We start from the raw sequence: 97,546 nt of genomic DNA, 5'->3' as shown, positions 1-97,546 counted from the left end.
AAGCCCAGTAGCGTCCACCACCCTTTCTCTATTTCTCTATTTCTCTATTTCTCTATTTCTCTATTTCTCTATTTCTCTATTTCTCTATTTCTCTATTTCTCTATTTCTCTATTTACAAATTTAAATCAACAGTACCTTAGTTCAAGCTTTACATAGCCGTTCAGCTGCTGAATTACTCCTTTGGGGAATCTATTGGCATTGCCTCCCCTGCTCTGTGATTAAATCCTTTTGCAACAAATCATGTTATTTCCTTGATTCACCTCCAAAGATTTCGCTTAAGAAAACAAAAAGCCCTTATTAAATTGCCGTAAAGTACGATAACCTAAGCATCTGTTTGCAAATTTACTCGCTTATGAATCCCCAAATATCGAAAGAGACAAAAGTACTAGTCGTTGATGATCAAGTTTTAGCAAAAGGATATATGAAATATTCCTTAGAAGAACTCGGCTTTAATAACATTACTTATGTGGATAGAGCTCAACATGCATTGAATAAAATCAGGCATGAGCACTACGATCTTATAATTTGCTCATACAACTTAAAGAAAGATCACGATGGTTATCACCTTTACGATCAGCTAAAACATAATGGCGAGCTAGAACCAAGCACCGCATTTATTTTTATCAGTGCTGACACCACCTCTGATTTAGTTCACAGCATTGTCGAGTTGCAACCCGATGACTTTCTGGCCAAGCCCTTTACAGTAAATGATTTGGATAGACGCTTAACAAAAGTGTTAGTGAGAAAGCGAGCGTTAAAAAAAGTCTATCGTTTTATGGGTAAAGGTCAGCTTTCCAAAGCACTGGCTGAAGTTGAATTATTTTTATCCGAGCCCAAAAACGCTGAGTTTTTTCCTCTGGCCCTTAAAACCAAAGGAGAGTTACTATTAGCCTGCGGTCACTTTGAGCAAGCAAAAGAGTTTTATCAAGCAATAATCAATGTGCAATCGTTCACGTGGGCGCAGTTAGGCTTAGTAAACGCCCATATTCGACTCAATGAAGATGATGATGCGGAAAAGTTAGTCCTGGAATTAGCCTTTAAATCCGATTCGCAATTAGCCGCATACGATTTATTATCAGCTCTGCATATCAAACAAAAAGATTTTGATGTCGCTCTCGAGTGCGTTGTGATGGCAACTGAAATCTCACCTCGAAACATCAGACGCCACAAAACCGCCTTGGATTTATCGCGCATTACCCATGACTACGAAACCCAATTTGATGCCGCCAAAAAGATTGTACGTTTTGCTAAAGATTCCATTCACGATAAGCCAGAAAACTATCTAAACGTAGCGCGAGCCGGTATTGACTTTGCCATGACAGCAGATGAAAGTGAAACCTACAACTTACTTAAACAAGCTAATGAATATGTAAAACAATTCAAGTCTGCATTCCCCAAAGCGGAACTACATGACCAAATTAAAGTGATTGATGCCCGATTACTTTATTTACAAGATGAAAAAGAAAATGCTAAAGCCCTGCTTGATCAGCTTGCAGAAGAAAACTGGGAATTAGAAAGTATGGATGCCCTGTTAGACAAAGCCAAAGCGTTTCATGAGTTAGGACTTTACGAAAAATCAAGCAACATCATGGATGTGATCGAACAACGTTGTAAGAAGGACGAAAAGCAAGGCAGTTTATTTTTACACTATGTTAGACAAGAGAAACTGGAACGATCCACTATTAAACAAACTCCCAAAGAGCTTAACAATTCAGCAGTCGCTTTCTACAGACGGGGGGATCTTGAAGATGCCTTACGAGTTTTCAGACAAGCCTTTACGGTTATGCCAAAAAATATCGCTATTGCATTAAATTTACTACAAGCCATTACCATGAATGAAAATACCAATAAAGCTGACCTTTCGATTCAAAAACTTATCGATAATTGTATTAGGGTGATAGAAAACGGCGAACTAAATGATGAACAGTTTGAGCGTTATCAAAAGGTAAGAGAGATGCTGCACGAGAGTGCCTAATCCAGCATTCTATTTACCACCAACAAGCTATAAATTCATGCCGTTTGCTAGAAAACCAGGATTAAGTTAACCAGCTTTTCTGATAAACTACCTGCACATTTTATCTGTGCAGCAGCAATATGCGTTCACGAAGAATACCAATTGATCCCGATACCCCAGTCAACTGGCTGGTCCTCAAACAACTTTGGCCTTATTTATTAGAGTTTAAACAACGAGTTTTACTCGCGTTTCTTTGTTTAGTTGCAGCTAAAGTAGCCAGTGTTGGGCTTCCCTTCGTACTGAAACACACTGTGGATAGTCTAAACTCAAAAACCGAGCAATTAATTCTAGCGCCTATTGCACTGATCATCGCCTATGGCACATTGCGCCTTGCCAACGTTTTGTTTGGTGAAATAAGAGATACCCTTTTTGGCAGAGTTACAGAAAGAGCGATGCGCAGAGTCGGTTTACGTGTGTTTGAGCATCTGCATAGCCTCGACTTAGATTTTCACCTCAATAGGCAAACAGGCGGACTCACCAGAGACATAGAAAGAGGCACTAGCGGAATAAGTTTCCTAATGCGCTTTATGGTATTCAATATTGGGCCAACGCTAATAGAAATAGCCATGGTGGTAGGTTTGTTGTTCTATAATTACGGCTTTAACTTCGCCATAGTCATTCTATTGTCAGTAGTGTTCTACGTGATATTTTCCATGAAAGCCACTGACTGGCGCACCAAATATGTTCGTGAAGTGAACCTTGCTGATTCCAGCACCAATACACGAGCCATTGATAGCCTGCTGAATTATGAAACGGTAAAATATTTCAACAACGAAGCATATGAAGCTGAGCGATATGATAAGGACTTAGCTGGTTGGGAAAGTGCCAGACGTAAAAATAGATTATCACTGTTTGCATTAAATGGTGGACAGGCATTGATCATTGCCATCGCAATGACAGCCATGATGGCAATGGCTGCATATGGTGTTGCAGATGGCGTTATGACAATTGGTGACTTTGTTCTAATAAACGCATTCACTATGCAGATATTTATGCCGTTAAATTTTTTGGGATTTGTGTACCGTGAAATTAGAGGCTCACTGGCAAATATCGAAAATTTATTTGCTCTGCTTGGAAAGTCCCCCGAAGTTAAAAATAATCATAAAGACAATGATTTAAAGGTATCAGGAGCACAAATAACCTTTTCCAACGTTGGGTTTTGTTATAACAATGATCGTCCTATACTGAATAATTTATCATTCAGTATAGATGCAGGGAAAAAAATCGCCGTTGTGGGTGAAAGCGGTGCAGGAAAATCAACGATAGTTAAGCTATTGTTTCGTTTCTACGATGTAACAACAGGAAAAATACTGATTGATAATCAAGATATCAGTCAAGTGTCACAACAGTCCTTGAGAAAAGCCATTGGTATAGTGCCGCAAGATACCGTTTTATTTAACGACAGCATATTTGAAAACGTGCGATACGGTCGACCGACAGCCTCAGATGACGAAGTTCAACAAGCCATTGATTTAGCCCATTTAAGAAAATTTGTAGACAGCTTACCCAAAGGTGCTGAGACCCAAGTAGGTGAGCGTGGACTTAAACTATCTGGTGGCGAAAAACAGCGGGTAGCAATTGCTAGAACTATACTTAAAAAACCACCTATTCTAGTCTTTGACGAAGCCACTTCATCATTAGACAGTCAGTCAGAAAAAGCAATCTTAGACGCCATCAAAGAAGTCTCTCAGGGACACACAAGTGTCGTGATTGCCCATCGTCTTTCAACCATTATTGACGCAGATAAAATTGTAGTGGTTGATAATGGAGCTGTAGTAGAACAAGGTACACATTCCGAGCTTTTAAACCAAAATGGCTTATATAAGAAGCTTTGGGATACTCAGCAAAACTCAGAACACCACGATTAGAATGAAGCGCCCTAATGTTTGATCCAACAGTTATAAAACAAGCAGTAAACCAAACAATGCCATTTGGTAAATACGCAGGACGAAAACTGCTGCACTTACCTGAGCCTTATTTGGTGTGGTTTCACCAAAAAGGATTTCCAGAAGGAAAACTGGGGGAGCAATTGGCTTTGATGTATGAAATAAAACTCAACGGATTAGAGTCTATGCTTGCACCTTTATTAGATGAAAACCAGTAGTTGAAATCAATTCGATTCGAGAGTTTCCCATGAGAACAGGCAGAAGTGGTAGCAAACAACCTAGCGCCATTGATGATAATTTATTGGCCATTCACCAGCGTATTGGCGAAAAACTATTGCAATTCCCCGAGTTGATTCAATTGGTTGAAGAAAAGCTAGAATCACGATTTAAGGCAGGATTAATTTATCGCGGAGTATATTTAGATTGGTGGTCAATACTGGAACTTAAAAATAACATGCCCAGTTTGGTTTCGCAGCTTTGTACTGTAAATGAACAAATGAATAAATTACGACGCCACTCCCCTTTTGTAGGTATTTTGTCGGAAAGCGAGCGAGAGGAATTTTTCAGTCAATTGGAAAGCAAAAAACAATAGCTAATTTTTCAAGCTGGATCAAAAAAGGCGCTTTCAAGCGCCTTTCTGTAGTATCTAATCGAATTAACGACGTAGACCTAAACGTTTGATAAGATCTTGATAACGCTCTACGTTTTTACCTTTAAGGTAATCAAGTAACTTACGACGTTGACTAACCATACGTAACAAACCACGACGAGAGTGGTGGTCTTTCTTATGATCAGCAAAGTGACCTTGCAATTTATTGATGTTGTTTGTCAATAAAGCAACTTGTACTTCAGGTGAACCTGTATCGCCTTCTTTAACACCAAAGTCAGCAATGATTTGTGCAGTTTCTTGAGTAGTTAGTGACATATTTTTCTCCAAATTAAATAAAGACTCGCCGATCACTAATTCAGCGGAGTCGAAAGAGCGCGTATTATAGCGATGCCGGCATTTTTATCAAGGTAAATTACGTATAAATACGGATTGCAGGAATATCTTCCGGTATTTTTAATTGTTACATGGAAGTTTGTATCTTTTTTGTTTTACATTAAGCTAAGGATTATGAGTTCTGCATAAGTCTTACAAGTTGTGCGGCAAACACTACAAAGGAATGTCATGCCAAATTACGAAAAGAACGCTTCAAGACTGATAAGTTTCCTAGTGATTATGGCAATTGTATTCACTGTAGTTCTTACATGGAAAGCTCAGATGCCTTCCGATGATGCCCAATACAAAATGGGCAGTGTGGATATATCCGCATCCAATATACGGACCCACCTATCAAAAATAGCGGAATATCCCCATTTCACAGGTTCAATTGAGCACACCAACGTACGAGAATATATTGTTAATGAGTTAGAAGAGCTTGATTTAGAGGTCGAAGTGCAAACTACGTTAGCACTGTCGTCAAAATATTTCGTTGCATCAAACGTGGCAAACATTATCGCGAAGATTCCGGCCACAACCCAGCCTGGGGGAAATAAAGGTTTAGCATTAATGTCCCATTACGATTCCGCTAATGGATATTCTCCTGGTGCAAGTGATGCTGGTAGTGGTGTGTCGACTATTCTTGAGTCAATCCGAGCTTTTTTAGAAAGTGGATTACCCCACAGTAATGATATTTATATTATTTTTACCGATGCAGAAGAACAAGGTTTACTTGGCGCACTAGGTTTTGTAACTGAACACCCAATAGCAGATAAAATTGGCTTAATCCTAAACTTTGAAGCGCGAGGCTCCGGTGGCGCAAGCTTTACGTTACTAGAAACCAATCAGGGAAATAAAAAATTAGTTAAAGAATTAGCTGCTGCAAAGCTTTTTTATCCAACGGCCAACTCTTTAATGTATAGCATCTATAAAATGCTGCCAAATGACACAGATCTCACTGTATTTAGACAACGAGCAGACATCAACGGCGTAAATTTTGCGTTTATTGATGATCACTTCGATTACCATTCAGCCCAAGATACCCCCGACCGATTAGATACGTCTAGTTTAAATCACCAAATTAGTTATCTATCTGCTCTACTGCCTTACTTTTCCAACGCGGATTTAGAAAAACTCAAGTCAGAAAAAGATGTGGTGTACTTTAATTTTGCCAACATTGCACTTTATGATTATCCATTTTCGTGGGTACTGCCCATGAGTATTCTAGTAGCTTTGGTGTTTTTGATGATGACCATAACTGCAATTAAGAAAAAACAACTTAAAGCTAAATCTATATTGATTGCTACTATTCCACTCATTTTAAGTCTTCTAATTGCCGTTTGCATTGGAGTAGCCGGTTGGCATGGTTTGTTATGGATTTATCCGCAATTCAATGACATCCCACAGGGTTTTCCTTACGGCGGCCACTACATTTTAGCTACCGCAATCTTGCTTACAATGGCTTTAAATATTTGGACATACCAAATATTGACCAAGAAGTTTCTTAGCATAAAGGTAGTTGAGTGGTATATACCGATTATTGCAATGTGGATTGGCATCAATATTTTGATAGCCATTTTTCTAACCGGTGCAGGTTTTTTTATAATTTTAGCGGTTACTCCTCTTGCAATCTTTGGCAACATTCTGCGCTACAGAACCACTGCAAATAGAAAAGCAATAACCTACACACTTTTCAGTTTACCTGGATTAGTCATAATATCGCCTTTGATACCCGTTTTTGTAGTGGGTCTAGGGCTTTCGAATTTAGCTATTGCGACAGTTATGAGTACTCTATTACTGATGACGTTATTGCCAATATTATTTGTCGTAAAAGGTATTCGAAGCGTTCAGTTGTTTTGCTTGGCTGGGGCATTCATTAGTTTTGTAGGTATATATTTGAACGCAGACTATTCAGTTGAACGAAAAAAACCAAGCAGTGTCAATTACGTTTATGATACCGAATCAAAACACGCCATGTTATATTCCTATAACCTGCATTTAGACAGTTTTGTGCAACAATTCTTCGCCGAAAACGACACCAACACAAGCCTTTTAAATGATTTAATCTCCTTTAGAGCGAGTCGTTCTGCTCATTATGTAACTGCCACAACAGCACTTGATATTCCTCCCTCGAATGTAACCGTAAGTAGCTCAGTAGATGAAAATGATGTAATCCACTTAGTATTGACAGTCGAACCGAATCGTCCGATTAACTCAATTGAAATAATAAGCGATGAACCTATAGATATTTTTGGTTTAGCAATTAACCATAAAGCATTCGAAATAAAGAACAGCAGAAAACGAGACAATTTTGTGATGTATTACGTTGTGACGGATCAGCAACCGATTGAAATAACGATCGATTATCGCCCACAAACGCTTCCAGCAACATTACGATTAGTGGAAACCAGTCGAGATTTACCAAAACAATTGGCGCAATTTACACCGAGAGCCGAAAATATAATGCCATCGCCTTTTAGAATTACCGATGCGGTTATGATTAGCCAGCCCATCAAGCAAAAATAATTGTCCACTGAAAACAAAAAACTCAGGTTAAACTGCGGTAAATTTGCAGTCTCTCCTGAGTCTTAATTTATATAAACGTTTAATTCTAACGAAGAGGAAACTATCTTACGACTAAGCGTTTAGGTGCAATCTGTTGATTATCATCAATGAAACCAACCCCTAGAAACAAATCATTTGAATAAACTCTAACTTGAGAGTCAAGTGGAAAAGATACAGCTTGTTTAGCGTTAACTGGATTGCCATTACAAAAGTAACTTGCTCGTTCGGCTTCTAATTCAACTTCTGGCAACGCCTTAACCGGCGAATCCATTGCCAATAACAATGCATCTAACGCTACAAAACTGCTGTCATCCATTATATCTAATTCATTATCATCAATGCTCTGACGTATCGCTAACAGCTCATCTAAAGTAATAACTTTATCTGCCGGGTAATCGGCCACATTAGAGCGGTGTAAACGGCTTACAAATGCGCCACAACCTAATAGTTGCCCAATATCGTCCACCAAAGATCGAATATAAGTGCCTTTACTACAGTGCACTATCATATCGACTTTATTGTCTTCAATCTTTTCGATTTGCAAAGAATAGATAGTGATTTTGCGTGCTTCTCTGGGTACTTCAATACCCTGTCTTGCATAAGAGTAAAGGGGTTTACCTTGATACTTTAAAGCAGAAAACATCGAAGGTACTTGATCAGATGTACCAACAAAGCTCAAACAGGCCTCTTCAATTTGCCCATTAGTGACCTCTACAGGTTTACTTTCAACAACCTCACCATCTGCATCAGAAGTTGTAGTACGTACTCCTAATGTTGCCGTTACTGAATAGGTTTTATCGGCATCAAGTAGAAACTGAGAAAACTTAGTAGCCTCCCCCAAACAAATAGGCAACATGCCTGTTGCCAAGGGATCTAACGCGCCGGTATGCCCAGCTTTTGCAGCATTGAAACACCGTTTAACCTTCTGAAGAGCATCATTGGAAGATAATCCCAAGGGTTTATCGAGCAATAACATGCCGTCAATCCCACGACCTTTACGCTTTCTAGCCATTAATTATTTTCGTCCGTTTCCTGATCTTCTTTATCTAAGTCACGACCTGCTTTCAACGCGCGCTCTTTATCGTCATTTAATGTTTGTGACACTAAAGTCGAAATACGAATACCTTCAGTAATTGAAGTATCTTGATAAAACTTCAATGCAGGTACCGCACGCATACGCATACGCTTGGCTAACAAAGTACGAATAAAGCCTTTGTTATCTTCCATTATTTGATTGAATAACTTCAGTTTTTCTTCATCAGTCTCAAAAAATGTCACATAGACTTTTGCATGGGCTAAATCTCGAGAGACATCAACGCCAGACACAGTCACCATGCCTAAACGTGGGTCACGATTTTTAAATTCGTTTTGGAAAATGCTGGCCACTTCTTTGTGGATTTGCTGTCCAACTCGTTCAGTGCGGGAAAATTCTCTAGCCATACTGACACTCCTAAATTCCAGTCAAAAACGGAGGCTTAAGCCCCCGTTTTAAATTAAATTGAAACGCGAGGGTTAAATTTCGCGTTTTACTTCTACGGTTTCGAATACTTCGATTTGGTCACCGACCTTAACATCGTTGTAGTTCTTCACGCCGATACCGCATTCCATACCGTTACGTACTTCTTGTACGTCGTCTTTGAAGCGGCGAAGTGATTCAAGTTCACCTTCATAGATAACCACGTTTTCACGAAGCACACGGATAGGCGCACTACGTTTAATGTTACCTTCAGTTACCATACAACCAGCGATTGCACCAATTTTCGGTGATTTAAATACATCACGTACTTCAGCCAAACCAATAATTTGTTGTTTGAACTCAGGCGCAAGCATACCGCTCATTGCTTGTTTAACTTCATCTATCAGGTCATAAATAACACTGTAGTAGCGTAAGTCGATTTCTTCAGCTTCAATAATACGTCTTGCAGTAGCATCGGCACGAACGTTAAAGCCAACCACAATGGCGCTTGAGGCTGCAGCTAAACTAGCATCAGTTTCAGTAATACCACCAACACCGCTACCTACAATAATGACTTTTACTTCATCAGTAGATAGTTTAGTTAACGATTCTGAAATTGCTTCTACAGAACCCTGAACGTCAGCTTTTAATACAACATTAAGTTCGCTAACATCACCAGCTTCCATATTGGCAAACATGTTTTCAAGTTTAGCTTTTTGTTGTTTAGCTAATTTCAAATCACGTTGCTTAGTGTGACGCTTACTTGCAACTTCACGAGCTTTACGCTCATCTTGCACAACTAAGGCATCTTCACCTGCAATAGGAACACCAGACAAACCTAGCACTTCTACTGGAGTTGAAGGACCGGCAACCGTTACTTCATGACCATTTTCGTCGCGCATCGCACGAACTCGACCGTATTCAATACCACAAAGCAAGATATCACCCGCTTTTAACTCACCTTCTTGTACAAGCACAGAGGCAACTGGTCCACGACCTTTATCAAGGCGAGATTCAATCACGATACCCTTTGCTGGGCCTGTTGGTACGGCTTGTAAATCTAGTAGTTCAGCTTGCAACGAAATCGCTTCTAGAAGCTCATCGATGCCCATACCTGTTTTCGCAGATACGTTTACGAATTGGTGTTCACCACCCCATTCTTCTGAAATAACTTCAAGTTGCGATAATTCAGTCTTAACACGATCTGGGTCGGCTGCTTCTTTATCCATTTTGTTAACCGCAACAATCAAAGGTACGCCAGCAGCTTTGGCATGCTGAACAGCTTCTTTTGTTTGTGGCATTACGCCATCGTCTGCGGCAACAACCAAGATAACGATATCTGTTGCGACTGCTCCACGAGCACGCATTGCGGTAAACGCGGCGTGACCAGGAGTATCTAAAAATGCAATACGACCATTATCTGTTTCAACACTGTAGGCACCAATGTGCTGGGTAATTCCACCCGCTTCACCATCGGCTACTTTAGCTCTGCGGATATAATCCAACAAAGACGTTTTACCGTGATCAACGTGGCCCATAATAGTCACCACTGGCGCTCTGTTTTCTTTATCGCCAGAAGCCTTACCAGCTAACAATTCATCTTCTAATGCGTTGTCATTCACCAACTCGTATTTATGACCCATTTCTTCAACTACTAGTACAGCAGTGTCTTGGTCTAATACTTGGTTGATGGTAACCATCTCACCCATTTTCATCATCGCTTTGATAACTTCTGTGGCTTTAACGGCCATCTTGCTGGCAAGTTCGCCAACATTGATAGTTTCACCAATACGAACAATACGTTCTACAGGTTGCGCTGGTTTATTAAAGCCGTGCTTAAGATCGGCACCAGCATTCTTTTTCGATTTTTTACGACGACGAGAACCGCGCTCGACTTGTGCATCTTCTTCATCTTCAGCTTCTTGAGCGTAACGGTTAGAGTGCAAATGCACTTCTTCAGCTTCCTGCTTTTTACGACGCTCTTCTTCTTCTTTCCAACGACGCTCATTTTCTTCTGCTAAGCGTTTTGCTTCTTCAGCCGCTTTTTTCGCATCTTCTTCAAGTTTGCGCTGAGCTTCGTCTTCCTGAAGTTTACGAATGCGTTCAGCTTCAAGTCTTGCTTCTTCTTGCGCTGCTTTTTCTTCCGGTGATAACTGCACTTCTTCTTTTTGACGAGCAGCAGCATCCTTTTTCGCTTGTTCTATTCTTGCCGCTTTCTCAGCTTCCGCTTTAGCTTTAGCTTCTGCGGCTTTGATTGCTTTTTCTTCAGCGGCTTTTTTCGCTTCTTCTGCAGCTTTACGCTCTGCTTCAAGTTTTTCCTGCGCTTCTTGCGCTTTACGCTTAGCTTCTTCTTCGGCTAAACGCGCTTCTTCAACATCAGTACGTTTAACGTATGTGCGCTTTTTACGCACTTCAACTTTAACAGCTTTCGACTTACCTACACTTAACGTACTGGTAGTCTTGCGTTGCAAGGTCATGCGCTTTGGTCCTTCAGAACCATTGCCACCGTGAGATTTGCTCAAATGATCAAGCAATTGACGCTTTTCATCTTCAGTGATCATATCACCTACTTTTTTAGTCAAACCTGCGTCTGCAAACTGCTGAACTAAGCGATCAACTTGAGTTCCTATGTCGGTGGCTAGTTTTTCGATGGAGACTTCTGCCATATAGCTGTATTCCTCTTGTTGATCTTACTTATTCTTCACTAAACCAAACGATGTTACGTGCAGCCATTATTAGCTGTCCGGCTTTTTCTTCGTCTAGTTCTTCTATATCACTTATTTCATCAGTACCTTGTTCGGCTAGGCCTTCAAGGTCTGTAATTCCTCGACTTGCTAGTACGTAGGCCACATGGCGCTCCATACCTTCGAGGTTTAGCAATTCTTCTTTTGGCTCAGAAGCTTCTAATGACTCTTCATTTGCCAATGCTTGGGTAGTCAGTGCAGCTCTCGCTCTACCACGAAGTTCCTCAACCATATCTTCATCGAAACCTTCGATGGCTAGTAATTCATTAGCAGGAACATACGCAATTTCTTCTACAGTTGTGAAGCCTTCATCCACTAAAACAGCGGCGAAATCTTCATCAATATCAAGGCTATTAATAAATACCCCTAATACTTTTGAGTTCTCTTCTTCGTGCTTAGAGTTCAGGTCTTCAACGGTCATGACATTTAATGTCCATCCCGTTAACTGACTGGCTAAACGTACATTTTGACCGCTACGACCAATTGCCTGCGCTAGGTTGTCGGCTTCAACAGCCACATCCATCGAGCCCGCATCTTCGTCAACAACGATTGAAGCCACTTCAGCAGGTGCCATTGCGTTGATTACGAATTGAGCTGGATTTTCATCCCATAATACGATGTCAACACGTTCACCACCAAGTTCACCAGAAACCGCTTGAACCCGAGATCCACGCATTCCTACGCAAGCACCAACAGGGTCTAAACGTTTGTCGTTGGTTTTCACCGCAATTTTAGCCCGTGAACCTGGATCACGAGCAGCAGCTTTAATTTCTAAAGTCTCTTCTGCGATCTCAGGTACTTCTATACGGAACAACTCAACCAACATATCTGGGTGAGTTCGGCTAATAAACAACTGTGCTCCACGAGCTTCAGGACGAATTACGTATAACAATCCACGTACTCGGTCACCCGGACGGAAAGTTTCACGAGGTAACATATCGTCACGATAAATAACGCCTTCAGCGTTATTACCTAAATCGACAATTACATTGTCGCGATTGACTTTTTTCACTGTACCAGTAACCAAATCACCCACACGGTCTTCGTATTCAGCGATCATTTGTGCACGTTCGGCTTCCCGTACTTTTTGCACGATTACCTGTTTGGCGGTTTGAGTAGTGATACGGTCAAATTTAATAGACTCAATTTGGTCTTCTATAAACTCACCCAATTGAATTTCAGGTTCATCTACTTGGGCTGCAGAGAACGTAATTTCTGCATACGGGTTTTCTTGTACCTGATCATCAGGAATAACTAACCAGCGACGAAAAGTATCAAAATCACCAGTTTCACGGTCGATGTTAACTCGTACTTCAATTTCGCCTTCATTTTTCTTTTTAGTAGCGCTGGCAATAGCATATTCTAATGCCTCAAAGATCTTCTCTTTGGGAACCTGCTTTTCATTTGAAACGGCTTCCGCCACTAACAAAATTTCTTTATTCATCGTTGCCTCACTGATTGCTTCCCTAAGAAAGCGCTAATATGAATCTTTCTTAAAATGTTGGAACCAAATTACCTTTTTCGATATTTGCCACGGCTAAAACGTATTCTTGACCATCAACTTCTACCGTTAAATTTCCATTGTCGACACTCAACAATGTACCTTTAAAGTTTCTTCTATCGTTCATTGGCATACGTAAGCGTACTGTCACAACCTCTCCAATACACTGCTGATAATGTGCTTCTTTAAAAAGCGGTCTATCCATGCCAGGAGACGACACTTCCAAATTGTATTCAGTAGTGATGGGATCTTCCACATCTAACACTGCGCTAACTTGTAAACTTACGTCAGCACAATTATCTACTGTAATACCATCTGGATGGTCGATATAAACACGCAATGTTGAGTGTTTTCCTGCACGAACAAATTCAATTCCCACGAGCTCAAAGCCAATGGCTTCCACTGGTGCAACTAACATGTCCGTCAGTTTTTGTTCAAGTTGTGACAAAAATAAAGCTCCAAATACGAAAAAAGGGCGAAAAGCCCAGATAAAGTAAACCAATAATAACAACAAAAAGCCCCGTACAAGCGGGGCTTTTTGTTTCTGGACCCTAACCCACTATCCAACTTTAATGGACTGCTTAACAAACTGAGCGCGAGACGCTAAACAGAAGTTGTGCGGACCGTCGAATAAGTGGTCGCAAGAATCGACTCACCAATAAGGTAATCTTAGAAAAATCAGTGTCTTTTCTTGCAGTTTCTTAGCTAGTTAAACCAACTAATCGAGACGTTACTATCCAATTCAGAGGGAGCCCGTCTCAAAAGATGGGCATAGTATACGGACGTACGCCTTGACATGCAAGGTAAAGAATATAATGGGTTACTTAAACATCATTCTAATCGGCGATAAAAATTAGATATCTGCAACCCTAGGCTATTTAAATTTTGCACGGTTATTATTCAATAACCATTATCTCACTACATAAACCTAATCTCATCATGCCAAGTCACTTAAACAAACATTTAAGTTATGTTGATTAATTGAGGACAGCAACAAAACGTGACGTTTGACTATGCTTCTAAACTCCTCATTAGTTGTAAGATCATCAAATACCGAGGTCAAATCCATAATTGCATCGGCTAGTTGTAGCGGAGAGTCAGCGTGCTTCTGTACTAATGCAAGTAAAGTCTCAGCGATTGGATCAACTAACTCTTGTTGCTCTTTGTAACGTTTTCCAACAAATAAACACCAAGCTGCGATAGGAACACATAGTAATGATATGCTTCTTTCTTCTTTGATGTTGTCTCGAATTGCATTGAGAATTCGAAAAGGTAGTTTTTGCGAACCATCCCACGCTATCTGTGCCAGCAGATGACGAATATGTTTATTATGATAACGATTGATAATATCGTCTGCATACTGATCTAAATCCATAGCATCAGAGTTACCTATTGAAGGTAATATCTCTTGGGAAAGTAATTTTCTAATAAACTGTTCTATTGGCGCTATACAAATCGCCGAATAAACGGTTTCCAGTCCGCACAGAGTTCCAAGGTAAGCTAGAGTCGAATGCGTACCGTTTAATACCCGTAGCTTTGCTCTTTCGTACTTGTGAACATCGTCAGTAAATGTCACACCCACCTTGTCCCAAGCTGGTCGAGGTCCACTGAACTTATCTTCAACTACCCATTGGCTAAAGGACTCACGCTGTATTGGCCATGCGTCCTCAACGCCGATTTTACCTTTGGTTGTTGCTCTTAGTTCGTCATTTGTGGCAGGTGTAATACTGTCTACCATAGTGTTGGGAAAACAAATATTTTGCGCTATCCAGTTAGCTAATGGTGTTGAAACCTCTGCAGCAAAAGTCATCACCGCTTTGGCCAGCTTATCACCATTATCAGATACATTGTCGCAACTTATAATGGTCAGTTGTGCATTTTGTTGGGCAAAACGTACCTTTAATGCTGCGACTAACAAACCGATCGCTGAAATAGGCGCTTCGGGGTTAGCCAAATCATGTTTGATATCGGTATTCTGCCAATCAAGTTCGCCCTTATTGCTCAGGCAATAGCCTTTTTCTGTAACGGTTAACGAAATAATATGCGTATTGGGATCGGTCATAGCATCCATCACTTGCTTACGCTGCTCACCCAAAACAAAAATTTGATTAAAGGCCCCTATAATCTGGACATAAGGTGAGTCGTCCAACACCATCAGTGAATATAGGTTATCTTGATATTTCAACTTATCTCGTAGATCTTTACTACGTAACGATACCCCATCAATTTTCCAGTTTCCGCCTTGCGCAGACATAGCTAAATCAGTGTAAACAGCTTGATGAGCTCGATGAAATGCTCCTGGGCCTAAATGCACAATACCGCGCGCAGTTGTTTCCAGGTCATATTCTGGTTGACGAATCTCTTTAGGTAAAGAACGTAATACTTGTCGATCTAATCCTGACATCAAATTAGCCTTATAATGTGTAAGCTTTGTAGCTAGGTTGTATGTTAAATCTACTGCCAATTACGCAGCATCATCTTTACTTAAATGGTGTTATGAAACCAAGGTTGTTAGATAACGGCAATCGATTCTTCGCGGGACATCATGTCTCGCAGTTTCCGATGGAAAGGCCCGTGCATCGTCATTAAACTCCAGGGGATTGAAGAAAAAAGCAGATTTAATCACTTGGTGTGTGAATCCTAACATAACTTCTACGATATGTTGAAACCATCAAGCAGGACCAACCACTTGGAAATACAGGTATTCCAACCGTAAAATAAACCAGCGAATTGTTGCCTAAATTAATTATAAACTATTGGCCGTTGACATCTCTGTTCGATTGATAAAAGCCCTACTTTATTGTGATTACTACAACACTAATTTCAGCTGATGAATTATCATTCCTCCCCAACCCACATAAATCTAAATGATAATAGATATCATTTGCATTAGCATGTTTATTTGTTTTAGAATAAAAAAACACATCATTTTCTCAAAACAACTAAGGAATATTAATGCGCGACACATCCCAACTTAAATCGAAGATAAAACCATTAGCTGCAATAGACAAAAGACGCTTGGGATCAAGTGCTCTAATGGCCGCGTTAACATTCGGTTCAACTCTCGTTTATGCTGAAGACACTGACACTTGTAAAATTGAAGGGAAAAGTGAAGTTGAATGTGCAAAAGAAGCTGAATCTTTAGAAAAAATTAAAGTACACGGTGTTCGTCACTCTATTTATAATGTGAAAAAGTCAGGTGACGTACGAAGAGTCATTGATCTCGCCGATACCCCACAAACCATAACGGTATTAACAAAAGACCAAATTTTAGAATCCGGTCGCACTGATCTAGAACAAATACTGTCAACCCAATCAGGAGTTACCTTAGGTACAGGCGAAAATGGTAATGCCTTTGGGGATAGGTATGTAATTCGTGGACATGAAGCTCGCAGTGATATATTCGTTGACGGATTACGCGATCCTGGAATGACCACCCGTGAAAGTTTTGCTACCGACCAAATTGAAATCACTAAAGGCCCCAGCGCTACGTTTGCTGGACGCGGTTCTTCAGGTGGTGCGGTTAATAGTATTACTAAAAAAGCAGATCCTTCATATAATTTTGGCCGTGTAGATGCTGCAATAGGAACGGATGAATATCATCGAATTACTATCGATACTAATATGGCTGTTTCTGAGAATTTAGCGTTTCGGATTAACGGTTTAGATGCTTATGAAGATGCACCTGGCCGCGAAGGTATCGTGAGAAATCGCGAAGGTTTATTACTTTCAACGACTTACTTGCCTACTGACAAATTGTCTTTCAGTGCAGACGCCTATTATATGCAGGCGGAAGACGTACCTGATCTCGGCAGTTATTTTGATAGAGTGGCTAGAGAGCCAGTTTCCGATATTCCAGTTTACGCTCAATCAGAAGACTTTTTAGATAGTGAAGTATACGCGCTAACATTATTCACAAACTACGAAATTAATGACCAATGGCGTATTTATAATGCCACTCGTGTAGGTAAAACCGAGAATGGCTACCTAACGACTGGCGCTAGCGGCAGCACACGAGACGAAACAGATCCTGAAGCGCCTAATGCAGACACTATTACCTTAAGTACGCACCAAGGTAATCAAGAAGTCGATTATGTTGCCAGTCAATTTAATCTATTTTGGAACACTAAATTATTAGGCGTAAATCACAAAGTCGTGTTCGGATTTGAGTATTCAGATGAGTCAGTGGACAACGGTGTTTATAATATTACCTACGGTAACGAAGGTAATTGCTTAGTGAATGGTCGAAATGGCGTCAGCAGCGGATATTGCGCGCTGGACGGAAATGGAAACGTGGTCAGCGATGTAAGTAACTTAATGAATCGTAGCTATGTTGAAGGTGACTCAGATGCAGTGTTCGACATACAAACCACAGCGTTTTACGTAATGGATAACATTGAACTTAATAAACAATGGGAACTGTTTATAGGTCTACGCCAAGATAGCTTTGACTATAGTAACGATACAAACAGCCGCAGCGGAGAACAACTATTTGCCTATTCGGATGATCTAACTAACGGACATATCGGTTTGGTTTATCAACTGGATGAAGACATTAATTTTTATTCTACATACAGCACTGCTACCAATATTAACGGTGGTGAATCCGATTTAGGGGCCAACTGCGGATATGGTGGCCTTTGCGGCACACCAGATCAAGCGCAACAATCCGACCCTGAACGAATTGAAAATATTGAAGTGGGTACAAAATGGCAATTTATGGATGATGAATTGTTAGCTACAGCCGCCATTTTTCAGATAACCAAAAGTGACGTAATGGAAAGTGTAGGCGATGCTTATTCCAGTCTAGGTTCGTTAAATACAGGGAAAAACCGAGTAAAAGGGATAGAGTTTGGCTTAACGGGTGAGATTACTGAGCAACTTAGCGTTCAATTTAGTGCGGCATTTATGGATTCAGAAGTCTTGGAATCATTTAATGACGAGAATATTGGTCGCGCTTTGAGTAACTTTGCGGATAACAGTTATTACGTGCAATTGCGTTATCAGCCTACAGAGAGTTTCGTAGTGGGTGGAGATTACACCTACAAAAGTGAAATGTATGGTGGACAACCAGACACAGCAGCTGGCTACGATGATGACATAGGAGCTTACTCAATAGTAGTGCCATCCTACAGTGTGGTTAATTTGTTTGCTAACTACTACGTTTCTGAAGATCTGACGTTACGTTTAAATGTGGGTAATCTACTGGATGAAGAGTACTGGACAGCAGCATACCGCTCAGGTTCTTTCATGTATATTGGTGACGGCAGAAGCGTTCGTGCTGGTTTAACCTACGAATTTTAATTAAGAAGGAAATAACAATGGTTGTGATTGAACAACTTCTATCTCAAGGTGAGGTGAATGTTTACCGTCAAGTGCTAAATGAATTGCAATGGCAAGACGGCGGAACTACAGCTAAAGGAATGGCAAGTTCAGTAAAACACAACACCCAAGCAGATCCCGAAGATGCAAATGTGCGCCAATTGGTTAATAGCCTCTTAGCGCGCATGGGCGAAACCCCAGAATTGGTTTCTGCTGCCCTTCCCCAACATATTTTCCCGCCTTGTTTTAATCGTTATGAGAGGCAACAACAATACGGTTTTCATGTTGATGCTGCCATTATGCGGATCCCAAACAGTCAAACAGTGATGCGCAGTGATTTGTCGATGACGTTATTCTTAAGTGACCCCAAAGAATATGAAGGTGGCGAATTAATCATTACAACCGAGTTCGGTGAACAAGCAGTGAAATTACAAGCTGGTGATGCGGTGTTATATCCCTCAAGCAGTTTACATAAAGTGACGCAGGTAACGAAAGGTGTGAGGCTAGCAGCAATCACTTGGATACAAAGTATGGTAGCTGACGTGAGCTTACGCCAGTCTCTTTATCAGCTAGATAGGACCATCCAAGTATTAATGCAAAATGACACTATCAATCGTGCAGAATTAGATAGTTTACACAACGTTTACCACAATCTTATTCGACAAAATGCGCAAATTTAAGGGCTTGTAAATAGCCCTTGGATTAGTCTAATTTTTTACTAATGAAAACGAATAGAAAGCGAACGAGTAGCTAAGTAACTAATTTAATTTACTTTATTTTAACAATTCCGTTTTGTACAAAATTCAAACAAACGTAGGTATATATTTTTTACCGAGAATTCTTGCGCTTCTGAGCCCTTGTATGTATTCTAATCGTTACACTACCGTAAAGTGTCATAATAAAAAGAGAGTAAACTCTCAAAAAGGACTCTGGGTTATGCAAGGAAATAGAGCGTTTGTAATTTCTCCACAAAAAGACGATATTAGCAAAAAACGGCATTGTAAATTAAACCATTTTTTAGACCTCGTTGATGCATGTGGTTTTGACTTGCAGGTTGGTAGCTTTTGCCCCAAATCTGATTATATTGCGTCCTTCGACGTTATATTTGTTGATTGTAAGTCAATTAACAAAAGTTCAATTCAGCAAGTTCCGGTTCTAAAATATAAAAACCTAATCAAAATTATTTTCTTTAATTCAACGAATAATTTGGACTTCGAAATTGCTGCCATCAAGCAAGGGGTCACCGGTATATTTTACGCTGACGACAAATTAGAAAATGTCATAAAAGGCATTAACACCATTAAACAAGACAGGAAATGGTTTCGCAGAAATGCGCTAGAGTTGTTAATTAACGAAATGTTAAATGATGCCAATTTTTCCAATGAAATAGTCGATAGAAGTCAAACAGGTTTCTGGCAGCAGTCATTAACCAAACGCGAACAAACTATTGTCAAATACATAAGCCAAGGTGCTCAAAACCAAGAAATAGCTGACCAACTTCACATAAGCGTCAATACAGTGAAAACTCACATTTATAGTATTTTTAGAAAAACTAATTGCAGAAACAGAGTGGAGCTAATTACTTGGTCTAGGCAAACAACAGAAACAGCCTGCTAGGCTGTTTCATTTGTTCATTTAACTTTAACGGGCGGCGGCCCGCAAATTTAAGATATGAATAACTAGGCTCGCGCTTTCCAAACCCCTTTATCAATGCCTTTTAACACCAACTCAGAAATTGCCTTTTCAATGCTTTGTTGAACACAGGTAAACATAGGTTCATTGGTAGTATAACCTGCTTCAATTTCCGCTAAACGTTTATAACTGATATAACGGAATAGACCAGCTCGAATCTCTTTGCTGAGTACTTTTTTACTTGTTGATACTGAAACTAAAACTTGTCCTGTGCGAACATCAATCGCCCTCATGTAAACGGAGATTTGATCCTCTCTAAATAATTCAGACGCATTAATCCCAAAATACTCCGCGCCAAACCCACCAGTCTTAATGTTAGAGTCATAACTAATTATTCCTCCCTCAATGATAATTTTAGCCGTGGTTAATGGTGGTAATTCGGTACTTTCATTTGTGTTGTTATCCCCTTGTATCGCCGCCCTTACGATTTTCCTTTCGGTTAAAATATTCTGCAAGCCTTCCCGCTCCACCGGTAAAAACCAATCCGTTTCACTTAGTGCCTGCATTAAAATAGAGGTTGCACCTTGAGTAACAGCGGTACTAAATGAGCTGGCGCCAGTGCTTGGTTTATATTGCCCTGTTTGGTCTCTGAACGCGTAAACGGAAACGGGTATAGAACCAAAAGGTTTAGGTAAGCCTTTAAGCTCTTTCAAGGTGGCTGAATCTTCGATTACTATTGCCTGTTCAGTGCCAGGCGGAATGATATTTTTGAAGGAGCTACAACCAGTTAATAATAGTGCGATTAATACAACATAATACTTCATATTATCCGAACCTTGGAATTTCGACGATTGTTATCTCATCAGTTATTATATTGGTAATTTCTACAACAATACTGTCGGGATTGCTGGTTATTAATTCAACTTGAAATTCACCGCTCATAAAAATGGAGTCATCAGAAAAAATACTTTCGATGGGATCACCATTCTCGTCATAACTCACCTCACCGAATGCCAAATCGGTAACTTCCCGCACGATCCTATTGATATATGCGCGTTCTAACGAATCTTGCAAACTTTCAGCGTATGTCCGTTCACTACTTGATGCGGTATGGGTATTTTGTGCATTTGCTTTACTTAGCAGGTAACTGCCATTTAATGGACTGCCGCCGAAACTTGGATTAATTGGTTCGTAAACTAATTCGGTCGCTAATATTGGTGAGGAGAATAACCCCACGAGAAAAGTAATATTAAGTATTTTATTTTTTTTCATATTTTCACCATTCATCATCAGCAAGGTCAGGGTTATCTTGAGTCGTGCCTGCTCGAGATAAAGCATCGACTAATAAAACAACCGCAACTTCAACTCGTTGCTTGATTGGGGTTTGTCTGCGCCCCATATAAGTTTGATAAATTGTTTTGTTATCAAACTGCACTGTTAATTTTGTCCCTGCCTGTGGAACAATAATTTCTTTAATTTGAACATTTTGGCCAAATGTATTGGGGATATCACGCCAATATTTACCAAACTCATTAGCAAACTCATGACCTTGGCGACTGATTGTATTGTCTAGTAATAGACCACTTAGGGCGAAGTCATCGGCCATGACGTAACCAGATTTGGAAATTGTTAGACTAACAATTAACAAGGTTCGGCTTATTAAGGTGACAATTTTTTTTGACAGAAGTGTTACCACGTTTTTATTTATCAACTGTATTTGTATAGAAAAACCAGCGTAATTTAGCGCATAACAATAGGGGGATAATTCCCCCTATTGTTAGTCTAACTATTACAGCTGAGTAATTGAGGCAACATTATAATCACCTACTTGACTGACGGAAATACTACCTCCCGTACCACTCATACTGCCAGTTACCAGGTTATCATTACCGACTTGAGAAATAGACAGACTCATACCGTCACCAGTAATTGTCATAGCCAATGCTTCCTCACCAACGATCCAGTTGTCATTACCCTCTTGTAATATATCAATAGAATTGTCAGAACCATCAATCAGTAAATCCAACACGTTTAGATCACCAGATTGGGCAACATCTAATGTATTTAAATGACTATCATTGCTGCCACCGAGACGAATTACCGCATCATTTTGATTACCCATTTGTTCAGCATTGATTGTGTTTGCGTCTGCGTAATAACCACTCACTCCATCTTCGCCAACACCAGCTTCGGCTAACAGCGTATTTTCATCACCTTGCTGCGAAATAGAAACTTCATTGTCGAAACCGTCGAAGTTAACTGTGCTGGCAAGGTTAAGATCACCATTTTGGAAGACCGAAAAGTCATTAGATCCGCCTATAGAACCTGTGTAACCAATATTTCCATAACCAATTTGAGTAATCTCGTAATCGCTGCTGTCTCCAAGATTATCTATATTCGCTTCATTAAGGGTACCCATTTGAGTGATTTCTGCACTTGAACCATCACCTTCAAATATACCCAATTCAGCATAGTTATCATCACCTGATTGTTCAAAATCTATAGTATTGTCGTCACCATAAACATAGCCGTAGATACGGTTATAATCACCATCAGATTCTAGTCTAACGTCATTGTCATTACCTGTGATTTCAGCGATATCGGCAACGTTATAATAACCGCCTTGATATACCTCAACTTCGTTTCCGTCCCCTACAAGGGTTCTAATATATGATTCTTGCCAATCTTCAGTTTGAGTAATTTCAACTTCGTTATCAAAACCTGTTATAGAGTTATTCGCCCAGTTACCACCATCGCCTTGGTCAACAACTAAAAGGTTACCATCACCTGTAATATCATTAATTGAACGATTGAAAATAAAACCAAATGGACCACCATCGCCCATTTGCGAAATTTCTACTTCATTGAAACTTCCTTCGATAACGATTTCAGCGTCATTCTCAATGCCATTTTGATAGAGTTCTACAGCATTTTCATCTCCGGTGATTACACCGTAAATGATATTACCGTCACCAAATTGTTCAGCGTCGACCATGTTTGCATCACCCACTATGGTGACATCAAGGCCATTAAAGTCGCCTTCTTGCATTAACAAAGCTTCATTACCCACTGCATTACCAACTGGGGCTGATTGGGTTAAATTAATGACATTACCGACGGCCGCAATCATGAAATCAGATTGCACGGAAGGGTTATCATCTTTAATTGCGGTTTGTGCATTAGCAATGCTAACTTGCCCAGCTAGTACTGCTAAAATAATAGAACTGGCTACTGTCGTTTTTCTAAACTTCATTTTATTCTCCATGAGTAATTGCAAACACCTTTACTTCTTATATTGGGTAATGTTTACAACCATATCGTTACCAATTTGATGAACAATGAAACTTTGCTCACCTAATTGGTTTATATTTGCCAAATTAAAATCACCTTGTTGCACAACTTCTAGCAAGTTTTCATCACCGCTTTGCACTAAATCAACGTAGTTTCCAACGCCTATTTGTGTGATGTCAGCATAATTGCCATTACCATGTTGTGTAACATTTATGAGATTTGAAGAATTGGCAGCCTGAATTATATGTGTTGTGTTGTGTACGCCGTATTGATCAATCACTAACACGCTTTGCGATGCGTTAGAATTGACGGTACGAGCAAGACTTAAAGTCAGAGGAGAGTCTATTAGGTCTAGAGAGTCTTGTTGTGAAAAGCACGCAAAGGATGAAATGAATAAAGCGCTTCCTAAAAACACAGATCGCAAATTTTTGAGGGAGTGAACACTCCATTGTCTGTGATTCTTATTGATAGGGCTTCCAATCATCTATTACTACTCCTTTAACACTACAATTTCGGCTCTGAAACCTGCGAATGACTTTAAACCCAACTCACTACTCAGTGCTATAGCCCTAAAGTTGTATTTATATTTACTTTAAAATTCAGATAGTTAGGTGCATTCCAAACTTGACCAAATCGGCCTGTTAGCACTTTAGTGCTAGTAAAATGCATAAGCTTTAAATTGGCAGGTGACAGTTACCTTTTTGAAACTAACCCTTTAGTACTAGTATTATAAAATCGCCCAATATTCTTACCAAAAAAGTTGTATTTTTACCGTTTTTGATGGAAAAGCCATATTGAATAGCGTTAATGTGACTGAGTTGTGTAAATGTAAGACTCATTGTTTTGTTGTTTGGAGAATCTGTAACCGTCGCTTAGCCAATAGCTAAGTTTGTTTGTGTTTATTTAGGATTCTTTAATTATGAAAGCCAAACTTTCTGCGATCACACTGGCGCTGCTACCAGCGCTGGCTGCTACAAATGTGCATGCTGCAAATAGCCATGCATATAAATCAGATTCAGTAATTGTTGTCTATAAAGACGGCGTTTCTGCGAGCCAAAAGAAATCGGCAAGAGCCGGAGTTGCTGCACGTATAACAGATTTAAACAGAGATGAAATTGACGACCGTTTTTCTCATCTAATGAATGGTCGAATAGCGAAATTAAAACTAGCCGGTAAATCAGTTAAATCCGCACTCGAAACACTTAGGGCTAACCCAGCCGTTTTATACGCTGAACCAAACTACATTATAAGTAAAGCCGCACTTATTCCAGACGATCCCGACTTTGGTTCATTGTGGGGATTAAATAATACCGGACAAAGCGGCGGCATAGAAGATGCTGATATTGATGCCCCTGAGGCTTGGGATATTACCACCGGAGATAGCAGTATCGTAATCGGTGTTATTGATACTGGTGTTGATTATTTACATGAAGATCTAACCGATAATATGTGGATGAATCCGGGCGAAATCGCCGATGATGGTATCGATAACGACGGCAATGGCTATGTCGACGATATATATGGTATTGATACGGTTAATGGCGATTCTGATCCTATGGATGATCAAGGACATGGTTCACACGTATCAGGAACCATTGGTGCAACCGGTAATAATGGTGTTGGTGTAGTTGGTGTTAACCACGAAGTGTCAATTGCTGGATGTAAATTCCTTGCTGCAGACGGATTTGGTGAAACCGCAGGTGCGATTGAGTGTATCGATTATTTTGTTTCTCTTAAAGATGCAGGTGTAAACGTACGTGCACTTAACAATAGTTGGGGCGGCGGTCCTTTCAGCCAAGCATTAAAAGATTCAATTACAGCCGCAGGTGATGCCGACATTTTATTTGTGGCCGCGGCGGGTAACGATGGTACAGACAATGATATCACCCCACACTACCCTTCGAATTATGATAACGATAATATTCTAGCAGTGGCAAGTGTTAACCGTACAGATGGCGATTCTGGCTATTCTTATGGTTTAACTTCCGTTGATATGGCCGCGCCAGGCAGTGCAATTTTATCCACTACACCAGGTAATGGATATTCCAGTTATTCAGGCACATCAATGGCCACGCCACATGTTGCCGGAGCTGCTGCACTAGTGTGGTCTTTAAATCCTGATTTGACGGCCCTTGAAATGAAAGAGTTGTTAATGACCACTGGTGACGATAATGCAGTCATGCAAGGACGAACCGTAACAGGCAAGCGCCTCAATGTTCACCAAGCACTATTAGATGCAGATCCTACTCCAGGCTTTAAATTTAGTGTCAGCCCAGTGAATCTAGAAATCACCGCAGGCGAAAGTGCAATATATACTTTCGAAGTCGGTAGTATTTCTGATTGGGAAGGCGAAGTTAGCCTATCTCTTACTGATACTTCCGGTTTAGGTGTGTTATCGGCTACCACTGTTGAACCAGGTGACACCTTCACCCTCACAGTTGACACCTTAGACGATACTCCTTATGGCGATTATGAATTTACGGTAACTGGTACCAGTGGCGACATTGTTAAAGAGAAAACCTTAGGTTTATTTGTATTCCCTCAAGGCCTAAACGATTTCGTATACAGTAATAACACTTCCATACCAACTCTTCCTAACGAAGAAGATCCAGATGATATTGGTATTGATTCTGTTATAACTATTGCAGATCCATTGACAGTGTTTGGCACCAGTACGTTTGTGAATATCAGCCACACCTATAGAGGAGATTTAGTCCTAACACTCACCTCGCCTGCAGGAACATCTACTGTATTGACTGCCAATACCGGCGGCAGTGAAGATGACATTGTAGAGAGCTTCGAATCTAGTGCATTTGATGGTGAAGTAGCTACTGGTGACTGGACCTTGAATGTCTTAGACATTTATAACGGCGACAACGGCACACTTAACAGTTGGGAATTAACCATTACTGGTGTCGGAGAAGTTGCAATAGCGCCACCAGTTGCAGCCTTCAGTTATGAATCCGATGGTTTACAAGCGACCTTTACAAATGAAAGTACTGATGTAAATAATGACATCGTAAGCTACCTTTGGGACTTTGGTGATGGCAGCACATCGGTAGATGTAAATCCTGTCCACATATTCCCAGCAACGGGCAGTTATGAGGTTTCGTTGACGACTACTGACTCAGAAGGTCAATCCGATACGGTAGTGCAATCTGTAGCTGTTTCCAGTGTTGATATCGAGTTAGAAGTAGATAGATCTTATATGTCACGCTTCGGGAATTTGCGTATCGACCTGTCTTACACTGGTTCTAGCGCAGATATGGTAGATGTCTATCGAAATGGTGTGCTATTAGAAACGGTAGAGAATACCGGTGTGTATCGTGACAGAGAACGTAGAGTCTCAGGCACTACCTTTGTTTACATGATCTGTGATGAAACCACGGCATGTTCTGAAGAGGTCACGGTTTCGTTTTAACCATTAATTAAGTCAACTATAAGCCCCGTTTTCGGGGCTTTTTTACATATGTAGATTAATAAAGCAGGGTAATTTACCCACCTTAACAAACCTAAAGGTCCTGAAGTATACTCATCCCAGCTTGCCAAATTAGCTGGACAGACATAAGCGTGAGGACTATTTTAAAAATGAACTTGAAGCGTTCTGCTGGGAGCCTTTTAAGCAGTTTGATACCAAGCCAAGTCCCAATTGTTCCACTCAAGACCATGGCAATAATTAATGGAAGCCAATCCCAAAAAGCGAACCCTATCGCTCCAAACACCAACGCTTTAAGACAGTGTTGAAATGTCATACAGGTTGAAAATGTTGCTGTAAAACGCAGTTTGTCATAATTATTCATGTACATGTAACTGCCGACTAGTGGACCACTTGCGCCAACAGACATCGACAAAAACGTTGTTACAATCCCGGCAATTATTCTTCCTAATGTTGAAGTCTCTTTGATCGTCGGAGTGGTTGCCCACAATAAATATATGACAAATACCCCTAACAATAACTTCATTAATGTTAGCGGTAATTGGGTGACCACAAATGAAGCTGAAAAAGCGCCTATAACTGCACCTAACGAAAAATAAAGCAGCATTTTTCGGTCAAGATGTCGGTAGGTTAATATTGCTCTATTAGCATTTGAGCCGAGTTGCACTAAACCATGAACCGGTATGACGGCAGACATCGGCATAATAGCCGCCATCACTACTAACAAAAAAAGCCCCCCACCCGCACCAAAACCGGCGGTGACAAACGAAGTAAAACCCGCGACTATTATTAGTAGTACGCAAAGTGTGGGCGTTAAAAAATCGTTAGCAATAAAATCCATATGTTATTTCACCACAATGAATACCATGAAGATGGATTACTAAACTAATTAATCTGCGCTGCATGAATTAATGTTAAAACTCTTCAGTATCAATTTCTAATTGCGTCGCAACCGGATAACGGCCACCAGCAATCTTACTTGGTTCAAAAATCTTCTCTAGTTTAATTAGCTCTTCTGGTGTTAGGACGATTTTAGAGGCTCGCATATTTTCCTTTAAATGAGCTATTTGTGTAGTGCCTGGAATGGGCAACACATGTGGTCCTTGGTGCAATAACCAGGCGAGACTTAATTGCGATAGAGTGCATTCATGTTCTTCAGCGATAGTCCGTAATTGCTCAAGTAGATTCAAATTTTTCGATAAGTTTTCTGATTGAAAACGAGGCATGTTTTTTCGAATATCATTGTCTAAAAAACCACTCGAATCGGTAATATCACCACTTAAAAATCCTCGCGCTAAAGGTGAAAATGCCACAAAGGCCGTTCCTAATTCTAAACAGGTTTCTAAACAGGCTATTTCAGGGTTGCGGGTCCACAATGAGTATTCGGCTTGTAGCGCTGAAATAGGATGTTCTGCATGGGCTTTTCTTAGGGTGACGGCTGATACTTCAGACAAACCAATCCCTTTTATTTTACCTTCGGTAACTAAACGAGAAAGTTCTCCAACACTTTCTTCAATGGGAATACTTTTATCCCAGCGGTGCAAATAGTATAAATCCAACACATCAGTTTGCAGACTTAAAAGAGACTGCTCAATAGTTTCCCTTATTGCTTTAGGGCTACCATCAATTATTCGCTTGCCATTGATTCCCCGCATACCACATTTACTGGCCAAGAAAATTCGTTCACGATGAGGTTTAAGCACCTTACCTACCAGCTTTTCATTATTGCCAAAACCGTAGAGAGCTGCGGTATCAAAATGAGTAACTCCTAGCTCTAGGGCTTTTTCTAATAATCCTATAGCTTCAGTTTCCGCTGGCGGAGTACCATATGCATGACTTAAATTCATGCACCCTAAACCAATTTCAGATACCCAAGTCCCTACTATACTTCGTTGTTTCATATACCCGTTTTAACTCCATATAATTTCTGTATTTAGTCGATTTCCTCAATTAAACAACAGATAATTTCGACTCACCACCAAACCAAGAATACCTTGATGCATCAAACTTCATACGATATCAACAGATAGACGAAATGATGTTGAATTTGAGCAACTCTTAAACGTTTGCCAGTAGTGATTAAATGTAAAATATCCCAGTCTAGTTTGCTTTAAAAATTAGCAAGCTTCTCTTTGTTTAAGGCATTTATAACAGAGTCGCGTTTAAGCATTTTTTCGGTGTGATAGGCTAAATTGGGTAAAGTTGCTAAGCTAAACTCGCAGCGCTGCAACCTTGAAATAATCCAAAAGATATAGGCATCCACCGCACTCCATTGTTCTCCATACCACCAATTTCCTGCCGCTAATCTTTGCTCTACCCAAGCCAATGAATCCATTAGCGCCTCAAGCGCTTTTGCTTTCACGCTCGGCATGCCGTTTTCATCTGCAAAAAATGCGGGGATACAAAATCGAGTGACCAACGGATGTATAGTGGATGAACAAAAACATAGATCGGATATTTGCTGATATTCTGCTAAGCCAGAATCCACCTTAGGCAACAGATTAGCTTCAGGGAATCGTTCGCTAATATATTTTATAATCATTGGATTTTCAGTCAAAACCTGACTTTCAACGGCCAGAGCTGGGACTTTTGATTTTGGATTGATTTGCTTAAATCCCGCTGATTTGTGCTCTGCTTTCATTAAGTTCACCCAATGAATATCGTATTTTGCCTTCGCCTCTTCTAACAAAATCAAAGACACTCTCGAGCAACTTCCTGGCATCGCAAATAACGTTATCTCAGACATATATTACCTATGTTAATCAGACTTAGAATTGCAATTATCAGATGATGATAATTACACGCATTTAATTGCCCCGCTGTTATTGTGAAATAGCTGTGTATGTAATAGATATTTACCAGCCTCTTGGCAATAAAACATGACTAAACATACCTATAATCTAAACTGCTTGGTAACCCCTCAAAACCAGGTCTATAACAAAGCGTCAACTCAGACTTTTCGCCTTTTTGTAAGAACCAAGCAATTTGAGATTGTTGGTTTTACCGATTTCAGATAGTGCCTCGGCAACAATCGGATCATCAATATTACCGTCGAAATCAATAAAAAAATGGTACTTACCAAATGTTTTCCGTGTGGGACGAGAAATTATTGAGGTTAGATTGATATTTCGTTTAGAAAACGAAAGTAAAACTTCCCCCAAATATCCGGGATGATCATGGTCATCAAGGACGATCAGGCTGGTTTTATCGGCTTCTTCTGGTGTAGGTTGTACCGTTTTTGACATGACTAAAAATCGGGTTTGATTATTTTTATAGTCGTTAACTTCCTCAACCACCAATGGAAAATCACTTTTGCGGTAAGAGGTTGATGGAACAATAGCCGCACTCGGTATTTCTGAGTCTTTAAATCGATTTAACGATTCAATATTACTATCTGTGGTGACAATTTTTGCATTGCTAAGCCCATCTAAAAACTCAAAACATTGTCCACGAGCAACAAACTGCACGTACAATTGTTGAATGTCAGATAACGCATTAGCATTACTGATCATAGAAAACTTGATGGGCAGTATAATCTCGCTGACCACATGTAAGTCAGCAGCAATGAGTTCATCAAGAACAAGTGCGATAAAGCCTTCCGAAAAGTTTTCGATGGGAATAATACCAATATCACAGCTATTACCGATTTCTGCGAGCGTACCCACAATCGTTGGAAAATACTCCACTTGATAGATATCAGATTGATTGGCGGTATAAATACCTGTGGCCATGTCACAGAATGTGCCTGGAGGGCCTAAAGTCGCTATTTTTTTCATAACATCTTGTTCTTAATACAAGAAACCGATTGTACACGTTCCGGATACGTCGCAACAGTAGCTGATAAACTTTTAGCTGCCGAATAGGCGATTTAAGCAGGAAATTTTAGTGAAGGAATCTCATCTAAGTTGTATTTAGGATTAATAGTAACCCGATATCCGCATTTGTTTATCAACCAAGTCTTGACTTTGTTTTAACGCAGACTCTACTGTAAGTTCTTTTTTCAACGCTTTTTCTAGCAACATACCAACTTGATCTCCCATTGATGTAAATTCAGCAATAGGTACAAATTGTACTCCCAAATAAGGACTGGGCTGGAACGTAGAATGATACAAATCGATGTTATTGATGGTGTCAATTACGACAGGCGCAAAGGGTGCAGCTTGCAAATATTCAGGTTTTTTATATATTGACTTGCGAGTCCCTTGGGGGATGGATTGCCAACCATATTTTGCAGCGACTAACTGAATGTATTCGGCCGAAGTGGCCCACTGTGCAAACTTAAGGGCCGCATCCTTATTTGACGAAGAACTTGGTATTGCTAACGACCACGTCCATAACCAATTAGAACCATTCTTATATTTAGCTATGGGAGCATTGGCCATTTGGATATTTTGGCTAAACGTCGACTGAGTCGAATTAACCAAAGAACTCGCGGCAATTGAGGCATCAACCCAAATAGCACATTTTCCTTTTAGGAATAAATCTAGGTTTTCAATATAATTATTTTCCACAGCATTGGGGGGACCAAATTTGGTAAGCAAATCCACATACATAGAAACTGCGTTGTGCCACTCTTTCGATTCAATTTGAGGACGCCAATTTAAGTCAAACCAACTACCTCCATAGCTATTTACCATAGTAGTGATCATTGCCAGATTTGAACCCCAACCACCTTTACCTCGCAGACAAATACCGTAAATACCTTTTTCAGGTGCATTTAGTTTATTGGCAAATTCATATATTTGATTAAACGTAGGCTGTTTTGGCATAACAATATCAGCTTGTTTAAATAAGTCTAAACGGTAATAGGTTACCGAGGACTCAGCATAAAAAGGCAGGGCAAAAAGTTGTTTGTCTACAGAGACATCGTTTTTCACACTATCAACTATGTCGTCTAAACCATATTCTTCAGGCAATGAATCGATCGGCGCAATCCAGCCATTTTTTGCCCAGATGGGTATTTCATAAGAACCAATGGTCATAACATCAAACTGCCCTGCAGAAATAGCTAGATCAGTTAACAACCTCTTGCGTAACACACCTTCACCTAACACTTTCCATTCAAGTTGCACATCAGGATTATCCAACTCGAAATGAGAAGAAAGGTCTTTTAAAATCAGCATGTCAGCATTATTCACCGTACCTATCACTAATTTTTGATTTTGAAGATCCTTATCTATCTCTTTAGGTGAAGACGAAAAACCATGCCTGGCCAAAATATTGGCAAATCGGCCATCAGCAATCATCGATGCTAAACCTTGATTAAATAAATTCACCCACCTCTGTGCATTTGAATTACTTTTTGTAAAGGCTATATGAAACTCTTTGTCTACAAGTGGAGGGTAAACAAATTCTAATTTTCCAATCATATGAGGACGGTGCGACACGATTAGATGACCAGCGCTGTATTTATCGATTAGCGCAAAATCAATGCGTCGGGCGAACAACTTATCAATATTGATTAAATTATTTGAGACGTATTGCTTACTTAGAAAATGAGTTTGGTCAACCAAGTGTTCAGAAGCGCTTCCGCGAACCAAACCAAAATGGTATTTACTCAAGCCTTGCAATGTTTCATTGACACTATTATTTTTATCAATCACAACAGAAGTTGCAGTATCTTTGCGTTTTAAAAGGCCAATGACATCCCCTGGGAAAGGAGCAGAATATAAAAAAGTCTGAGAAAGAGTATCACTGAAATAAACCGGCAAAATTCCATCGACCTTGCCTTCAGCAGCAAGTTTCTGAGCCCTCGCTGCAGGATAATAAACAAACTCAACATGAACGTCTTTTCTTGCGAATGCTTCAGTAACAATTTGATGCACGTAGCCTTGATTGGGTAAGTTTATTCCAAGGTAAGGTTCGTGTTCTTGTGCAGCTAGCAATAATAGTTCTTTAGCTCCTGCCACGCTCATAAAGAATAGACACAACACACAGCTGACCTTAAAAATCTTAAGATACAAAAAGGAAAGATATGTACGTTGCATGCTCTTCAATTAGGATGACTCCTTTTATCCATCAACACAAAATTTAATATTCAATTTAAAGTATATTTTGTCCCTGTTCCGGGTCCCTTGCCGAATTAGCCTGTTCACGAATAGTATCTGCATCACTACTCAAATCATCTATATGTTCTGTCCCTTGCTCTTCGCTTTCTATTCTAGTTGATAGAGATTGATTATCCAATTTACTTTCCTGTTTTTTCAAACGCTTATTGGTTTTTTGGCCACTCTGCTGGCTTTCTTGAGATTCGGAAATCACCTGCTCTGCGCCGATTAATTTAACACCTTCAGGAAAAATTACTTCTCGTGCATCATCGGGCATACTAATACCCGCTTTTTCAAACTCACTTAATATGGTTCTCATCAATAACGACGATACTTTTAACAAACTGTGTTGATGCGTGTTAATCCAAAAATACACTTTAAGGTTGATTGTTGAAGAGGCAAGATTATCCACTAAAACTTGGGGTTCGGGATCATCTAACACTGCTTCGGTGATTTGCAACACCGTCATTGCTAACTTTTGCGCATCTACAACACTTGAATCATAACCAACACCAATAACAAAGTTGCCTCGTGAATTAGGGTTAGCACTCACATTTCTTATGACATTTTTATAAACTGTCGAATTGGGTATTTGAATATGATCTCCGTCAAAATCTAATAGTGTGGTTGCTCTAGCGGTTACCTGTTTTACCACTCCAATTCGGTTATCAACTTCAATAATATCGCCTATTTTAAATGGCTTTTGAATACTCAATAACAAACTAGAAATAAAGTTTTCAGCGATATCTTTAAATGCAAAACCGATGATTAAACCAACCACTCCTGTGCCACTTAAAATTGCCACAGCGAATTCACTCAAACCTGCGAAACGCAGAAAGATATAAGTTCCCAACAGAATAATAAGTAATTGAAAAATTCGACGAATGACTACTCTGATAAGTAAACTAGAACTCATGTATGAAAGAGGCTTGAGCATTAACTCTGAGATATAACGAGACGAGAGATAGAAAACGATAAAAATTGCCAAACCAAAAATCACCGAGGGCAATCCTTGCAGGAATTCTAGCCAATAGGACTGAATTTCATCCCAGATAACATTTGATTCTTCTACGATTGTTGGAGGTGGACCAAGATCGCTTTGCGCGTGGAGCTGTGGACACACTACAGCGAATAAGAATAAAGCCCTGTAAGCCCATATTTTTAGCATAAAAAATTCACACCCCATTAAAAAATGAACTCAAATAGGACTCTACACTACGTCCTTCTCGTGTGTATGAACAACATATTCAATACCGATAAGCCATGGTTTTAAAAAGCACTAATTGTTGTTGTCAGTAAAAGCACGAGCTAAATAGCGATAAGTTTTCCTAAATATATCAATTCTACTCACTTATTGAGCAAATCAATCAGTTACAAAAAGCTAAGAAAATACACTTTGCAGCTGTTGTAGACTAATTGGCTTGAGCAATGAATTGCTTATACCGTGACTCCTTAACTCTTCAGCACTGACTTCTTCGCCACTGATAATAATGAGATCACAATTAGGCTGAATTCGACTAATTTCTGTCGCTAAATTTAGGCCATTGCCATCAGGCAGATTTTTATCCAGTAGAATATGACTGTATAACTCATTCTGCGCGATCAGTTTTAAACAGGTTTCACAGGAACTGGCACTCTGCGCATTGATGCCAAGACTATCAAGCAAAAGCACGATTAATTCAGCAGAATCTGCATCATCTTCTACCACTAATACTGTTGATAACGTCTGCTTTGAACTTGATGTTAGATTAGCGATTTCAGTTTTTAATTTAGTCCCTTGCGCATTGTGCTTCAAATATTTAGCAATCGATTGATACAGTAAACTTTGATCGATCGGCTTACCAATAATGTTGTCAAAGCCCAACGCGGTAAGTTCGATGTCTACGCCTTTCATATTGGCCGCAGTTAATGCTAATACAGGCTTGGAAAAACCGTAATTTCGTATTTCAACAATCGCTTTACGTCCATCCATGACTGGCATATGAATGTCCATTACCACTAAATCAAACGCGCTGTCAGGCTGTTTAATAGCCTCTAAAGCCTGACTTCCATCTGCTGCGAAAAACACTTCTAAGCCAAATGAGCGACACATTTCACCGACTAACTGTCTTATATCAAGCAAATCATCGACAATGAGTATTTTCCCGCGCAGTGGTGCATATTGTTCAGTGGCCACTAAATCAGAGACTTTCACGTTTAAAGGCTTAAGGTTTTCCCTAAACTGTTTAGGAAGCTTTAGACTAACGGTAAATTCACTGCCCTTACCCAATTCTGAAGTAACATTTATCTCGCCTTCCATCCGTCTAATTAATTCGGTGGCAATCGCGAGACCCAGCCCAGCTCCCTGCTCTCTTTTTAGCGTTACATCTTCGAGTTGCTGAAAAGGAATAAAAATAACGTCGATTTCACTCTCAGCAATACCAATACCGGTATCACACACTATGAATCGAATTTGTTCAGGATGCTCAGGATCAAAATCAACGGTAAGGGATACCTCTCCAGAATCAGTAAATTTAATCCCATTGAACAATAAATTGATGATGACTTGGCGAAGACGAGTCGGATCAGCATTTATGAATTCAGGCACTTGAGGTGACGAATAAAATTTAAGACTCAACCCTTTTTCATTGGCTGGCATTTGCATTAGCGTCAATATGTCACCAACAAAACTGCTTAGCATCACATCTGCAGGTTTTAGTTGCAGTTTTCCTGCCGCGATTTTCGATAAATCAAGAATGTCATTAAGTAGACTAAGTAAGTGCTGCCCATTATTTAGAATTGTTGATAATTCTTTTTGTGCATCTTTGGCTTTGTCACCGTTTAATAACAGTTCGGTATAGCCCAAAATAGAAGTCAGTGGGGTTCGCAATTCATGGCTCAAATGGGCTATAAACCTGTCTTTAGAACGACTTTCAATCTCCGCGTCTAAACTTTGCTGCCGTGCTTTTTCAATCTCACCTCGAGAAATCGCATAGCGGATCGCTCGAGTAAATCTAGCGTTGGTTATATCTCCCTTAACTAAAAAATCAGCGGCCCCCGCTTTCAATGCTAATCTGTCGAGATCGTCATCCGACTGTCCAGTTAGCATGATAATCGGAACATGAGATCCTAGTGCTTGGGCCTTATCTAAAACGTCGATACCTGTATAGGCACCAAGATGATAGTCGAGTAAACAAATCTCATGATCATTACGTTTTAATTGCTCTAATGCATCTTCTAAGTTTGTCACCCAATCGATCTCGAATCGATGACGGTCGAGTTTTTCCAATTGATCGTGCGTTAGAATATAATCATCTTCGTCATCTTCCACGATCAAAATTCGCGCTGATTTCACATCCATATTAATCAATCACCTTGGTCAATTACTCTTTGTTCTCGGGTAATTCTACAATTTCGACCCAATATTTTCCGAGTGCCTTCATTACTTCCACTAGACCTTCAAAATTAACCGGTTTAGTGATGTAAGAAGCAGCCCCTAAACCATATCCTTTGATTTTGTCTTCTTCTTCTTTAGAAGTCGTTAAAATAACCACAGGAATACTTCTTAAATCTGGATCAGCTTTGATTTCTGCCAGCGCCTCGCGACCATCTTTGCGAGGCATGTTCAAGTCGAGCAGAATTAAACCGGGTCGAGGGTACATCTCCTTATCAGCATATTTCCCCACGCGCTTTAAGTAGTGCATTAACTCTACGCCGTCTTCCACACACTTAAGACTATTCAACACTCGACTTTCGTTCAAAGCATCTTGTGCTAACAATCGGTCATCATCATCGTCATCTGCCATTAAGATTATTAATGACTTTTTATTTGAATAAGGCATTTACTTCCTTTCTTATTTATTTCTTAAATTAAATTTTGTTAAGTACAGCATCAGTAGGTAATTTAATCACAAAAGTCGACCCTTTACCCAATTCACTGGTCGCAGAGATAGTCCCGCCATGTCGCTCAACAATGCGTCGACATACCGCTAGACCTATCCCTGTTCCTTTATATTCATTTCGCCCATGTAATCGCTGAAATGGAACAAATATTTTTTCTGCAAATTCGTTTTCAAAACCCACACCGTTGTCGCTTAAAATAAAGACATGCATATCGCCACTGGATTTACCATCAACGCCTGCACTCTGTTCAAGTTGGTATTGCAACTCAATCACCGGAGCAACATCTGGTTTTCTAAATTTAATCGCATTTGACAATAAATTTAAAAACAATTGGTTCATCTGACTGGGATCACCTTTTATTACAGGTAATTCAGAGACGATAAGCTTGGTTTTGCTTTCTTCAATAGCGATTTCCAAATCACTTTCAATCGCCGAAATTACAGTCGACATTTCGACATCAGTAAAATCTTTACCTCGGGTGGATACCCGAGAAAACTCGAGTAAATCGCTAATTAAATTAGACATACGCTCAGCCGCATTCTTCATGCGATTTAGATAGTCCGCCCCTTTTTCTCCGAGTTGCTCAGAATAATCGGAATGCAGCCTATCGCCAAAGGCACGAATTTTACGTAATGGCTCTTGTAAATCATGAGAAGCGACAAAAGCGAAATCTTCCAGCTCTCTATTGCTGCGAGCAAGCTCTTCTGAATAAACCGTTAACTTTTCTGTTCGCTCATCCACTTTCAGCGCGAGGTTTTGATTTTGTTTTTCCAATGAATTTCTGAATTTTTCTTCACTTACCAAATTTAATCTAGCTAACACAATTAAACCGAGTAGCAATAATGCGCTGGTGATAGCGGAAGTAAAGAAAGTAAACACAGATTCTTTTTCAGAGCGATTTAATTTGCTGTACAAAAAATTCCGATAGGTCAGTTCATTGTCAATTATTTGCGAAAACAACTGGTCTAGATCTTTGGTCAATTCGTTACCCTCACCTCCCTTGACCAGCCGAATTGCCGAACGCTCTTTATCCGCTTGGGCAAGCAAAACGGTCTTCTCCATTTCTTCCATTTTCATTTCAGTAAGCCTAATTATTTCGTCGATCAAGGCTCTTTGACCCACAATTTCAACTTCAACTACACGAACTTTTTCAATCTGATCAGACAGTTGTTTTACTGAATTAATATAAGGTGCAAGGTATTCTTCAATTTCGGTTAATAGATATCCCCGTTGACTGCTTTCAGCGGCAAGTATCATCAGATGTAACTCATCAAGCACTAAAATAACATTACCTGTATTAGTCAAACTTTCTTGGACTTTAGCCAGGTCTTTGGTAGTTTTCACCGCTAAATAAGCGTTAACACTGATTACCCCCAATACAATGATAGTGACGGTAAACCAGGTAAAAACAGTATTGCCAAATAAACGTCGTTGTTTCATATATTCTCACTCTATGACTAAACTAAGGTGAAACAACGACGTTATTCGCCAATGTTTTTATGGGAATTACTTATTGCTTGGAGCTTGTCGCTACAGTCTTGACAAGCAGTAATAATTTTATTCAATGCATCAAGCGCTTTATCACGCGGTAAATCATTCTCTAGTACTAATTTGACTAACTCGGCATTCATTGAAATCCGGTTTAAAGGACCTCTCGCGTCATGAATCATGGTTCGGATATCGAGATTTTCATTACTTGTTATCGTCATTGAAATTCCTATTACTATTACTCTTCAAAATCACCGTAGGCGTGAAGACGGTTATAAAGCGTTTTTGTGCTGATTCCGAGCATTTCGGCAGCAAGGGTTTTACTACCATTAACCTTTTCAAGGGTCGCCCGTATCAATTCTTTTTCAACATTTTCGATAGTTTGCCCAGCTGAAATTTGATTCGACGCTTTTTTATTAGAAGCGAACGGTGAAGCAAAGCTGCTCGGTAAATCAATATTTGATGACTCAGGATCACTCATAATGAAAGCCCGATGCACGGCGTGGCGAAGTTCTCTTACATTACCTGGCCAATCATATTCTGATAATCGTTTTAATTGAGCTTCATTCCAAGCAAAAGATGTTCCATTTTCCGCATTAAGCTCTTCAAGAAACGCTTGCGCTAACAAAGGGATGTCTTCTTTTCGCTCTCGTAGGGTGGGAATATCAATTGGGAACACAGCTAAACGGAAATAGATGTCTTCCCGTAATACTTTGCTTTCAGCCAATTCACTAATATTTCTATTGGTCGCGGAAACCACTCGACAATTGACGTCGATTTCTTTAGTGCCTCCCAATCGCGTTACTCGTTTAGATTCTAAAACCCGCAATAAGTTGGGTTGCATATCAATAGGCATTTCAGTGACTTCATCTAGAAAAAGGGTGCCATTTTCCGCTCGTTCAAACACCCCCTCTTTACGTCCAACGGCGCCGGTAAACGCACCTTTTTCGTGACCAAATAATTCACTACCGATCAGTTCTTTAGATAAAGCCCCACAGTTGGTAGCCACTAAGGGCCCCTCGCAATCACTAGCTGAATGGATGGCTTGAGCGACTACTTCTTTACCTACACCACTTTCTCCCATCAACATAACGTTGGCATTAGTTTTAGCCACTCTCTCAATCATTAAATACAGCTCTTTCATTATTGCTGATTCACCGATCAAGCAACCGAAGTGCAAAGAATTGTTTTGTTTTTTAGCTGTTTTTTTAGTTTTGCGATTCAACACTTGTTCGATGTCTTCACGCTGTAATGGCTTAACTAGATAATTAACATTAGGGCCGCATAAGCCTGCCAACATACCTTTTACCGAAGGGTGTCCAGTAATTAAAGTGATAAAGGTTTGCTTTGTGCTGTTTAAGTTCAATTCGTCAATTAAGTGTAGTCCGCTGCCGTCAGGCAACATAAAGTCTAGTAAAATATGATCAAAATGTTGATGCTCAAGCCATTGTCTGGCTTCTTTTAAAGAGCCAGCTACAGATACTTCATGGCCCAGAAATTCAATAATTTGATAGGCAACATCTGTAAACTCGCTATCATCATCAACCAATAATACTTTTAACACGTCATCGTCCTTTAAAAATCAGTATGTTGAAACAACATAAATTTGTTACGAAGTTGAGAAACATCACTTAACTATTTGCAATTCTTATTCTTATTGTTCCTGAACTCGTTTTTTCAATCTTCAGAATATGCTTCCATTTTTAGTTCATAATAGCCGGATTGACCATTAACCTTGCATTTTTTAGTACCAACCTATCATCAAAAAATTAAACGACATCATTGTTTTAGTAACGTTTTATCGACGAATAAGTGTCCACTCAAAGCTCACTAAGCCAAATAATTCGTGCAAATTTTTCACACTATTGAAAATTTTACTCATGACAGATTCACTTTGAATAAGTAATCTCAGTCAAATTAACACGCCCCTAGGATATTAGACTTTAGACACCACCGAACTATTAACACTAACTGGCTTAGCCTATCCGTCTTGGTGCGCAAGTTGCAATGCTCAATTTGTAAAGCGCATAAAAATGATGGTTTCGATTTCTAGCATTCCACAGCCAAATTAAACCCATTGCGAAAATAATCCGAAGTTTCAGTCTATCACGTTGATTAGGTCAATCACATGTAGATTGCAGTCGACAGGCTCACTAGCCACTTACGATTAAAATTTCGTACAACCGTCTCTTGACACATAAAGATAAGGTGTATTTATAGGTGAAAAGATTAGCTGGCATATCCATTCTGATAGCAGACGATAATGCGCTGACGTTGGAAGCTTTAAAACGTCTACTCGAGCTGTCAGGTGCAACCGTATTGGCGGTTGAAAATGGAGAACAAGTGCTAACACAACTGCACATCAGTCCCAATAGGTTTGACGTGCTTTTAATTGATATCAATATGCCTGTGATTGACGGTTTAACCGCCACCAAAAAAATTCGACAAGACCGTCGATTCGATGAGCTACCGATTATTGCCGCGACCGCCGATCACTTACCTGAAGATCAATTGAATTATTACCAAATAGGTATGAACGGGCACCTAGCTAAGCCCATTAGTTTGCACAAGTTATGTGAGGCTATTCTGGCGGTTTTGGATAAGCAACCTACTGATCTGGATAAAGCTGTGACTTGCCCTGGTTCTTTGTCTGACATTGAACTAAAACAGCAAGTGCTCGAGCGCTTTGGTCATAATCAAGAGTTAGTGGTAAATTTAATACCACTGTACGCGCAAGAATTTATTCAACAATTCGATGTGCTAAAAAGCACTAAAGATATTAACCAAATAGGTACAGCGCTGCATGCCTTGAAAGGAATATCCGGCACAATTGGAGCAAATGATGTTTACAATTACGTAAATACATTTCATGAGTCAGTGAAAAAGAATCAACTGCACGACGCTCAACTAGCGAAGATGATAGAAACGCTTCCTAAACTCCATGCTTCCAATCTACAGCGATTGCAGAATTTGTTCGTACCCACTGAAAACAATCTGCCTTCACAAGAAACTCGCGAGTCCAAATTGCAACCTCAGCAACGTAAAAAGATCATTCAGTTTTTGCAGCAAAATGATCTCACTATCATTCAATATGTCGATAAATTGCAACAGCAGTACCCTAACGAAAATGAGTTAATAACAGTCAAGAAATATATAGACCAGTTAAAATTTGAACCCGCATTAAACTTCTTACTAAATCAATCAGGCCATGGTCAACAGAGTAAAACTAATGACAAATAAACAGGTAGGTTTTGGCAACATTTCAAATCGAACACCGATAATGCTGATAGCCGATGATCAGCCTCTTGTGGTCAGACAGATTTACGAAGTATTTCAAAATGACTTCCATATTTTTATGGCAAGTGATGGGGTTAAGTGCGTTGAAATGGCAAATGAATTGCTCCCAGATATAATTTTGCTTGATATCAATATGCCGCACTTGGATGGCTTTCAGGCCTGTGAAAAAATTAAGGAAAATGTGCTAACTTCACACATTCCGGTCATTTTTATCACCTCTAATATTGATGAAGCCGACGAAGTCAGAGGTTTTGAGGTAGGCGGAGTAGACTTTATCCGCAAACCCATAAATACCACCATTACTTGGGCCAGAGTACAGAGTCACGCGCAGCTAAAACGTCAATCGGATCTGTTACGCAGACTGGCTTTAATAGACGGTTTAACTGGGGTAAGTAATCGTTATCAATTCGATGAGCAGTTAACAACTGACTGGTTATCTTGTGCTCGGGAGCAAACGCCACTAGCACTGCTGATGATAGATGCAGATAACTTCAAACATTTGAATGACAGCTATGGACACCAGGCCGGAGACAAATTTTTGAAAATATTGGCGCAAAAAATAACCTCTTGTGCACATCGTCCCGATGACTTAGTCGCGCGATATGGCGGAGAGGAGTTCGCTTGTATTCTTCCCAATACAGATCATGCTGGTGCATTAAAAGTGGCCGAAGATATTCGCAAGCTTGTTGAAAAAACGGCCATGTCGTTACGCAAAGATGAAGATAAAAAAATAGCCGTAAAAACCACAGTCAGTATCGGTATGCACTGCTTAATACCGAATAGAAACGATAAACCAACAATTTTAATTAAAAGTGCTGACCAGGCTCTTTATCGAGCAAAGGCACTAGGCAAAAACCAAGTCTGCGTATTCGATAATAGGGTAGCGGAATTCGCTTCAACGAAATAAGTAAAGGACAAACCCTGACTACGAAAAATTAGAAAACATGGTTGGATTTAAAATGGTGCTGGGCATATCCCCTGCACTTTTTTACCTGTTGTCGGATGTTCAAACTCTATGCTTTCAGCATGTAACATTAGTCTGTTAGCAGCTTTGTAACTGTCACAAGTACCGTATAAATCACAACCTAAAATGGGGTGCGCAAGATATTCACTGTGAATCCGTAGTTGATGGGTTCTGCCCGTTTGAGGACGATAACGAACACGAGTTGCGTAAGGACTGTTTAGTCGTTCCAGAACACTGTAATTAGTCACCGCTTCTTTACCGTGAATAGAACAGATTTTGACTTTAGGAAACAGGTTTGGATCCTTGGCTATAGGTTGACTAATTTGGCCAGTATTCTGATTAAGGTGGCCTTGGAGTAAACTAATATAGGATTTTTGCACAGTACGCATTTGAAATTGCTTAGCCAGATGGGAATTAGCTTGTTTATTCAAAGCAACTACCATAATACCGGATGTACCTAGATCCAAGCGGTGAACCATAGTGGCCCAACTAAACTCTTGAACTAAACGAAAATGGACCGAATCGTAATTCAGCGGGTTTTTACCCGATAACGAAAGCAAACCACTGGGTTTATTAATCAACAAAATAGACGCATCTTGATAAAGTATGTTTATCTTTTCTAGGCATTTTGGTGCCACAAAAGTATCGACAATGATATTATTCACAGCCTATACCTTGACTAAAGATGATTTACTTTTCATCAACAAAGTCACGCCACGAACGCAATACTTGGGTGAAATCTTCTAATCCACAACCAGATATGGATTCTTGATCATATAACTCAGTTCCCTCCGGCAGCTCATCAGGTCCATCCATATCCAAATCTTTTGATCTAACTTCTACTTCGTAATAATCGATTCGCAGATTGATCTCTTTACCGGCTAGCACATACTCCTTAATCTGACGCTTTTCTAATCTGTCGATTGCAACAAAAATGTCCTCTATTTTATGCTGGCTTGTTCCCAGTTCTTCAGAAAACCACCGGGAAAATGCTTCATGTCCCATTTCAAATTGGGCCACTGGAATACCTTGCAGATTACGTATAAATTGATAGTTCATGGATACCTTATGGAAGGTTTTGCGGCGGGTTAACATAAACCTCACCTTTTTGTTCAAGATGCGTCAAATAAACTCGCACATCAAATTCGATTTGGTGGTAATTGGGCAACATATGGCAACAAAGTTGATAAAAAGCTTTGTTATGTTCTTTTTGCTTCAAATGCGCTAATTCATGTACCACTATCATGTTGAGAAATTCAGTCGGGGTATGCTTAAATAACGTACTGATTCGAATTTCATTTTTACTTTTAAGCTTTCCCCCTTGTACACGGGAAACAAAACTGTGCAAACCTAGGGCGTTATCAACCACATGAATCTTCTTATCAAACACTACCTTACTCAGAGGTTGTGATTTCTTAAGATATTGATTTTTTAATGCGATGACATATTCACGCAAAGCATTATCGTTAGGTATGCTATGCACTAGCGGATATTTTTTCAGCAGATAGTCAGTTAAACGATTTGAGTCTAACAATTCGGTAATTTGCTGTTGTAAGTCAAGAGAATAAGCCGATAAATATTTAAGAGACGACACAGCACCGCATTCGTAAAGCAAAGATTGACAAGTTTACCCCGCCTAAAATCGATAGTCATCTAACAACCACGACTTTGTTGACATAAAATATTAACCGATCGCAAGCTGTGTTTCTGGAAACCTGAGACGCTTTGTTCTTGGACTAGCGAGAAAATACGCTAATGTTAATGGTCCTAACCGCCCCATAAACATCAATAAAATAATGATTAGCTCGCCTACGCCTGATAACGAACCCGTTAACCCTCTGGATAACCCTACCGTGCCAAGTGCAGATACCGCTTCGAACACCACATCTAAAAATGGGGCATCTTCACTGAGTGTTAAAATAAAGATAGCGATCCATGTTGTACCAACGGAAATCATGGTTAAGGCAAGCGCCTTATAGACGGTTTCTTTCGCGACTTCTCGATTATATAAAGTGATCCCTTTGTCTCTTCGAAGATAACTATATGTAGCCATAATTAGTACAATAAAAGTGACAACTTTAATACCACTTGCGGTACTTAAAGAGCCTCCGCCAATAAACATAAGAAGCAGCATTAAAGCGCTTGTACTTTCTTCCAAATTCTCTATCGAAAGTGTATTAAAGCCTGCAGTTCTAGGTGACACAGCTTGAAACCAGGCTGCTAACCACTTACCGCCATCGCTCAATGGCTGTAATGTTTGTGGGTTATTATATTCAATGACATATATAGCAAACAGTGCGAAGCCATTAATAATGACTGTCCCCAAAATCATTGTTTTACTGTAAGGGGTCATCGCGCTCCACGACTTTGACTTGAGTGCATCCATCCAAACGGTAAAACCTAGACCACCAGCGATAAATAGACCAGTAATGGTTAAGTTAATAGTTGGATCTTCCACGTAATGCATCAAACTATTGGATGCCAGAGCAAAACCCGCATTATTAAAAGCACTAATGGTATAAAAAAAGCCGTGAAATAAGCTTGCCTGCAACCCTAAGTCTTCATACCAATACACAGATAAAATGACAAAACCTATGAGTTCAACAAGCAGTGAAAAAAACAACACTGATTTAGCCACACTGAACAAAGTTGAAGTATTGGTTTGATTGAATGCTTCTTTAGCGACCACCCGCTGCATAAAACCAATTTTTCCTCCAAGGGCAATAAGCGTGACAACAGCGAATGTCATCAATCCGATGCCTCCGCATTGAATTAATAAAGCAATAACGGTTTGACCAAATAATGTAAAAACACTGCCAGTATCCACTACGACTAAGCCGGTTACGGTTACTGCTGAAGTCGCAGTAAACAAACTCTGCTCCCAACTAATAGAAGAGACGGTGGCTATGGGTAACTTTAATAATAACGAACCAAGAACAATCAATAACGCAAAACTACCGGCTAACACAAAAGGTGGTGCTGCATTAATTTGTTTTGCGGATTTAGTTTTTCGCTCAATTGGAGCCTGCGAGGGATGCCAAAGTAGCATGCAAGTTACCCCAACTTTGGTGCTATATGTTTAAGGGCAGCACGTTTACCACAAAGCAGTAGAGTATCTTCCGCTTTAACCGTAAAGTCACAAGCAATACGTGTAAAAGTTTTACCTTGTCTTTTTATTAATAATGTATCTATTGCGCCTTTAGTATCTACTAATAATTTACTCAGTGGAGAACCATGTAATTGTGGTTTGATATTAATTTCAACCACATAGAGACCATCACCTAACGCAATATAGTCGTTGACCATTGGATAGTTCAAGGCTTGTGCGACCCGCACTCCCATTTCCTCCTCGGGATGTACGATTCTAGATACCCCTAATTTAGATATGATAGTGTGATGGGCTTTTGTGCCAGCTTTAACCCAAAGGTTTTTAACCCCTATATTCTTTAAGCTTAAGGTACACAAAACACTCGATTGCATATCTTCACCAATGGCAACTAATACTGTATCACTGTTTTTTAGATCTAGCTCTGATAAGGCATTTTCATCTGTACAATCACAGATAACAACTTGGGTTAGATAATCTGAATACATTTCAGCAACTTTAACGTCACTATCTACGCCTGTGACAGTGTGTCCTAAATGGATCAGTTCCTGACAAGCCGAAATACCAAAACGGCCTAAGCCTATAACAGTAAAATGCGCCATGTTGCTTACTCCAAAAATCTAGCAAAGTACAAGAATTAAACCTATTGACCTGCCAAAAGAATTTAATCACCAATAAAGCGGTAACCTAGTCCAGGCTCGGTTTTTATAAAGTAGGGATCTTCAGCATCATCGCCCAGTTTTTTTCGTAACTGGGTGATGAGCACTCTTAAGTAATGGACATCGTCTGCATGTGACGCTCCCCAAATGTCGACTAATAATTTCTTTTGATTGACGAGTACATTGGGATGGATGGCCAACTTAACTAACAATTGGTGCTCTTTTTTGGTAAGTTGTACCGCTTTCTGGCCTTTAAGAACAAGAGGCTCCCCAGTTTTTATGATCAATTTATCGAATCGCAGTTCTGATGGCATGGCTTCATACTTAATATCACGTAACAATACTTTAATGCGTGAAATTAACTCTCTAATGCCGAAAGGTTTACTTAAATAATCATTGGCACCTGCGTCTAATAACCTTACTTTTTCGGCTTCCTGATCTCTGGCTGTTAACACCAATACAGGGATATCACTGGTTTCTCGGACTTTTTTCAAAACGGCTCGCCCATCCAGATCTGGTAAACCTAAATCTAAAATAATAAGACTAGGTTTTTCTTGATTAAATAGACTCAAGCCCGAGGTTGCGGTATATGAACCAATATATTCAAGATTCTCAGCAGCCAATGAAATCGAGATGAAATCATGGATTTTATCCTCATCATCTATTAATAAAATCTTAGGCTTAAGCATTATCGTCTCCATTTGGCAACAGTAATTCGATGGTACAACCCTGTTCACAGTCGACAACAGCAATATGACCACCATGTGCTTCCATTATGCCTTTAGACACACTCAAGCCAATACCACTGCCTCCTTTACCTGCATCACCAATGCGACTTGAGTAAAATGCATCAAATATCTTAAAACGCTGTTCAGGCTCTATCCCTTGGCCTTTATCCTTTACTAGAATACGAGTAAATTGTTGGACACTATTTACTTCGATTTCAACATTTTGCGCTTTGGGTGAGTATTTTAGAGCGTTATCTACGACGTTATAAACGGCTTGTTCGATAAGGGCATCCTGAATGTCCACCATTTTCAATTCGTTTTTTTTGCTGATCAACAAACGCTTATCGGAGAACCGCTGTTCAAGGCGTTTAATCACAGGCCAAATTGACTGGCGAACGAATACCCAATTAAAGGCGTTGTTTTTTAAACGTGTTAACTGCAATAAGTTTTCAACGTAATTGTGTAAACGATGACTCTCATCAATGGCACTGTTGATAAGGGTGTTTTGCTCTTGTTGACTAATCTTGTGTTGATATTCTTGAAAGGTACTGAGTGAGCCAATAATACTGGCAAGTGGCGTCCTTAAGTCGTGCGACACTGACAACAAAATATTGGAGCGGATTTCGGCCTGCTTAAGAGCTTCACTTTTTTTACGATAACGAATCGAAAATTCACTAGTCAATACGGCGACAGAAATGAAGATGATGGAGTTCATAATATCCTCCAATTCAAACATATGCAGTGAATACAAAGGAGAGGTAAAAAAGTAGTTATAAATCAGCGCACATAATATGCCCGCGATAGCGGTAGCGCTTCGACTAGATGTAACCGAAACTAAAACCACCGCCAATTGCAAAAGAAGTAATACACCACTTTTCGGTAAAATGGCAGCAGGCAATAATAAAGCGAGGATGGAAAAAATACACACTATGCCTAGAGAAAAAGCATAGGCAAACATTTTATTTTTAATTAATTTTTCGAACATTCGCTACGTGCCAATTTTAAATAATGATTGCATTGTAACGATGCGGATGAAAAAGACGCGTTAAATTTACATAAAATTTAATCTTCCAAACTGTATCAGTTTTTTATTTTATCAAGTACCTGATATGTATGCGTAATTTCACTAAAAAAGATCTCAAATAATTGAGTCCTTGAATGTTGAGGCGAGAACGCTATTCTAAATTTTGTGAGAAATGATTTTTGTCTGCTTTTCCCCTACTTGTTAAACGAACTGTTCACAAATTAATAGTAAAAAACACTTTTCATCCTTTGATTTTGTCCAAAGCGACTCTGCTACCCCGCTCCCCCAACAACATCAACACTCAAGTAACCGCTTCAGGCACATCTGTAAGACGATTACTTTCACTCAGTGAAGTTTGCCAAACACCGTTGTCATTCTTTCCAGCTTTCAAGCAAACTTCCCAACCAATCGAGGAGGTTGATGCTATTCTCGCCCTCATAAAACTTAACGCTTTATCAAATACGACATGCAATTAAACAACTCGGCTAATCCAAAAGTGTGAAAGTTAAACCTGCCCGCTCAGTTAATCGCTTTATCAAGGGTTCTCCCATAACCGTTGCAGTGGTCCAAAATCCACCCGCCTTTTCTGCTTTGCTGATGTCTTGAGCCAAGCATAAACCGGCTTGCACCAACATCTTGGCCGTTGATCCATAACCGGGATCTTTATCACCCGTCACTTTCACTGTTAGCCTCTGGCCAGCATCAGTTTTTCCTATAAAGCGCAGATCGAAAAAGCCGCTGTTTTGCTGTTTCACACTTGGACCTTCACCTGGTTTTGGCAATATTTTTTCAATTAGGTACCCGCTAGGTGGCAAAGTAATGGCTAAAGGAAAAATGCGCATGCCTAGGCCAATTGCCGATGCTGTTATGTGCGACCCAAAGCCCTTACCTATGCGTATGACTTCGTCATATTTAAACTTCTCCCCAAAAGCTTTGCCGTTGAGTTCATTTGAGCGGTGAACAATTTTGGTATTAATCACAGCCATTACAAACGGGGCAACCCAAGCATCAAAATCTTCATCGTATACCGCCGTTTGCACGTCACGCTGTACAGCACTGAAGCCATGCTCTTTTGAACATAAAAAATACGGATCTTTCAATCCTTTGCTTAACTCAGCGTCCGTTGATGCTTCTTTAAACATATTGATACCACTTGCAAAAGTGCCACCGGAGCCTGCCCCCTTCATTTGATATACCGCCATTTTTACGGTGGTACAAGGTGCGCAATAAACTTTTTGAGCTTGCTGTTGAAGGTAAAAGTTACCCAGATCTAAAGGAATAGAGTCAAAACCGCAGCAATGAACAATCCGTGCACCACTGGCTTTGGCAGTAGCTTCGTGTAGATTAATCATTTTGCGGATCCATTGTGGCTCACCTGTTAAATCTACGTAGTCGGTGCCAGATTCTGCGCACACTTTTACCAAGCTTGAGCCATACAGTGCGTAAGGTCCAACAGTAGAAATAATGACTTTGCTTTGTTCCGCCATATATCGCAGTAACATTTCATCGTCAGAGTCGGCAATAATCGTCGGAATATTTTGCTTAAGAGATTTAACAACTGAATTAAGCTTTGATTGAGAACGCCCTGCAGCAGCCCAGGCGATTTCGCCTTCTGGGTATTGAGCGACCATATATTGGCAGAGAATTTGGCCAACAAAACTTGTCGCACCAAAAATAACAATATCGTATTGAGTAGACACTATAAACCCCTTTGAAATTAGACAATTTACTTGAGTAAACATGCTTCCTTGCGCAAGCGGTTATTACCCCCAACGGGAACTGCCATAGCAATATTGTTGATTCGATTATCCGAATACACAGGCACTAAAGTGCGCTGAACTCCAATCCATTGTATTGATTGCCAACGACAACGTCTAATCAATGTGAAAATTTATTTCCAAAGGTTTTATTTCTAGCGCAGTGTTTTATAAAGTCGTAAGTTAATGGGCACAACATTGCTGCAAGTTAGGAAAATGGATTAAATCACAACGCCTAAATTGAAGTACCAGTGGTGTTGGTTTGAAGTTATTTGTTTAAAACGAATTAGTGGCAGGCATATATTTTGATATTCAAATAACACAAACAAAAAAGGCCTCGAATAATCGAGGCCTTGAATGTGGTTGCGGGAGCGTGCAACACTAGGAATATACCGTTCATTATTGAGAACATTATCGAACGACAGCAAAAAACATGATTCAAAATTAGTTTAGAACTATTGGTCAAGATTGTAACTATTTTTAGCGTAATTGGTGAACAAATAGACATCTTAAAACGATACCAGCGATTGCGTAGGCAAAAGAATTCATTAGGCTAACGTTTCCCCTAAAGTCACTTTTTAATTTCAATTGTTTCATTGCACAATGAGATATACCTCCCCCTGTACTAAACTCACCTCAATAACTCTCACTTCCCAGAAACTGATGATTGTATAGGTATTTAGTTAAACTACGAGCACATTAAAATATTTTGTTGACCTTTAATCATGATTTTTTACCCAATCGCAACTACTGAAAAGATGCCTGCCCATGTATTTATGTATTTCTTCACAACATGATTGCCAGTTTTTTAAACTCTTCATTCCAGCTCTGAAATGGCTTGAGTGAATATCACCTTGAGCAGTTCTAGGTTCAGATGCACACCAGCAATGTTAGCGTCAATCCAATCTTTCTGAGAAATCTTTGGCCACGTTACATGGAAGCCGAGAGTAAACAACAGCTCCTCGAAAAAGAAGCGCAGAACTCTGCCATTCCCTTCACGAAATGGGTGAAGTAAATTTAACTCACAAAACAAATCTGCGACCTTTTCAACGAGGTCTTCATTGTCCTGATAATCAGCTAACGCAGGAATCGTTTTAAATAATTTAATAGCTTCAGGCTCAATGCGTGTCCAAGTACAAAAACGCGTGCCACCTTTGGAAATATCAACATCTCTTGGCTTACCCGCCCACGCATATAAATCTTGGAACATGTGGTGATGAAGGTACTCTAAATGTTCGAATGAAAAATCAGCAAGTGATTGTTTGGTGGGTTCGTAGGTTCGATACCGTTCAGCGGTAAATTCAGCTTCAGCTTCTTCAAGCTTTTCTGAATCCCTAATATCAAGAAGGTTAATTAAAACGTCAGAGCCGGGGTAGCAATATTTATCATAGGCTACCCCGTATTTATCTCGCATATTTGCGTTTTAACTCTGAAATGCTTTTGCCTTCACTGCTCTTTTTCAGTGACAAACCTTCATAGCTTAAACTGACCTTAAAGTTATCCATATTAGGCGTAAACTTGGTCTTGCGGTCATTGCTAGTTTTAGAAACTGTGGTAGCCATAAAGCCTCCTATATTTCCGTTAATTTTACCTTAACAAGCGCTAAATTGCCATTCAGCTTAATTACGTGAGCAATGTGGCTACTCCGCTAGAAACTCATGAATGCATGGGTATTTATCTAGATTAAGAACGCATTAATATTTTTTATCAGCCTAGAGTAAAAATTATAGACCTCAATTTTCACTACCTTAAAATATGCCTGTCCATGTATTACTATCGGAGAGGTGTCGAGCCTAGCAATTCAAACACTCAACCATCCTTTATGGTGCTTACTGGCAAATCCAACTAAGGATAAAAACGAACTCATTTCTTTTTTAAGCAACATCAAAAATACAATGGTAACAATAAGACTAGCGTCAAAACGTGCGTAAAAAACTACTGTAGCGATCTCAAAAAATGCAGTGATATAGACCATATGACTGCACACCTACTTTTATATATGTTCGAGTCATCAAAAAGTAACCTCCATCCTCCGCTGCATGACTTACATCACATATTCAAATTCACACTGGTATTTTTAGCATTTCAATACCCATTATTGGATCATTGGGCATTTCTCAAAGTGATTGAATCAGCAATAAATGCAACTCATGTCAGTCGAAAACACTATCCAAAAAACTTTGCCTACACACCTGAGAAAAGAGCCTATTTGGAAAAACCAAGTCCAATGTATTTCTCTGACATTTTTAGCAATGAAGACCTAAACCATTTTATAGTGGCCTATCAAAATGCGGCTGATTGGTTGTGTAAACAAGTACATCAAACCATCTCCCCACAGTATTCAATTTGCACATTAGTGACCTTCCATCCAACAGATATTCTTAGTCTCAATATAGATACAAAAAATGAAATTCTCCGAAGATGGCAATCTATAAATGGTTCATCCATTTGCGCATAGTGTTCCACCTTAGCGAGAACACTGGTTCACAGAAAAAGAACAAGTGGTGCATTTATTGAGAATATGCAATTGCATATTATCTTCAAAATGAACCACATCAACTACCAACTAGGAGCGCGGTACTCGATAAGGTGAACCACCCAATGCAAACAAACGAACCACTGTTGTAATAATTGGGCGTACTACCTCATTTTTATATTTTCTCTACAGCCATGACGATTTGGTGATGCTGCGCTATACTTTTTGTATTACGACTTTAGGTGATTCCCATGCCATATTGTAAATCTGCGATAAAAATTGAAGCAACAGCAATGGCTAGTGACGTACTTTTTGCTTTTCCCAAAGCCCATACTTTTGAGTGCAAACTGGTTGATATTGAAGAGGTAAGGAAGCTAAAGCACGAGGAGAGCCATGATACATAAAGTGTTAGATGTGATGGCGCTTTCCGAAGAGGTAGCGCGAGATAGTCAGTCTGGCAAGTTAAGCAAGCAGTTGCTGGCCGAGGGGCAAACGCTCTATGGCATAAACCCCGACTATCCTGAATATCTTGAGCGAATAACCCCAGATGGTCGAAGAACATTAGGCCAATGGCGGGATGGGGAGTTCGATGCTGGATTTATCTTGCTGTATAAGTCTTGAAAGCAAAGCCCCCTTTAATGCGAGGCTTCATGGCAAATTTTGTGATCTATCACGACTAATTCGTCGATTAATTCGTTCCGACCCCTTTATTCTATTCTGCACCATCACGGTGTGGTTAATTTATCATTTTAACTACTGAGTAGTTTTTAATGTCTGATATTGATAAAGAATTTGTATTAAGGGATTTTCCTAGCGATAACGCCCCAACGCCAAATGAATTCTTTTCACTTAGCACCCAAAGGTCATGAGAATCTCCCTTTGAGAATGCGACTAGGCCCTTTTTTAATGATAAGTAATAAGTGTAAATTGATTTGTTGCCACCACTTTGGGTGGCGTTAATCACAAAAACTTCCCCATAGCTGTCTAGTTCAGCGATACGTTGCATACCTTTATTGGTATAGCTCAGCGAATTATGCGTCCATGTATTTTCTGTCTGAAATGTACTGATTGGTATTGCCAACCCAATAGAAGGGATGCATAAGTAAGCGTGGGAATACTCCTGACATGCCAGTTCTTGGTATAACTCATAGCTTCCGCTCCATCCAACTCCAACCGAGTTAACGCTTTCGCTATCAAAGTGAATTTTTCCGTTTTTAACATCCATAAACACAGATAGCGTATAGTGACTCTTGCTAGAGTGCCCTACCTTAAGGTTGTCTGTATTCACCTTTACGTAATGAAAATTAACTTTAGCTGAATCCATAGTACTCAAAGTCTCTTTTGGTTGTTTATTGGTTGCACAGCTTGCCGTGAAAGCTGCACAAATACTCACTATCAACATAAAAAAGAATCTACTTAACTGCATTATTAAAAACCTCTAATCTCTTTTAGGAATGAATCAGCCCTGAACTCTTCCTGTTTTTGAAATTGCGCCCCGGTCAGCCCTATCGGATTACTCTGATTAAAGGTGTGCCCCATCTCATGAAGTGTCAAGTCATAAAGGCCATTCATGCCAGACCTAAGGTTTGCATGGTAACCTAGCTTCCCCTCACTTCTCGTTACCGCTTGTCCATTTCTAAAGTTTGACATTTTTGATGAGGAGTAATGAATCTCGGAGCTAAACATAACTTTAGTTATCTTGCCATTCTTACCGAATGCTTGGTGAGGTACTAAGGCGTGAGCACTTCCTGTGTTGCCACTCAGCCTTTCTGAGTGAAATATATACTTTATATTGCTGTAGGTATCACGAAACCCTCTTGTATTGTCGGTCTCTAATACTGACCCGGGAGGGATTGCCAGAATATCAGCGGTCGCCTTGCTAATCATTTTATCTTGATTGATTACGTACTCTTGTTGCTCGGCAGAAAGGCCACCCCAAGCCACACCTTCGGCTAATTCTGCGTACATTAAGTTTGGGGTGTCGAGAGTGCCCACACTTCCTGCTGAGCTTTCACCACCAATTCTAGCTCCACTGGTACCATTGTTATTTCCACTAGGCTTACCAATGCCAGAAGTATCCTTAGTTGTCGCAACAGTATTACCCTTTAAATCCTGAACACTGGTAACCGCGCCATTCGTGATTGTAGCTTTGCCAATTACTACTGATACTTTCGATTTTACTCGCCCACCAAAGTGATTTACCTCTCGCTCTTCAGTTACATTTGCTTCTTCTGCTTTCTGAGTATCCGTTGCCATTTGTGGTTGCTCGGCATCTGACATCGCGGCCAAATACCCCGTCGGATCCGTCCCCGCCATCGGATTATTCATAATATACGAATACGGGTTGATACTCTGGCTACTTTCTGGCATCTGGATGAAGGGGTCTACCGACATAAAGCGACCAAGGTTATAGTCATAGATGCGCCCGTTCATATGAATAAGCTGCTGTTCGACTAACTGTTCGTGTCCGGTATATCCGCGATATTGGCCGTCCCATGAGCTTAAAGAATCCAAAATAGAGCCGGTTCCCGCATCTATTGGTTTTCCAAATATTCCATGGGCGCGATAGCGCAGAACGACCGGTGAACTGGTTCTGCCTTTTAACAAGGTGCTGGGGCTGCCCAATCTGTCAACTAAGCTGTGTACCACACCTGCTGGATAATCAGGTGCACCAGAAACTGTTTTATATAACGTAGTGTGATTACCCACAAAGGTTTTCTCTAACACTTTGTTGCCAGGCTGGACTTCTCGCTCAAACCCTTTGCCGACGTAGTAAGTTACATAAGTTTGACCACCGGTGGTTTTGGTTTGTTTGTAACGCATGCCATCGGCACCGTATTTGAAATAGGTGGTGGTGCCGTTTTTGACTATTTTTGTCGGTTTATTGTCTTTGTTGTAAATAGTCTGTGTTAACCCATTTCCGGTAAGCATATTGCCATTATCATCGTAGGTGAAGTAGTAATTGCTGCCACCTCTGGTAATACGCCTTACCGCATTAGGCCCTGCATTTCCACCCTGACCACGACTTGTATTGTAAACAAAACTGCTAGCATAATCGCTTTTATTTAAGATATTGCCCACAACATCGTAATCATAATCGTAATTGGCGACGACCATTGAGCCCATTTTCACCTGAGCAGCTTGCACACGCATTAGTTCGTCATAAACATATTCTTCTTGAAAGCCAGTGATGAGATTATGCTGTTTAGTTAAGTTCCCCATGCCATCAAAGTCATAATCAATATTTTGATAGGCGTTGTTACAACTAGAGTTAGTACCTGCACAGACAGATTGCACCGCGCCTGTGGCGGTTCGGGTGAATTTTTGATAAATGTTGGTACCAAACTTCTGAACTTTAACATTACCTAAGGCATCCATAGAGTCAATCTGGCGCAGTATTTCATCACCTGTTTCTAAATGGCGGAATTCACTGGTGAGGTAACCATAATCATTGTAGATATAGCCTAGCACTTCGCCACTGGGTGTTTTTTCCCCTTTCATGGTGCCTAAGATACTGTGATAAGCAAATTCCTGATTAAACGTCAGTCCGTCGATTTGCGTGGCCACAGTTTTTATTCTGCTTAGACTGTCGTAGCTAAAGGTTTTCACCTCACCATCGCCAGAGTTAGTAGAATCGAGTAACCCTCTACCACTGTTGGTGTCGTAATGCCATGTACGACCATTGACACTTATTACTCGACCCATAAAATCATAACTCGGCGTTGATACATTGCCGTTTGCATCTGTCTGTGTTGCTAGCTCGCCAAATTCGTTATAGGTAAAGTTCCAGATTCCCATATTCGGATCGTCAAAACTGAGTTTTTCCCCAATATCATTATATTGGGCGGTGATAATACTGCCTTTGGCATCTTTGATATAATCTGGGTTGCCCGCACTGTCATAAGCATAATAGGTTGCGCTGCCTTTCACATCAACGGTTTTTAGCAGTTGCCCAAGACTATTGTAAGTGCGTGACATGGTACCTACCGTTGAGCTGCTATTCCCTATGTCGCTAACACTCTCTCCTAAGGCGAGTGACGTACTTCCCACATCAATAGTGGTGGTTTGACCATTATAGGTATACCAAGATGTGTAACCCACCAAGCCATCAGATTGCACCTTATATTCAGGACGCCCCCAAATATCATAATTTTCATATTTCACGCTGTCTTGTTGGGAAAAGTAAGTAGTTGGGGTGCTTTGTTTTTCCACATTGCCCCGTGCATCATAAAAGGTTTCACTGGTTACCCAAGTGCCATTGAAAGCGGTACTCATCTGTTTGATGGTTCTACCCAACGAATCTTTGTATTCCATTGTGATAGGTGCGCCGTCTTGCACCGTTTTCACTCTTACCGCATAGTCTCCTGACTCCCACGTTAACTGGGTATAAACCGCTGGTGCTATATTTTGACCATTTTTAGTTATTTGGGTTTTAGACACCGTACCCAAGAAATTAATGGTATTCGTGGTGATTACACCTTGAGCATCTTCTTGAGTTAGCATCGCACCAGTTAATCGATCATATGTGGCGAAGCTAACATCAACATTCGTTCCCCATTGACGATTCTGAGTGGCTTGCACAAAATAACCATCGTCGGTCATGGTTGACGTAGTCCAGCGGTTACTTATGCTGACTTTGAGCGGATTACCGTAGATATCAAAATTCGACAGCGTGGTTTTACGCTCGATTTGCCCACTACTGTTTTTCACTTCAACGTCATAAACCACATAATCAGCATTATAGCGATTCTTGGTTGTCGTACTTTTACTTTGACGCGCACCAGTTGGTAACCCTGACAGGCTATAAGTAACTTGCTTAGTATTAGTAGATGTATCAGGCACGCTAATATAGCTATTACCCAAGTCCACGTAGACAACAGCGTTTGTTGTAGACAGCACAGTTGAATCATCGTCCACAGTCTTTGTATTTAACGTTGTCTGACACAAGTCATTTTGCGTCGCAGTTACAACGGTTTTTACATCTCCTTCTTTGTAACTATGACTCTCCGTTTCTGAAGGGTAAAAACAGAAGCTTTCACCCGACACATATTCGTTGATGTTGGGAAAATAAGAATTAACATCATAGGTTGACATCAATTGTTGATTATATGCATTCCGTTGTGTTTTTGACTTCACCATGCCAGACCAAGGAAAAGCCTGATAAAACTCAATTTCCGTTTCGATGGTATGTTCGGTATTCACATCGGTACTGGTTTCAATAATCTTTTTGAAACCTTGAAACCCACGCCCAGCGATATGAGCAGCAGGGGTACTATATTCATAAGTGGTAGGGTTAAGTGAGCCTAAGCCGTTGTCTGTTTCGAAGCGTTCAACCACGCGCATCGTATTACTGAAATTAACATAAGGGTAACCTACTCCAGCCGCTAACCCGCTATCACTGGTTAAGACATATTTCAATTGGCTATACCCGATCTCAGCTTTAGTCCCCATCCCTGTGCTGACACGATGAATAACATTCTCATCAGTAACGTCACGCTCAAAAATGAAGAAGCCCCGAGGATTATTTCCAGCACCGCTGGTTTTTGAACCATAGTACCAGCGACGTTTTTGAGCACCCGACTCAAATCCGATGCCGCTTACAAAATCGTCTAGCCCATCACCGTTTACATCGACAATGCTCATTGTTGCTAAGGCACCAATTATTTCATCATCCAATTCATAAGTCGTGAATGTACTGCCACTTTCATCCGTTAGCCACACTTCCCAGTGATATACATCGTATGAATGGAATCGTGGGAACTCTGCTCCATCTACTGCTCCACAATATTGGTTTGTTGCATGATCGTAACATTGATAGGTATAAGGTCCCTTAGTCGTTGGAACTAATAAGTCCTGTCTACCATCTCCATTAAAATCTAGAGTTTTGATGAAGCTATTGCGTACTTGACCTTCATCTTGATCACTAACAATATCGTTATATGTCAATGTTGCGAGTTCTTCTTTCCCAGTATAATTCGGTGCAGTAAATTGCCCATTACCTTTGTTAAAAATAGCGTAAAAAGAATAAAGGCCATCGGAAGCATTAGCTAACCCCAAAGTAAGAATATCTTGTAAACCATCTCCATTTAAATCTATCCAGCGCCCAGGATTTTTGCGCTTGGCTGTATCGTAAGTTGTGTTCAAATTAACGGATTTTGGCGTAAAACTGACGGTTTGGTTATTTGCATTAAACGAGGTTTGCAACCAAATGGCCGTGTCACGCACATTGGCATGCGCAATATCAATTAACCCATCGCCATTAACGTCAATCGGAGCTAGCGAAGACGACTGCGCACTATTTAAATTATAAGGAAATTCACCAGCGAAGCTAAAACCTGCACCACTTTCATTTCGAAGATAAGCTTTGTAAGTAATAATTGAATCAAACTGATTTGATGTTTGAGCTTTTGTTGCTACAAGTAAATCTTGCCGGCCATCCCCATTAAAATCAATGACAAAACTGGGGCAAAAAGTCATGGCGTTAAGATTGGCATAACTTAAATAACAGGTCGCGTCGATTTGCGTATTGTATAAGAATTGCTTATTACCATTTACAATGGTGGCAATGAGCAATTTATCATCTGTGTCTTTGTATACGATGTCTGTCTTACCGTCTAAATTATAGTCCATGTGACCTAAAATCGGTAAGTGTGGCTTAAAGGAGGCATTACCTGAGGACTCTGTCGGCACTTCATCTGGCCAAGTAGGAAAATCGGAACCTGGCACAAAACCACCACCAGACAAATATATTCCCTCACCGGATGTAACATCTAACACACCGTCGCCATCAAAGTCGCTGGCTTTTTCAATAGGCTCACCTACCTTAAACTGATCTTGAATTTGCAGGATTTGACGGGCGTCATCATAATTCGGATCGGGCGCTAAATCAGTATAATTATAATCCATTTGCAACCAATCAAAATTTGTTGTTAAACAATTAGAGGCTGCGTTATCTTCACAATATTGAAGACTATCCACTCGATAATAGTTATGAACATTATCATTGTTTGGCTGGGAGTGATTGATTCGCCAGTTAGATTTTATTTCATTGTCTATCCAAATTTCAATTCTACTCAACAACTTATTTGAAACTGACTTACCACCGAACGAATAATTCTCAACACTATTAATTGTATCGTAGATAAATTTAGCTCTGCGTGTTCCCAAAGTACCGTTATGTCCAGTGTAATAAATATTGGCAAGGTATTTATTTCCCGTTTCACTACTATAAGAATATTTAACTTCATTTTCGTAAGTATCCGATTCCAGTTCGAGTAGCCACCTTTCTGGAACTGAATGACCACTTCGGGTTACTTTCGTATTACCCGACATTCCATAGGTCGATGTTTTTCCGTCAGGGTAATAAACAATGAAATAAGCATTAGTTTGTGCAAGTGTTCCACCTAGCTGTTTAATGGTAAAGCTAGGGTCCCTTTCCGTGCGATACTCAGTATTGACATTGCCGTAATCAGCTTCATTAGTAGCAATTAAACGAGAGCCGTTAAAACACAACTTATCAGCGCTATCGTATAGAACTGACAATGTACTGTCGTCTAAGTCGTATATATTAGAACAACGATGTATTTGACCGCCAGCAGACAAATTCCAGCCATAACCCGCTAAACCTGCACCATTTTGGCTGCTATAGTTTAATGACACCGACGGTTGCATGCCTTTACGACCAGGAGGAATGGCAATCGGCACGCTATAACTAAATGCGCCGCCATCAACTTTGAAATTGCCTTTAATTTCACCTACTAAATCACTTTGCATTGCATCGCCATTTAAAGATGAGACAGATTGTTCCGAAATGGTATTCAGTGGCGCTGGAATAGGGTCAAGTTCGGCATTCACTGAGCTAGAGGTTTTAAAACCGCTGCATGCATTGTAAGAGCCAGTGACATTACAAGCCCGCACGCGATATTGATAAATGCCGTCGCTGGTTAAGCTAATCGACTTAGAGCGCGATGTTCCGGAATAGATTTGTGAATAACTGCCATTATTGACTCGCTGCTCTAAACGATAGTGATCCACATTCCCTGTCGCTGTTCCCCAAGAAACCGTGAATTGTCCACTGGCTGCCATGCTTGGCACGCCCGATATTGAACTCGGTACACCTGGTGTGATAGCAACGTTTGATTCACTTGAGGTGCGTAGTCCGCTGCATGTTTCATAAGAGCCGGTGCTATTACAGGCTTTTACGGTAAATTCATAGGTGCCGTCTGTTAAGCTGACAGCTTTGCTGCGGGTTGTTCCGCTATATATCTGTGACCAGCCGCCACCATTTAACTTTTGGTAGAGCTTATAGGTATCAACCGTTCCAGAAGATGCCCCCCACGTGATAGTAAATGAGCCGCTGCCGGATGAGCCTGGCACACCAGATATTGAACTGGGTACACCAGGTGTTTTTGCCACTAAAGATTCGTTTGATGTGCGCAGACCGCTACATGTTTCGTAGCTGCCGGTGCTGTTACAGGCTTTTACGGTAAATTGATACGTACCATCGCCGATACTAACGGCCTTACTGCGTGTGGTCCCACTATAAATCTGAGACCAGCCACCGCCATTTATTTTTTGATATAATTTGTAGGTATCAACTGTACCTGAAGATGTGCCCCATGAAATTGTAAATGAACCAGAACTTGTTGTTCCAGGTACCCCAGATATAGAACTAGGAACACCTGGCGTTTTTGCGACCAAGGATTCATTCGACGTTCTGTACCCACTGCATGCTTCATAGGTACTGGTACTATTACAGGCTCTAACTCTAAATTTATATGTACCATCGCCTAAACTAACCGCTTTTGAGCGACTGGTACCAGAGTATATTTGAGTCCAACTGCCATTGTTGGTTTGTTGATACAGTCTGTAACGGTCAACGGAGCCTGATGCAGTCCCCCAGGAAACAGTGAACGAGCCAGAGTTGCTGGTACTAGGCACACCACTGATTGAACTAGGCACTCCTGGTGTTTTAGCGACTTTTGATTCACTGGAGGTGCGATAACCGCTGCACGCTTCATAGGTACTGGTCGTATTGCACGCTTTGACGCGATACTTATATGTCCCGTCGCCTAAACTTACTGCCTTTGAGCGACTAGTACCAGAATAAATTTGTGACCAGCTCCCTCCGTTTGTTTGTTGGTATAGTCGGTATGTATCAATCGTGCCCGATGAGACCCCCCACGAAACTGTAAAACTACCAGAACTCGATGTACTTGGTACTCCGCCAATAGAACTAGGCACCCCTGGAGTTTTAGATGAAATAGTCGAATCCGTGCTGCTATAGGCCCCCCAACCCGTTTCATTATATGCTCTAACTCGAAAATAGTAGGTACCATCGGAAGTGGCGGTATAAGTATAATTTCTGGCTGAGCCGGTATATTTTGTTGAATAGCTACCGGAATCTTTTTTAACCTGCAATTGGTACTGTGTGATTGATTGACCAGAGCTTGCTGGCCAAGATATAGCGATAGAGTAATCATTATCAGTAGAAGGCGCACTAGGAGTGCCCATTTTAGGAGGTATTGATAGAATATTTACAGTTAAACTAAAAGTATCCATCGATACATTGCGCACCATTGGCTCTCCGCCAACCCAGGTCTCTTGGAGACCTCTAAGCTCATAACTGTAATTGCCATTAGCTTGGCCAGAAAAGGACTTTGAAGTTCCGTAACCGCTATGCACTTGAGTGGTAGAACCACCGACGGTTTCATATAGGAAATAAGCGCCAGAATCACTAGACTCCGATGTCCATGACAACGTGTAATTGCCTGTTCCATTTGGTGAAGGTGGTAAGCTAGAAAAATAGCCAGCTGAAGCAAAACCAGAAAGGGCAGTTAATAGTAAAAATAATCCAGTGCGGAACAACATCTATCACTCCATTGACAGTAACAACTTTTAAACATACGATAAACAAACTATCAAGAATGGTCAATAATTTTCACAAAAGGACTTGTCGATGTTCAGAATATCTATTTTAAGCACCACCTTTTTAATTTGCTTTTCCTCTGCCGCACAAAACCTTAACGGTTCTCCAGATCTAATAGAAAGTGCATTTGAGACATACAAGCAGTGTATTAAAGTAGAAAAACACAATGGAAAGAATCAGATTACAAAAACTAATTATCAAGCTTTGTGTCAGAAAGAACTTGCTCGCTTAAAAAGTGTCTCTCAAGGAAGCTACCCAGTAATCCAGAATATAATTGAAAAGTGGATAGGCTCAATGGAGCAAAAAAGTTAATAGTTAATAAAAGCCTTCACTAACAATAACGGAAAATCATTTCCCTTGGATTTCGCCACAAAAATCACTCCGCCCACTATAATAGCTATGGGTAATAAAAATATTAAACATCAATTTTAGCCCCCTATTAATTTAAAACGTTAAAACAATTGCTTAAAATTTCCCTTTAAAAAAACGGAATAAAGGGAGTCGCCTTTTCATTGAAAAGTAGTGTGCTGTCCGCGTCGACAGTGTTGCTCCAATTAGCCCGAATAACATTGCACTAATAAGTATTTAAAGTTGATTTGCTGTTTTTTTATGTACAAATGTTGTATTTCTGATAGCTTGTGATGGAGATTTGATTGTTTTTCAACCGCGCCCTAAGGATTACATAAAGCTTTATTATCATTTTGAAATAATATTCGTTGGCTGTAGTGGGCTCTTAAAGATTTACATGGTCACAAATAGGTCACAGAAATACAAATAATGGCACTATAAAAACTACAGACCTCTAGATATATACCCTACAGCGCCCTACCCACTTTTTACACTTGCTCTACCAAAGCAAATATATAACTGTGTCGCGAATATGAAAAGCAGCGCATTTTAGCACACATCATCAAAGACTCCCTGTCAGTAAAAAAATATATACTAAATTTCAATGCAGCCCTTTAAAAATAGGAATCAAGATATTTATCTCACAACAGAGCGAATTCACGCTGATGACTTTTTCAATTAATCGTTAACTATAAGTCCAGCTAAGTTAAGTTGACCTAGCAAATATGATTTATTGAAAAAGGAGTTTCATATTATGTTTCATGCATTGTTCAAAATTTTAGGTAAACGCAAGAAAGTACAGGCAAACGTTGATAAAGCAGTTCAACCTGAATTGGAGAAAGGGCTTTCTTCTATAGCTGTCTCTAATTCGCAAGTAGACACACAGAACTTAAAGTGGCTACCTCTTAAACCACTGAATTTCGATCTGCTTCCGGTTAAGCCGATAGAGCCAGATTGTTTACCCCGCTCGCTCTATGACTACGCAGAAAACAACTCAAGTCGCATTGATCAGTCACCTATTGAGTACGTTACTATTGGCCTTCTAGTAAGTTTAGGAGCGCTTTTAGGGTGCGGAGTAGGTATTAGACCGAAACGCTATGACTTGATTTGGATTGAGTATTGCAATCTGTGGGCTATCATTACAGGTCGCCCATCAGATATGAAGACACCGTGTTTAAAAGCTGCTAGTGCTCCACTTAAATATCTTCAAAAGACTAGCGAAAACGGAGAGTTTAATTTTGATCTGAATGATGCGACCTACGAAGCTGCTTGTCTCAAAGCCCAAGCTAATCCGAAAGGAATACTATTATTTCGAGACGAAATCTCGGCATGGCTTAATTCACTAGAAAGGCCAGAGAAAGCTTTTGAGCGAGCATTTTACCTTGAGGGCTATAGCGTGAATCCGTATCTACAGGATAGAGTAACAAGAGATCCAGTTTTGTTAAAAAAGCTAACGGTCTCAATTCTTGGAGGCATTCAACCTACTAAGCTATTACAGATTCTTCGTTCACGAGCCAACGGCAAAAATGACGATGGACTTTTTGAGCGCTTTCAACTGCTTGTTTTTCCTGATACTGCTGGAAAATATAGAGATATAGCTCCCGATCTAGATGTTGCTAAAAAAGTAGAGCGGATTTTTATTCTACTCTCTAAAATTGGTAACGCAGAGAAACCGTTAGAGCTAAAGTTTGATGAACCTGCTCAAAAGATCTGGGACGAATGGGCATCAAAATTCAAGGATAATTCAAATAACTGTGATGAAGAGGAACAATCTGTTCTAGGAAAATATCCAGCGTTGTGCGCAAAGCTCTCTATGCTTTTTCATCTTGTCAATGAAGCTGAAAAACACCCTGAATCAGTAGGTTTTATACCTAAATTAGAAGTTTCAAAAGAGTCTATAAATATGGCTTTAAAATGGTTGGATATTTTGTGGAGCCACAACCGCCGGATTCACCATTTTAGTCAAAATCACTCGCACTCAGACAAAGCAAGCCTATTTTTGAAGCGACTCAAAATGATTAAAAACGAACCGTTTTCACTGCGAGACGTTTACAGAGGAGGAATGACTGGCATGAAAACCGCTGAACATGCTAACCAAGGTGCTCAAGAGCTCGTAAATCGAGGTTATCTACAATCTGTTACACAGAAATCGGCTAACAACAAAGAGAAAACAATGTTTTATCGGCACCCAGATCTCCTCAAACCTATTAAGTTCTGAATGTGTAAAATGTTCATCGAATTGTGCTTTTAAATGCAATGACACAGGTGACTATGGTGACAATTTAAATGACAAGTCATCACAGTCACCACTGTCATTGCCCCTCTTACATATCTATTCATACGCTATTCTTGTTTTACTAAAGATGAATATTCGTGGTTATTTGCGTCTCCACCTGTGTTCCTATTAATAGGCAAAATGTTTCTTTTATGTATCATTCACGAATTAGCCTATCAACTCTTGAGTACAGCTCCTCAATAAGTGCCTCCCTATTAATGCCAAAGTGTAATTCCCGGTGGCAGTTTGGACATATCGCAATCGCATTGGAAATGGTGTCACTACCGTCTTTTGCCAAATGTCTGACATGGTGAACCTCAAGATAGGGCTCACCATTCGATTTAATAAATGGAGACTTTTCACCGCAACATTCACAACTTCCATTTGCTATGTCCAATACATAAGCGACTACCGCTGCATCTCTGATAAAAGCCTCTTGGCTAGTGGTGCATTTATTCGGTACCCTTTGCCCATCAGGAATTCTGTCTCCAATTTTTTCTTTAAGATTTTCGGCTTTTTCAATTAGCTCTTCGGCAGAGTTACATAATACAGGTTTAAAAGTGGCATCCTCAAGTTGACAATATCTATCACTAGATTTGTCTAAAGCCAACCCAAGCTCGCTATCATTTAGATATTGAATACGGCTCAATTTTACTTTGACCCACCCTTTAGTGGGCCCTAAAAGCGGTGCATTTTGTTCCCTTCCATGACGCCACTTAGCTTTATATTGCCTTTCGTCTTTTGCGCCTTTGTTAACCGAGAAAACCTCGTTCTCATTCTCAATATATGCACTTTGTATATCACTAAGTGCGTCTAAGTATTTCGACTCTGATATCCTTGCTTTATACCCGTGAAGATAAGTCCCATCTAGTCCATTGAATGGTAGGAAAGCTCTTACCCCATTCCCTTTGGTCTCTTTTGCCACAGGAATCCATGCATATAAATCACCAGCTTGATATTTCTCTATCACTAACGTCACCCAAAAAAATAAATTCAGCAAAACTATTGCTACGTATACATTTGCCTTAGCATAGTTTTAATTTGAACAGCAAAAAACCCTCACTTTAAACCGCTGTCAATGTGTCCCCACCGTGGTTCAGTTTTACCTGCAAATTAACACTGTGGTTATAAATCAGCTTCTATTGCTAATTCATCAATGTCTGCAATGTTTATGCTTTGATGGACATTTTTGTCTTGATCACGAAGAACGAGACGCTTCTTAATTTCTTCTGATAGTTTTTCACAACGCTTAGTTAAAAAAGCATCGTAGTTATCTTCCCAAATTCCCCATTCATTTAGATCAATTAGATGGGTTTTCATATGAGTCTCTAAGTCAGGGTTTTGCTCAGCAAATTGACTCATATATATCGATGGAGCTTGAGCCCCTATTTTTCGCTTATTTAGGAAGTCATCAACGATTGTTATATTACTGATGTGGTTACTATGCTCATCTCCCAAGCCTTGCTTGCGTAAAAATGCCCTGGGGAAGTAATGATGATAGTTGCGGCTATTGGCTTGTTTTAACCAATCATTGCTAATGTGCACTATAGAGCCATCAATAAACGACTTAGGTTGCTGATACGCCATGATGCAAAGTATTGCTTTAATATAGCTGCGACCTGCATTGAACCAACCATTGTCTTTGATGAACTGTGCAGAAGTATCTATTGACCAATCATAGCTTGGTTTAGAATTACCCAATATTTGATCTATACGTTTTATATCTTGCGCTAACTTACCTTCGACTGAGCTTGAGTAGCGGCCACCTAAACTCACTCGCCAAAAGAAATCCTCTAAGCAAATTTGTTTATTGTTTAACGGTTTATCGTTGTGGTGATAAAAGAAATAAGCAAAGGGCGCGAGTAGTGAGTTGTAGGGTAATAGCTTAGAAACCGGGATACGGTAGTACCCTCTGAAATAATCTACAGCTGATTCAATTGCGCTGGCTACTTTTGGCCATTCTTCAATAAAACGCTTTTTGTCTAAACGTAATATGTTCTGTCGTTTACATTCTTTGCCTATTACAAGTGCAATAATTTGAAGAACTGTAGCGTCAGATATGGTGTCGTACCCGACCTCGCGAAGTCTGTTAACCAGCGCTTCAAACTTTTCTGAAAGGTCAAATTCTTCTTTTGCATCGAATGTCTTAGCAACCATAATTTCAAACAATGAAAGCGGTTTACCGCCAACATTGATACGAGTAAAGATTTCTGTTGCGACGTCTAAAGGTACTTCTTTCACTTCAATAAGCGAAAAGTTATAGCTTTGTAATGTTTGTTTGTACTCTTCTAACTTAACGTGATATTTCGCATCAAAGCTAGCTAAAACGGTGAGCCCAGCATTAATTAGGTTGGTTAAGGATATATAGGTACCTTGTTCTAGATCTGCGGTATCGACAATAACAATCTGATCATGTTCTGATGCATTTAAGTCGACAAAGATTTCTGCAAAGTCATCCGTTTTTTTGCCTCTGTTAATCTGTACACCTTTGAGCGCACAAAAAAGGCTTGTCATACGCTGTTGGCCATCTAGTACATATTCAGCAAAATCATCTTCAGGTATTGATGGCAATTTAACACCACCTAAGTCTTTGACTACACGCAGCGTTTCCTTTGTTTTCCAAGTGATGAAGGTACCTATTGGATATCCTTTCAAGATACTATCGATAAGCCCAGCAGCTCGCTCTTTGCTCCAGACGTAATCACGCTGAAATTGAGGTATTTTAATGCGCCCTTTTTCAATATCTGCTAAAAGTGTTTTATAAGGTAAGTTTTTAGGTTCTGGTAAATGCATCATATGTCCTTTTGTGCCTCAATCCATTTTTCAAGATCTTCTTTTTTAAAACGCCAACTCCCCCCTACTTTGAAACCTGGCAGTTTCTTATCCGCTGCGAGCCGGTAGGCTGTTTTCTCAGTAAGCTTTAAGTACTCTGCAACTTCTTTCAGGGTCAAAATCTGTTCATTCATAATTTTCATCTCTGATGACCAATTAAGAGAATATGGGAAAATTCGGGAATAAACAAGAACCGCATTGGTTAGATATCGATATAGCAATATCTATCTCTATATTTTGGTATTTTAGTATTGGTAAGAATAGCTTGATTGCGTATTGCGTAAATTACTTTAGACGGCTACGGATATTAGGGTCGAGGTTTACTTTTTTCTATAAGTATTATTGGTAAATTGCGATTGCCTACAAAATCACCAGTCTCGTAACTCCACCGCCAAGCATTCAACTAAAACGGGCTCATTTTTGAGCTCACTTTGAATATCCGTAATGGGCGCTTCAAGCACAGAATCTGCTACTTCTGTCCAAACAGTAACTTGTCTTACATAAGAACAAATCTCACACGAAAAATGAAGGTTCTTGCTGCGTAACGTTCTTAAATAAGTATCGATTTTGTCGGTAAGTACCGCTCCATTACCTGCGCCGGTAACATTTATTTCTGCGAAATAAAATGTATCTTTGTTTGGGCTGTAAAATACCTTTCCTTGCGCCATCCATTTTTGAATCTTCATTGCCGTTTGTTGCAAAAAGGTCGCATGAGTTTGAAGACTTTTCTCTACCGTTTCTACTAACAACCGACTCAAGTGCAGTGATGCTCCGCTGCACACCTTAGCTATTTCAAGCAAATGTTCCATAGAGTCGTTAGCACGCTCAATCGACCAGTCTAGCGGTATTAATCTTGCGTTACTTATTGCATCTGCCAACTTGATGAGTTTATGGGAGTCACCAACATTTTTAGCTTTATCAATACGAGCTTGGCGTCTACTATTAAGACTACTTTCTTTATCATCCGACAATGATTTAACGAGCTCAGCAACATCTCTCCCAAACGTCTCTTGCACATCTTCGTAGGTCATCGAAGTATCCTCTAAAGCATCATGTAACAACGCAGAAATCAACAGGCACTCATCATCAAAACCATGCTCAACTAGTAAACATTTCACTTCAAGTAAATGATTAAAATATGGCGAGCAATCACCTTTTCTAACTTGCTTCACATGTGCAATTGAAGCCATCTGAAATGCTTTCGAAATGCGTTTAGACATCATATTACCCCCCCTTATCTCACTTCAATTGTTTTGTTGATTGTGAGCAAAGCCAAGAATGCTTAAGAACTTAGGTTGCTTTTTGTTTTCATTAGATAAGCAACTTTCCGATATTAAGGCCATATCGGGTCAGCTAGCCAGCCTCGGATTATCTCGATATTTTTTACATCGAGGATTTTACAGGCAGTAAACAAATCAAAGCCAAAATTATCAGCACCTCCAAAAACAGACATAAAAAAGCTAGCCATAAGTTTTTCAGACTCGCTTTTTCCCCTTAGATACTTGTTGGCCTTTTCGAGCAACATGCAACGCCTATCAAAATCAAAAAGCGGCAACAATTGCGGTGCTGATGTGCTTAACCAGATCGCAAACCTACGGTGTTCATGTGAAAGATGATCGTATTTCATATTTAATTACTCCATTTATGATTTATGAATGCCATTGTGTAACCAACTTATCAAGCTTATCACAATCATATAAAAAATCAACTTTACTATGTATTTCAATAACTTATTATCATAATGAAAAATTTTGTACATCTTTTTATGAATAACTAACCTAATAATAAAAGAGCCAGCTGTAAAGCTGGCTTAGACTTTTCATTTTGATAATTAAGTCACTTGTAATAACAGTCTCTGAGCAACATATGTATTGCGATATGTACATTTTTGACGAATTTTCCCGATTTATATGTTAGTTAAAGTTTAAAGAAGTGACACGCCATTAAAATGGTTGATTTTTATTCTCAAACTTCACAAAGTCATTTTTGTCAGACACACTCCTTAGCACATTGTCAACGGCAAACTAAAACTGCCCCCGTTTTCTGCTAATAATGGTAAAGTAAAATTGCCCCACCTGTAACGTTTTGGTTTATTTATTAGTTGTAATCACTGGCTCGACGCCAGCTGTTTTTTTACATTTTAAACGATAACTGTTTCCTGCTATTTGTTACGCTTGGAGCTCAGCAAACCCTTTTGCCTATATAAATAGTAGGTTGACTTTATCCTCTTGCACCAACTCATCTTTAGATGCTATTTGTACTTTGTCTTGTACCTTCAAAGCATCGCTTGGTCAAACCTTGACTAACGCCGGTCGCATCTTTGCTTTGAAACCTACATTTGTGGGAACAGGCGATAGTTTTGTGAAGGTAAAACCGAATGAGTCAATACCCACGTAGCAACTTCAACAAGAATAAACCCCTTTGAATCGCAGTACTTCGTTGCTCATTGTTATGACTGAATCTGCCTCCCGCAAAATTCGTTCGTGTGTGGCTTGGAAAATGTCAAATTTTGCACCATCTGAATTGGATAAAGCACGCAAACGCTTGGCGGTTTGCGAGGCAAATTTTAGCTCGCCATTAAAGAGTGCGTGTTTCGGTAAAAACAGTCAGTCATTTCCGCTATTTTTCAAGACAGTTGTCGCATTTTGTAATTAAGCAACGTATTTACTTTCAGGGTTTAGTGACACTTCGTCAATATAATCCCAATTGCGTATATCATTGCGCCATCTATTAGGGTTTTTAAGTTGTGCCGCTAAATAAGTTTCTCTCCTCTTTTTAAGTAATTCACCATCCAAGCCGTTATGACGTTGTTCTGGCGTAACGTATTTAATGCCGCTGTGCTTATGAACATTGTTGTACCAATAAGTAAAGTTGTTTACCCATTCGCGAGCTTCCGCGATATTCTTAAAGCCATCTTTCAGCCATGAGTGATGGTACTTTGTTGTTCTAAATAGTGATTCAGAATAAGGGTTATCATTACTTACCCGTGGCCTTGAATAAGAGCTGGCGACACCTAGGTCTCTCATTTTTGCCTGCATAGTGAAGCTGCGCATAGGCGCACCGTTATCAGAATGCAATGTTGTGCCGCCGTTTAAGCATTTCTCACTCCAGACCGCTCGCTGAAGAACGTCACCGGCCAATTCACCTAGTTCTTGAGCGTAAACTTCGGCACCGACTATTTTTCGACTAAATATATCCACAATCATGTAGAGGTAATAATGTTGTCCCCGTGTCAATGTAGCTAGATAACTAATATCCCAAGTCCATATCTGATTGGGTTTTGTCGCTATCTTTTCCTTAGGTTTACTATTATTTACGCGCAATTTAGTAGGTGCCCTTTGCGCCAATTGGCCGTACTCATTTAACACACGATAAAACGTTGATTCAGAGCCAATATATAGACCATTATCAGCTAGCGTTGGGACGATATAGCCAGGTGGATAACTAGCATACTCACTTGAATTACACGTTTCTAATATGGCTGAACGTTCTTCCACCGAGAGCTTATTTGAAGGCGTTGGTCGTTTTGCTGTTGGCCTCTCATCTTCAAACACCTGCTTACTTTTATCATTATACCAACGCTGAATGGTGCGAACTGACACGCCAATTGTTTTGCAAGCTATCGCTTTGCGTGCACCACTGGAAATAGCAGAGTTAATTAGGCTCACGATTTTATGCCGCTCTGGAAGAGGAGTTAATCTTCCTCGCTGTTGTCCCAGAGGGCATTGTACTTTTCCCGCAATACCAACAAAGCGGCGGTTTAAGCAAGTGCTTTATCTTTTCTACTAAGCTCCTTTTCTAAAGACTTAATCTTCTTCTTATCAGCTCGTCGCACACTATCTAGCTTGTATTGACTTTCTTGCTTCGTAGTATGAGCAGCAATAGACAATACCTTCCATTGTTTTACATGATCAACATACATACCATGCTCTCGGCAATAAGCAGCTAATTCATGTTCAGATAAAAGTGCAGTTTCAATCACTGCTGCAAACTTTTGTTCGGCAGAAAAACTATTGTCTTCAACCTTATTGCTCTCAATTTCTTGCCCACTATCAACCAATTGTTGCCTCCATTTCTGCACCGTTGCTATACCCACCTCTAACTCGCTAGCTATTTGTCTTAGGGTATAAGAGTATGGCGGTAGCAACCACGTTTGAGCTTGTTGTTTCGTTTCTAAGTCTACTGCATGTGCTGGCATTATAGCCTCCATTTATTATAAAAATGAGGCGACAACAATCCTGGCATAGCGGGGAAATGGTCGATCGATTTCGACCGAAACATGCAAAGAGTAAATCTTCAACTTCATTAGATTGATTTACAACTAAGCAGAGATGTTTTTTGTTTGAAGAATTTGTATCTACCAAGCTAGATGATTTGTGATCAATTTCGATATTATTTAACAGTAATTATTTCTCCATTTATAAAGTTTGAATTCCCCCTTATTAAAAATGATACTGATCTCGTACTGTTTTGCACATGAAATATCAATACCAACATAAGCCTTCATTAACTAATTACTTTCGCCCACAATCCAAATTAAAGTCTAACTCAATGTCGAATACTGCGTTACCACTTAATTTTACCGTGCGTTACCACTGAACTCGCAAAAAGCGTTACCACTTAAAGCTTAATGCGTTACCACTGAAATTTTGAAATGCGTTACCACTGAAAAAATAATTTAAGTGGTAACGGGGGGAGTACGGTATAAAGTGAACTATCTAGCCAATTCAGTGGTAACGCTTTTAGTAAAATGAGGTGCAATATTGCCAAAATACACAAACAAGGAGTAAAAATAGCTATTACAATAGTCTGTCTATTAAAACAGTGATTACTTTTGTTTTGAACCTAACGTTTGTAAGAGCTCGGTCTATTAAAAGTCTTGCTAAACTATTGCTATCGAAATTTCATTCGTTACAAACTGAATTCAATTGAATGCTCAAAGCTACCTAATATTGATTCAGTTACTCTTATATTAAGCGCTTCAAACGCAATCTAATCTGCATAAAATCTCATTTTTTAGCTCATTTAAATCGTATGTAATCATCCATTTTCACGACATTTTTGAGAAAGTTTCTAGCACTTTCTGATAGATAAAACTCACCGTTTAGAATGCAATAAAATATCCGATTTTGAGTGATATAACTACAGATTTAAAACCCTATTCTAGCAACATTTCACTATCAAAAAATCGTAGTTTCAGTAATTAAAAACCCGTAATTAAAACTACCGTTTGAAACAAGATTTACTTCAAGACAAAACTTTTTACTGGGCACCCATTCAGATACTTTTCTACCTCAAACGCGTTACTTTTTCTCTGTGTTGCAGAAGCGTAGTGTTAAATTATTTTGGCGACAAAAATCAAGTATCAAGGACTCATATTGATTTCGGTCTTTGTCGTATCGATAATAAAACTCGATTACGTTGGCATTGATTAATGCCCGAATATCATTCATGCCATCGTCAATGGCAAGAGTTTCAGTTCCGCTCAAAGTATATACATTGTTCGCTCTAAACTTAGCTTTCGCCAGTTTTGTTAGCAGACCAAAAGGCTCGTCGTCAGTCGCGATTATTTCTATATTAAGCTTTGTCATCTAGTCACCTAATCGTTTACTTTCATAAGTATAAATGAGCACTGTAAATGCCATTAACTTGCTCTATTTTCGCTGGTACCAAGCTAAGTTAACAACGTCAAAAAACAGTAACCAAGCCACTTTTGGATTCATTTTTACCATGAAACGAATCCAAAAATCTCAATGAAATTAACATCACTATAGAATAACGATATACATTCATAAAGCCACCTAAACTATAGTGACTTGTTTTGTTCTAATACATCTCATATCCATTCAAAATTGGCTAATAATCAATGCTTAAGCAGCTTCTAAATTTCCCAAAAGCTTTTTCCCAAAACACTGCACTTCCTGACATGCAACAACTTGTATAGCTTTAATATATTCAACTTCTTTGAGGTCGCCTATAACAGAACAAAGTGGATCTGTTTTGTATATAACCTCTTTGAAAACAGAGCTTAAATCTGGTAGATGGCGATCTAAAAATAACTCTACTTCTTCTCCCAATTCAAGAAATGTCAGGTCCTCCTTTATTCGCATATCGAAACGCTTTGACGGACCTACACAGTTAATGAAAAGAGAGTAAACCAAGCCAAAAACGATTGCATAATCGCGCTCTATTTGTGACCTAAAGTCAATGCAAACTATGTTTGACAGAAATCGTTTTAATGAAGATTTTAACCATGCATCGAATAAAACGCCCTGCTCTACTCGCGCCAACAGACGATTCTTCGCAACCAATATTAACTCAGTAAGTTGCTCAGAACTCACTTCAGTCAATAGCTCACTGCTGTTTTGCATTCGTGCTCTAGTGTATCGTTGACTATCAAAAACAAACCCGAGTGACTTTAACGCAACTTCACTAGTCACAAGTCGACACTCCCTTATTTTCCAATGCCCACCGGCTCCTCTCACAGCCTCTATAAAAGCGAAAGCACCAACAGAAAAATCTAATCTTTCTATGCTTTCACAAGCAGTACACATCTTGATCTTGCTTTGCCCATCGTTAAGTGTTAATTCATAAAAAAAGCCACTTAAAAGGTCATAGTGAACTGCATCCAAAATTCGATATACGCCCTTAATACAACTGTATTTTTGAAACGTTTTAATGGGTAGTTGGTTAGAGTAATACTTCATAGATTCACCTCAATTTTATTAATGTACGTATTTGCTTGCTCACCATCTGAGCGGGTTAAGTTAGGAATGTAGTTGCTGTAGTAATTAAACAATAACTCACTGTTTTTATGCCCTAGTTGACGAGCAATCCATTCTGGGTTTTCGCCAGATGCCAGCCAAATCGATGCAGCTGTATGGCGGCTTGTATATGGCCGGCGTTTGGGTATATTTAGTTGTTTGAGTAATGGATACCAAACACATTGCGTGATGTAACTTTGTGTTAGCGGTTTACCATTTCTACTAAATACATATTCGCTATTTTCAGCATCCTTAAAGATTCTCAATAATGAGCCATGAACTTGGTCTGACATCTCGACAAACCGATCTGAATAAGTGCTTTTTGTATTCCCTATTACACCATCAACAATAGACTCATTTACGTTGATAGTACGTCTCTTAAAGCACACATTTTTCCAGCGAAGACCGTGAAGCTCCCCTGTCCTTAATCCAGAAAAAAATCTCACTATGAAATAGTCTTTAAATTCGGTTGAACAGGCATTGATTATCGATTCAACCTCTTGAATCATGAACGGACTTGGCCGACATTTACGTATTCTTAATGGTCTAATGTCTGAACAATGATTCGGGAAGTTGAACCTCTCACTAGCTTCTGCAATTATGCTCAACATTAGCGATACAATGCGGTTTACATATCTCGCCGAAAGTCTCCTGTTACTGTCATTATTGCACTGACACAGTTCACTTCTATATTGAAGAACATCTGCCTTGCTAATGTTATCAATAACCTTAGCACCGAATGCTTTGATGAGTTTGGTCTCTAACAGATATGAGATAGTTTTGAAGTAACTTGAGCGCCAGGTTGGTCTCATTTCGTTGAGCCATGTATAAGCGAAATCTTTAAAGGTAATAATGGACGTCGTTAATGAGTTGGGATCAGAAAATAATTTAGCTTTTTGGCTGCCTGGAAACGTATCAGAGTAATTGAATATGTTTAACGTAATCTCTGCATCAATCCTATTAACAAGTCTTCTCAGCAGTCTTCTGTTTCGAGGTGTGTCAAGCATTCTGGTTTGCTCACGACATCTAACTCCTCTATACCTAAAATCGATATAAAGCTTGCCGGTTTCTTTTCTAACATTTAATGTTGCCATACTCACCCCTTTCAATATAGGTGCATCATGCACCACAATTGGTGCATTGTCAACCATAAGGTAACTAGCCGTTTTGTTTGTTACAATACAAAGCAAAAATGGAATTCAAATGATAAAAATAAACTTACAACAGATGATGCTTGATCATGCCGCCAAAAAAGGCGCGGTAGTCACTATTGATGAGATATCAAAACAGACTGGCCTTGGAAGAAATACTTTATCAAGAATAAAGAATGATCCTTACCGTTCAACGAGCACTGACATTATTAATAAGCTGTGCCTATATTTTAATTGCTCAATTCAAGAAATACTGATCTTAGAGGAAGATTAGACAAAGTCGCTTGGTGTTAACAACCTAATTTGAATTAGTGTGATTACCAACTTAATTTGGTGTTTTTTAAATAAAGATTCGACTTAAGCTGGTAGGCGGCATTAGACAAGGGGCAGACATTCAACGGATATTCGTATGATTATTATTTCAATGGCCCAACCTGACTGCAATGTGTCTAGTATTTTAGTAAAAGTCCATTTAAAATAATAACCGCAATTAAGACTAAGCCAGCTTAATACTAAGAGAAAAAGACCTAGAATGGAGTTCAAGAAATGAAACATTTTTGCTTAGTGATTTGTATATTGTTTTATGCACATAATAGCTTTGGGAAAAACAGCTACTTCCCACAAGAGTTATCAAATTTACAGTTTGGTATGTCTTGCCATTCAGTATCAACTCAGCGCCACATGTCCTCTTTTGAAAAGGAAATGAACTTCAGGGTTTCGGCGATAGATAGTGCCCCTGATTCTGTGGAAATAGCTAAAATTACGTATTATTTTGGCATACTTGAAGACCAACCGCTTTATTCTGTCAGCATTCAATATCAACCAGATGTTAATGTGGAGCAAATAGCGGTCGACTTGTTTGGTGTAAAAGGTGAAGAAGAGATGTGGATTTTAGAATCTGCCCAACCATATGCGATTCGTGCTTGGGTATTTACGGAAAATCCCGTAGTAGAAAATGCAAACAACTTAGTCATAACAGCGGCTGTTCCTTCTACAGGAGAATGGTATGAGCATCAAAAAATCGAAAGCGAAGAGGTTTTTTCAGAAATGTTCGAAAAAGGAAAAAACATCTCTGTATTATGTCCTAAGCATTAACTAAATAGCACTTGAGTTCGTTATTTTAATATTTTTACTACTGCCCGCTCTGCTAATAGCGCTAGTTTCTGGATTCAATTGACATTGATTGAATCTACCGCTGGTTTATAAAGCATTATTTTTCTTAGTGTTGGTCAATGCCTAATGTCCGAAATACGTACACAATAGACCGTTAGAATTGATTCGGCCCTCTGTAGATATATCAAGTATTTTGCCAGAATGTTTAATAGCTAAATCAGGATGATAGCCATAAGGCGCTGGATACCAAAACTTGTTTGTTTACCCGTTTTGAAATACACTATTAAGAATAGTGTTTTTCACTGTGTTGGCATTATAGATATCCACGTGATTCATAAAATACTGAAGTATTTAGATAAAAAGTCCCCAAACTCTGTACAAACAACACTGTTGCCACGTGTGCACCACCTAAAGAACAATACGCAAACGATGTTACTATTCAACGTGACTTCAACTTTGGGGCATAGTCTACATTCAAGGCAAGAATGAAATTAAAACGCTATTACATGGTGGAGGCATTCGCGCTTTAATTCCCCATTTCCTGTACCAAAGGACTGTATACGCATGAAATGCAAAACTAACACGCCATAAAACACTCCCACAATTCGATATTTACACAAACCAATCTAGTCAAAAAGACAGCTGTCACAGGGATTAGCAAATAGCTTTAATCCGTCTTATACTCTGAAGATTTGAGGAATATACTATGCGTAAAGAATTCATGAAAGCGGCGAAACGAGTTGGGACTTTCTTAACTGTGGGGCTGTTGGCACTTGGCCTGTCATTTAACGCGCAGGCACAAAATGATTTACCACTGCCATCATTCCCGGCAAATTTTGAAGTCGCGGAGTATCGGGGGCAAAAGGGTTGCGTTCCAGATGATAGCGACTATATTACAGCTGTCTCTATAAACTCGGGTGCATTCCTCAAGGGGACGCAACTTGTAATGCAGTCCCCTAAAGATGGCAAATATAATGAAGTTTTTTATTATAACTACCTTTTAGATGAGGGGTATTTGTTGAGTGACAAACAGGATGGTAAATTATGTGTTATCGATAAAGTCACTAATTTATCTTTTGGCACTGCAGGTACGTTCAATCACGTTGTATTTGACGGGGAAATCACAAAAAGCCATTGTGACCAAACACCGTACAGGTTTGAGGGAGTCTGTGGGAGCTTTAACAGCTTAAGTGCAAAACTTACTGCTAATGGGTTTGACCTGCAATGGCAAGGTCTTGATAGCGACGGTAATATCAAGACCTTGCTAAGTGGAAATAATAAAACTTATGTGCTAACGACCAACACGAATAATAACGCGACTGTTCTTACAAAAGTAAGCACGCATGGTGAGTATATAAATTATGAAGATAAGAATGCACCAGGCTTTGTCGCTGCTCTTAAGTAAAGTCATTTACGATCGTTGCTGAAGCGCGCACATTGTTTGCGGTAAGGATTGTTTCTGGATTTTTATCTTCCAAATTAGAGTCACAAGCTTGATTGTGATTGCTTTGTGTTATGATTGCTGTACCTAGGTACTCTTCAGTGCCCTCTGGGGGCGCAACAAGACTGAAATCTTCGCAAATATCTAGCCTGTCCTCCTTAAGAAGGAGAAGGCTTTGGCTGTTGTGCAGTGATTCTGCGGCAGTCTGGCGTATATCTTTGTTGGCCTGCTGTAATTCGAAGCTAACAAAAAAACAAAAAAAGACACCCAAAATTGTAAAGTGCCCAATCACAGCTGGATCAACAAACTCAAACTGATGCTGTAATTTTCATTTTTTGTTCTTAAAGTAAAGAATTAGAATTAATCAACGAGGGAAAATGAAGAAAATAGTTAAATTTAGGGCCAAGCTCAATTAGCGGGCAGCATGTTTCGAGCAGGCAATGCTGGGTGGTTTGATGATGTGTAATGCTAAAATTTTCAGGTGTGTTGCAGTAAAATTCTCGCTTTTGCCATCCCTCGTATTCGTTGATGGTTTGTGTGTTGTTTGAATTGTTGAAGCATATGCTCACTGCCTACCGCTGTGCTGAAGTGTTGTTCGAACTCTGTGGTAAGCGTTAACCATTGCTCAGTTTCTAGGCCAAGCCGCGTTAGAATAGGGCTATGATGTTGTTCTATATAGCCCGCTTTATCATTTCTAATGCAACGTCCAGTGCAATCCACTAATTCACAATAGTCAATCAGGTTGTAGGCGATACCTTTGGGTTTATTTTTTCTATGATTGCCCACAAAACGAATGAGTTTTCTGGGTTGCTCACCTTTGATAAGGGAGTGAATACGAGTTTGAATACTGGTGTGTTTTGATGTCTCTGGTGTGATGTCCATTTTGGCGCGTATTGGGTTTAAATCCACATAGGCCATACAAGCTAACACCGCACTTTCATCTAACAGCGCTTGGGATTTAAATCGTCCTTCCCAAAACCTACCTGTACACCCGTCCTCTTTATTCGCTTCACGGGCGATGTATTCATTCAGGTTACGCATAAGCCAACTGATGTCGTATAACCGTTGGCGGTAAATTAGGGCTGTTTCTTTTAGGCTAATCATTTCGCTAGTGCTAAGTGCGTCGCCTTTTTGAAACTTTTGACTCAACAGCGTACCTTGGTGCAGTTGATGCCAACGCCTTATCACTTCTTTCATCGACCAGCTATCTGCCATGTCTTTATCTACACACACCACTACGTGCGTGTGATTACTCATTACCGCATAAGCACAAATATCGATAGCAAACACCGTCCCTAGAAACAACAACCGCTCTTCTACCCAACCACGACGATGCTCGTAACTTTGCCCGGTGAATTTATCTTCGCCGCACAAAAAGGAACGACGAACACAGCGGGAAACGCAATGGTAATAAGGGGTATCGATTAAACTGATTTGGGTTTTACGTGGCTGAGGCATCACAGACCATCCTTGGTTGTTTAAGTACCTTAAAGCTTAGGACAAAGTATCGGTTTTGCTACTTTTTAAAGATGGGTGTCATCTTTAACTGTGGGTGTCATCTTTACTGCCTTAAAGCTTAGGACAAAGTATCGGTTTTGCTACTTTTTAAAGATGGGTGTCATCTTTACTGTTTGTTTTGCTACTTTTTAAAGATGGGTGTCATCTTTACTGCCTTAAAGCTTAGGACAAAGTATCGGTTTTGCTACTTTTTAAAGATGGGTGTCATCTTTACTGGTTAGACTTCACCTGACAGGCAGCTATGAGCGAAAAGCCGACATTGCGCTTTCGTATACTCAAGGGAAAGATTACGGCAATTGCGGTCGTACGCCGTTCAAAATTGTACGGGAAGAATGTGCCATTTTCAGTCGTTGGCGACTGTAGCTGTGAACTAACGCTTTGGGCAGTAAGGCGACAGTCAGGGCGTGAAGCGGACGTTTCGAGTTTTCCCATCGAACGGCAAATGATCACTACCCTACTGCGGGCCTAACTTCGCTTACAATATCGATTTATATGGTATAAAACGCTGTTTGAGCCCTAATATTGGTCATTTATCAATAAAAATATTCTATATCAGCTGCTTGCGTCGGTCCGACCACGGGTGTGACAACGGACCTCTTGAGAACAATACGAGATGGAAGTGGAGGATTATCGCCAGTTAAAGCCGATTGCATTAAAGAGCTTGCTCCACGATACAGCAAAACATATGCAGAACGACTTACTGCTGCGTGGGACACATCAAATTTTGAGCAATATATAGGCGGCTAAGAACCTTTTTCGTTTCGGTCAATGTGGCGTAAAACAACAGTTAACGGGCTTATTTTTTTGTTTTGAGGGGCAATATAATCAATATCTTGATCGAATACTTATAATCAAGATTAAAGCACTCGCAAGCGTCACTATCGATCCGATTCCGGCGATAATTGATACAATCTGTACAATGTTCCCTCCAGTCCCCCATGTATTTACCACCGTGCTAATGACGGACAGACCTGGAATAATCAACACGACTACAGTAGTTATCGCAAAGGGAATGCGACCAGGCATTAACACAATCCAAGGGGATTCACTAACTTTCGGATTTCGAGCGATTACGCTCTGCAAGAATTGAATATGAGCGTACAAGTACAAGCTAACTGTAAACGTTATGCTGGGTATCGCCCACGAAATAAGAACCTGTGGAATTGATAGCCCAAATACCTGAAGTACGCGTTCTTTCAGATCGGCTTTCCTAGCCAGTATAGTCCGTGCTTGGGTTGGATATTCAGTTCTGATTTGGTTCCAGACTTCCTTTAACTTCGGGAGAAACAGTAAATCTTGTCCGTTCTGACGGACTAGGACGTTGTATTCAGGCTTATTTTGTATTTGCTTAATAAGATCAATCGAAACCGTGTCTCGCTCAAACTCAATCTGTTTTTCCCCAGACACTTGGACCTTACTTGGGATTTCACCGTCGGAGAAGTAGAATTCAAATAACTCAAATTTGCTGGTAGGGGTACCATGCCTACTAAGCTTCCCGTTTTGCGTTCCGATGATAAAGTTTGACGGCTGATTGTAGTCGAATATATAGAATCTTTCTATTTTTAGTGGAGCGCCATCTTGCCGCTTCAAAGGCGTAGTTTCTCCTCGTTTATTGATAGTAGGTGAGCCGTCCGCAGCTCCTAACGCAAGTCCTTGTTCGAACACTTCGTCGATCTTTACCTTTTTAACATTGATTGCATTTTTTGAAACAACGTAACCATTGATATCTTCGATTAACATCTCGTCGATAATCGGGGCAGCGTCGTCCCGAACTTCTAAAAAATATTCACCAATTTCTTCCTTATCCATAAAAAGGCCATGTCTTTCAAGCGTCGATTCGATGTGTGTTAGGTACTGAGATGTGGAAGGGTCGTTGTCTAAAGCATCATCGCGCGTCTCTGAAAGTAGCTCGGGAAGATCTAGACTCATAAGGAGATTTAGCTCTTCGACTGCTGAACTATACACATTGTCTTTCTCAGGTGACAAAACAAAGAGTAATGCAGCCGCGGAAACAGTAATCAGCAGCCGAAGGGAAAAGCGAGCACCAATTACTGATTGTTCCTCAGTTGGGGAATTTTCTCTATCCATATCAAACCTTTATTGGGCAATCTGTCTTGTTTTCCCACTGTAACAAAGTAATTTATCAATGTATGTCACCCCGCGGGCATTGACGATAATACAGACTTACTGGCCAGTTCAGCAGAACTCATGGTAGTATAGGTGGAATATAGCGCCATTTCTCATAAGCTTTAAAATATACTTTAGCTCAAGTTTTCAATTTCACTTCTTTTTCATATCAATGAAAGAGCGATAGTCAGACACTTCTCACCTGTTACTCAACTGTTTTCACAAAATTCAAAATGGAAACAAGCGCCTCAAGCTGTTGTGCAAACCAGCTCTGAAAATTGCTTTTGTTTGTGATGATGAACTTCCTAATCATTTGCTCAAATGAACGTCTACGTTATTGAGCTATAGTTCTGGTTGGTCAAAATTTGCGAGATATCTCCGTTGATTCAGCTTAATTTAACAGTACCCTCGACTGTTCGCTATGGCGTCTGGCTATGTGAAAACTCAAAACCCACGACTGGCTCCTACGGTGGCAAATTTGCCCTACAAAAATCCGAATACATGAATTTTGTATGATTATATTTGGCACTTCCTCGCCGAACAACAAAGCTAAAAATCAGCGTAAGCTAAGGTCAGGTTTGTCGCACCTGCTGTCTTAATGAGTATTGTATCGACTGGCCGCTTTAGTCGCAGGCTGGTAAAAATTAACATCCTGTGACTGTCGCCTTAGGTGGCAAACGAGATCGTTAAAACCAGTTTATTCGAGCCGCCGCTACGTCTGCAATTGGCACAAAGTAGCTTGCCAAAAAATCGTTTAAACACTCCCACAGTGAATTCAAAGCCTCGTCTTCGCTGACCTAAGCGCTTGCGGGGCTTTTTGTTTATGCTTAAAGATTTTTTATCTGCTTTTTGGTAAAACCAAGCCGGTAAGCATAATCACGATTTTTTAAAAAATTCGCTAGTTCGATACCATACCTCTTGCCACAAGGCATTAATAAGTTTTGAAATAGGAGTTTTTGTGAAAAATTTGTAATCATAGAAGGTATATTAGTTTTAATAACAGGTGTAGCACTCGTTTTTATTAAGCTGGCTGGCGGAGGGTCTAAAACGGTTGGTGATATTGTACATTCTGTAGAAACAGACCCTTACGTTGTATATCCTCTGTTTATATTTTTGGGGCTTTCCGTGTTAATTAGGGCTATCAGAAAGAACTTTGGTGTTTCTGTATATAGCATAAAAAGTCACATGCAGTTTGCAGAAGAAGTTTTTGAAGGAGTAGGAGCAGGACTACTAAGCATCTATCGTCTTGCAGTCGGTGTTGCTATTAGCGTCCCGCCGATTTGGTACTTCTTGGAAAATGATACATTTGATCTCAGGCAGGCTGTGGTAATAGAAGTAATCGGTATTATTTTCTTTTGTGGGCTATGTATCCTTTCCTTTATTAGTCAAAAGGGCAAATAGCGAATTGAATCCAAACAAATCGCCTCGCCCTCGCGTAGCTTTTTGTTTAAGGGCATCAAGGGGCTTTATTTTTGGCTGCTTTTGAAGCAAAAAAAATAAACGAGTAAACACTTTCGTTTACTTGAGGCGGTTATAGCAGAGTTTTTTTGCTGCCTGTGGTGGGGTTATATATTGCGAGAATTAAATTCAATGGCAGAAAAGTGCCAATAGCTGACCTTTGTTATAAGGTATTATAACCATTTGATTAAAGCGTTATTTGTTTTGTTTTTTGTGCTTTCCGCGCATCTCCAATGATACAGGCGGTAAATTTTCAATTAATTTAGTTTTCTTTCCATGCTCTATTGCCACATAGCCCATTGTATCTAGTCTAACTAGGTTCTCTCTGACACCAGACCTATTCCAGTCAATAGCTTCCGCAATTGTTCTTTCTCCCGGCAGCACATCTCCTTTCTCGAAATTTGTAGAAATATAGTCTGCTAAATCATAGAAGGAAGGCGAGCGTTGAACAACGTCATAAAAAACAGGTTCGCTCTGCAAGAGCTTTATTTCTTCAATAACCTCAGTACTGACTTCTTCAGATAAATAATTGGTGGCGTTATAAAGAAAGCTTTCTGTACGATAAATTTGTATCTCCTGTCCGGTTTCATCATAAAACTCTTTGAGTAATTCCGGTCGAGCTGATAACGTTTTTCCAGCTTTCTTTAACCACCAATCTTCCTTGTTGTCTTCGGTTATCAGAATAACAGGAGTTTGATTCTCTTTTGCATAAGCAATGATTTGCTTCCACATGATAAGGTCACCATACCGACGTTTCTGACCAACTTCGTCTTTTTCATCATTACACTTTTCAGCGTCTTCATAACCGGGTGGTATTTTGCTTAGATACCGGACTTTACCTTCCTCAAAAAGCGCTTTCAAATTATCGTCGGAAAGAGGCAGTCCGACTCTTTTACCAAAAATTTCGGTTACTCTTCCTTGTATTTCATCGTTATTAAGACGACTTATATGGGATTGTTTGGCAGCTTCGAGATGCTTGTTTAGCTTGCCGAATAACACTTCAACCTCACCCAATAACTCCGACGGCAAAAAAGGATGGCGATTTTTTTGGTTGAACGACTTATACAAATTATTAATATTGTCAAAGGTTGCATCGTAGCTTATAGATTGTTCGTTAATTACAACAGCTCGATTCTGAAAGTATTCATGAGCGGCTTGATGGGGCAGCCATACACGCTCACTATGCTTGCTTAGTAAGTTAAGAAGTGCCTCGCGAGCTTCGTCGGAATAGCGATATAGATTGAGAAGGATATTAGCATCTGGAATAATTTTACCGCACTTCCAGATTTCTTTAACTGTTGCATCCTTGGCTCGATAATAGCCTTTAAATAACACCTCTAAATCAGCTTGCCCTTCCATGTAAACTCCTAAACAATTTATATTTTTCCCTAAAGAACTTAGGGAGGTGATATATTTGAGATAAACAGGATATCACTCATCCAATCTAGATTTAAACGACCTTATTAGAATTCGTTTTTCTGTTCAAGGTCCGCTTATCGCTCATTGCACCCATTCATACCTAACAATCCCGAACGGCAGGTATACGTACATTTCTGACGTTCAGATTAAATCGCAGGCATTTGAACTAAATGTTAGATCGAGTCTAAGCTACCACACCTAATCAATTACAGTTCAGTGAATTTTCGTTCTAACGTTGTGAAAAGGTTGCATCGCAAAATCAGGTTTAGTATTCGAGCTTATATTATCTACAACCCCATATTACAACCATCTCAATAACTCTACCCTGACAAAGTAAGTGCAGTTCTTTTTTTACCGCAGCAGAGGCTTTTTGAGTGTTTTTACATTGAACTAAGTTACATTTAGCAACTTAATCAACTCTCTTGGGGCGTGGTATGATGGTCATAGACAATTGTTCTTTACACAAACTGTATTTGGGGCGCTTAAACTTATTGAGCAGATAAGTATTAACTATCGCTTCCGTATAAATCATATAGCACCTTCTGCAATTCATGAACAAACAACTTAAATTGGACGACTAGTTTTTTGTCAATCATTTATTATTTTTCAATGAGTTAGCAATGTAAAAGTAGCTTATAATAGTAAGCTAAGATAATATTTGTAGATAGATAAAGTGTTATAGTAGCTAAAAAATGACAGATATTTCTCCTACTGAATCAAACGATATGAAAGTAACAGACGCTGAGTTGAGCAAGGTTACTACTATAGTGATAGAGCTACTTAAAAAGTGGGGACTGAATGAAAAGCAAAAAACGGTCTTAATTGGCGAAACTACTTCACCCGAGATACATCTGAGACTTTCGCTTTTATTAAACATCCACGCAGAACTACGATTGATGTTTAATAACCCGTTAAACGTCTATGGCTTTATGACCATGATAAATCATAATGAACCATTTAACGGCACTCGGCCAATTGATCTAGCATGCCAAAATATTGAAGGACTGAAACTAACGTATCAAGCCATTTGTAACATCTACTAGCTTTATTTGTTAATAAAGCGATTGGATTTGTGACCTGTATTTTATGCATGCTCTTTATTTAATATTAATGCTAATAAACTTGATCAGTAGAACATACTTCAATATTTTAAGTAAGGTACTTTAACATTTAGGCATACAAATAGGCATATTAAAAACAAAAACAAAAACATTTACCCATAAATATCATAAACTTAATTCGAAAATTTAATTCCCGCCAGCGCCTCATCGGCGGTTGAAGAACGGTACACGCGCTTTAAGTCTGTTGTAACGGCTTTGTAGTCCTTTCATGACACGTATTTCAACGAATTAGGTACCATATGTACGATGCACAGTTGAATATGCGTTTGTGGGAATACAGCATTGATGGCGTCAGGGAAGCCTTTAAGACTATCAACACAGGCGATGAGGATGTCTTGCACACCTCGCTGCTGAAGTTCCGTTAGGACGTTCAGCCAGAACTTAGCCCCTTCGTTCTCAGCAATCCACATGCCCATCAGCTCTTTGTGACCTTCAGTATTGATACCCAATGCCAGGAAAATAGATTTGTTGATGATGCGTTTATCTTGGCGTACTTTGACCACGATGCAGTCGAGATACACAATCGGGTAAATAGAGTCTAATGGACGCGACTGCCATTCCACGACTTGCTCAATAACCGCATTAGTGACGCGAGAAACCAGTGTCGGCGATATTTCCGCACCGTACCATTCATCGAATGCGTTGACTATTTCACGAGTGCTCATGCCTTGTGCGTAAAGCCAGAGGATTTTATCGTCCATGGACGTAAAGCGGGATTGATGCTTTTTGACCAGCTTGGGTTCAAAGGAGCCGTCACGGTCGCGAGGCGTGTCGAGTTCAAACTCACCATCTTCGGTTTTAACGCGTTTGCTGCTCTTACCGTTACGACTGTTCACTGAGGTGGACTTTTTGTGCTTCTCATAGCCAAGATGCTCATCCATTTCAGCGTTCAATGCCGCTTCAATAGTAGTGGTCAAAATAAATTCCAACTGATAAAGTCCTAGCGTCATAGTCGCTTGGTAATTAGACCAACAGTTTCCCTTAGTAATGACACTGCTACAATTTTGTCGCTATCTTTAAAATCATCAATTACTTTAGTTAGATAATAAACTTTAGTCTCACCAGTGAATGAATTGACATTTCCTTTTCTAATGGTGCTTAGTTTCTTCCTTGTTACTTTAAAGCAAAACTCTTCTACTTCTGCGACCTTGAAATTTTGTCAATCATTTATTATTTTTCAACAACTTAGATAAAAATAATTAGGTGAATATAGTTAAAAGAGTTAGCATTAATTAATAGTTCTTTCTTTGAAAACAGTATTAATTCTTATCAAACAATAGTTGAAATAAGGAGTGAAGCTATATGAAAGCCCAGAACCCTGAAGTTACTGAAATTGTGGGAATAGTAAGCCGTCTTTTCGAAAAATGGGAATTAAATGAAAATCAAAAAACAGCTTTGATTAATGAGTCAACTCCAAGTGAGTTACATATGAGACTTTCGCTATTATTGAATATCCACGAAGAGTTACGAATGATTTTTGAAAATCCTGAGAACATTTATGGTTATATGAGAATGATTAACCACAATTCCCCCTTTAATGGGTCTCGACCGATAGACCTCGCCTGCAAGAATATAGAGGGACTCCAACATACTTATAACGCGATATGTGGCATTACTGGTAGTGCTAACCACCACTTGGCATGATTTCAAAAATAATGTTTATAACGGTACTTTACACTAAGCTGTCTGTGCAACGTCATTTTATCATTTTGAAAGTATTATTGATCAATATGATAATAAACCCTAGTTATCGATATTAACAACTGAATAATGAGCCAAAATACAAACATCGCATTATATCACATATTCAAAAATACCAACCGATTTTACGATTTAAGTACCCTGAATGGAATAGCCAACTTGCTGAGCTATGATACGTCTGAATTTATTTAAAGTAGGATGATATAAATGTTAGGGATAACAAAGGGAATAGCTGTGAACACCTCTGAAACAGGAGTTTTAGACTGTTTGGTTAAGAATAGAAGGGCTGTCGTGGGCGATGATAAGAACATGACTTCATGTAGAAGGTTCAGACCAAGGGGGATTCTGTTATGAATGTAAAAATCGATATGACAGAGTTAGGTGACACAAAACGAGGAATTATCTCTATTGCTAGGGTACTGTCGAAAGAAGTGGCAAAGCGAGATTTTGAGAAAGGAATTAAAAAATGAAGACAGTTATTTACGCAAGATATTCAACAGATTTACAGAGTGCAGCCTCTATCGAAGATCAATATAGAGAGTGTGAGGCCTACGCAAAGAGGCACAATTTTAAAATAACCAGTTTTTTTTCTGATAAAGCTGCTTCAGGTTCATCCATGAATCGAGGAGGATTAGCGTCCCTGATGGAAAACATGCATCAGTTCGATGCTGTCTTATGTGAATCCCTCGATCGGTTGAGTCGAGATCAAGGTGACATTGCTAACATCCGTAAACGCTTAGCGTTCAGTAATGTAAAAATCTTTACAATAGAAGACGGTGAGATTGGATCGATGCATATCGGTTTAAAAGGCACTATGAATGCAATGCAACTAGACGTTATAAGGGACAAAACCAAGAGAGGCTTGCGAGGTAAAGTCGAGAATGGAAAGTCGGCAGGTGGTAAAAGCTATGGATATAATCCGGTCAGAGAATTCGACTGCGCGGGCAATCTAATCAAAGGTGAACTCGAAATTAACGACGATGAAAGTAAAGTCATTCGAAAAATTTTTGAAGACTATGCATACAATGACAAGTCAGCCAAAACAATAGCGAAAGAGCTTAACGCAAAGGGTATTAGTGCACCAAATGGCGCTGACTGGGGTTGCTCAACTATCAACGGTAACAAAAAGCGTGGCACTGGAATTTTAAACAATGAGTTATACATTGGGGTGAGAATATGGAATCGATTGAGATATGTGAAACATCCAGAAACCGGGCGCAGAGTCTCTAGGCTCAACGATGAAAGTGATTGGGTAATGAAAAACGTTCCAAACCTTAGAATCGTATCACAAGAGCTGTGGAAAGCAGTCAAATCAAAACAAAACTTGGTTAGTTCACCAAACGGAGTAAAAAAACCAAAAATGCGGGCTAAGTATTTATTTAGTGACTTATTTAAATGCAATGTTTGTGGTGGAGGGGCTTCTATGTCTAATAGCATATCATACGGTTGTAGCACAGCGAGGAATAAGGGTACTTGCGATAACAAAAAGTTAGTTAAAAGAATAACCGTCGAATCCGCAGCATTGAGTGCGATTAAATCAGAGCTTCTCAAAACTGACGTAGTTGATGTTGTTATTCAAGAATACAATAAATCGATGCGAGAGTTAGTTAGAGACAGTCAAAAGTCCTCAATTAACACTAAAAGTGTTGTCGCTAAGCTAGAGGCAGAAAAAGTAAACCTAATTAACTCAATTAAAGCCGGCATAGATCCCAAGTTAGTTGCAGATTCATTGGCAGAGGTCTCGGTCAGGTTAGAAGAAGCCAAACTCAAGCAAGTTGCGCCCTCATTAAAGGAAGTTAATAACAACGGTATAGCGGATAAATTTCGACGCTATATTGATGAGCTTACTACTGATGATTTGTCAAACGAGGCTAAAATTGCAATACGCTCTTTAGTGGAAAAGCTAGAGTTAAAGGCTAATGGTGACGTTGATTTGGTGCTAAACCCTTTTGGCTTAGCAAAAAAAAGACCCGCTATAAATAGCGAGTCTATTCGTATGGTTGCGGGAGCAGGATTTGAACCTACGACCTTCGGGTTATGAGCCTCATTTTTATCTATCATTTAATTGCACTTAATTTTACCTTAATATCTTTATAAATATTTATTTTTATTATTTATCATGCACTTATAGATTTTATAGTGTGACATTTTTTAAAATATCACAACCCTTAGAATATTAATTAGTGACAAACTGTCACGTTTTTACTATTTTTTAATCGTATCGACAACAGACCTTCGGACAATGTCACATGGAAGAAGTGACCCCAGTTATCAAGCACGTTGAGCAAAGACTCTCTGGTAAGGTTAGTGATACCGAGCCACACATAAAATTTGCTACTCAAATATTAGGTTTGAGAAATAGCGTTGATGGCTTGTACGAGTCGATTGAAAGATTGTCAGCACTTTTGGATGACGTCGATTTCCTGTCCAGAAAATTGCCCACTCAAACCGTATCTGTCCTCGTCGATTTTCAACATGTTCATAATCGGCTCGAAGCAAAGAGCTCAAGCCGAAATAAAAATAATGTGTTCTTTGGCCGGTATGCAGATAACGAAATACTCGCGTGTTTAACGCAACGTATTGCCATTGATTCGGTTGAACAAACTTACGTCGTAAAGTGTTTGATGTCGCTTTTGGTAATATGGCGTTGTCAGAATCCATGCTTCGTGCCGACTGTCTCTCGCTCTACACCTCAATCAATTAACGCTTTGTGCGCCAAAATTAGAAAGCTTTGTGTAGAAAAACAACGTGATATTGATTGGCCACCGGAAGGGACTGACGTTAATCAAATTCTAGAACTACTGCACAGTGGCCATGGCCCCATTCATACCCTCTTCAGCAACGTAAAACCGGCTTTCATTACTCTAAAGAACGCCTTCAATGAAACGCTGAATCAAAGGGACTCTTACTACCTTAATTGTCCCCCGAGCAAAGAACAGATACCTCGTAACAGGGTTAGTGATGCTCGCTTCACAATAGATGACGGCATATCAGACACTAACGATTTCAATTCATATGTTCGTGCATATGAAAAAAAACAAGATGATGAATCTCAGGTCGAAACGATCTTCAGTGAAGATCCCTCTTTGTCAGACAGCGATTTTACATTTGAAGAGCGGATATCCAGGCTTTCAAGCACTCAATATCGATGTGCGATGGACAATCAATACTTACCTTTAGACTGGGTCAGAAACAATCCACTAGAAACCAAGAGAATTATTGATGCGATTCTGACCAGTCAGGATAGTGAGCTAAAACTTGCATCTTTATTAACCATTGTTACGTCTATGGAGGTAGAGGCAGTTTTTGCAGCATCTGTTAACACTGAAGACGCCGAACTATGTCAAATACTCTGCTTAAATACGGATGAAAGAACATGGTCATCACCCTTCCCAGCTCTACCTGGACGGTACCTTATAAACCAGTCATCAGAGAAACTTCTTGCCCCAAATAATCTAAAAAGAACTGCGCCATTGCCTGAAGTCATTATTAAACTGCTAAAGAAATATTCACTCGGCATGCTGGGCCCACAACTCGGATTCCGCTCCGCACATCATTTGGAGCAAGCACTTACGAAGTTTTGTTCAAACATTAGTCGGATCGCTTCAGCACGCTGCTCTCCCCTGAAGCTACGTTCAATGCTTTTCACAAATTTGATAAGGAAAACATCAGATGAAATTTTGTCGTCATGCGTTATCAACTCTGACGAGTTTTCTCCTTCATCAGCATTTTATTACTGCTCATTTGATGAAACGTTACTGAATAACCTGTATCAAGAGACACTCAGCGAGCTCGGTTTTGATATCGACCGACCACCTACGTTGCAAAGTCTCCAACGTATATTGACGAACTCCGGGATCTTATTGTTGTTAACCAAGTATTAAGTTCTCTAAAAGAGATGACATCTTCGCTAGTAATGGGTAAATCCCTTTTTATATTTCATAGGCATTTCGGTGCTACTAAGGATCGCACTTTGAATGGACAGCACTTCGTCCTTATAGTTTATTCTCTTCAATAGAGCTATTAAGTTATCGGTGGACCAATTAACACGATCAATGTGTTTTCTAAGTTCATCTTTTTCTTCTCCCTTGAAGCGATTACAAACATCTGCTATTTCCGATATCGTCTTAGCCTGAATTCCTGAGCCATTGATAGGTTTTACTTCTAAAATCTCAAAACAGACCGAAGCTCGGACTGAAACAATATTGGTGGGTCAATTTTACTTGCCAATAACCACTAGAGTGGATTAGTTTTGCACGCTAAATCAACAGAGCCTGTTTAAAGAAAAAGTCGTTATTCACCTCTATTTCACCTTTCATCGAATATTTTTTGCTCAGTAACGATTAACCACTACTGAGAGAATGATTATGAAATTGATTAAACAACTGAGCATAATTACAGCCGCTATTACTTTAGCAGCTTGTGGATCATCCAATACGGACAAAACGGTTGGACTGAACGATATTGATCAAGACTATCAAGGTATTTGGATTTCCGAAGATAAAGGCCTTGCAGTTGACGTTGGCATTGATCGCGTAGTTAATTATAAGTTTACCAGTGACTACTGCTTTAAGGTCGACGAGCTAGATAATGTAACAACCAACGATATCACCCGTGTAGTCAATTTGACCGATGATGGAACTCTCGACTGGTTCGCAGGGTATGGTCCTCAGAACATGAGAGCTTCCAGTTTTGAGCTGTTTAAGATGTCAAATTTACCACTATCATGTCAGACTAACTTGGTGCCGTTACTAGGTCAGGCAGGACATACCCGTAATCCAGAACAAACATTCGCCATCTTCTCGCAAATATTCGAGGAGTATTATATGGATTTCGAGCTTCAAAATGTTGATTGGCTCGGTCTCGCTCAAGCTCAGGCGGCAGCGATAAACGCTGATTCGAGTGACTTAGATCTGCTTATTGCAATGGACAATATGATTCAACCTTTAGCAGACGCTCATACTTCAGTGAGCACACCAGATGGCATAACCGTAAGTTACAATAATAAGCTTGTTCTAGCAGAGCGTTTAGTGAAGGAATTTGCAGAAGCTAACGGGATGCCTTTCCCGATACCTGCGCAAATCATTACTGAAACTCAACTCCAGCAACTTCAAGTTTATGTTGAACAGGGATTAGCCACTCAACAAGCTATAATCGCAAACTATGCGGTAGATGAAGATGCGATTAAGGAGCGTGCAGACGGCGCTGTTTTTTGGTTTGAGAATGAAGGTATTGGTTATTTGCATATTGGCAAAATGTTAGGCTTTCATGAGGATAATGACGAAGCTGACACGCTCCAAAATGATACTGACGAAATCGCAGCAATCGATGCGATCTTAGATGAAGCGCTGTCTGATCTGGCAAATGTAGAAGGGTTGATTGTTGATGTGAGAACCAACAATGGCGGACATGAATTTGTCAGTCTAGCAATCGCCAGCAGATTTGCAGATTCACGGGTGTTGGCATATACCAAAAAGCATGGAAAAACATCGCCTACACAAGAGATTTTTATCGAGCCTAGAGGTGAGCATACTTTCACTGGCCCGATTGCTTTGTTGGTAAGCGCTACGACAGTATCTGCAGCAGAAACCTTTGCTATGTCTATGTCCGTATTAGATAACGTAACGCTGATTGGAGAAACCACACAAGGCGCTTTTTCAGACATCATGGACTGGACTTTACCTAATGGTTTTGACATTGCACTATCAAGTGAATTCTATTACGACGTGGATGGAAACTGGCTTGAGGGTGAAGGCGTACCAGTGGATATTGAGGTACCTTTTTTCAGTCAACAAGAGCGTGAAGAAGGATATGATGCCGGTATCGAAGCGGCAATCAGTCTTTTCGATCAATAACCCCACTCAACAATAGAGATCGTCTCAATCAGACGATCTCTTAATCTACCGAGATCCAAACCAGTGCGGGCATATCCGTTTTAGTCTCAAACAAAAAAATAACAGGCTTCAGCAAAGCACACCAGACGTTGAATTTAGTCAACGTATCCATCTTCACTCACAATGTAATTATTTCTTCGAACAACATATCACAATCAAACAGGGACGTTGATTGCGCTTATAAGCGTTTGCACTTAGCTCACAACTTGCAAATTTATCTATACGATGTAGTGGCAGACTAAACCCGAACACCGTTTAAAGAGCATTACACTTAGTAACGAGGTGTTCAATTAGAAGACAAAGACGGTCATTCAGTCTGGAATTTAAACATGATGCAGCCAGCTTGGTGCTCGATCAGGGCTACAGTATGGCTGAAGCAGGACGCGCCGTGGATGTTCATGAAAATACTCTGCGCAAGTGGGTTCAGCAACTTGAGTCTTAACGCGGTGGTAGCACGCCGAAATCCAAAGCCCTGACGCCAGAGCAGCAACCTATTTAGGAGTTTGAAGCTCGCGTCAATAGGCTGGAACGAGAAAGGCCATATTAAAAAAGACTAAGGCACTCTTAATGTCCGACGACCTGAAATCCACGCGATGATAGACCGGTTGAGGGTGCATGAATCAAGAGAGTTGGTCTGTTCAGCGATTGGGATTGGCGTCAGCAGCTAATGCGAACGGCGAAAGCGCCATCGTCTAGTTCGTGCTAAGCGACGCATAAAGCGAGCCAGTGTGAAGCGCATGTTCGATAAGAGCCGTCAGTCTGCTGGCACACGCACGCTTGCTGATATGCTTCGCGATGAAGGCATCGTCATGGGCCGATTCAAAGTCGGCCGGCTGATGAAAGAGCAAGGCCTAATGAGTAAGCATCCATGTAAGCACGCCTAAGAGAATATGCAGGTTGAACGGCCAGACATACCAAACTTACCGGGTAGACAGTTCAATGTGGCGCGGCTCAATCAGGTCTGGTGCGGTGATATCACTTACATCAGCACCGGCTCGGCATAGCATTATGCGGCGGTCGTGATTGACCTGCACACTCGACGAGTTATCGGCTGGAGTATGTCGCATCGACCGGATGCGGAGCTTGCCGCAAGAGCCTTGGATATGGCATATGAACTCAGAGGTAAGCCCAAAGGTGTGATGTTCCATAGCGACCAAGGTTCCCAATACGGTGCTCGTAAATTCAGACAGAGGCTGTGGCGTTATAAGATGAACCAGAGCATGACTCGCCGGGGTAACTGCTAGGACAATAGTTCGATGGAGCGCGTCTACAGAAGTCTGAAACCCGAATGGATGCCATCAACTGGCTACCATTCAATTCATGAAAAAAAATGAGATGTGGAGTAATACCTGATGAACTATTACAACTGGGAAAGGCCACATCAATATAGCAATGGCCTACCACCGGACAGAGCAGAAGAATTGGCTAAAAAAGGTGTCCGGATTTTATTGACCACTTCATTGCCCCAATGAATAGCTCCAGGTGCAACGATGATGCACCTGCTTTGAATATCGAATAGCACGACGTATTAACAGTTAAGCGGTAGGAAACTCACTAAATTGTGGTAGCTCATCTGAAATCTCGTACCAATCAGCCTTTGACGATACATGCATGTGCGCTTGGGGCAATAGCGTAGGACTATCATTTAGCGCACCATACCTTACGTGCACCATATGTATTGATGGTTTTTCTCCATAAAGAGTAGATCCACAGTTTTCACAAAAATAAGAAATACTTTCTGCAGAGCGATTAAAACGTTTAATATGATCCTGCCCTTTTGTTATTGAGAAGAGATTTTTAGGAATGCCGCCAATTGCCGTACCCGCTGCCCCAGATGACTTCCTGCACATTGAGCAATGGCAATAACCTGCATAAACAAATTGGTCCGCAACGCTAAACGCTACTTTTCCACAAACACAACTTCCGGTGATATTTTTCATATATTTACCTTTAAATACTTGTTTTGAAATAAATAACTTCTTCTTTATTACAGTGTGAATTAGCTAAACATTGTCCAATAGTCTTACCAACCGAAACACCTACCTTTTTTATCTAGCTAAAGAGATTAGTTGGCGAAACGTTCAATCGCACTGACGCCCCTTTACAATGCGTAGACTTGCCACATGTACGCTCAAAATAGGCATGTATTTCCCTACTTTACTTTGCTCCCTTTTCGCTCATGCTCAAGGTTTTGAAAAAACGTTTTGAGTGAAATATTTCCATATTGAGGGGCATTCATATTGGTCGCGATTGTTGTAAGAAAAAACTCATAAGGCCCGAATACTTTCGGAGAAAGAAGCATTTTCCCGAGATATAACATGACTAATCTGCACCAATTAGGTAGTCGTGTAATTATTGGTTTTTTACCGAGTACCTGAAAGGCGAGTTCAGCAATTTCGTTTTGGCTATATACGATTGGCCCCCCCACTTCGAAATTCTGCGGTAGCGGTTCTGGCTTCAATAACAGCTCGTAAATAATTGCGTCGGCCAAGTCTCTACCATGGATGGGGTTGAGTAATAGATGCCCTTCACCAAACAAGTACACTCGACCTTTTCTAGCCATATTAAAAATTTCGGTCATATCCGAAAAAAAGCCAGTTGGTCTGACTGTGCAATGCTGCAGCCCTGAATTTTCCAGTTCATCGACAAACCGCTCTTTGGCCTTACATAATTCTGTTTGAGTGAACAGAGTTCCCTTATAAACGCCAATGTAAACAAACTTTTTAATAGCGCTTTTTTGGGCCTCACGGAGAATGTTAAGGTTTGCTCCATAATCTATATCTTCATATGAAAACCCCTCTTTTTGACGAGTAATCCCCACAGTAGTCACAACCATATCGCAATCCAAAAGCTGAGTATTGAGTGATTGTGGACAAGTAATATTTACTTTCCGATACTCGATTCGCGGATCCCGTGCTCTGCCCTCTTTAGGGATGTTCCTCACAAAAGCAGTCACTCTCATTCCTGCGCTTAACGCCGCATCAATCAAATGCGCCCCCAAGTAACCACTTGCACCAAAAATTGCTAACCGTCGCATGCTTTCCCCCTTTTATTATGGGTACTATCGTTCATAGCAAGTGAATTAAAGGTAAAATTTATGCATAGTTGTTTCTAACTATTGGTACACCTTTCTCTAATCATACAATGAACAAATCGTTGAAAGCGTCGAGCGCCGCAAAGTAATGCAGTATTACGCAGTTGAAAAGCCGGTATAGTCCAGTGAGCGTTAAGAAACAGTATGTTGAATATCTGTATCGAAAAGGATGTAAACGATTTAAAGATAACGACTTTTTTGCCCATCTAAAATTCAGCCAGTAGCACAATTTACTTGATTCTCAAGCTAGCAAAGCTTCTGGTTCACGACTAAAAAATCAGTTTCATAATAGTAATAGCTACGTGAGAAACGATACTCATTTAACGCCAAAGTTTCTTTTGTTTATAGACATACAAATATATACAGCGTTGTGCCGGCGCAATCCAGACAATCAACAACAAGAACCAGCATAACGCGACATAAATCTCAACTGTGTTACTCAACAAAGTAAAAATAAAATAGATAAGCACACTCAACAACATAATATTTAAAAGCCAAAACCAAAGTAGCCAAAACCCGCGTCTAAATATTGGTGTTCTTGTGACATATCCAACAACTCCGAGACACAAAATCAGTGCAACAAACAAAGGACTGTAACGACTAACTACACCGCCAGTATCAGACGCCACTTTATCCACAAGCCTAATTATTGCGGGCACAAGTAATACCGCAATATAGAGCCAATGAAGAATATTCATGTTGATTTCCCACGTAAAAAAACTGAACTCAAGCTCTTATATTGGCAGTAAAATAAGGGTGAAAAAAGACCAATTATTTGTCTCCGACATGGACTATATGTCGCAGCCTGATAATCTTGACACACCATACAAATTACCGAGTTAGAATCCTCCATGCTCAAAGGCAAATTAGTCACAATCAGAACAATAAGAGAAAACGAGCTTCAGGATTTTTGTCACTGTAATGGTCTAATTATTCAAAACACTTTGTTGGAGGTATGATATCAAAAACCAATGAGGTAAGAATGAAGAAGTACACAGCCGAATTTAAATTAGAATGTATTGAGTTGATCACTGTTCAAGGTTATCCAGTTAGGCAAGCTGCCGATGCAATGGAAGTTGGATATACCACCTTACAAAAATGGGTA

Annotated in this window: 77 protein-coding genes and 3 pseudogenes; 27 read left to right on the top strand and 53 right to left on the bottom strand. The window is 39.9% G+C overall.

What is annotated here, in order from left to right; translation table 11 throughout:
• Nucleotides 1-352: 352 nt before the first annotated feature.
• The 4 genes from KO530_RS05575 to KO530_RS05560 all read left to right on the top strand — a co-directional run bounded on the left by KO530_RS05575 (nt 353) and on the right by KO530_RS05560 (nt 4,492).
• Nucleotides 353-1,975: a tetratricopeptide repeat-containing response regulator gene (locus tag KO530_RS05575; protein ID WP_216047422.1), complete on the top strand. Its 1,623-nt coding sequence runs from the start codon at nt 353-355 to the stop codon at nt 1,973-1,975.
• Between the two features lie 119 nt (nt 1,976-2,094).
• Entirely contained in the window at nt 2,095-3,882 is a 1,788-nt protein-coding gene (locus tag KO530_RS05570; RefSeq protein ID WP_216047421.1) for an ABCB family ABC transporter ATP-binding protein/permease, read from the top strand.
• Between the two features lie 14 nt (nt 3,883-3,896).
• The gene (locus KO530_RS05565; protein ID WP_216047420.1) at nt 3,897-4,118 is read left to right on the top strand and encodes a DUF3820 family protein; all 222 of its coding nucleotides are present in this window, start codon (nt 3,897-3,899) and stop codon (nt 4,116-4,118) included.
• 29 nt (nt 4,119-4,147) lie between these two features.
• Nucleotides 4,148-4,492, top strand: a complete 345-nt coding sequence (locus tag KO530_RS05560) for a hypothetical protein (RefSeq protein WP_216047419.1) — start codon at nt 4,148-4,150, stop codon at nt 4,490-4,492.
• A gap of 63 nt (nt 4,493-4,555) precedes the next feature.
• Here the strand turns inward: KO530_RS05560 and rpsO are convergent, their stop codons facing one another.
• Nucleotides 4,556-4,825, bottom strand: a complete 270-nt coding sequence (rpsO, locus tag KO530_RS05555) for a 30S ribosomal protein S15 (protein WP_216047418.1) — start codon at nt 4,823-4,825, stop codon at nt 4,556-4,558.
• Between the two features lie 246 nt (nt 4,826-5,071).
• Between rpsO and KO530_RS05550 the strand changes: the two genes are divergently transcribed.
• Entirely contained in the window at nt 5,072-7,408 is a 2,337-nt protein-coding gene (locus KO530_RS05550; RefSeq protein WP_216047417.1) for a M20/M25/M40 family metallo-hydrolase, read from the top strand.
• A 100-nt stretch (nt 7,409-7,508) separates the two neighbouring features.
• Here KO530_RS05550 and truB read toward each other — a convergent pair whose 3' ends face one another.
• From truB to KO530_RS05520, 6 genes are all read right to left on the bottom strand, one after another.
• Nucleotides 7,509-8,459, bottom strand: coding sequence for a tRNA pseudouridine(55) synthase TruB (gene truB, locus KO530_RS05545; RefSeq protein WP_216047416.1), 951 nt, complete (start codon nt 8,457-8,459; stop codon nt 7,509-7,511).
• Nucleotides 8,459-8,887, bottom strand: coding sequence for a 30S ribosome-binding factor RbfA (gene rbfA / locus KO530_RS05540; RefSeq protein WP_216047415.1), 429 nt, complete (start codon nt 8,885-8,887; stop codon nt 8,459-8,461). Before rbfA ends, truB begins: the two co-directional genes overlap by 1 nt.
• A gap of 72 nt (nt 8,888-8,959) precedes the next feature.
• Nucleotides 8,960-11,569 (bottom strand): translation initiation factor IF-2, encoded by a 2,610-nt coding sequence (gene infB / locus KO530_RS05535; protein WP_216047414.1) that lies wholly within the window; start codon nt 11,567-11,569, stop codon nt 8,960-8,962.
• 28 nt (nt 11,570-11,597) lie between these two features.
• Nucleotides 11,598-13,091 carry a transcription termination factor NusA gene (gene nusA, locus KO530_RS05530; RefSeq protein ID WP_216047413.1) on the bottom strand — a complete coding sequence of 498 codons (1,494 nt, stop codon included), beginning with the start codon at nt 13,089-13,091 and terminating at the stop codon, nt 11,598-11,600.
• 49 nt (nt 13,092-13,140) lie between these two features.
• Nucleotides 13,141-13,596: a ribosome maturation factor RimP gene (gene rimP, locus KO530_RS05525; RefSeq protein WP_216047412.1), complete on the bottom strand. Its 456-nt coding sequence runs from the start codon at nt 13,594-13,596 to the stop codon at nt 13,141-13,143.
• Nucleotides 13,597-14,085: 489 nt separating this feature from the next.
• Entirely contained in the window at nt 14,086-15,552 is a 1,467-nt protein-coding gene (locus KO530_RS05520; protein ID WP_216047411.1) for a mannitol dehydrogenase family protein, read from the bottom strand.
• 551 nt (nt 15,553-16,103) lie between these two features.
• Between KO530_RS05520 and KO530_RS05515 the strand changes: the two genes are divergently transcribed.
• The 3 genes from KO530_RS05515 (at nt 16,104) to KO530_RS05505 (ending at nt 20,087) form a co-directional block, all read left to right on the top strand.
• The gene (locus KO530_RS05515; RefSeq protein WP_216047410.1) at nt 16,104-18,452 is read left to right on the top strand and encodes a TonB-dependent receptor; all 2,349 of its coding nucleotides are present in this window, start codon (nt 16,104-16,106) and stop codon (nt 18,450-18,452) included.
• Between the two features lie 17 nt (nt 18,453-18,469).
• The gene (locus KO530_RS05510) at nt 18,470-19,150 is read left to right on the top strand and encodes a Fe2+-dependent dioxygenase (RefSeq protein ID WP_216047409.1); all 681 of its coding nucleotides are present in this window, start codon (nt 18,470-18,472) and stop codon (nt 19,148-19,150) included.
• A gap of 256 nt (nt 19,151-19,406) precedes the next feature.
• Nucleotides 19,407-20,087 carry a helix-turn-helix transcriptional regulator gene (locus KO530_RS05505; RefSeq protein WP_216047408.1) on the top strand — a complete coding sequence of 227 codons (681 nt, stop codon included), beginning with the start codon at nt 19,407-19,409 and terminating at the stop codon, nt 20,085-20,087.
• Nucleotides 20,088-20,149: 62 nt separating this feature from the next.
• Here KO530_RS05505 and KO530_RS05500 read toward each other — a convergent pair whose 3' ends face one another.
• From KO530_RS05500 to KO530_RS05480, 5 genes are all read right to left on the bottom strand, one after another.
• A complete protein-coding gene (locus KO530_RS05500) occupies nt 20,150-20,926 on the bottom strand; it encodes a CsgG/HfaB family protein (protein WP_216047407.1) in 777 nt (258 codons plus the stop codon).
• 1 nt (nt 20,927) lies between these two features.
• On the bottom strand, nt 20,928-21,374 hold the full coding sequence (locus KO530_RS05495) for a curli assembly protein CsgF (RefSeq protein WP_252728886.1): 447 nt from the start codon (nt 21,372-21,374) through the stop codon (nt 20,928-20,930).
• 4 nt (nt 21,375-21,378) lie between these two features.
• Nucleotides 21,379-21,708: a curli production assembly/transport protein CsgE gene (locus KO530_RS05490; RefSeq protein WP_216047406.1), complete on the bottom strand. Its 330-nt coding sequence runs from the start codon at nt 21,706-21,708 to the stop codon at nt 21,379-21,381.
• A 183-nt stretch (nt 21,709-21,891) separates the two neighbouring features.
• The gene (locus KO530_RS05485) at nt 21,892-23,355 is read right to left on the bottom strand and encodes a curlin (protein ID WP_216047405.1); all 1,464 of its coding nucleotides are present in this window, start codon (nt 23,353-23,355) and stop codon (nt 21,892-21,894) included.
• A gap of 30 nt (nt 23,356-23,385) precedes the next feature.
• Complete coding sequence (locus KO530_RS05480) at nt 23,386-23,877, bottom strand: curlin subunit CsgB (protein ID WP_216047404.1); 492 nt, start codon at nt 23,875-23,877, stop codon at nt 23,386-23,388.
• Between the two features lie 435 nt (nt 23,878-24,312).
• Here KO530_RS05480 and KO530_RS05475 point away from each other — a divergent pair, with 435 nt between their 5' ends.
• Nucleotides 24,313-26,814, top strand: a complete 2,502-nt coding sequence (locus KO530_RS05475) for a S8 family serine peptidase (protein ID WP_216047403.1) — start codon at nt 24,313-24,315, stop codon at nt 26,812-26,814.
• A 91-nt stretch (nt 26,815-26,905) separates the two neighbouring features.
• Here KO530_RS05475 and KO530_RS05470 read toward each other — a convergent pair whose 3' ends face one another.
• The 11 genes from KO530_RS05470 to KO530_RS05420 all read right to left on the bottom strand — a co-directional run bounded on the left by KO530_RS05470 (nt 26,906) and on the right by KO530_RS05420 (nt 39,810).
• Entirely contained in the window at nt 26,906-27,670 is a 765-nt protein-coding gene (locus KO530_RS05470) for a sulfite exporter TauE/SafE family protein (RefSeq protein WP_216047402.1), read from the bottom strand.
• 73 nt (nt 27,671-27,743) lie between these two features.
• The gene (locus KO530_RS05465) at nt 27,744-28,730 is read right to left on the bottom strand and encodes an aldo/keto reductase (protein ID WP_216047401.1); all 987 of its coding nucleotides are present in this window, start codon (nt 28,728-28,730) and stop codon (nt 27,744-27,746) included.
• 209 nt (nt 28,731-28,939) lie between these two features.
• Complete coding sequence (locus KO530_RS05460) at nt 28,940-29,575, bottom strand: glutathione S-transferase family protein (RefSeq protein ID WP_216047400.1); 636 nt, start codon at nt 29,573-29,575, stop codon at nt 28,940-28,942.
• A 199-nt stretch (nt 29,576-29,774) separates the two neighbouring features.
• Complete coding sequence (locus tag KO530_RS05455; protein WP_216047399.1) at nt 29,775-30,605, bottom strand: prephenate dehydratase; 831 nt, start codon at nt 30,603-30,605, stop codon at nt 29,775-29,777.
• Nucleotides 30,606-30,746: 141 nt separating this feature from the next.
• A complete protein-coding gene (locus KO530_RS05450) occupies nt 30,747-32,762 on the bottom strand; it encodes an extracellular solute-binding protein (protein ID WP_354667865.1) in 2,016 nt (671 codons plus the stop codon).
• 109 nt (nt 32,763-32,871) lie between these two features.
• The gene (locus tag KO530_RS05445) at nt 32,872-34,044 is read right to left on the bottom strand and encodes a mechanosensitive ion channel family protein (RefSeq protein WP_216047398.1); all 1,173 of its coding nucleotides are present in this window, start codon (nt 34,042-34,044) and stop codon (nt 32,872-32,874) included.
• 213 nt (nt 34,045-34,257) lie between these two features.
• Nucleotides 34,258-36,216: a hybrid sensor histidine kinase/response regulator gene (locus KO530_RS05440; protein WP_216047397.1), complete on the bottom strand. Its 1,959-nt coding sequence runs from the start codon at nt 36,214-36,216 to the stop codon at nt 34,258-34,260.
• 22 nt (nt 36,217-36,238) lie between these two features.
• Nucleotides 36,239-36,697: a response regulator gene (locus tag KO530_RS05435; RefSeq protein ID WP_216047396.1), complete on the bottom strand. Its 459-nt coding sequence runs from the start codon at nt 36,695-36,697 to the stop codon at nt 36,239-36,241.
• Nucleotides 36,698-36,725: 28 nt separating this feature from the next.
• The gene (locus tag KO530_RS05430; protein WP_216047395.1) at nt 36,726-38,198 is read right to left on the bottom strand and encodes a sensor histidine kinase; all 1,473 of its coding nucleotides are present in this window, start codon (nt 38,196-38,198) and stop codon (nt 36,726-36,728) included.
• Nucleotides 38,199-38,239: 41 nt separating this feature from the next.
• On the bottom strand, nt 38,240-38,467 hold the full coding sequence (locus KO530_RS05425) for a histidine kinase (RefSeq protein WP_216047394.1): 228 nt from the start codon (nt 38,465-38,467) through the stop codon (nt 38,240-38,242).
• A 17-nt stretch (nt 38,468-38,484) separates the two neighbouring features.
• A complete protein-coding gene (locus tag KO530_RS05420) occupies nt 38,485-39,810 on the bottom strand; it encodes a sigma-54-dependent transcriptional regulator (protein WP_216047393.1) in 1,326 nt (441 codons plus the stop codon).
• A gap of 656 nt (nt 39,811-40,466) precedes the next feature.
• Between KO530_RS05420 and KO530_RS05415 the strand changes: the two genes are divergently transcribed.
• Nucleotides 40,467-41,486 (top strand): response regulator, encoded by a 1,020-nt coding sequence (locus KO530_RS05415; protein WP_216047392.1) that lies wholly within the window; start codon nt 40,467-40,469, stop codon nt 41,484-41,486.
• Entirely contained in the window at nt 41,476-42,450 is a 975-nt protein-coding gene (locus KO530_RS05410) for a diguanylate cyclase (protein ID WP_216047391.1), read from the top strand. The genes KO530_RS05415 and KO530_RS05410 overlap by 11 nt, the downstream gene beginning before the upstream one ends.
• 47 nt (nt 42,451-42,497) lie before the next feature.
• Here the strand turns inward: KO530_RS05410 and KO530_RS05405 are convergent, their stop codons facing one another.
• The 11 genes from KO530_RS05405 to KO530_RS05355 all read right to left on the bottom strand — a co-directional run bounded on the left by KO530_RS05405 (nt 42,498) and on the right by KO530_RS05355 (nt 51,756).
• The gene (locus tag KO530_RS05405) at nt 42,498-43,172 is read right to left on the bottom strand and encodes an RluA family pseudouridine synthase (protein ID WP_216047390.1); all 675 of its coding nucleotides are present in this window, start codon (nt 43,170-43,172) and stop codon (nt 42,498-42,500) included.
• Between the two features lie 25 nt (nt 43,173-43,197).
• The gene (locus tag KO530_RS05400) at nt 43,198-43,602 is read right to left on the bottom strand and encodes a YacL family protein (RefSeq protein ID WP_252728884.1); all 405 of its coding nucleotides are present in this window, start codon (nt 43,600-43,602) and stop codon (nt 43,198-43,200) included.
• The gene (locus KO530_RS05395; protein WP_216047389.1) at nt 43,574-44,101 is read right to left on the bottom strand and encodes a YgjP-like metallopeptidase domain-containing protein; all 528 of its coding nucleotides are present in this window, start codon (nt 44,099-44,101) and stop codon (nt 43,574-43,576) included. The genes KO530_RS05400 and KO530_RS05395 overlap by 29 nt, the downstream gene beginning before the upstream one ends.
• 90 nt (nt 44,102-44,191) lie before the next feature.
• The gene (locus KO530_RS05390; protein WP_216047388.1) at nt 44,192-45,556 is read right to left on the bottom strand and encodes a TrkH family potassium uptake protein; all 1,365 of its coding nucleotides are present in this window, start codon (nt 45,554-45,556) and stop codon (nt 44,192-44,194) included.
• Nucleotides 45,557-45,561: 5 nt separating this feature from the next.
• Nucleotides 45,562-46,215: a potassium channel family protein gene (locus KO530_RS05385; protein WP_216047387.1), complete on the bottom strand. Its 654-nt coding sequence runs from the start codon at nt 46,213-46,215 to the stop codon at nt 45,562-45,564.
• 62 nt (nt 46,216-46,277) lie between these two features.
• Nucleotides 46,278-46,961, bottom strand: coding sequence for a response regulator (locus tag KO530_RS05380; protein ID WP_216047386.1), 684 nt, complete (start codon nt 46,959-46,961; stop codon nt 46,278-46,280).
• On the bottom strand, nt 46,954-47,985 hold the full coding sequence (locus KO530_RS05375) for a sensor histidine kinase (protein WP_216047385.1): 1,032 nt from the start codon (nt 47,983-47,985) through the stop codon (nt 46,954-46,956). Before KO530_RS05375 ends, KO530_RS05380 begins: the two co-directional genes overlap by 8 nt.
• A 524-nt stretch (nt 47,986-48,509) precedes the next feature.
• On the bottom strand, nt 48,510-49,724 hold the full coding sequence (locus KO530_RS05370) for a saccharopine dehydrogenase family protein (protein ID WP_342807742.1): 1,215 nt from the start codon (nt 49,722-49,724) through the stop codon (nt 48,510-48,512).
• A gap of 874 nt (nt 49,725-50,598) precedes the next feature.
• Complete coding sequence (locus KO530_RS05365; RefSeq protein WP_216047383.1) at nt 50,599-51,195, bottom strand: Fic/DOC family protein; 597 nt, start codon at nt 51,193-51,195, stop codon at nt 50,599-50,601.
• Nucleotides 51,185-51,343 (bottom strand): hypothetical protein, encoded by a 159-nt coding sequence (locus KO530_RS05360; RefSeq protein WP_216047382.1) that lies wholly within the window; start codon nt 51,341-51,343, stop codon nt 51,185-51,187. The genes KO530_RS05365 and KO530_RS05360 overlap by 11 nt, the downstream gene beginning before the upstream one ends.
• Nucleotides 51,344-51,582: 239 nt before the next feature.
• A complete protein-coding gene (locus KO530_RS05355; protein ID WP_216047381.1) occupies nt 51,583-51,756 on the bottom strand; it encodes a hypothetical protein in 174 nt (57 codons plus the stop codon).
• Here KO530_RS05355 and KO530_RS05350 point away from each other — a divergent pair, their 5' ends adjacent.
• The 3 genes from KO530_RS05350 to KO530_RS05340 all read left to right on the top strand — a co-directional run bounded on the left by KO530_RS05350 (nt 51,757) and on the right by KO530_RS05340 (nt 52,878).
• Nucleotides 51,757-52,239: a hypothetical protein gene (locus KO530_RS05350; protein WP_216047380.1), complete on the top strand. Its 483-nt coding sequence runs from the start codon at nt 51,757-51,759 to the stop codon at nt 52,237-52,239.
• A 269-nt stretch (nt 52,240-52,508) separates the two neighbouring features.
• A complete protein-coding gene (locus KO530_RS05345) occupies nt 52,509-52,661 on the top strand; it encodes a hypothetical protein (protein WP_216047379.1) in 153 nt (50 codons plus the stop codon).
• Nucleotides 52,651-52,878: a hypothetical protein gene (locus tag KO530_RS05340; RefSeq protein WP_216047378.1), complete on the top strand. Its 228-nt coding sequence runs from the start codon at nt 52,651-52,653 to the stop codon at nt 52,876-52,878. The genes KO530_RS05345 and KO530_RS05340 overlap by 11 nt, the downstream gene beginning before the upstream one ends.
• Nucleotides 52,879-52,993: 115 nt before the next feature.
• Here the strand turns inward: KO530_RS05340 and KO530_RS05335 are convergent, their stop codons facing one another.
• Nucleotides 52,994-53,683, bottom strand: a complete 690-nt coding sequence (locus KO530_RS05335; RefSeq protein ID WP_216047377.1) for a hypothetical protein — start codon at nt 53,681-53,683, stop codon at nt 52,994-52,996.
• Between the two features lie 2 nt (nt 53,684-53,685).
• Complete coding sequence (locus tag KO530_RS05330) at nt 53,686-62,127, bottom strand: SpvB/TcaC N-terminal domain-containing protein (RefSeq protein WP_216047376.1); 8,442 nt, start codon at nt 62,125-62,127, stop codon at nt 53,686-53,688.
• An 88-nt stretch (nt 62,128-62,215) separates the two neighbouring features.
• Between KO530_RS05330 and KO530_RS05325 the strand changes: the two genes are divergently transcribed.
• A complete protein-coding gene (locus KO530_RS05325) occupies nt 62,216-62,497 on the top strand; it encodes a hypothetical protein (protein ID WP_216047375.1) in 282 nt (93 codons plus the stop codon).
• A gap of 790 nt (nt 62,498-63,287) precedes the next feature.
• The gene (locus tag KO530_RS05320; RefSeq protein ID WP_216047374.1) at nt 63,288-64,751 is read left to right on the top strand and encodes a DUF3987 domain-containing protein; all 1,464 of its coding nucleotides are present in this window, start codon (nt 63,288-63,290) and stop codon (nt 64,749-64,751) included.
• 214 nt (nt 64,752-64,965) lie between these two features.
• Here the strand turns inward: KO530_RS05320 and KO530_RS22205 are convergent, their stop codons facing one another.
• The 9 genes and pseudogenes from KO530_RS22205 to KO530_RS05275 form a co-directional block, all read right to left on the bottom strand.
• A complete protein-coding gene (locus KO530_RS22205; RefSeq protein WP_216047373.1) occupies nt 64,966-65,778 on the bottom strand; it encodes an HNH endonuclease in 813 nt (270 codons plus the stop codon).
• Between the two features lie 155 nt (nt 65,779-65,933).
• The gene (locus KO530_RS05310) at nt 65,934-67,604 is read right to left on the bottom strand and encodes a GmrSD restriction endonuclease domain-containing protein (RefSeq protein WP_252728882.1); all 1,671 of its coding nucleotides are present in this window, start codon (nt 67,602-67,604) and stop codon (nt 65,934-65,936) included.
• On the bottom strand, nt 67,601-67,774 hold the full coding sequence (gene mads1, locus KO530_RS05305) for a methylation-associated defense system helix-turn-helix domain-containing protein MAD1 (protein WP_216047372.1): 174 nt from the start codon (nt 67,772-67,774) through the stop codon (nt 67,601-67,603). Before mads1 ends, KO530_RS05310 begins: the two co-directional genes overlap by 4 nt.
• A 234-nt stretch (nt 67,775-68,008) precedes the next feature.
• Nucleotides 68,009-68,863 (bottom strand): HD domain-containing protein, encoded by an 855-nt coding sequence (locus KO530_RS05300; RefSeq protein WP_216047371.1) that lies wholly within the window; start codon nt 68,861-68,863, stop codon nt 68,009-68,011.
• 110 nt (nt 68,864-68,973) lie between these two features.
• Nucleotides 68,974-69,267, bottom strand: coding sequence for a hypothetical protein (locus KO530_RS05295; protein ID WP_216047370.1), 294 nt, complete (start codon nt 69,265-69,267; stop codon nt 68,974-68,976).
• Nucleotides 69,268-70,291: 1,024 nt separating this feature from the next.
• Nucleotides 70,292-71,838, bottom strand: a pseudogene (locus KO530_RS05290) (IS3 family transposase).
• Nucleotides 71,839-72,943: 1,105 nt separating this feature from the next.
• Entirely contained in the window at nt 72,944-73,231 is a 288-nt protein-coding gene (locus tag KO530_RS05285; protein ID WP_216047369.1) for a hypothetical protein, read from the bottom strand.
• Between the two features lie 279 nt (nt 73,232-73,510).
• A complete protein-coding gene (locus KO530_RS05280) occupies nt 73,511-74,347 on the bottom strand; it encodes a hypothetical protein (RefSeq protein WP_216047368.1) in 837 nt (278 codons plus the stop codon).
• Nucleotides 74,344-75,498: an Arm DNA-binding domain-containing protein gene (locus tag KO530_RS05275; RefSeq protein ID WP_216047367.1), complete on the bottom strand. Its 1,155-nt coding sequence runs from the start codon at nt 75,496-75,498 to the stop codon at nt 74,344-74,346. Before KO530_RS05275 ends, KO530_RS05280 begins: the two co-directional genes overlap by 4 nt.
• A gap of 109 nt (nt 75,499-75,607) precedes the next feature.
• On the opposite strand from KO530_RS05275, the gene KO530_RS05270 reads away from it, so the two are divergent.
• From KO530_RS05270 to KO530_RS05260, 3 genes are all read left to right on the top strand, one after another.
• On the top strand, nt 75,608-75,829 hold the full coding sequence (locus KO530_RS05270; protein WP_216047366.1) for a helix-turn-helix domain-containing protein: 222 nt from the start codon (nt 75,608-75,610) through the stop codon (nt 75,827-75,829).
• Nucleotides 75,830-76,101: 272 nt separating this feature from the next.
• Nucleotides 76,102-76,650, top strand: coding sequence for a hypothetical protein (locus tag KO530_RS05265; RefSeq protein ID WP_216047365.1), 549 nt, complete (start codon nt 76,102-76,104; stop codon nt 76,648-76,650).
• Between the two features lie 724 nt (nt 76,651-77,374).
• A complete protein-coding gene (locus KO530_RS05260; protein ID WP_216047364.1) occupies nt 77,375-78,073 on the top strand; it encodes a hypothetical protein in 699 nt (232 codons plus the stop codon).
• Here the strand turns inward: KO530_RS05260 and KO530_RS05255 are convergent.
• From KO530_RS05255 to KO530_RS05245, 3 genes are all read right to left on the bottom strand, one after another.
• Nucleotides 78,066-78,380 (bottom strand): hypothetical protein, encoded by a 315-nt coding sequence (locus tag KO530_RS05255; RefSeq protein WP_216047363.1) that lies wholly within the window; start codon nt 78,378-78,380, stop codon nt 78,066-78,068. The genes KO530_RS05260 and KO530_RS05255 overlap by 8 nt on opposite strands.
• Nucleotides 78,381-78,586: 206 nt before the next feature.
• Nucleotides 78,587-79,567, bottom strand: coding sequence for a transposase (locus tag KO530_RS05250; RefSeq protein ID WP_216047362.1), 981 nt, complete (start codon nt 79,565-79,567; stop codon nt 78,587-78,589).
• Between the two features lie 885 nt (nt 79,568-80,452).
• Nucleotides 80,453-81,715 (bottom strand): hypothetical protein, encoded by a 1,263-nt coding sequence (locus KO530_RS05245; RefSeq protein ID WP_216047361.1) that lies wholly within the window; start codon nt 81,713-81,715, stop codon nt 80,453-80,455.
• A 1,224-nt stretch (nt 81,716-82,939) separates the two neighbouring features.
• Here KO530_RS05245 and KO530_RS05240 point away from each other — a divergent pair.
• Nucleotides 82,940-83,155 carry a hypothetical protein gene (locus KO530_RS05240; RefSeq protein ID WP_216047360.1) on the top strand — a complete coding sequence of 72 codons (216 nt, stop codon included), beginning with the start codon at nt 82,940-82,942 and terminating at the stop codon, nt 83,153-83,155.
• Between the two features lie 252 nt (nt 83,156-83,407).
• On the opposite strand, the gene KO530_RS05235 is transcribed toward KO530_RS05240, so the two are convergent.
• On the bottom strand, nt 83,408-84,571 hold the full coding sequence (locus tag KO530_RS05235) for a PIN domain-containing protein (protein ID WP_216047359.1): 1,164 nt from the start codon (nt 84,569-84,571) through the stop codon (nt 83,408-83,410).
• 752 nt (nt 84,572-85,323) lie between these two features.
• On the opposite strand from KO530_RS05235, the gene KO530_RS05230 reads away from it, so the two are divergent.
• A complete protein-coding gene (locus KO530_RS05230) occupies nt 85,324-85,674 on the top strand; it encodes a hypothetical protein (RefSeq protein ID WP_216047358.1) in 351 nt (116 codons plus the stop codon).
• A gap of 215 nt (nt 85,675-85,889) precedes the next feature.
• Here the strand turns inward: KO530_RS05230 and KO530_RS05225 are convergent.
• Nucleotides 85,890-86,672, bottom strand: a pseudogene (locus KO530_RS05225) (IS256 family transposase); the annotation flags it as partial.
• Nucleotides 86,673-87,054: 382 nt separating this feature from the next.
• Between KO530_RS05225 and KO530_RS05220 the strand changes: the two are divergent.
• The 5 genes and pseudogenes from KO530_RS05220 to KO530_RS05200 all read left to right on the top strand — a co-directional run bounded on the left by KO530_RS05220 (nt 87,055) and on the right by KO530_RS05200 (nt 94,819).
• Nucleotides 87,055-87,396 carry a hypothetical protein gene (locus KO530_RS05220; protein ID WP_216047357.1) on the top strand — a complete coding sequence of 114 codons (342 nt, stop codon included), beginning with the start codon at nt 87,055-87,057 and terminating at the stop codon, nt 87,394-87,396.
• A 523-nt stretch (nt 87,397-87,919) separates the two neighbouring features.
• Nucleotides 87,920-89,494 (top strand): recombinase family protein, encoded by a 1,575-nt coding sequence (locus tag KO530_RS05215; RefSeq protein ID WP_216047356.1) that lies wholly within the window; start codon nt 87,920-87,922, stop codon nt 89,492-89,494.
• Between the two features lie 217 nt (nt 89,495-89,711).
• Nucleotides 89,712-91,337 carry a hypothetical protein gene (locus KO530_RS05210; protein ID WP_216047355.1) on the top strand — a complete coding sequence of 542 codons (1,626 nt, stop codon included), beginning with the start codon at nt 89,712-89,714 and terminating at the stop codon, nt 91,335-91,337.
• Nucleotides 91,338-91,820: 483 nt separating this feature from the next.
• Nucleotides 91,821-93,308, top strand: a complete 1,488-nt coding sequence (locus KO530_RS05205) for a S41 family peptidase (protein ID WP_216047354.1) — start codon at nt 91,821-91,823, stop codon at nt 93,306-93,308.
• 328 nt (nt 93,309-93,636) lie between these two features.
• Nucleotides 93,637-94,819 (top strand): annotated as a pseudogene (locus tag KO530_RS05200) (IS3 family transposase).
• A 63-nt stretch (nt 94,820-94,882) separates the two neighbouring features.
• Here KO530_RS05200 and KO530_RS05195 read toward each other — a convergent pair.
• The 3 genes from KO530_RS05195 to KO530_RS05185 all read right to left on the bottom strand — a co-directional run bounded on the left by KO530_RS05195 (nt 94,883) and on the right by KO530_RS05185 (nt 97,139).
• Nucleotides 94,883-95,287: a GFA family protein gene (locus KO530_RS05195; RefSeq protein ID WP_216047353.1), complete on the bottom strand. Its 405-nt coding sequence runs from the start codon at nt 95,285-95,287 to the stop codon at nt 94,883-94,885.
• Between the two features lie 212 nt (nt 95,288-95,499).
• Nucleotides 95,500-96,384: an SDR family oxidoreductase gene (locus KO530_RS05190; protein WP_216047352.1), complete on the bottom strand. Its 885-nt coding sequence runs from the start codon at nt 96,382-96,384 to the stop codon at nt 95,500-95,502.
• A gap of 377 nt (nt 96,385-96,761) precedes the next feature.
• A complete protein-coding gene (locus KO530_RS05185) occupies nt 96,762-97,139 on the bottom strand; it encodes a hypothetical protein (protein ID WP_216047351.1) in 378 nt (125 codons plus the stop codon).
• A gap of 257 nt (nt 97,140-97,396) precedes the next feature.
• On the opposite strand from KO530_RS05185, the gene KO530_RS22200 reads away from it, so the two are divergent.
• The coding region (locus KO530_RS22200) for a transposase (protein WP_216047423.1) at nt 97,397-97,546 on the top strand (150 nt) is incomplete at its 3' end.

Source organism: Aliiglaciecola lipolytica (assembly GCF_018860635.1).
GTDB lineage: Bacteria > Pseudomonadota > Gammaproteobacteria > Enterobacterales > Alteromonadaceae > Aliiglaciecola > Aliiglaciecola lipolytica_A.
This window is presented reverse-complemented; position numbering and strand designations above follow the sequence as displayed.

Coding starts and splice junctions, on each gene's coding strand:
- KO530_RS05295 (WP_216047370.1), bottom strand. CDS start 69,267: ATGAAATACGATCATCTTTCACATGAACACCGTAGGTTTGCGATCTGG.
- KO530_RS05470 (WP_216047402.1), bottom strand. CDS start 27,670: ATGGATTTTATTGCTAACGATTTTTTAACGCCCACACTTTGCGTACTA.
- KO530_RS05435 (WP_216047396.1), bottom strand. CDS start 36,697: ATGCCTTATTCAAATAAAAAGTCATTAATAATCTTAATGGCAGATGAC.
- KO530_RS05505 (WP_216047408.1), top strand. CDS start 19,407: ATGCAAGGAAATAGAGCGTTTGTAATTTCTCCACAAAAAGACGATATT.
- KO530_RS05500 (WP_216047407.1), bottom strand. CDS start 20,926: ATGAAGTATTATGTTGTATTAATCGCACTATTATTAACTGGTTGTAGC.
- KO530_RS05570 (WP_216047421.1), top strand. CDS start 2,095: ATGCGTTCACGAAGAATACCAATTGATCCCGATACCCCAGTCAACTGG.
- KO530_RS05350 (WP_216047380.1), top strand. CDS start 51,757: ATGACTGCACACCTACTTTTATATATGTTCGAGTCATCAAAAAGTAAC.
- KO530_RS05330 (WP_216047376.1), bottom strand. CDS start 62,127: ATGTTGTTCCGCACTGGATTATTTTTACTATTAACTGCCCTTTCTGGT.
- KO530_RS05565 (WP_216047420.1), top strand. CDS start 3,897: ATGTTTGATCCAACAGTTATAAAACAAGCAGTAAACCAAACAATGCCA.
- KO530_RS05515 (WP_216047410.1), top strand. CDS start 16,104: ATGCGCGACACATCCCAACTTAAATCGAAGATAAAACCATTAGCTGCA.
- KO530_RS05410 (WP_216047391.1), top strand. CDS start 41,476: ATGACAAATAAACAGGTAGGTTTTGGCAACATTTCAAATCGAACACCG.
- KO530_RS05495 (WP_252728886.1), bottom strand. CDS start 21,374: ATGAAAAAAAATAAAATACTTAATATTACTTTTCTCGTGGGGTTATTC.
- KO530_RS05265 (WP_216047365.1), top strand. CDS start 76,102: ATGAAACATTTTTGCTTAGTGATTTGTATATTGTTTTATGCACATAAT.
- KO530_RS05235 (WP_216047359.1), bottom strand. CDS start 84,571: ATGGAAGGGCAAGCTGATTTAGAGGTGTTATTTAAAGGCTATTATCGA.
- KO530_RS05245 (WP_216047361.1), bottom strand. CDS start 81,715: ATGGATAGAGAAAATTCCCCAACTGAGGAACAATCAGTAATTGGTGCT.
- KO530_RS05465 (WP_216047401.1), bottom strand. CDS start 28,730: ATGAAACAACGAAGTATAGTAGGGACTTGGGTATCTGAAATTGGTTTA.
- KO530_RS05560 (WP_216047419.1), top strand. CDS start 4,148: ATGAGAACAGGCAGAAGTGGTAGCAAACAACCTAGCGCCATTGATGAT.
- truB (WP_216047416.1), bottom strand. CDS start 8,459: ATGGCTAGAAAGCGTAAAGGTCGTGGGATTGACGGCATGTTATTGCTC.
- KO530_RS05340 (WP_216047378.1), top strand. CDS start 52,651: ATGATACATAAAGTGTTAGATGTGATGGCGCTTTCCGAAGAGGTAGCG.
- KO530_RS05440 (WP_216047397.1), bottom strand. CDS start 36,216: ATGGATGTGAAATCAGCGCGAATTTTGATCGTGGAAGATGACGAAGAT.
- KO530_RS05280 (WP_216047368.1), bottom strand. CDS start 74,347: ATGAAGTATTACTCTAACCAACTACCCATTAAAACGTTTCAAAAATAC.
- KO530_RS05390 (WP_216047388.1), bottom strand. CDS start 45,556: ATGCTACTTTGGCATCCCTCGCAGGCTCCAATTGAGCGAAAAACTAAA.
- KO530_RS05455 (WP_216047399.1), bottom strand. CDS start 30,605: ATGAAAAAAATAGCGACTTTAGGCCCTCCAGGCACATTCTGTGACATG.
- KO530_RS05380 (WP_216047386.1), bottom strand. CDS start 46,961: ATGCTTAAGCCTAAGATTTTATTAATAGATGATGAGGATAAAATCCAT.
- KO530_RS05445 (WP_216047398.1), bottom strand. CDS start 34,044: ATGCTAAAAATATGGGCTTACAGGGCTTTATTCTTATTCGCTGTAGTG.
- KO530_RS05430 (WP_216047395.1), bottom strand. CDS start 38,198: ATGAAACAACGACGTTTATTTGGCAATACTGTTTTTACCTGGTTTACC.
- KO530_RS05285 (WP_216047369.1), bottom strand. CDS start 73,231: ATGACAAAGCTTAATATAGAAATAATCGCGACTGACGACGAGCCTTTT.
- KO530_RS05185 (WP_216047351.1), bottom strand. CDS start 97,139: ATGAATATTCTTCATTGGCTCTATATTGCGGTATTACTTGTGCCCGCA.
- KO530_RS05195 (WP_216047353.1), bottom strand. CDS start 95,287: ATGAAAAATATCACCGGAAGTTGTGTTTGTGGAAAAGTAGCGTTTAGC.
- KO530_RS05310 (WP_252728882.1), bottom strand. CDS start 67,604: ATGATGCATTTACCAGAACCTAAAAACTTACCTTATAAAACACTTTTA.
- KO530_RS05385 (WP_216047387.1), bottom strand. CDS start 46,215: ATGGCGCATTTTACTGTTATAGGCTTAGGCCGTTTTGGTATTTCGGCT.
- KO530_RS05360 (WP_216047382.1), bottom strand. CDS start 51,343: ATGGCTACCACAGTTTCTAAAACTAGCAATGACCGCAAGACCAAGTTT.
- KO530_RS05485 (WP_216047405.1), bottom strand. CDS start 23,355: ATGAAGTTTAGAAAAACGACAGTAGCCAGTTCTATTATTTTAGCAGTA.
- KO530_RS05190 (WP_216047352.1), bottom strand. CDS start 96,384: ATGCGACGGTTAGCAATTTTTGGTGCAAGTGGTTACTTGGGGGCGCAT.
- KO530_RS05230 (WP_216047358.1), top strand. CDS start 85,324: ATGACAGATATTTCTCCTACTGAATCAAACGATATGAAAGTAACAGAC.
- nusA (WP_216047413.1), bottom strand. CDS start 13,091: ATGAATAAAGAAATTTTGTTAGTGGCGGAAGCCGTTTCAAATGAAAAG.
- KO530_RS05250 (WP_216047362.1), bottom strand. CDS start 79,567: ATGCCTCAGCCACGTAAAACCCAAATCAGTTTAATCGATACCCCTTAT.
- KO530_RS05215 (WP_216047356.1), top strand. CDS start 87,920: ATGAAGACAGTTATTTACGCAAGATATTCAACAGATTTACAGAGTGCA.
- KO530_RS05205 (WP_216047354.1), top strand. CDS start 91,821: ATGAAATTGATTAAACAACTGAGCATAATTACAGCCGCTATTACTTTA.
- mads1 (WP_216047372.1), bottom strand. CDS start 67,774: ATGAATGAACAGATTTTGACCCTGAAAGAAGTTGCAGAGTACTTAAAG.
- KO530_RS05325 (WP_216047375.1), top strand. CDS start 62,216: ATGTTCAGAATATCTATTTTAAGCACCACCTTTTTAATTTGCTTTTCC.
- KO530_RS05520 (WP_216047411.1), bottom strand. CDS start 15,552: ATGTCAGGATTAGATCGACAAGTATTACGTTCTTTACCTAAAGAGATT.
- KO530_RS05335 (WP_216047377.1), bottom strand. CDS start 53,683: ATGCAGTTAAGTAGATTCTTTTTTATGTTGATAGTGAGTATTTGTGCA.
- KO530_RS05355 (WP_216047381.1), bottom strand. CDS start 51,756: ATGGTCTATATCACTGCATTTTTTGAGATCGCTACAGTAGTTTTTTAC.
- KO530_RS05220 (WP_216047357.1), top strand. CDS start 87,055: ATGAAAGCCCAGAACCCTGAAGTTACTGAAATTGTGGGAATAGTAAGC.
- rpsO (WP_216047418.1), bottom strand. CDS start 4,825: ATGTCACTAACTACTCAAGAAACTGCACAAATCATTGCTGACTTTGGT.
- KO530_RS05510 (WP_216047409.1), top strand. CDS start 18,470: ATGGTTGTGATTGAACAACTTCTATCTCAAGGTGAGGTGAATGTTTAC.
- KO530_RS05275 (WP_216047367.1), bottom strand. CDS start 75,498: ATGGCAACATTAAATGTTAGAAAAGAAACCGGCAAGCTTTATATCGAT.
- KO530_RS05490 (WP_216047406.1), bottom strand. CDS start 21,708: ATGGCCGATGACTTCGCCCTAAGTGGTCTATTACTAGACAATACAATC.
- KO530_RS05460 (WP_216047400.1), bottom strand. CDS start 29,575: ATGTCTGAGATAACGTTATTTGCGATGCCAGGAAGTTGCTCGAGAGTG.
- KO530_RS05365 (WP_216047383.1), bottom strand. CDS start 51,195: ATGCGAGATAAATACGGGGTAGCCTATGATAAATATTGCTACCCCGGC.
- KO530_RS05575 (WP_216047422.1), top strand. CDS start 353: ATGAATCCCCAAATATCGAAAGAGACAAAAGTACTAGTCGTTGATGAT.
- KO530_RS05240 (WP_216047360.1), top strand. CDS start 82,940: ATGCAGTTTGCAGAAGAAGTTTTTGAAGGAGTAGGAGCAGGACTACTA.
- KO530_RS05550 (WP_216047417.1), top strand. CDS start 5,072: ATGCCAAATTACGAAAAGAACGCTTCAAGACTGATAAGTTTCCTAGTG.
- KO530_RS05475 (WP_216047403.1), top strand. CDS start 24,313: ATGAAAGCCAAACTTTCTGCGATCACACTGGCGCTGCTACCAGCGCTG.
- KO530_RS05480 (WP_216047404.1), bottom strand. CDS start 23,877: ATGATTGGAAGCCCTATCAATAAGAATCACAGACAATGGAGTGTTCAC.
- rbfA (WP_216047415.1), bottom strand. CDS start 8,887: ATGGCTAGAGAATTTTCCCGCACTGAACGAGTTGGACAGCAAATCCAC.
- KO530_RS05345 (WP_216047379.1), top strand. CDS start 52,509: ATGCCATATTGTAAATCTGCGATAAAAATTGAAGCAACAGCAATGGCT.
- KO530_RS05260 (WP_216047364.1), top strand. CDS start 77,375: ATGCGTAAAGAATTCATGAAAGCGGCGAAACGAGTTGGGACTTTCTTA.
- KO530_RS05400 (WP_252728884.1), bottom strand. CDS start 43,602: ATGTTAACCCGCCGCAAAACCTTCCATAAGGTATCCATGAACTATCAA.
- KO530_RS05270 (WP_216047366.1), top strand. CDS start 75,608: ATGATAAAAATAAACTTACAACAGATGATGCTTGATCATGCCGCCAAA.
- infB (WP_216047414.1), bottom strand. CDS start 11,569: ATGGCAGAAGTCTCCATCGAAAAACTAGCCACCGACATAGGAACTCAA.
- KO530_RS05425 (WP_216047394.1), bottom strand. CDS start 38,467: ATGACGATAACAAGTAATGAAAATCTCGATATCCGAACCATGATTCAT.
- KO530_RS05300 (WP_216047371.1), bottom strand. CDS start 68,863: ATGATGTCTAAACGCATTTCGAAAGCATTTCAGATGGCTTCAATTGCA.
- KO530_RS05375 (WP_216047385.1), bottom strand. CDS start 47,985: ATGTTCGAAAAATTAATTAAAAATAAAATGTTTGCCTATGCTTTTTCT.
- KO530_RS05320 (WP_216047374.1), top strand. CDS start 63,288: ATGTTTCATGCATTGTTCAAAATTTTAGGTAAACGCAAGAAAGTACAG.